Raw genomic sequence first — 113,976 nt, 5'->3', positions numbered from 1 at the left:
GACCAGAACATCGCCGCCCTGTCCGAGTCCGAACTCAACCAGTTGCGACGTTCGAAGATGAGCATGGTGTTCCAGTCGTTCGCCCTCATGCCCCACATGAACGTGATCGATAACGCCGCCTTTGGCCTTGAGCTGTCCGGCGTACCCCGCGACGAGCGCCATAAACGAGCCCGCTCCGCGCTAGCCCAGGTCGGCCTGGAGGCTAACGCCAACAGCTATCCGGATGAGCTATCCGGCGGCATGCAGCAGCGTGTCGGCCTGGCTCGGGCACTCGCCAACGATCCGGAAATCATGCTAATGGATGAGGCTTTCTCAGCCCTGGACCCGCTGATCCGCACCGAGATGCAGGACGAGTTGGTCAAGCTGCAGAAAGACTCGAAACGCACGGTCGTCTTTATCTCCCATGATCTGGATGAAGCCATGCGCATCGGCGATCGCATCGCCATCATGGAGGGCGGACGCGTCGTTCAGGTCGGCACGCCGGATGAAATTCTCAAGAATCCCGCCGACGATTATGTCCGCTCCTTCTTCCGCGGTGTCGACGTTTCCACAGTGCTTTCCGCTGGGGATATCGCCCGGCGCAAGCAGGTGACGGTCATCGAGCGTGAGGGCGCCGGGGTGCCGGCCGCGCTGGAGCGCCTGCGCCAGAACGAGCGCGACTACGGCTATGTGGTCAGCCCTGACCAGACGTTTCACGGGGTCGTCTCGATCAATTCGCTACTTGAGGCCGAGAAGAAAGGTGCGCGGGTCAGCGAGGCCTTTATTCCTGGCGTCGACCCCATCCCAGCCGGCTCATCGCTCACCGACATCATGGGTTCGGTGGCCTCAGCACCCTGCGGTTTACCGGTGACAGACGAGGATGGCCGCTATCTGGGCGTCATCTCGCGGGCGGTACTGCTGCAGGCATTGGATCGGGAGGGCGAATAAGTGGCTGAGCAACAAAACACACCGAATAGCGAATCAGTTCCCTATAACGAGTCCAGCGGGTCAAACCCGTGGGCGGATGCCTCCGAACAGCAAGGATCCGGCGGCACGAGCAGCAACCCCTGGGGCGGCGCAGGCTCAACCGAGGGCAACTCCGACAGTAGCTGGCTGAGCAGTGCCGAGAGCGTCGAGCAGGTTCAGAATACCCTGGCCGAACCGTTCAAGACTGAATGGTTCGATATCCAGGGCGGGGTGGAGAACGCCATCGACTGGATCGTGGAAAACTTCCGTATCTTCTTCCAGCTCGTCAAGGAACCGGTGGATTTCGCTCTTAGCGTATTCGACGCCACGCTGCTGAATGTACCACCGCTTGTGATGGTTGCCCTGTTCGGCCTCATCGCCTGGCAACTGGCCGGACTGCGTCTCGGGATTGCAGCCGCGATCGGTATGATCGCCATGGGCGCTATCGGCGCCTGGGAACAGTCCATGACCACCCTTTCGCTGGTGATTACCTCGGTGCTGTTCTGCATGGTTATCGGTATCCCCACAGGTATCTGGATGGCCAAGAGCAATCGGGTAGCCGGTGCCGTACGTCCTATTCTCGATACCATGCAGACCACCCCCGCTTTCGTGTACCTGGTACCCATCGTGATGCTGTTCGGTATCGGTAACGTGCCGGGAGTCATCGTCACCATTATCTTTGCTGTGGCGCCCGTCATCCGGCTCACCAACCTGGGCATCCGTCAGGTGCCGGACGACCTGGTGGAGGCCTCCCGCTCGTTTGGCGCCAGTCCGCGTCAATTGCTGTTCAAGGTCCAGTTGCCGCTTGCGATGCCCACCATCATGGCGGGCGTCAACCAGACGCTGATGCTGGCGCTGTCGATGGTGGTGATCGCCTCGATGATTGCAGTACCGGGCCTGGGCCTGATGGTTCTGCGCGGCATCGGCCGGCTGGATATCGGCCTGGCCACCGTCGGGGGCATCGGCATCGTTATTCTGGCCATCATCCTGGATCGCATGACCCAGGCTCTGGGCCGGGATTCCCGGGAACGGGGAACCCGTCACTGGTATGAGTCCGGCCCGGCCGGATTGGTACACGCACTGGTGAAAAAGAAGAAGGAAGCCTAAACGCTTCACCATTTTGCAGGAGGATTATCGCATGACGCTTAGAAAGACACTGACTGCCACGGCCCTGGCCAGTGGCGTCGCGTTCGCGGCGCAGGCTGCCGACATGCCCGGCGAGGGCGTGACCGTGCAGGCGATCCAGAGCCCGATTGCCGAAGAAACCTTCCAGACCATGCTGGTCAACGAGGCCCTGCGCGACCTCGGTTATGACGTCCAGGACATCCAGGAAGTGGATTACAGCGCCGGCTACACGTCCGTGGCCAACGGCGATGCCACCTATATGGCGGTCAACTGGTACCCGCTGCACAATACGATGTACAAGAATGCCGGCGGGGACGATACCTTCTTCCGCCAGGGCCACTACATCACCGGCGCGGCCCAGGGCTACCTGATCGACAAGAAGACCGCCGAGGAACACGGCATCGACAACCTGGAGGACTTCAAGAAGCCTGAAGTCGCCAAACTCTTCGATACCGACGGCGACGGCAAGGCCGACCTCACCGGCTGCCAGGCAGGCTGGGGCTGCGAAGGGGTGATCGAACACCAGCTCGACGCCTTTGAACTGCGCGATAGCATCACCCACAAGCAGGGCCAGTACGCCGCCATTATCTCGGACACCATCACCCGCTACGAAAACGGCGAGTCGATCTTCTACTACACCTGGACCCCCTACTGGGTCTCCGGCATTCTGGTGCCGGGCAAGGATGTCGTTTGGCTGGAAGTACCTTACTCAGCCAACCCCAACGGTACGGACACGGAGCTGCCCAACGGCAAGAACTACGGCTTTGAGATCAATAGCGAGCGGATTGTCGCCAACAAGGAATGGGCCGAGGAGAACCCTGCAGCCGCCAAGCTGTTCGAGGTCATGGAGCTATCGGTCAATGATGTCAGCGCCCAGAACATGAAGATCCGAGAGGGCGAAGACTCCCAGGAAGAAATCATGGCCCACACCAAGGCCTGGATCCAAAACCATCAGGACACCTACAACGGCTGGCTGGAAGCCGCGCGCGCAGCGGCTGAATAAGCCAGGCGCGTAGCAGGGGGATGCCGGGCGGCATCCCCTTTTTTGTGTCCGGTTGGCTGACGTCACTTTAACGACCGATAGAGGGTTGCGTCAGCCATGACAGGCGACCGTGTATCGGACTATCCTTTTGTAAACCGTTCTCGTCTTTCATTTTAAGTGCCGACAAGGAGCGTTCCGTGCCTGACACCGCAACCCGTAAGCCAGTCTATAAAATGGTGACCTTCTGGCTGGCCCTGCTGCTGGTTGTCTATGCCCTGGCCGGTTTCCTCCTGCTGCCCTGGTGGCTGGAGCGTCAGGTGCCAGAGCAGTTGCAGAGCCAGATGGGCTGGCAAGGCGACGTTGAGGATATCGACATCAACCCGTTCTTCATGACGGTGGACATCGAGCAACTGCAGGCCAACGATAGCGAAGGCACTCAAGTGCTCAGCTTTCAGGCACTGCATGCGGATCTAGCCTTTTGGCGCCTGTTCACCGGCACCATCGCATTGGAGGTTATTCAACTTCAACAACCGTTCGTGCGCGTCGACCTGCTTGAGGGCTACGGCGTCAACCTGGTGCGGGACTGGAACCAGCAACATGCTGACAAAGCGGCGGAGAACGCGCAAACCACAGAAGCCGACTCGGAAGACGGCGAGCCACCGAATCTCTATTTCGCAGAAATACGCATCGAGCAGGGCCAGGTCCAGTTGCGGGACTTCACCAAGGAGCAGCCAGAAACCTTCAACATCCAGCCGCTCAACCTGACCCTGAACGACCTGGCCACCTTCAGCGAAGACGGCACTAGCGATTACACCCTCTCTGCCGCCATCGGCGAACAACAGATCGACTGGCAGGGCGATCTCGGCCTGATTCCCTTCCATTCCAATGGCCGTATCGAACTGAGCAACATCGAATACTCCACCATCTGGCACTTCGCAGCGCCTTACGCCCCCTATGTGGTCACCAACGGCACCCTCAGCCTGACTACCGACTATGCCATGTCCAGCGAGGGTGACTTCGCCCTGATCACCCGTAACGGGCAGATCCGCATCCAAGACCTGAGCGCACGCCTGGCGGATGCCGACGAGCCCTACGCCACCCTGGCCACCGCCGCCGCCAATGACATCAACTTTGACCTCAACGCCCTCAGTCTGGATATCGGCTCGGTCGACCTGGACCAGTTGGACGCGGACATCAGTCGCAATAGCGAAGGCGTGGTAAACGTCGCCGCACCGTTCATGGGGGCCGAGCAGGAGACGGAGAACGACGAAGCGTCCCAGAACCAACAGGGTTCGGACAGCGAGTTCCGCTGGAGCATCGGCAGTGTCCGCCTGGGTGACAGCCAGGTAGACTGGCATGACGAGGCTCTGGCAACGCCCGCCGATCTCGCGCTGAGTGGGCTCAACATCGAGATAGGGCCGCTGACCCACGCGCTGGGCGAGCCGGTACCCTACCAACTCGATGCCAATACCGGCGAAAACAGCAAGCTCTCCGCCCGGGGCCAGATCACCATGCTGCCCTTCACACTGGAGTCGGTGCTGACACTCAACAGTATCGCCCTGCCGCAATTTCAGCCCTACATCCAGGAATACGCCAACATCGTGCTGAACAGCGGCCAGTTGGACGTCGAGGGTAACCTCGACATCGATACCCAGGACCCCACGCTGACGGGCACGTTTAGCGGCACAGGCACCGTCACCAACCTGGAGATCGCCCGCGAAGGCCGATCCGACAAGCTTTTGAGCTGGAGTTCCCTGGTACTGAATCCGATCGAACTGAACCTCGACCCGGGCCGCCTGGAAATCGGTACCGTGACGCTCACCGACCCGGATGCAAACATCATTCGTCTTGAAGATGGCAGCACCAACCTGAGCAATCTCATGGTCGACTCGGGGTCTGACGAATCCGAAGAGGAGGGTGCCAGCGACGAGAGAGAGGATGGCGAAAGACCTGAGTTCATCTTCCGAACCGGCTCAATACAGATCGAGAGTGGCGGGTTCGACTTCGCCGATCGCACGGTCGACCCAGTTTTCACGCTGCGGGCGCGGGAACTCGCCGGCACCATTTCAGGCCTCACCAACATTCCGCCACAACAGGCCAGTGTGCGCCTCAATGGCCAGATCGGCGAACGCGGCAGCGTCGAGGTGACCGGCTCTATCGGCACCCTGGGCGAAGCGGACAAGACCGAACTGAAGCTACAGCTGGACAACCTGGCCATGGCCGAACTGTCTCCCTATTTCGGCAAATACCTGGGCTACGGCGTGGACAGCGGCAAGTTGCGTCTGGACCTGGATTACACCCTTAACGGCGCGCAGCTTGATGCGGCCAACCATATCGTGATGGACCAGTTGGCCCTGGGACAACCTGTGCAGAGCGACCAGGCGATTGATGCGCCGATAAAGCTCGGATTAAACCTGCTACGCAACGGCAACGGCGTGATCGACATCAATCTTCCGGTTTCCGGCAACCTGGACGACCCCAAGTTCCGGGTTAGCCAAGTCGTTATGAGTGCCTTTGTAAACCTGCTGGCGAAGGCGGCCACATCGCCGTTCACGATGCTGGGATCGATCGTCGACCTGGCCGGCTTCTCTGGTGAGGAACTGGGCAAGGTGGGTTTCGTACCCGGCGAAGCCACGCTGGCGTCGGGCGAGGAGAAGAAACTTGAGGCGCTGGCGAGCGCCCTCTCCGAGCGCAAGGATCTGCTGTTGAACGTGCGTGGCGCGGTGGCGCCGGATCTGGATGGCCTGGCACTCAAGAGCCAGCGCATGAACACCAGCCTCGACCTTACCAACGATACGCCTCGCCGCGAACGTATCCGCATCCTGGAAAACCACCTGACCAGCACCCAGGGTGAGGCCGCGCTGCAAAATCTCCAGCAGACCAACAACCAGACTACCGAGGCGCGCATGAGCGATGCCCGCTGGCTGGAAACCCTGACCCGCGAGCTCACCCGGGATGTGCAGATACCGCCTGAAGAGCTGGACCGTCTCGCCAAGCAACGGGGAACACTGCTGTTCCAGCGTCTGTCGGAGGACTACGATATCGCCGAAGACCAGCTGTTCCAGCTGGCGCCGTCACAAGACGCAGAAACCCAACTAACGGCGGAAACCATCCAGGTGATCGTGCCTTTCGCCATGGATTCTCGTTAGCAGGGCGGATGTCCGATAGCGCAAGGGGCTTTAACCAACGCCAGGAGCGTTCACACAGACTAACCACGCCCATCAGGGCTAGGGGCTTTCGTTAGCAAGCAGCTCCGGCAGGCGCATGCCGTAACGCCTGACGATTCCAGGGTAGGTGCCGTCGTCGATCATCTCCCGGAACAGCGCTTCAAGCGCCCCGGCTCCGAGCGTTGCGGCTGGTCTGACGATGCCGCGCAGGTGGTAGACCTGGTCGGGCTGCTCGGAAACCAGCAACTTCGCCGCATCCTCCGGCCGTTTCTGTCGAAAACGCTTGAGGAAGGAACGCGGCATTACCGCCACTTCGGCGACGGACGGACGGTCAGCAAGAATCAGCGCCATATTGCGTTCCTGGCTGCGGGACATTTCAATATCGAAGCGCTGGGTCAGGCGATCTTCGTCCGCATCGAAATCGGCAAACCCGTAATGATAGCCCAGGATGGCCAACAGCCGGCGCTCGGTCACCTGGTCGAAGAACGACTGGTCGCGCTCGGGTTTATCCAGGGCGACGAAGACTTCCTCATCTTCCAGCAGCACCGAGGTGGCATCGACCTCCATGGTGCCCCAGCCCCAGTTCAGACTCTCGAAGAGAATGACGTCATAGCGGCCCAGCCGATAGTCCTCGAAGCGCCGCTTCGAGGACGTACGCAGGATTTCAAAGGCGAATTGCTGCTGGCGCCGATTGAGCTCGGCGACGACCTCGACCACGAGCCCCTCGGGGTCGCCATCGGCATCGAAGGTAATGAGCGGATTGAAATTGTAGGCGCCGACGGTGACGGGTGTTGCGGCCTGGACTTGGAAAGGTATCCAGAGAACAATGACTATCAGGGCGCGCGACAGGCACAGTCGCATGAGCGTTTCTCCTACAATTCATGGAAGATTAGCACGCACCTGCGCCGTTAAGAACGACATACCTCCGAAATCTCGTTAACCTTTGCAATATCGTAAAAACAAGGCCGGACGCCATGCCTGCATCGCTTAGTCACTTCTTTGCCTACATTGCCCGCCTGCGTTGGATCCGCCGCTGGGGCCTGATGCGCAATGCCATCGAGGAGAACGTCGCTACCCATTCCTGGGAGGTGGCCACCATCGCCCATGCCCTGGCGCTGATCAGCAACCGGCATTTCGAGGGCCAGGTGGACGCTGATCGCGTTGCTGCTGCGGCGCTGTACCATGACGCCACCGAAGTGATTACCGGTGACATGCCGACACCGGTGAAATATCACTCCAGCGTCATGCGTGAAGCCTTTGGCGAGATCGAGCACAAGGCCGAAGATGAGCTACTCGACCTGCTCCCTGCAAGTCTGAAGGACGATTTCGCCACCTATGTGAAGGAATCCCAGTGGCCGGAGGAGGTCAAGACGCTGGTAAAGGCTGCAGACCGGCTATCGGCCTGGCTCAAGTGCCAGGCGGAGATCAATGCCGGCAATAAGGAATTCGAACCCGCCGCCCTTCAGATCCGCCAGCGATTGGAAGTGGAGAACCTGCCGGAAGTACGTTATTTCCTCGAAGTATTTGCGCCCAGTTACAGCCAGCCGCTGGATCATCTGCTGGGGGACTAGTGGCCAGGCCCAGGCGCTCGACAACCTAATCGATCCCCACAATCTTGTGCATCTGCAGTGTGAGCCGCCATTGCGGGTGAGCCAGACAATAGTCCGTGGCCCGGCGGGTATTGCTCTTTTTCAGGGCATCAGCGCCGTCGTCCGGCACCGAGGGGGACGCCATCGGCGACAGGAAATAATGGTCCGCCCGAATATGGGCAAAGCGTTCGGGCATCGCCAGCGGCTGCGGGTAGACCAGCTTCAGTTCGTTGCAGCGCTCGATCACCACCTTGGCATCCGCCTTCGGACTCACGCACAGCCAGTCCAGACCCACCGGTGCCGGCAGGGTGCCGTTGGTTTCCACGCCGACCTCGAAGCCTCGGGCATGAAACGCCTCGATCAGGGGCTCGTCGAGCTGCAGCAGCGGCTCACCGCCGGTACAGACCACATAGGGTTTGAGCGTTCCAGAAGCCGCCGGATCGTGGGGCCAGAGCCCGGCGATATGATTCGCCAGCGCGTCGGCATCGACAAACTTACCGCCGTTCTGGCCATCGGTTCCGACAAAGTCCGTATCGCAAAAATTGCATACCGCCCAGGCCCGATCGGCTTCGCGACCGTTCCACAGGTTGCACTTGCTGAACCGACAGAACACCGCGGCGCGACCGGCCTGGGCGCCTTCGCCCTGCAAGGTGTAAAAGGCCTCCTTAACCCGGTACATCAAACCTCCACTTCGTACGGGAGCGGGTCCTTCAGGCCGTGGCTGGCAAACGCCTCCAGCCGTTCGACGCAAGAGCCACAACGACCGCAGGCTTTTTCACGTCCGTTGTAACAGGTCCAGGTCTGGCTGTAGTCCAGATCCAGCGCCAGGCCTTCGGCCAGGATCTGCCCCTTGTCCAGCTTCATGTAGGGCGCCTCGATGCGTACGGGCTCGTAGTTGGCCACGCGGCAGACGGCGTCCATCTTCTCGACGAATTCCGGCCGGCAGTCGGGATAGATCGCGTGATCACCCCCGTGGGCCCCATACCATACCGTCTGGGCATCGACGGAAACGGCATAACCGGTCGCCAGGGACAGCAGGATCATGTTTCGGTTAGGCACGACTGTGGCCTTCATGCTGTCTTCTTCATAATGCCCCTCCGGCACATCGATTGCATCGGTCAAGGCAGAACCCGTCATCAAGCTAGCCATTGGTGACATATCGACTACCTTATGAGGAATACCCAAGGCCTTGCAGACCGTTTCGGCGCACTCCAGTTCCCGCACATGGCGCTGGCCGTAGTTGAACGACAGTGCATGGACTTCGTGCCCGGCAGCCCGGGCCCGGTGCAGCAGGGTGAAGGAATCCATGCCACCGGAATAGATGACCACGACTTTCTCGGACATAGCGGGAACCTCGGGAAAGATTGAATCAGCGACAGTATCGATCGATGGACGAATTGTAACAGGGACCGGTCAGGATAGGTTCGCGTCCGTATCGACGGACCGTTAAACTCACTGGATGACCTTCGCCGGCGCTGTAGCCGAACGGAGGGCGCCACGACGATGATAATCAATAACGCAGTATGAACGTTTCTGATAGACCGGCATTTATCGACTTTGAGGCCTCGAGCCTGGACCTGATCGCCAGTTACCCGATCGAGGTGGGCGTCAGTCTCCCCGACGGCACCCTGCACAGCTGGCTGATTGCGCCACATGTTCTTTGGCAGGACTGGTCCGAAAGCGCTGAAGCCATCCACGGCATCAGCCGCGAGACCCTGTGCGCGGAAGGCCGGAAAGTCAGGGATGTGGCCTACGAATTGAATCAACTCCTGAACGACGCGGTCTATTGCGACGCCTGGACGTTCGACAGCTTCTGGCTACACCGGCTGTTCCGGGCAGCCCGGATCCGGCCAACCTTCCTGCTGGAGTCCGTATCCTCGATCCTCAGCGCACCCCAGGTGCAGCAATGGGCAGAAACCCGCCAACGGGTTATCGAATCGCTCGGCCTACCGGTTCACCGCGCCGCGAATGACGCGCTGATCCTGCAGGAGACCTGGCGCCGGGTCTGCGGTGAAGCGCCGGCGCAGAACCTACAGTATCGGGTCGCCCGACCCTGACCGGCCCATGTCCAGCGCGGGCAAGCGCCGCAATAATCAGCCTTTGCTGGACGACCGGCGCGCAGCCACGACCTCGATGACATCGCCAACCGTGTTCAATGTCCAAAAGGTGGCGAGGGCCATCAGCACCGCGCCCACGGCGGTAAATAGCATATCGGAACCCACGGCCTGGCTTTCAGCCAGGATGAAATAAACGGCCAATGCCGCGACCAGCAAAGCTTCGACGGCGATATCGGATTTCAGGGTAACGCGGGATTCCAGGGAAAGGTCGGACTTGGGCTTGAGACTACTGCCTGCGTCATCAGACATGATATTTTCGGTTTTACCTCTCATTTTTTCGCATTCGGCGAATGAATCAGACCAAGAATTATCCAGAAATGCATCCAGCATTGCTGTACGAGATGTTCAGTACGCGGAATTCAGTACGAACTACCCGAGACAGGAGGAAGGAGAAGGAAGGGCGACTCCGGCGGGAGGCATCCGCGTACAAAAAACAGGCAAAAAAAGCGCGACCAAGCGGCCGCGCCAACAATAAAGGAGAGATTCATCATGCCAACCCATCGTAGGTGAAAAGGGGCTGATGAATTGCACAACGTAAACACGTGACAGGATTAATTATGCCCATCCGGCGCCCTTCCATCTGTACGGGATTGCCGCAAAAACCGCTTGAAGGGGCGTTATAGGGACTTACCGACTGCATGGAGAATTTCGCTGTTCCAAGGCTTGCAAAGTTAAAGGCAGCGGATAGACTGAGGGGAAATGATGCAGGCGATGGGAGTTGAGTTTGCCAGCGTCATTCATTGAAGCATTCGTCATTGAAATTGTGAGAAAGCGAATCGTGATTCCAGTCGTTCACACACAACCCGCTTAAGCGAACGAATCCCCGTCATCGGGCGATTCGCGACGCGAATCTTCCGGTGGCCGAAGAAGCCCGGAAGTCTCCCGATTCCGGGCTTTTTTTATGGAACACAAACGCTGCTGCTGTATGAGGGCCATTTAGAACATGCACCCAACGCCAGACACCTTTGAGCAACCGATGAAGGGCGATACCCGCCTTGATCGGACTCGTTTGCGTTCTATTGTCATGAAGACGGTTTAACGGCTTCCTTCGATCCCGGGAGCCGTTGGGCGACCGGGCCGAGAATCTCTCGAGCAAACCCCGGTCGCTCCAAATCGGGGTTTATTTTTTGCACGCGCGACAAAGCAGAAAGGAGAGAGAGATGAGAAAACACCACAACCGCCCCGTATCCCAAAACAAGGCCCCCTCCCAGGGACCGATCCGCCGTCCGGCGAAACTGCCGCTGCTTGATGCCATCTGCAAGAAGCTGAACCAGCGCGTCAACCTGGACAATGAGCAGAGTGTGCTGGGTCTCTACGAGCGCGGATGGATCTTCAAGGGTGTCATCGCCAACACCGACGACCAGGAGGCACGGTACATTCGCGCCCTGGCCACCCGATACAATTCCTGGATTGCGCGCCAGGTCGCCTGATACCGGCACATTGAAACGATCGCCTCCGGGGAGCAGAGGGAACGCCATTCAGCCGTCAGTGGTGCCGGCTGAATCCCCGGAGGACGTCAGCCTCCTCACCGTGCACCATCACGTAGTTGTTGACCACATCCTGAATCTTTTCCTTCGAATACGGCTTGACCACGTAACCGTTAGCGCCAGCGCTGATCGCGCGCTGGATGCTATCGATGGAGTCATCAGCCGTGACCAGTACGATATGCTGCTTGTCGTTAACCTGTTTGAAGGCCTTCATCAGGTCATGGCCGTCCATGTCCGGTAAGCCTAAATCCAGCATCACGATGTGGAAGTCCTCCTGCCGGAAGCGCTCCTGGGCGCTGGCGGCATCTTCGCACTCGACGACCATGGTCGCGCCCGCCTGGTGCAACATATCCTTGAGCAGTTCGCGCATGGTGGGTTCATCCTCGACAACGAGGACTCGCAGGTTTTCCATTTTCAATTCCTCTCAATGATCAAAGATAAGCCACCGCAGGATCATCTATTCGCCATTGGAACGGCGGGGGATATGGAGCGGCGTGGGTGTGGCGATCTTGTCCGATGCCTGCTCGCCGCGCCTGTCGGGATGGTCATCCCGGTTGTCACCTCGGATAAGCATGTTGCTGACCGAGATCGCGGTGGTATACAGGGAAATGGCAACGATCAGCAGCACCGGCTGCAGGAAGGCCACAAAGCCGGGCACCTGCTCGCCACCAACGATACTGATGATCAGGATGATTGAGGGTCCCATGACCAGGAATAGGGTCAGGGCGATAAAGAAGACGATGCGCTCTTTATGACGCCCCAGGTCCTGGTTGGTCACCAGCCCCAGGACGAACTTGCCAATCGCAAGCCCCGCCAGGATCGCAGATGCGATACTCAAGTCCGGCCTAAGCAGCACCTGCGCCAGCTCGCCGTCCCACATTCGCTGCATGACGATCACCAGGAAGGGAAACAATACGAACAGCACGTCCGCATAGGTACCAAACATGGTGTTTAGCGACGGCGCATCACTGTGGTGTCTATCATCCATACTGCTATCGATCCTCACTTGGTCATTCCGATGTCGCATGGCGGGCCAGTGCCTGGCGCATCAGGGTCTTGAGTGTATCAAACAGGCCGGATACCGCGTCGGTTTCACCGCGCTTGACGGCAGCCTCCAGTTCCCCAGCCTGTTCAGTCATCAACGGATAGCCCATGGCACCTGCCGTACCCTTGATCTGGTGCGCCTGTCCCTGCAGGGCTGCCCAGTCCTGTTGTAGCAGCGCTTTTTCCATGGTTTTCATGCGTCCAGGCAGGCTCTCAAGGAACTGGTTGACCAACGTCCGGATACCTTCGTCCTCCTCATTGGCCGCCGTGCCCGAGCTGTCGGATATCTCCAGGTAGCGCGCCAGTATCGCCGCCAGGTGGCCGTTGTCGATCGGCTTGTTCAGCGCACCTTCACAACCGGCTTCCACCAGTTCCTCGATCTCCTGCTGATCGCCGGCGGTGAACGCTACGATGGGACGGCGAAAACCGGTCTGGCGTAACAGGCGCGTGGCCTCGGGTCCATCCATATCAGGCATGTGCCGGTCCATCAGGATCAGGTGGACCGTCTGGGCGAGCGCTGCCTGCACCGCCTCGCGGCCGTTGGTCACGGTGATCGTTTCCAGACCGAAGCGGCGCAATAGCCGCTCTACCAGGTGGCGATTGTCGTCGTTGTCTTCGGCTACCAGTACGGTGCCGGCATATTGCCGCGCCTCGTCGTCGCGTGGCCATTCATCCAGGGTCAGGTAACGGCCCAGCACCTCGTAGAAACGCCGCTTGTCGATAGGTTTGGCCAGATGATCGGTGCAGCCGGCACGGCGGTAGTCCTCGATATCCTCGGCCATGACATTGGCGGTAAGGGCGATGATCGGCGTGTTCACACCGGCCTCACGCAACGCCGCAGTGGCGTCGCGACCGTTCATCACCGGCATCTGGATATCCATAAAGATCAGGTCAAAGGTGCCATGGGTGGCCGCATCCAGGGCTTCGGCACCGTTATTGACGAATACGATCTCGGCACCGGTGCGCTGGACCATCAGGTTCACCAGTTTGCGATTGACCTCGTTGTCTTCGGCGCAGAGGATGCGCCCACGCAGTCGCGGTGCCGTGATCATCGGCAGCATGCGGCGGCGCTGCGTGAGCTCCGAGGCATCACGCAGCAGGTGCACGCCGTCCAGGGAGCCGGTGGCAATGGTGACCTCGAACTCACTGCCCTCGCCATAGACGCTACTGACATTGATGTTGCCTCCCAGCATTTCCGCCAGCCGCTTGGAGATACTCAATCCCAGTCCGGTACCCCCATACTGGCGGGCGATCGCCGCGCTACCCTGGGCGAAGGGATCGAACAACCGCGCCAACTGTTCCGGCTTCATGCCGATACCGCTGTCCACCACCCTCGCCACCAGGGTCTCGGTATCGCGCTGGCAACGCACAGTCAGTGAGATCGAGCCGCTTTCGGTGAATTTCAGCGCGTTTCCGCATAAGTTGATGATGATCTGGCGCAAACGGGTCGGGTCGGTCTGGATCGTTTCCGGCAAGGGAAATCCGCAGTTGATGGTGAAGTCGATGCCCTTTTCCCTGGCCCGCGGCGCGAAGAAGGCACGCACCTCATCCAGCAGCTCCGGCAGATGAACCTTGAGAATCTCCACGTTGAGCTTATTGGCGTCGATCTTGGAGTGGTCGAGGATGTCATTGACCAGATCCAGCAGGTGACGGCCGCTGCGAACAACCGTCTCGGCGCTGGTCCGTTTCTCCTGGTCATCCAACTCAGGGTCGAGCAGGGTTTCACCATAACCGATGATCGCCGCCAGCGGCGTGCGGATCTCGTGACTCATGTTGGCGAGGAACTGACTCTTCGCTTCCGCGGCGTTGCGCGCCAGTTCCTTCTCCATCCGCTCGTTCTCGCGCTCCTTCTCGATGACCTCCCGCTGCTTGCGCTCCGTAATGTCGATGCAGGTGCCTTCCAGGTGTTCCGGCTCGCCATCCACGTCATAAACGGTGTTGAGCGAGACGTTGAGCCAACGCTCCTCCCCCTGAAGCGTGTAGCAGCGGGTCTCGATACCCTTGGAGGTGCCGCGCGTCTCCAGTTGCTCGATCACCTGTTGACGCAGTCCCGGGTCGGCAAAACAGGCGGACAGCACATCCGGCACCCGGTGTACCATGCGCTCAGGGTCCTCGTAACCCAACAGTTCCGCCATCGCCGGGTTGGCGGCAACAAATCGACGCTCCAGCGACATCTGGAAGATGCCCTCGACTGCATTATTGAAGAGCGACTGGTAACGGGTCAGGTTGGACAACGCACGCTGGGACCAGTCCAGCGCTTCAGCCTGGATCAGCTTGATGCGGTCCGCCAGCGCAAAGGAGAACAGGATGATCTGGGCCGTCAGGCCGATCTGGGGAGAATGGGCCGTGAAGGAATTGAGCGGCGCCAGCCCCATGACCGTCAGCGCATACATGCCCACGCCCGCGAGGGTGCAGGTCCAGGCGAAGAAGTAGGTCCGGGCAGCGGCGTTGAAATGCTTCCAGGCCCAATAACTCACCGCGATCATGACGATGGCCAGCACGATCGAGCCGAGCACCGTCCATTCCATGGCTACGTGGTACGGCATGAACAGACTGAGGAAAAACGTCAGCACGACGCCCCAGAGACAGACCTTCAGTACATTGTCCAAATCCCCGGAGTGCTTGGGTAATTCCAGTAGTTCCCGCGCCATCAGGATGCCGAAGAACCAGGTGAGCAGGATCTGGTAGTGGAGGAACTCCTTGTTCAGGAACCAGGGACGCTCATCGAAAAGCTGCAGTCCGTGGACCTGCTCGGTGGCAATGAACAGCGTGGCAAACACCAGGTAGAGCACATAGTGGATGTTGCTACGCTCACGAACGGCCACTGCGACGAAGAGGTTATAAGCGAGTATCGCCAGGATACTGCCGAGGAAGATGCCCTGGATGGTTTCATCCACGGCGACCTTCTCTATGTAGGCGTCCGGCGCCCAGAGCACCAGGGGCAGGCGGAAGGTGTTGGCCGTTTCCACCCGCAGGTACACCCGCACTGCCTCGTCGGGATGCAGGGTCAGCTTGAATACCGGGTTGGGGACCAGCAGCTCACGCTCGTCCCAACTGGGGCTGTAGCCCATTTCCCGCTCATCGGAGAGTACGCCGTCGCGGTAGACGTGGACCGAGACATGATCCACCAGGGGTAGGCTCAGCTCCAGAAAACGCTCCATCGGTGCGTCGCCGGTGTATGCCAGATCGAAGCGTGCCCAATACGCAGATTCGGTATAGCCGAAGTTCAGCACGCCGCCATCATGCTTGCGGAACGCCCGGTCAAGGTCCTTGGCCCGCACATTTTCCAGACTGAGTTCGCCCGATGAGTCTTCCAGGTACCAGAGACAGGAAGCAAGCCCGATACGTTCGTCGCCGGGATCCACTTCGATGGGCGCATCATGACAGCCCTTACCCGCGGCAGGAACCGCAGAGGAAGCCAGCAGGCAAAGCAGGGTAACCAGCAGGCGAAACAGGGTGAACCGTGTCAACAAGGCAGCGATCGGTCGTTGCACTGCGCGCTGTTCCAGATGCCGCAAAATGTGATCTCCGAGCGGGCAGGAGCCTGCGAATTCCGTTAACGTGCCGTCTAGACCGGCTAACGCCTCAGGCGGGCTTTCTTTTCGGGGAGCCTCTACCAACACTTTAGCCGGTACGCGGAAAATTCGCACCTTTACGCCGACCGATCAAGCGCGGAACGAAAAGGACAACAACAATGACGACATTTCGAATCGTTTTGGCCCTTTTAACCCCGGTAATACTGCTCGCCGGCTGTGGAAGTGATGGCGATACCAGCGCGGAAGGCGAGAGCGCCAATGAGTGCGGCTCGGCATTCAATCCAGCTACCGCGGTGTACCAGACCCTCAGTAACTTCAACGTGACCGAACCAGCCCGGCTCGATCGCACACTTTTCCATGACGTCATCCTCGGGGTCCAGCCGGCCTCGAGCGAAGATCCTGCCTACCAGGCCGTGGCCGATGCCGTAAAAGTCCAGACCGCCCGTTTCAATGGCGGCGAACCGGAGACAGGGACAAACAGCTATGCCAGCGTGCGTAATCCGCTGGACCTGATCAGCCTGATGATCGGCGAGGATCAGGTGGAGAACTTCAACGAAGGTCGTCGTTATATCAGTGACTGTATCGATGCGGGCAATCCTGCGGAATACAGCACCAGCGCGAACGGCAAGCTGGTGACTTTCGAAGAAGTGCAGAACGAAACGGTCACGGATCGGTACAACTATCCCGTGGTTCGCTGGGTTTATGCGCCGGATGCTTCTGGCAAAGTGCAACGGGTTATCCGTTACCAGGGGCGCAGTGGCGAGGATCTGCAAGGCGCACTCGTCGGCTGGCAATATAATGCCCGCGACTTTTCAAGCATCGGCTTCAACCGGCCAGAGCTGCTCAAGGCATCATTCACTGCAGGTAACAACCAACAGCGCCTGAGTCTGGAGCAGGCTTTCATCGGCATGGATAAGGATCAGTGGTTACGCAGTAGCGACATCAGCTTTGATTTTGCTGGAGAGGCTGTCGATTGCGCCCGCATAGTCGTCGATTACCGGGCACAAACTGCTGAATTATTTACGTCCAGGAGCGACTGCACCTCAGAGGAATGTCGTGATGAATACGTCGCTGGTAACGCATACTGCGGCAATCTGGCGGAAGGTACCGGTGAAACCTATAGCACACAGCCCGTAGCTGACCGCCTGAATTGACGGTCCGCCGGACCTACCTTCGATGCCAATACTGAAGGGAATATTAGTGCAACCGTTACTCCCCGGTTCGTTCGCCCATCCCCCAGGTCGACATGAAACCCTTTTTACGGTCGATCATGCGTTCGTAGGTGGCAATGATGATCGCGGTGTGGGGGGCCTGGTTGCGACGGAGCATCTCGATACGTTCTTCCAGGTCGGCAACCTCACGCTCAAGGCGCTCCTGGAGGTGCTCGCGCACGCTCTCGTGGCGATTCAGGTTGGGCTGCTGCAGGTCTGCGCGACCCTGGTCAGACAGCGCTGTCGGTTCGATTAGCATGGTCAGTCCCTCATCCTTGAGTTGTTCTTTACGACATTGATGATATCTGGATCAGCAATATCCGCACAGGTTCCCGATAAATTATTCCGGTCGCTCGCGTCCCTGGCGTCTACTTCGGATTACGCGTATTGTGCACAACTGTCGGACAAACAGCAATAAAGAGTGAACGATGATTCACGAAAGTGAAATAGAGTCGCTCGCGCACCATGCTGGCGCACCATGATGGAAAGTACCTTCCCGGGTACCCGCCCAACTGTCCGCAAACCAAGACCCCTGCTATTCTGGAAGACACTATGCTGACGCGAACCTGCAGCGGTCGCCGTACGTGTGTGACGCGCATCAGGTTCCCTGAATGGAGTCCGAGATGACCGCACCGTCCGTCGCCGATACCCTGCGGGAATACATGTCACTGCTGGAACTGCTGGATGATGCCTACTGGGAAGCCGGTACAATCCAGCACAAGGACATGCTCTACGACATCATCAGCATCTTCAATCAGGAAGTGGCGGAACTGAACAAGCTCAGCATCCTCGATCACCATTATCCCTACGAGGTGATTACCGAAGGTATCCGGCGGGTGATCCCCAAGTTGCAGAAACTCGAGGACCAGCAGGACGACGTCATCCAGCGCACCCAGACCGTCACCGATTTCAAGGAGATCCAGTCTTCGGTGCTGGCGATTCTCGAGGCCCAGTTGGACGACGTTTAGGCCACCGCCGGCGGGCGCTCTGCTTCGGGCACCTTGGGAAATTCCCGGCACACCGTCCAGATAAACCCGACCAGCGCCGGGAGGTGATGGGCGACGATGGGCAGGCCGGTATTGATCAGGCTGACCGAGATATCCCGCGAGGCGTCCGCCCAGCAGAGTTTGTTGATCAACCCGACATGCCCGAAGGCCTCACGGCTATGCGGCCCCCAGATGCCCAGGGGCTCGCCGCCCAGCATCATGCCCGCACTGAAGCGCATGGGAATCATGAGGGTTCGGTCGATCTGCAGCGAGCCGAACTGCTGGATGGCGCGGCGCACGGTCAGGGGTTCGCAGACCTTCCGACCTTCCCAGATGCCTCCATTGAGCATCATCTGGAAAAAGCGTGACATCTCCTCGGCGGTACCACACAGGTTGGCCGCCGGCACCACCGCCTCCTGGAACCGGACATCGTTGACTACCGCTTCGATGGTCTGCATATCGCCGCCCAGCGCCCGCTGCAGGATGCGGGACACCGGAAATATCGGGTTGGGTCCGGTCGCATAGCTGGTGGCGAGATCCTGTAGCCGCTCGCTGGGAATGCCGTAGGTAAACCACTTCATACCCAGCGGCTTGCGGATATGATGATCGAGGAATGCCTCGATAGACTCGCCGGTTACGGTTTCCAGCACACGCTGCAACACGAACCCGCCCGTTATGGCATGGTAGGCCACCTTGGCACCGTCCACTTCCACCGGCCGGGCCTCGCACAGCAAGCGCCAGATGGCATCGGGGTCCCAAAGGGTGTCCAGTGGGGTGTCCCGGGGAATGGCCGGGATGCCACCACGGTGTGCGAGCACCTGGTGGATGGTGATGGTGCGCTTGCCGTTCCGGGCAAACTCGGGACAGTAGTAGCTGACCGGGTCGAGCAGGTTGATCCGCCCCTGTTCCGCCAGAATGTGAATCAGCAGTGCCGTCACCGCTTTCGACGCCGAAAAATAGCAGGTCGGCGTGTCCGTGTTCATCGGCAGACGCCGCGCGCCCTTGCCATCCTTCGGCCCGTTGCCGCTGGCATGCCCGATCGCCCGATGCAGTACGACCTGTCCCTTGTGGCGCAAACATAGCTGCATTCCGGGATGGACCCCGGTGCGATAGAGTCGCTCGACGCTGCTCCAGACCTGATCGAGCGCGCCGGCACTGACGCCAGCCTGTTCGGGCGCCACCTCCGCGGCGACATCCACAGTAGTTACGGTGCTCAGGTCCCGCGGAATGGCGGACGTGTTCAGGGCACGGCGGGTCAGGGCGTTCATGGCAGATATCCTCTTACGGCGACGGCGGCATCCGCTCTTTCTGTTTAGGGGTAGCTCTAATTAAGTCTATTGACGATTCTGCAAGACTTGAGGACCTTTCCGGCAGGGCGCGAATCACCAATGGACCTCATCAGAAGCGCCTTGGAAAGTGCCGGCAACAAGCAGGGATGATACATTGCCGCGTCACGGTTGTTCGTGCAATCGGGGCCAAACCCCGCCCAAGGATTATGTGAAGTCGCTTCCGCGAGCTAACGTTTACTCTTCGGGCTTCAGGAGAACCCGCGTTAACCATGGTGTACTTTCTCTGCGTCCTCGCGGTGGTCACGCTGGCCGCCTACCGTCTTTTCTTCTACCGCCGCCAGCGCCGTAAGCAGGTGGCATCCCGCGCCTTCCCGGATGCCTGGCGCCAGCAGCTGGAGCGGGACATGACCCTGTATCGCCAGTTGCCGCCAGAGGTTCGCGAACGGGTCGAATCGGGCACGCTGATCCTGCTGGACGAACTGGACTTCTACGGCTGCAAAGGCCTGGATGTCACCGACCAGATGCGCCTGCTGGTCGCTGCCCATGGCGCCCTGCTGATTAGCGGGCTGAGCCTGGATTACTACGACAGCCTCAAAGCCGTCCTGCTCTATCCGGACGTCTATCGCGCCCCGGCGGAGCACCACGACGGTCTCGTCCACACCGAGAGCATGGACGACCGCCTGGGCGAATCCTGGGGCGAAGGCCGGGTCATCCTGACCTGGTCGACCCTCAAACGTGAAGCGCTGGAAACCCATGCCGTTAGCAATGTGGCCATTCACGAATTCGCCCATCAACTCGACCAGCTCGACGGCGCGTCGGATGGCACGCCGCCACTCCACTCCGGCGATGATGCCCAAACCTGGCAAACTGTTTTCAGCGATGCCTGGGAGCGCCTGAAACAGCAGGCGAACACCGGTGATACCGTACTCGACCCCTACGGTGCCACCGACCCGGCGGAATTCTTCGCCGTCGCCACCGAAGCTTTCTTCTGCAGGCCGGCCGACCTGAAGGCGGACGAACCGCACCTGTATCAATGCCTGGAAGGTTTTTTCCGCCTTTCGCCTGCCGACTGGCCCGCCCTGAAAACCTGATTGCGCCCGGCCCGCTTGGCGGCATACATGGCCTGGTCTGCCTCATGGCAGAGCTCATCCGCGCTGGACGCATGGTCAGGAAAAACCGCAACGCCGATACTGGCTGAAAGACGCACCACCGAATCGCCGCCTACGGTTACAACCTCACTCTCGATCAACTGGCGCAGCCGTTCAGCGGTGTCACAAGCCTCGGCCAAACCCCTTTCGGGCAGCACGACCAGAAACTCCTCACCGCCATATCGGGCGGCGATATCCACGGAGCGTATAGAATCGGCAATGAGTCCACTTACCCGGCGTAGCACCTCGTCACCCTTGGCATGTCCATGCCGATCATTGACGGTCTTGAAATGGTCCAGGTCCAACCAGAGAAGAGCAACCGGTCGCTCGTAACGCTCAGCCCGACGGATTTCCGCCTCAAGCCTACGCTCTGCCTCGCGACGGTTATAAAGGCCGGTCAGGGCGTCACGGGTGGCCATACTCGCCAGTTCTTCCTCGAGGATCTTGCGGTCGCTGATATCCATCAGGATGCCTTCCAACATCAGATCGTCATCGACCTGAACGCCTCGCCCCCGTTCCCAGATCCAGATACGTCGACCGTCGCGGCGGGTGAGGGCGTATTCGATCGAATAGGGCTCCGCCTGTGCGATGGCCTGCTCCACAACACGAACTGTTTCTTCGTTATCGACGTCCTCGACCATATCGGCGAACGACACAACCCGATTCTCGATCAGTTCTTCTGGCGCATAACCGGTCAGTTCGCGGCATCCGTCGGATACGAACTTCATTGTCCAGCTTGCGTCGAACTGGCAGCGGTAGGCCATGCCGGGCAGGTTATCCATCAGCGTCTTTAGTTGGCGGCTACTGGCTCGGGCCTCTCGCTCAAGCTTACGCTGCTCGGTAACATCCGTTGCGATTGCAATCGCCCCAACCACGGCACCACCTGGCGAAAAGAAACGACGGGCGTTCCAGCACATCCGGCGCCTCTCGCCGTCACGGGTCGTGATACACGTTTCATAGTCCGTCAGATCCTCTCCATCGGTAACTACAGACCGCGCCGCCACAAATACGCGTTGTCGGTAGTCCTCTTCCGGATAAAGCCATTCCCATGCCACGCCCCTGCGTAAAACCTCTTCCTTGGAATAGCCACTGATTAACTCTGCCGCTTTGTTCCAGACGATGATGCGGCCATCGACATCAAACACATTGATCCAGATGTTGGCATTATCGATGATGCTTTCGCGAAACTGGCTCAGCTCACGTATTGCGGCGGCTTGCTCGCTATTGGCCTGAATAACGTCGCGATAGCGTCGGAATTGGCGGTTTATCGCCCAAACCAGGAGTAAGGCAGTTACACCGATGAAGAACCAGCCCTTGAAGGTCTGGGCGGAGGTCAACGATTCTGGTTCGCGGAAAAGGAACGAGAGCGCATAGTCGCTCCCTGCGATCCAAAGGGCACCGAGCGAAGCGTAGACCAAGCCAATGAGCAGAGACCTGCGTAGCGGGGATGTGACATCCGTCGTATTGCTCATAGGCAGGGCGCTCCAGACTCGGAGGTGCAGTACCGCGAAGGTGTCCCATTTATAAACTTAGCTTCTGGCTAACATAGCGTCGAGCATGACACCTCAGCATCGCACGACGGCAAACCTCATCCGCCAGGTCGTGCCGACCGTATCCGACAACAGTCGCAAGACAAACCGCCGCAGCCCAGGACGATCAGCGCCAGGAGTCGTGATGCCAGCAGCCCCAACATCAATAACCGGAACGCGGACTTGCCTCGTTCTGCTCGTCAGCCTGTTGATGTGCGCATGCACTCGCCATATCAATGCGCCCCAGAGGATAGTGGACACGCCGGACACCGAATGGACGCTGCAGGAGAACCGGGTCTACACTCCGGCCGACTGGCCCGAGCCGCTGCATGCGGATATCTACCTGCCGCAAGGCCCGGGACCTCACCCAGCGGTGCTGACCGTTCACGGCGGCGGCTGGGAGCGGCGCTCGCCGGAAGACATGGAATGGATCGCCGAGGAACTGGCCAGCAACGGTTTCGCGGTGATGAACGTCGAATACCGCTTCGCCCCGCAATATCGCTTTCCCGCCCAACTGCACGATCTGCAACAGGCTATGCACTGGCTGAACGACAATGCAGAGCGTCTGGACATTGATGCCGATCGGCTGGCCGGTTTCGGCTACTCGTCCGGCGCTCACCTGGTCAGCCTGCTGGCCCTGGTCGCCAGTGAAGGCGGCGAGCTCGACGAACCCTACGGCGGACCGGAAACCCGGCTGGACGCGGTGGTCTCCGGCGGCACGCCCAGCGATCTGCGCAAGTTCGACTCCGGCGAACTGGTGGTGCAATTCCTGGGCGACACCAAACAGGCGATGCCGGACCGCTACGCAGCCGCATCACCCGTGACGCACGTTACACCCCAGGCGCCGCCTTTCTTCCTGTTCCATGGCGGTTGGGACAGCCTGGTCCCGCTGGACCATGCCACTGACTTCCAGGCCACGCTAGCCGCCGATGGCGTAGCCACTGAGATGATGATCCTGCGCTGGCGGGGCCATATCCTCACGTTCCTCACCAGCCACCAGGCGGTGGATGCGGCTATCCAGTTTCTCTACCGGCAACTGGAGCTCACCGAGGATCTGAAGATTTCGGTTGTTGAAGGCGAGGGCGATGACTGAGCCGCTACCTCTGGAACAAGGCTACCAGTGGAGGAACGGCCCCACCGCCAATCCCAGCACCAGCGCAACAGCCAGCAGGATCGCGATTACCGTCAGCGGACGCCGCGCCAGCCGCTGGCCAAAGGACGGCACTTCGCCGGCTGCGAGACGGCGATCGTAGTCCGCCCGTTGATCGCGGGCACGGTTCAACTGGTACTCATCCAGTAGCGCCCGGGCCCGCTCCGCTTCGTCCGCCTCATGGACCCAGAAGCCACCCATACTGATGCCCCAGCGGCTGGGTGGCGTTTCATAGTAGTTGATATTGTTGGTTTCGAGCAGCGCCCGCACCTCATCGGCCTCGTCATCGGGCACATGGCGCAGGTTCATCAGGAAGTGGGGCATGGAGCAACTCATCGGCAGTCAGATCGGCGCCTATTGTACCGACGTAAGCTGGACTGGTGTAATCCGGCGACCGGGACAGCCCGCTCGAGCCGCGTTATCATGCCCCACGCTTCAACCTCCAGCCAGGCCACCCCATGTCTAATCCTGAGCATCCTGCTGCTACCGCCACTCGCAAATGGCTCGAACGCGCCGTGATCGGCCTCAACCTGTGTCCGTTTGCGCGTGCGCCTTACCGACAATCGCAAGTACACCTTGCCGTCAGCGAAGCGACGGATGAGGAAGGTTTGCTGAATGCGCTGGTCACCGAAATCGAAGCCCTGGTTGCCCGCTCGCCGCAGCAGCGGGATACCACGCTGCTCATACTTGGCAATGGGTTGGCCGATTTCGCAGCGTTCAACGATTTCGCCGCAGCCGCCGAAGGTTTGCTGGATGCGCTGGGCCTGGAAGGCGTGCTGCAGATCGCCACGTTCCATCCCGACTACCGCTTTGCCGACACGCCCCAGGATGCCATCGAGAACTACACCAACCGAGCGCCCTATCCCATCCTGCACCTGCTGCGCGAAGACAGTGTGAGTCGGGCGGTGGATGCCATGCAGGACCCGGACGAGATCTACCACGCCAATATCGATCGCTTGCGCGCCCTCGGGAAACCCGGCTGGGATGCTCTCTGGGAAGATTAGAGCCTTCGCTGACAAGGGGGCGTATGGCGCAGGGCGGCTGTCCCAACCGTAGAAGACCACGACTAAATAGTCTTTCACTGGCCGGGCCTGCAATTGCCGCGCTACACTTTTATCATTCGCATCATGAGTTTGCCGTACCGCTGACGCTCAGGAACGACAACAGCACACGCCAGCGACCCTGAATCCGAGGATGCCAACCGGATGAGCAAAAGCCCCGTCACGCTGTTACTGGACTTTGACGACCAGGTGCGGCGCGACCAGAACCAGTCCGCCCTCTTCCTGCACCGGCGCGATCGCCGTTATGCCCTCGACTGCCGCGCCCAGCGGCGCAAGCCCTCACTGGCCGGCTGGCTTGATCACATCGACGCCCATCGGCTCGAACAAAACCAGCCGGACACACGGCTTCAGCGCTGGCGTCGGCTTTCGCTATGGCTGCTTCCGGTCGGTGCCCTGCTCGGCGTGCTGACTATGCTGGGCCTGCTGTTCTACGACGGCAGTCAGCAAATCAATGTCACCGTGATCATTGGCTTCGTTGCCCTGCAAGGCTTGCTCGCCCTGGCGACGACGGTACAGGCGTTGGTGGGCTGGCGGCCCTGGGGGCGTCTGCTGTCGCCGGGGCGCGAAAATCATGGACCCACCACCGCGCTGGATCTGTTACAGCCACAACTGGCCGCCTGCACCGCCCAGCAGACAGCCCTGGCGTTTACGATTGCCGGCCTGCTGACCCTGCTGGCCATGGTCGTGGTCCAGGATCTCGCCTTTGGCTGGAGTACGACTTTGCGCACATCCGCCGATAGCTATGGCGCGCTCGTCCAGGGGCTGTCGCGCCCTTGGTCGCTTCTGTGGCCGGCGGCGGTGCCTTCAATGGAACTGGTCGAACAGACCCAGTTCTTCCGCCTCGGTGATCCGCGCGTCAGCGAACCGGCCCGCTATGGTGATTGGTGGCCGTTCGTCTGTATGTTCTGGCTGACCTATGCGGTGCTGCCCCGACTTCTGCTGACCGTATTCGCCCGCGTACATCTGCGCATGCAGGCTCGGCGGCTGTTGCGACTTCACCCCGGGCGGCCATCGCTGATGCACCGCTTCGCGACGCCGACAGTCGAAACAACAGGTGCATCCGGTGAGGGCCAGACTGTGCCCCTGCATCAACCGGAAGACCAGCTGCACAGTCTGCCTGCGAGTGGCGCCCTTATCCGGTGGGCCGGCGCCGCGCGGGATGCGGACGCCGTACGCACGCTTCTCGACGGGCCGAACCCTCGCATTGTTGATGCCGGTGGTACGGCCTCCCTGGCGGAGGACCGGGCCGTCCTCGACGAACTGGCCGAACTCCCGGGCCCGGTGATTCTGCTGGCCCGGGCCTGGGAGCCGCCCACCGGCGAACTGGCGGACTTCATCCAGGAGGCCCGCCGCAGTTGGTCGCGCAACCGCCTGCTGGCACTGGTCCCGATTGGTGGCGAGCAGCCGCTGGAAGCATCCTCGACGCGGCAACTGGCTCAATGGCAACGGTTCGTCGAGCGACAGAAAGATGCCAACCTGTGGATCTGCCAACTGCCGGCTCCCGACCTGGAGGCTTGCCAGAATGGCTGATGCCACGACGCTAACCCGCACAGCCCCCACCTTTGCCATCGTCGGGCATCCCAACCGCGGCAAATCCAGCGTGGTGGCCACCCTGTCCCAGAACGACAGCATCGCCATCGCCATGGAGCCGGGCACCACCCGGGAAAGCCAGGCTTTTCCACTCAAGGTGGACGGCGAAACCCTTTATAATCTGGTCGATACGCCCGGCTTCCAGCGCCCACGCAGGGTACTGGCATGGCTGGAAGCGCATAGCGCCTCGGCCTCCGACAGACCGGATACGGTGCGCGCTTTTTACCACCAGCACCGGGACGATCCGCAGTTCCATGACGAGTGCGAGCTACTCGCGCCGATCATCGAGCAACAGGCCGGCATCATCTACGTGGTCGACGGTTCGGTGCCCTACAGTCCGGCCAATGAAGCAGAGATGACCATCCTGCAGTGGACCGGCCGGCCCAGCCTGGCCCTGATCAATGCGATCGGTAGCGACGACCACAGCAACGACTGGGAAAACGCCCTGGGCCAGTACTTCCGCATTGTCCGGCGCTTCAACGCGGTGACCGCGCCGTTCGAACAGCACCTGGGACTATTGCGCGCCTTCGGCCAACTGGAGCCCCGTTGGGAAAAGCTGCTCGGCACGGCCACCACGCACCTCGAACGCCAGCGCCAGCAACGTCACGAACAGGCAGCGGAGCTTATCGTCCATGCCTTGAGCGACATGATGCAGCTCCAGGTCTCCGCCATCGAGAGCACCCACGAGCCTCGCAGCGATTCCCGCCGACATCTGCAGCAGCGCTGGCTCGATGCCCAGCGCAAGCGCGAGCGGCAACTGCGGCATGCCATCGAAGGTCTCTACCAGCATCACCGCATACAGCGCCAGGAACGGGACCTGGACTGGCAGAATGATGACCTGTTCAGCCAGCGCAGTCGTGCTGCCTGGGGCGTCAGCCGAACCTATCTCGCTACCGCAGGCTTCGGCGCAGGCGCGTTGGGTGGTGTCGGAATCGACGCCCTGACGTTCGGTGCCTCCTTCGGCACCGGCGCGCTCCTGGGTGGCGTTATTGGTGCGGCCAGCAGCTATTTTTACGCAGACCGCCTGGCCAAGTGGTCCTTCGGCCCGCTCCTCGGCGACCGACAGACACTGCGTTATGGACCGGTGGCCGACCTTCAATTTGCCTATGTCATACTTGGAAGAGCATTAAACCACTGGTATCAGATCAGTCATCGCAACCATGCCGGGCGTTCGCCCATGGCGCTGGAGAACACCGAGAGCCATTGGCTGGAACAGTTGTCCAGGGACCGCCAGCGCGAGCTGCAGGGCCTTGTACAGCGTCTGGGCAAGGGTACGACCGACGGCCGCCGACATACTCACTGGATCCAGGTCGTCAGTGAGTCGATGGATGCATTCGAACAGTGGCAGGAGCAGTTCCGGAAAGGGCCAGGGAGGGCGCATTCATGAGCTTTGCATTTGAATTGCCAGAAACGGACATGTTTATACTATTACGCTTGTCCGAGGCTCAAAAAATGAGGATAACGTCCCATGAAAATTGTTGACCTTCAGAAGATCATTGGAAGTGAAGCTGACGTATTCGGTCCGGGCGAGCGCCCCTGGAACAGCCGCCGGCTACTGCTCAAGAAAGACGGCATGGGGTTCTCCATGCACGAAACCATTATCCCCGCCAACAGTGAGTTCAAGTTCTGGTACAAGAACCATCTGGAAGCGGTCTATTGCGTTGCCGGCAACGGCACAATCGAAGACCTGGAAACAGGTGAAGTTCACGACATCCACGATGGCATCCTGTACGCACTCGATAACCACGATCGTCACATCCTGCGTGGTGGCTCCGAAGATATGCGACTGATCTGCGCCTTCAACCCGCCGGTCACAGGTCGCGAGACCCACGATGAAGACGGCGCCTACAACCTGGTCGAAGACTGATCGACGGCTGAAAGGCTGACCGTCTTTAAAAGTGTTACCGGACCTCCTGCTCGCGGAGGTCCGCTCCTCATCTTCCCTTGCCTGACGATACCTCCTGAAACTCCGGCCCAAACAGCGCCACCTAAATCGCAAACAACTCGCTATTGCGAATTATTTGCATTAATTAACGGTACTTAATACTATTTGGCGCTATGCGCCATCGGTCCATGCGGACTGCCCTGGCCGCAACCCCATATCCCGTCTGCACGATCGAGGTTATTCCCATGCCGTTGCCCTCCGTCCCTGTTCGTCGCCTGACCCGCGCCGTCCGGAATGCCCTGCCGCTCGCCCTGATAGGTATTGCACCCGTTACGCTGGCCCAGGGCGATACCACTGCACTCGATGCGCTGGTGGTTACCGACACGGCCTTGAAAGTCGAAGCGCCGCTGGTGGAAACGCCGCGTCCGGCTTCGGTGGTCGAGCGCGAAGAGCTGGAAGAACGGAATGTTCAGTCTTTGGACGAAACATTCCGCTATCGCGCAGGCGTGCTTTCAGGAATGTATGGCGCGGACAATGACACGGATTGGTTCAAAGTCCGCGGTTTCGATCAGTCTACCTATCAGGACGGGCTGCGCATCTATCGCGAAGGCTATTATCAATGGTTGCCAGAGCCCTACGGTATTGAGCGGGTCGAATTGCTCAAGGGGCCTGCATCAATCCTATATGGTGAAGCACCCCCCGGTGGTGTGATCAACGTTATCAGCAAACGCCCGACTGACGATCCAAAAGGCCAGATCCAGGTCCAGGCTGGCAACCGTGAGCATCGCCAAGTTGCTTTGGATAGCTCGGGCGAGCTAACTGAAGACGCCCGCTACCGCATGGTCGGTCTCTACAAGTACCGCGAAGGCGACATCAACAAAACTGAGAATGAACGGTATTACGTTGCACCCTCTTTCGAGTTTGATATTGGGGAAAGGACACAACTAACAGTTCTAGCCAGTTTCCAAAAAGACGACGCCGTACCCACCAACTCGTTCAAAACCAAGTACGGCACGGTTGAAAACACGCCGTACGGAAAAATCGATCCTGAAACGAACCTGGGTGAGCCGGGTTATGACCAGAATAATCGCGAACAAGCCGCGATAGGTTACGAGCTCCGGCATGACTTTAACGATACCTGGACGTTCGAACAGAAAGCCCGCTATAACCGGTTAGATCTCGATTTGCGCAGCAGCTATGCATTCTTCATGGTAGATGATCGGCGCGTGGACCGCGGCATCGTTTATCGCGACGGCCGTACACGCAGCTGGACGATAGACAACCACTTGATTGGGAACTTCTACACCGAGCGCACCGAGAATACTCTTCTCATCGGTATCGACTACCAAAACCTTGGTACTAACGGCAAAGAACTACCGGTAGCAAACGAATATCCCTTCGGGCAACCGTTAGACGTGTTTGATCCTGTATATGGGAACTATGCACCCGTGGACCCGTCGTTGCTCATCACACGAGATATAGATAAACAGCAGACAGGTGTTTATATCCAAGACCAACTCAGGATTGATGATCGTTGGATTTTGCTTGGATCGGCCCGATATGACCACTCAGAAACAGACAACCTTGACGTCACCAATGACGAATTGAGGCAGGCAGATGTCGAGGAAGTCACCTGGTCGGCTGGCCTCATGTACTTGGCCAGCAACGGGGTGTCACCTTATATCAGCTATTCGGAGTCATTCGAGCCACAAACTCAAACTGATGAAAATGGTCAACTCTATGATCCTATTACCGGCAAACAATATGAAGCCGGCTTCAAATACGCACCACGTAATCTAGACGGTTATATTACCGCTGCGGTATTCGATATTTCTCAAGAGAACTCTTTGGTGACTGCACCGGGTGGGGGTGGAGTACAGATTCAGGCTGGCGAGCGAGAATCCCGTGGATTTGAGTTGGAAGGCGTAGCTTATCTGACTCCACAGCTCCAAATGTTAGCTGCCTACACCTATACCGATTCCGAGACGAAGGATAAGGCTAATAATACCGAAAGTCATGTCCCGCTGATTCCACGCCATATGGCTTCTGCTTGGCTGGACTACACCCTTGCCAACCTGGCCCCCGGATTGAAAGTTGGAGGCGGAGCCCGTTACGTGGGGGAGAGCAAGGACGGTGACACTGTGGTTAAGTCTTATACGGTCTTTGACGTCATGGCGAGTTATGACATTGATGAGCATTGGAGTACTCAACTCAATATCAATAACGTTGCAGATAAAGAATACATTGCGGGCTGCGATTACTGGTGCTATTACGGCGAGTCCCGCAGCATAATCGGAAGCGTGAGCTATAACTGGTAAGCCGCCACTTCATCTCCCATAACCCGGGAGGTTTCCCAAACGGGGTTGTTGAGGCAGACTGGATGCCCTTTTTTATCCAGTCTGGTCACCGGCAACCCCGTTTTCATGTCTGAAAGCAACGCCCAACCTGCCATCCGCGAAGTCTTTCCTGTTCTGGCCCTGCTGTGGCTGGCCGGGCTCTACCTACGGATTCCGGTTCTCGTGGCGCCGCCCCTGGCGCCGTTTATTGCTGACGACCTCTCGCTATCCCAGGCGCTTACCGGTGCCCTCACTACCGTACCCGTGCTGATGCTCGCAGTGGGCGCCATGCCGGGCTCGCTTGCCATTTCCCGCATCGGCGCTCGTAGCACCCTGGCGCTTGCACTCATGGTGGTGGTCGCAGGTTCCAGTTTGCGCGGGCTTGCTCCCGATACCGTTACGCTGCTGGCGGCCAGCGCGGTTATGGGACTGGGCATTGCGGTCATGCAGCCCGCACTGCCCGCGCTGCTAACGGTCTGGCTCAAGCCCGTCCACCTGGCCCTGGGGACCTCGGTGTACATGAACGGGATGCTGATGGGTGAGTTTATCGGCGCCGGCGTCACCCTGCCGGTGTTGATGCCCCTGACCGGCGAGAGCTGGCGGCTGACCCTGGCGGCGTGGTCCCTACCGGGGTTGCTGGTGGCTGGCCTGCTGTTCCTGCCGCGCAGCCGGAGACGAACTCGGGCCGCGCGTCCGGCCTGGGTGCCGGACTGGCGCAACCCGCTCACGTGGAAGCTGGGTTTGTTGCTCGGCGCCTCCAGCGCCCTGTTCTTCGGGACCAACGCCTATATGTCCAGCATCCTCGAACAGCGTGACGCGCTCGAAACCCTGGACCGGGCGCTGTTCTGGTTCAACCTGGCCCAGGTCATTGCGTCGCTGGTGATGCTCAAGACCTCCCGCTACTGGGTGGGGCGGCGTTCGTTGATCGTGGTGATGCTGGCCCTTGCCGCGGCCACACTTGGCCTGTTCCTGGTCACGACCGGTGTGCCCAGCATCGCCTTCGCGTTCCTCATGAGCCTCACGTCTGCCTTCCTGCTGATCCTGCTGGTCGCGCTGCCGCCGCTGGTCAGCCATGCCGAGGATACCGGTCGGCTGGCGGCGGGGAACTTTACCATCGGCTATACCCTGGCGTTCGTCATTCCCATGCTCGGTGGCCTCATCGCAGACCGCACCGGCAACCCCAATCACGCACTGGTCACACTCATCGTCTACGCGCTGTTGGTCCTGCCCCTGGCGCTCACCCTCGACCTGCGAAAGCGGCCTACCCAGCCGGCCGACCGGGACGGTTATCGCCTCGAGACTAAATAATTTCTTTGATCTGGATGGCGTACGCTCGACGCCCCTGTGCACGCTACACGCTACAGGCAAGCGCAAAACAACACGGGCCTGGTGGCCACTACCTCCAGGCCCGCTTACCTCAGGCAGGGATTAGTGTGTACTGTCCTTGCCGTCCTCCACGATGGGGTGGTGCAGCCGCACCTTGTCCCGCGCCTTCTTGCGCATGCGCAGGTTGAGGATCTCAACACCGAAGGAGAAGGCCATGGCGAAGTAGATATAGCCCTTCGGGATATGCATGTCGAAGCCTTCGCCCAGCAGGGCTACGCCCACCAGGATCAGGAAGCTCAATGCCAGCATCTTGATGGTCGGGTGATCGTCAACGAACTCCCCGATCGGTTTGGCCGCAATCATCATCACGCCGACCGCAATGATTACAGCGATCACCATGACCGCCACATCTTCGGCCATGCCGACGGCGGTAATGACCGAATCCAGACTGAATACGATATCAATGACCGCAATCTGGGCAAGGATGGCGCCAAAGCTGGCCATGGCCTTCGCGCTGGCGTGCTCTTCGGTTCCCTCCAGACTGTTATGGATTTCATGCACACTCTTACCGAGCAGGAACAGACCGCCGAGGATCAGTATGAGGTCACGGCCGGATATTTCCTGCGCCATGACCGTAAACAGCGGACTCGTTAGCGTCATCACCCAGGCCAGGGAAAACAGCAGCAGGATACGGGTCACCATCGCCAGCCCGAGGCCAATGACCCGGGCCCTGTTGCGCTGGTGTTCCGGCAAGCGCCCCACCAGGATGGATATGAAGATGATGTTGTCGATGCCCAGCACGATCTCCAGCAGTGCCAGCGTCGCCAGGGCAATCCAGGCCTGGGGGTCACTGATCCAGGTAAACCACTCGATCATGGTGTCCGTCCTCGTTTATCGTTTTTCCGGAGTGAATGATATCCAGCGCGGTTGACTAAAAGGTGATGACGTCGGTGCGGCGCCCCTGCAGCCAAAGCGCCCAATTGTCCTGCATGACGCGCATGCCGCCAACATAATGTTCGTCCACCAGGTAGGCCGCCAGCGTGCGATCTCCACGCTTGTACTGGTGGATCAGTCGGGTGAGGAAGCTGCGGCCTGTCGGCGTCGACAGCAGGAAGTACACGAACTCGCCGGTCTGGGCCTGAAGCGAATAGCCCCGGTCGATGTAGTGGTTGCGCCAGTCGACGCTCTGCATGGCGAGGAAATCCTCCACGTTCGACAGCAGGTGCCGCTCGCGCAGGTAATTGACCACCTTGGTATTGCCCGGGTGGGCACGGATCACCAGGTGATCTCCCTCGCGCGCCAGCATTTCCATCTGCTCCGCCAGCCCCTCGTTGAGCCAGGCCGGCATGTAGTTGGCCAGGGAGGCCAGCACGGCATGACCGGTTTCATGGCTGATCGTGCGGAAGGTGGCGTCACGCTCCTCTTCGCGAATATAGACCACGATCTGGTGGGTGGCGCCAAGAAAGACACCGTAGGAGGGTGGCACCGTGCCGTTAATGTGCCGGCTCAGGTAGCGCTGGTAACTGGCATGATCCGGCAGGATCAGGATATTGACCGGCACCGTGCGGAACAGGTCGAAATAGAGGATATCGTCGAAGAAGCGATAGACATGGTTGACGTCCGCCTCGATCCGCTCACGCTCGGCATCCGTCAATATCACGCCGCCGTCGGTCACGATATCGATCTGGTAGCGCTGCCAGTCGGAGTCGCCGCCACGGACCTTGACCTCTTCCTGTTGCCGGCCCTGGACCTTGCGATCGCCAAAGTGCACCACGCCGTTCTCGTCGGTGTAGCGGTAGATCTCCGCATGGACCCACAACGGCAGACATATCAGCGCGAACAACAAACATCTCGCCATGGACTATTGTTCTATCCCTGCAACCAATACTGGACAGCAGAATGAGGGGCCAACCAGATACAGAGAGTTTAAGGGCTGGATGGGCGCACGGCCAGCAGGACGAATCCAACTGGCCGCGCTATTCGGTCCAGGCTACGCGCCTATGCTGACCGTTTTAGATGTAGTAATCCTGGAGCGGAGGGAAACCGTTGAAGCACACCGCGCTGTAGGTGGTCGTGTAGGCGCCGGTGGTCAGCCAGTACATACGATCGCCCATGGCCAGGTTCAGCGGCAGGCCATACTTGTAGTGCTCGTACATAATGTCCGCACTGTCACAGGTCGGGCCGGCGATAACCACGTCCTCACATTCACCGGTCTTCTCGGTGTAGATCGGGAACTTGATGGACTCGTCCAGGGTCTCGATCAGGCCTGAGAACTTGCCGACGTCGGTGAACACCCAGCGGTGCAGGCCGGTGCGCGATTTGCGGGAAATCAGCACCACCTCACTGACCAGGATACCGGCGTTGGCAATCAGCGAACGGCCCGGTTCGATAATGATTTCCGGGAATTCGTCGCCGAAGTCTTCGCGGATAAAGCGCTCGATCTCTTCCGCGTAGGTGCCCAGCTCATTGGTCCGGGTCATGTAATTGGCCGGGAAGCCGCCACCCATGTTGATCATCTTCAGCTCGATACCGTCTTCTTCGCGCAGACGGTCGAAGATCACCTTCACATTGCCCAGGGCCGCGTCCCACGCGCCGATTTCGCGCTGCTGCGAACCCACGTGGAAAGACACGCCGTAGGGCACCAGGCCCAGGTCGCGGGCCAGGATCAGCAGGTCCATCGCCATGTCGGTATGGCAGCCGAACTTGCGCGACAGCGGCCAGTCGGCGGTCTGGGTACCTTCGGTCAGGATACGCACGTAAATCTTCGAGCCCGGTGCCGCCTTGGCGATATTGCGCAGGTCGGCTTCGGAGTCGGTGGCGAACAGCCGCACGCCGCGCTCGTAGAAGTAGCGGATGTCCTTGGCTTTCTTGATGGTGTTACCGTAGCTGATGCGATCCGGCGACACGTCCAGCGCCATGACCTTGTCCAGCTCGTAAATCGAGGCGATGTCGAAATTGGAGCCCTTGTCCCGCAGCAGGGTCAGCACTTCCGGCGCCGGATTGGCCTTTACGGCGTAATAGACCTTGGCGTACGGGAAATTATCCACCAGTTCGCTGTAGTGATGATCGATCGTTGCCGTGTCGACGACGAGGAACGGTGTTTCCTTGGTATCGGCAAAGGCCTTGATGCGTTTGAAAGTGTCGGCATCGTAGTAATCTGTCACTTGGATCGACTGATGTTCATTCATGGGCTGTGTGGCTTTCCTCTCGTAGGAGCACGCTGACGACAAGGGCCTGATTGCATACCAGGCCAGATTGCGCGCGAATGTAGGTTCAATTGACCGCGTCGACTATGAGCAGATTTACCCATACCCCGTTGCAGCGTTATGTCACGATCCTTTCCCGTATTGCGATGACACCCCAAAACCTAGTCAACACATGGTGGCCATGTCCAGAATGAACCTGAAAGAACTTATGCGGTGCCTCCCCCAACACGGCCAGGTGGCGTGGATCGGCGTACGACCGGAACGCGGCCAGCCCATGGTCCGCTTCGACTCGGCAGCCGTTGAAGTCGGCAAGGGGTTGGCGGGGGACCGTTTCAAGGGGCGCCCGGAGAGCAAGCGCCAGGTGACCCTGATCCAGGCCGAACACCTGCAGGCAATTGCCTCGATGTTGCATCGCGACGACCTGCCACCGGACTTGCTGCGCCGAAACCTCGTGGTCAGCGGCCTCAACCTGCTGGCACTCAAAGAGCGGCAGTTTCGCGTCGGCCAGGTCGTCCTGGAGATGACCGGCCTGTGCCATCCCTGCTCGAAAATGGAAACCATCCTCGGTCCGGGCGGATACAACGCAATGCGCGGCTATGGCGGCATTACGGCAAGAGTGATCGAAGGTGGCTCGATCCAACAGGGCGACGAGGTATCAGTAATCGACTCCAAAAGTAGGTCGGATTAGCCATGCGTAATCCGACATGGAGCTCAGTGGGTAGAGAGAGTTCGAATTTATCAGGAGGTTGTTGGGTTACGCATGGCTAACCCAACCTATGTTTCGCAAGCCGGCGCGACCGAGATCCGATCGAAGCGGCTGGCGGTCTGTGCTGAAGCAGGGGACAGGGATGTCCCCGATCCGGCTTGGCTGGCCAGGGACGGCCATCCAAGACGGCGTAAGCACGGACCACCAGTCGCTTCAGCCCCCGCCAGACCGAATCAAAGCCGCCGACACAACCGCCGCTCAATTACCTGACACCCTGGCGCCGCCTCCCCCCGGATCGCCGCAAAGCCGGCTTCAAGTGTCGCCCGGGCAATCGCCTCATGCTGCTGGGGCAGGGAGTTCACAGCAATGGGCAGGAAGTCCAGCAGACGATCATCCCCGAAGGTCGCCAGCCGCAGGGTCTTGGGCAAACCATCGGGCAGCTCGAGCAACACATCCAGCACCCCCTGCAGCAAGCTATAGGACGCCGTGACCAGAGCATCCGGCAACCCGTTCTCCTGTAGGATATGCCGCATCAGCGCTGCGCCCGTGGCCCGGTCGTAACGCTCGCCGCTGTAGACCTTGGCCTCCCCCGGCCAATCGTTGACCGTGTTCTGGAAGCCGGTGCGGCGCTGTTGGGTCATTGCAGACTCGGGCAGGGCGTCCAGCCAGGCAATAGACACGACCCCGGGCACAAGCAGCGACTGCGTCAGAGCGGCTGCGCCCTCCTGGTTGTCGCTCACGATACAGGTGAGATGATCCGGATTCTGCGCACGATCCACCGCAATCACCGGCAAGCCCTCCGCCTGCATGTCCTTGTAGAACGTGCTGTCCGGCGGCAGGCAACTGGCGACGATCAACGCATCGCAGCGCCGGGCTCGGAACGACTCCGCCAACGCCATCTCCGTCGTCGCATCGTCATCGGAACCGGCAATCAGCAACTGGTAGCCGGCCTCGCGGGAGCCGATTTCCATCAGCTTGGCCAGCCGGGCGTAACTGGCGTTTTCCAGGTCCGGCAGGATGAACCCCAGGGTCCGGCTCTGACCACCGCGCAGGGCAGCTGCCTGGGCATCAATGCGAAAGCCATGCTCCCGGGCCAGGGCTGTAACCCTCTCCACCGTCTCCGGCTTGATCCGGTTCGCCGCAGCGCGACCGTTGAGCACATAACTTGCCGTGGTACGCGAGACGCCGGCCAGCCGCGCCAATTCCGCCAGTGTCATCGATTCCTCCCAGACGATTAGCAAACCTGCATTCTAAAGCATCAGGCCCCGAGGAAAATCCGGCGCCTCCACCTCTGCTTGAATTTTGATCAATTCTGACTCAAGATCATTCTAGAACTTGCTGACACGATTCAGCAATGATCAAATAAGCACCATTACCAACACTCAAGTCACAACAACAATCGCTCAAGCCAAAGGGGACTCCCCCATGCTCACGCTAACCCCCGAAGATATCCGTCTGGGCTGCCAAGCCGCCGATTGGCGCGAAGCCCTCAGCCTTGCCAGCCAGGAGCTGGAAAAGGCTGGCCGCACAACCCCCGAATACCACCAGGGCCTGCTGGACCGGGAAAACCAGTCCTCCACCGTACTCGGCAATGGCATCGCCATACCCCATGGCACGCCCGACAGCCGCGAGTACGTGCGCTCCACCGGCATCCGCGTGCTTCAATTTCCTGAGGGTATAACCTGGCATGACGGCGCCAAGGTCCATGTACTGGTGACCATTGCCGCCCAGTCCGATGAACATCTGGACATCCTGCGACACCTCACCCGTGTCCTGGACAAGCCGGGGCTGGCCGAAAGGCTGGCCAACGCCACCGACCGGAACGAACTGCTCGCGGCGCTGTCCCGGACACCCGCAACCGCCCGCTGCGACCGCGAAACCCTGTTGTTGGGCCTGCCCACCACGGATACGCGCGAACTGGCCTTGAGTGCGGCCGCCCGACTGCAAGCGCTGGGCTGCGTGGAACCGGGCTTTATTGCCGGCCTGGTGGCGCAGGCGCCAGTGGCACTTGGTCGCGGCCTCTGGCTGGCTCACTTCGGAGAGGGTGTGAACCAGCCCGCGCTGGCGCTGGCCACGCCGTCCAAGGCCCAGGAAAATCTAAGTGGTGTTCTTTGCCTGGCCACGCAGGGGGAAGACACCCAACCGCTGCTGGAACAGATCGATCACCTGCTCACCCAGCCGACACCGCTGGGGATGCTCTCCGCTGAAGCGATCCTTGCCCGTTTGGCCGGCGAACAGGCGGATGCGGTCACCCGCGAAGTGCGCCTGCTCAACGCCCACGGCCTGCATGCCCGACCCGCCAAACAGCTGGTCCAGGTGGCGCGGGAGCAAGCAGCACCGCTAAAACTGCGCCTGTTGGAAGGTGACGCCCAAGCCATCTCTGCGACCAGCCTAACGCGCGTCATCAGTCTCGGCGCCCGCCGCGGCCAAACCCTGGTGGTCTCCGCCAGCGGGGAGAACGCCCAGACCAGTGTGGATGCCTTGGCGGAGGCCATCGAACAAGGGCTCGGCGAGCCGGTGACACCGCTGCATTCCAGCGAACGGGAACGGACAGCGACAGATCAGACAGTCCAGCCTATACAGTCGCTGGTTCCCGACGAGCCCCTCAAGGCCGTAGCCGCTTCGCCGGGTCTGGCTGTGGCGCCGGCCTTCGTACTTCGTATGCCCGCCATGGACTATGCGGACAAAGCCGAAGACCCGAGCGCAGAAAACCAGCGTCTGAACCAGGCCATCGACGAGGCCTTCAGCCAGCTCGAAGCCCTGATCAAACAGGCTGAGGGCGGTGAGGCGGGACCTATCCTGGCGGTCCATGCCGAGATGTTGCGTGACGAGGACCTGCACGAAGCCGCCACTGAGGCGATCGACGAAGGTGCATCCGCCGAAGCCGGCTGGTGGCAGGCCATCGATACCGCTGCATCGGCCCAGGAAGCCCTGGCCGACCGTCTGCTGGCCGAGCGCGCCGCGGACCTGCGGGACGTGGGACGGCGGGTGCTGGCGAACCTTTGCGGCGTCAGCATGCCAACGCCACCGGACGAACCTTACGTCCTGGTGGCAGACGACCTGGGCCCATCCGACGTGGCCCGGCTGGACACCCAGCGGGTACGCGGACTGGTCACCGCGAAAGGCGGCGCTACATCCCATAGCGCGATCCTGGCCCGGGCCCTCGGCTTGCCGGCGGTTGTGGGTGCGGGCGAGCGTCTGCTGACCCTGGACGACGGTGTCGAGCTGGTGGTCGACGGCGAGCGCGGCTGCATCGTCCCCGCCCCGGGCAGTGAGCGCCGGGAACGCCTGCAGCGACGCCTGGAACAGTTGGAAGAGCTCCAGCGGGACGCCCACGAAGCTCGCCTCGAGCCGGCCCGGACCCGCGACAACCACACGGTCGAGGTCTGCGCCAACCTGGGCAATACCGCCCACACGCCGGAAGCTGTAGAGCGCGGTGCCGACGGCATCGGCCTGCTGCGTACCGAATTCATCTTCATGGCCCATTCCGAGGCCCCGGACCAGGCCACCCAGGAAGCGGAATACCGCAAGGCTTTCGATGCCCTCGATGGCTTGCCGCTGGTGGCGCGCACCCTGGATGTCGGCGGCGATAAGCCGCTGGACTATTGGCCGCTGCCGGCAGAGGACAACCCATTCCTCGGCCTGCGCGGCATCCGGCTCTCACTGACCCGCCCGGAGATACTGGAAACCCAACTGCGTGCGCTCCTGTCCGCCGCCGGGGAGCGTCCGCTGCGCATCATGTTCCCTATGGTGAAGGACCTGGCGGAATTCCGCGCCGCCAAGGCCCTGGTCGACAAGCTGCGCGAGGAGATCCACGCCCCGGACGTGCAGGTGGGCGTGATGATCGAGATTCCTTCCAGTGCCTTGCTGGCCCACAGCCTGGCCGCCGAGGTGGACTTCTTCTCTATCGGCACCAACGACCTCACCCAGTACACCCTGGCCATCGACCGCGGCCATGCTGAGCTTTCCGCCGAATCCGACGGCCTGCATCCGGCGGTGCTTCGACTGATTGCCATGACCGTCGAGGCCGCCCATGCCCAGAACCGCTGGGTGGGCATCTGCGGCGAGCTGGGTTCCGATCCACAGGCCATTCCGGTGCTGCTGGGACTGGGCGTGGACGAATTCTCCGTGACCAGCCGCCGGGTGCCACTGGTCAAGGCCTGCATCCGCAACCTGACCCTCGACGAGGCCAGGGACCAGGCGCAGAAAGCGCTGGGCCTGGCCACTGCCAGCGAGGTCCGTGAATTGCTGGAGGCGTTGTAATGGCCCGCGTACTGACTATCACCCTCAACCCCGCGCTCGACCTGTCGGTCAAGACATCGGCGATCGAACTGGGCGCAGTCAACCGTTCCGATGAAAGCCACCTGGAGCCGGCCGGCAAGGGCATCAACCTGGGCCGGGTCTTGCGACGACTGGGCCACGACGTGGTGGTGTCCGGACTGATCGGCGCCGACAATATCTCCTCTTTCGAGCGCCTGTTCGAACACGAAGGCCTTGACGACCAATTTGTCCGCGTGCCCGGCCAAAGCCGTACCAATATAAAACTCGCAGAGAGTAGCGGTCGGGTAACGGAGCTCAACGGTATCAGTTTTCCCACGCCTGAGGACGCACTCGAGCGCTTGCAGCTCCGCCTGACCGACCTGACCGCCGAATGCGATGCTGTTGTCATCGCAGGCAGCCTGCCTCGGGGCTTCGAGCCGGACACCCTGGCCGAACTGGTACGCCGGTGCCTTGAGACGGGTCGTCCGGTCTGGCTGGATACCAGCGCTGAGGCGCTGACCGCCGGTGTCCAGGCCCGGCCGACCGGAGTCAAACCCAACGAGCAGGAACTGGCGGAATGGGCTCACCGTCCACTGGTGACCCTTGAAGACCAGGTGGACGCAGGACGCCAGCTCCAACAATCCGGTATCGCCCACGTGGTGATCTCACGCGGCGCCGGCGGTGTGCTCTGGCTGAACCCGCACCGGGATCTGCTGGCACAACCGCCGCAGGTGCCCGTCGTCAGCACCGTGTGCGCCGGCGACACCCTGCTCGCCGGCATCCTGCACGGCGAACTGAGCGGCCTCGACGAGCGGGATACCCTACGCCTGGCGACGGCCCTGTCCGCCGAATGCGTCCGCCATGTGGGGGTGGGCGATCCCGCCGCCAACGATTTCCAACAACTCCAACAACAGACCAGGGTTATCCCCTGGCCGGAAGCCGACGCTTCCGGGGAGGTCAACGCATGAAACTGATCCTTGTTACCGCCTGCCCACAGGGGCTGGCCACATCGTTCCTGGCAGCCCGCGCGATCAGCCGGGCCGCCGAAGCCCGCAACTGGTCCCTTCACCAGGAAGTTCACACCCAGGCCCGCCCGGTGACGCCGATCCCGGCGTCCGCCATTGCCGAAGCGGACCTCGTGATCGTTGCGGCCAACGCGCCCGTGGATCTGGCCCGCTTTTTCGGCAAACCGCTTTACCAGGCATCACCGACCGCACCCCTGGCGGATCCGGAGGCCTTCCTGGATCGCGCGCAGCAGGAGGCCAAACCCTTCGACCCCGAGACGGCGACGCCGGAACCGGTGAGCATTAGTGAAAAGGCGGGCAAGAACATCGTCTCGGTCACCGCATGCCCGACCGGCGTTGCCCATACGTTTATGGCGGCCGAAGCCATGGCTGAAGCCGCACGCGCGGCCGGACACCATTTCCGGGTAGAGACACAAGGTTCCGTCGGCGCCCAGGACGCGCTCACCGATAACGAGATTGCCGACGCGGATCTGGTGATCCTCGCCTGCGACATCGAAGTCGACCCCACGCGCTTTGCGGGCAAGCGGGTTTGGCGCGTCTCCACCGGGGCTGCCCTGAAACAGCCCGCAAAGACCCTGGCGGATGCACTGGAGCATGCCGAAGTCGAGACCGGTGCAAGCAAGAAAGCTACCGGCGCCAGAGCCGGCGGCGGTGACCGTAAAGGCCCCTACAAGCACCTGCTCACCGGCGTCTCCTTTATGCTGCCGATGGTCGTCGCCGGTGGCTTGATGATCGCCCTGTCCTTCGTATTCGGCATCAATGCAGCGGAAGAGGAAGGGTCACTGGCCGCGGCACTGATGCAGATCGGTGGAGCCACCGCATTCAAGCTGATGATTCCGCTGCTTGCCGGTTACATCGCTTATTCCATCGCCGACAGGCCCGGGATCGCGCCGGGCATGATCGGCGGTTTCCTGGCCGGCGAACTCGGCGCCGGTTTCCTCGGCGGTATCTTCGCCGGGTTCATCGCCGGTTATGTGGCCAAACTGGTGAGCCGGAAACTGCCGCTACCCGAGAGCGTGGAATCGCTCAAGCCGGTCCTGATCATTCCGCTGATCGCCAGCCTGGTGACAGGCCTGACCATGATCTACCTGATCGGCGAGCCTATCGCCGGCATCATGGACAGCCTGACAGCATTCCTTACCAACATGGGCACCGGGAACGCCGTGCTGCTCGGCAGCCTGCTGGGCGCCATGATGTGCTTCGACCTGGGGGGGCCGGTCAATAAAGCGGCCTATACCTTCGGTGTGGGTCTGCTATCGGAAGGGGCAGGAGCGTCGGCTCCCATGGCTGCGATCATGGCCTCAGGGATGGTACCGGCCATCGGCATGGGTATCGCCAGTCTGCTGGCCCGCAACAAGTTCGCGGAAGGCGAGCGGCAGGCCGGTAAAGCCTCGTTCGTGCTGGGGCTGTGTTTCATCTCGGAAGGGGCCATCCCGTTTATGGCGAAAGATCCGCTGCGGGTGATCCCGATCTGCATGGTCGGCGGCGCCATTACCGGCGCGCTGTCCATGTACTTCGGCATTTCCCTGATGGCGCCCCACGGTGGCCTGTTCGTGCTGCTGATTCCCAACGCGGTCAGCGCCGTGCTGCCTTACCTGTTCGCCATTACGGTGGGCTCGCTGGTGATCGGCCTGGCCTATGCGACGGTCAAGACCGGCAAGACCGAAGTGGCGGCCACTGCCTGAAAGCAAAACGCCCGGTGCGATCTGTTGCGCATCCGGGCGTCTTTCCGTTCTTCAATGCCGCAATGTTTCCATGCATTCCGATGGACCGGTTTTGTCCGGTCTCTGTCTGTCTGGATCAGGGGGCTGGTTCCATCAGGCCTCAGTTCCTGACAAACACCATGAAAGCACCCCCGATAGCTGCGGCAGCGCCGCCGATCAGATACCACATGGTTTCATCAGAAAAGCGCCCGGTCAGGCTCTCCGACAGCTGTTCGCCAACGCTCTGGGTCGACTGCCAGCCGAAGTACAACAGAAGCACACCGATCACGAGGGCGACCAGTCCGATCAATCTTGTGGTGGTCAAGCAAGGTCTCCTTTGACAATTTTTAACATTCGCCCCAAAAACTACACGGCGCACCGCAAAAAGGGAAGGGACTGCATACCGAAACGAACTGTCGACAGATCCTACGGTGGTATTCATACAACGACACTCAAGCCGGATCGGTTCCACTTTCCGTCTCAATTCGCGTACGCAGACCACTGGCCATGGCCTGCTCGATCAGCCAACGGCGCATCCGCCGGATGCCCGGTTCGTTGCGGCGGCTGGTCTTGTGGGCGAAGTAGAAGCAGTCGCCGGTGATCAGGGTATGGCAGGGCAGGCGCACGAACGCCTCCGCATCCGCCTCCTCGCTGAGCATGTAATCGTTGGTGAGGGCGATGCCCTGGTGAAAACGCGCCGCCTCGAGCGCCATCAGCATATGGCTGAAATGCTGGATGCGGGCCTTAGCCGGCAGCGCCTGCTCCGCCACGCCGAACCAGGCGGCCCAATCGCCGGACTCGCGGCCATAGATGCTGTAGGTCGATAGCAGCGGGAAGCGTGCCACCTGTTCCGGCGTCAACGCCAGGTGGTCGTCCTCCGCGGCGTCTTCGGGTAGCGCCAGCGTCTCGCAGATCGTTCGCCAGTACTGCCGACTGCAGATGGGGAACAGCCGCTCCCGGTAGAGCAGATCGTAGGTAAACGCCTGACTTCCACGGTGGATGGTGATGAAACAGTCTGCCACCCGGTCGGACAATTGCGGCGTCTCGCTGGTCATCTCCAGCACCAGATCCAACTGGGAATGCGCCCGCTGCAGGCTGGGCAGACGCGGAATCAGCCAGCGCACGGCGAAGGAACTGAGCACCGCCAGCCGCAGGCGCGAGGTCGCTTCCCCCAGCACGGATTCGGTGGCGCGCTCGATCTGCAGCAGCGCGGAGCTGATGTTGTCGTGATAGGTGCGACCCTCCTCGGTCAGCACCAGGTAGCGGCCGCTGCGCTGGAACAGGGCCTCGCCGAGATAATCTTCAAGCGCCTTGATCTGATGGCTAACCGCGCTCTGGCTGACGTTCAGCTCGTCGGCGGCGCGGGAGAAGCTGTTCAGGCGCGCAACGGCTTCAAAAACCGGCAGCGCACGTAGAGGAGGTAGTTTCATAGGCACGAGTCCGCCAACGTCATTATCCAAATAACTAATATATCGTCAGCAAACATCATTAAACAGGATAGAACCCAAGCACTAGACTGGCTTTTTTCAATCACCGGCCACCGGTCGTTGGTCGCAACACAGAGCAGGACGCAGGAGGAAGCCATGTCCGGACGCACCGTCAACAGCGCCATCCTGTTGCTGGTTATCGGCAACGCCATGGCGCTGATTTCCGACGTGTTCATCAAGCTGCTGGGCTCGGACACGCCGGTGTTCCAGTTCGTCTTCCTGCGCTGCGTCATCACCCTGTTACTGCTGTTGCCGCTGTACCGCCAAATCGACGGTGGCCGCCTTTTCGAAGGGCTGGGCATCCATACATTGCGCGCTCACATTCACCTGGTGGGCATCAGCGCCATGGTGCTGGCGCTGGGCGCGCTGCCTCTGGCGACCGCAAACGCTATTTTCTACGCCGCGCCGGTATTGGTCATGGTGTTCTCGGTGCTGTTCGTCGGCGCCCGCCTGGACGGCCGCAGTGTCTTCGCGGTGGTCAGTGGGTTTGTAGGTATCGTCGTGATCCTGCGTCCGGTGGAAATAAACTGGATGGCGCTGAGCGCTCTGGTGGTCGCCGCCTCCCTGGCGATCAACGCGCTGCTGGTGCCCCAGTTGCCCGACGGGCAGTCGATGGTGCACAAGCTTTTCCTCAACTACCTGCTGGTACTACCGGCGATTACCGCGTTGATGCTGTGGGAAAATGCGCCGTGGGATCCGGCCATTCTGTTAAACGCTATCGGTTCGTCGGTGTTCATCCTCGGCTACAACATCACCGTGCTGCTGGCTTACCGGCAAGTCCAAGCCAGTCAGGTGACCTCGGCCGAATACACCGGGCTGATCTGGGCCGTGCTACTGGGCTGGTTCTGGTTCGGGGAAACCCCTGACTTGTGGTTCCTGCTGGGCAGCAGCATGATCGTCGTGCCGCTGATCCTGATCGGTCTACGCCAGCATCGGGTGACGCGGAAGCGGGCCGCCCTGGTGGGTGAGAACGGCTAACGCCCGTCTGTCGAAATGGTAAGGCGGGCGCAACCGAATGGTAGTGAAAAGGACTGCCCGTTGCAGCCCGTCATGCCTAGACTATTGATCCTATAACACCCTGATTTCAAACACTGGCTTGGACGGACCCTCAATGGCCCAGAACACCCAGCGTCTCCAGGCACTGGATGCCCTGCGCGGAATAGCGGCGGTGGGCGTCATGCTGTTTCACTTCATTCCCTACTACGCCGAACTCTACGGCCATGATTTCACGCCATGGGGGCCGCTGGATTTTGGCCGCTACGGCGTACACCTCTTCTACATCCTCAGCGGCTTCGTGATCTTCATGACGCTGGAGCGCACGCCAACAGCAGGCTGGTTTGGCCTGGCGCGGGCCTTCCGCCTGCTGCCCGCGTTGTGGGTCGGCATTCTGCTGACCAGCCTGTCGGTGTACTACCTCGGGCCGGCGGACCGCGCCGTTGGGCTCACCGGAACGCTGCTGAACTTCACGCTGCTGCACGAGTACCTGGGTTTTGGACCGGTGGACGGGGCCTACTGGAGCCTGGTGGTGGAAGCCACCTTCTACGTATGGATGGCCATCCTGTTCTACGGCGTCGGCAGCGGACGCCGGCTACACGGGATTTTCTGGCTCTGGGTGATCGGCAGCTACTTCGGCGTGATCTTCTGGAAGCAGATCCCCGGGGCCTTCGAATTCCTGATCAAGGACCTGCTGTTCGTGAAGTACGCCCCGCTGTTTATCAGTGGCATGTTGCTCTACCAGTGGCACAAGTATGGCCGGCCGCCAATGGCCGACCGCTGCCTGCTGGCCCTGTCCATGCTGCACTGCCTGGTGGCCTACAAGGCGCCGTTCAACCTGTTCGTGGCGGGCTGCTATGGGGTCTTTATCCTGGCGGTCTGCGGCTACCTCAACATCCTTGCCAACCGCGCTCTGCTATGGCTCGGCGGACTGTCGTACTCGCTCTACCTGGTGCACCAGAATATAGGCTACGGCGTTATCGGCCTGGCCTACGAGTTCGGTCTGCCCGGCCAGGCCGGCGTCGCACTGGCCATCCTGACCGCCTTCACCCTGGCGTATGCGATCCATCGTTGGGTGGAAAAACCGGCACTACGCTGGTTCCGGGATCGTCGGCAAGACGTACTGGAACGGCGCCCCAACGAGGCCGAACCGGAACAGGTGGTTACGCGCGCGACAGCCGACGGGTCCGCGCTGGCCGAAACCTCAAAGTAGACCGTTATAGAAAAGTAGCCCCTGGTCAGAGCAGGCTGTTGAGAATAAAGGCAAGCGTGCCGCCGGTCACGATGACGGCGAAGAGCGCCAGCAGGCCATCGCGGGAGATCATGGCCAGCCCGAACATCACCAGCGCCAGGCCGCCGCCGTTGGCACTGAATGGCACGATCTCCATCGCCGGCATGGCCAGCGCCACCACTACAGAGCCGATCGCCAGCACGCTCAGGCCCGGGCCGTTGATCAGCTGCGTCAGGCGCGGCTTGATGACCTTGTCGATTTTCTGCGCCGGCTTGCGACACCACGCCAGCCCCTTGCGCAATTTATCGCTGGGCAAAGTGCGCCCGACGATCCATCGGGGCATCCAGATGTGTTGACGCCGGAACAGCATCTGTCCTGCGGTAAGCAGCACCAGCAAGGCCATCAGGGTGGGTACACCGGGGATATCGCCGATCAGCGGCGCCAGGGTGATCAAACCCGCCAGCAGCACGATGGGGCCGAAGGAGCGATAGCCGATCTCGTTCAGGATATCGTCCAGTTTGACCTTGCTACGCTCGGCCGCCGCCAGATCAATACGGTCGATCAACTGTTCAAGGTTGCGCAGGTCCCCGGCTAAATCCATCGTCATTGCACCCCCTGCAAACGGGTATCCAGTGTATGAGTGGGGCCTTCAGGCCAGCTTCGACCTTAACCAGGCATTCAGCTGAGAAGCGGACATGGCGCCACTCTGCCGCGCAACTTCCTGCCCGGCCCGGAACAGGATCAGGGTGGGAATGCTGCGAATCCCGAAACGGGTCGAAGCCTGCGGCGCCTGTTCGGTGTTCAGTTTCGCAAACATCACCTGACTCTGCCATGCAGCCGCGGCACGCTCGAATTCCGGCGCCATGGCCTTACAGGGTCCGCACCAACTGGCCCAGAAATCCACCAGCACCGGCAGATCCGAACGGCCTGTGAATCTATCCATTGCCGCCTCAGTCAGATCGGCCACCTTACCGGTCAGAAGGGGCTGGTGGCAGGCCCCGCAATTGGGCTTCTCGCCCAGTCGTTCCCGGGGCAAACGATTCAACTTGAGACAGTGTGGACAGGGAATGTGAAGGATGTCGGTCATGGGAATGCCTCGTCATTAACATAGGCATGATTTGGGTATCGGCCGCGGTAAAATCAATCAGTTCTCGCCGAAAAGCCCATCCCTGGCTTTGAGAAACCGCTCACTGAAGCGACAGATGGAATTGAATAGGCTTGGTTCATCGTAGCGGATTGGATTCGGTTGTCGCTCGCTGTTCCGCCCCAGTTGTAGCCTCCCCGAAATTCGTTTGCTCTCCCGCAGGGCCAGCTGCGCAAAAACATAAAAAACAACAAATGCCTGAAACAAGGAATGCCGTCATGAAAGGGACGTTCCCACGCGCCTGGTCCTGTGCTGCCATCCTCTACCTGCTGACTTCAGCTGCCGCCAACGCAGCTCCCGATATACCCTCCCTGCTACCCGAGGGCTTTGAAAGCACCCTGCCAGCCTACCTGGTGAACGACCCGGCCAGCCAGGCCGCCTGGTACGTCGACAGCACGCAGTCACAGGCTGGCGCGCAAAGCCTGCGCTCAGGCGACATCGGTAACGACCAGATGAGTGCTATTACATTGAGCGGCGCACTATCGGCGGGCACCCTTTCGTTCGATTACCTGGCCCTGACCCAAAGCTGCTGCGATCGGCTGGAAATCCAGGTGAACGGTAAACGCTTCAACTTCAGGAGCACCGGTGAAACCGGCGAATGGCAACAGGCCGACGTCATCCTGCCGGACGCTAGCAGCACCGTAACCTTCGTCTACCGCAAGGACGAAGCCGCTTCCGCCGGCGCGGACGCCATCTGGATCGACAACCTGGACTTCATTCCCACCATCGATACCGGCAGCGGCCCGCTGGACACCGACGGCGACGGCCTGACGGACGACCAGGAAAACGGCTATGACGCACTGGATCCATACAATGCCGATGATGCCGCCGAAGACTATGACGGTGACCGGGTGACCAACTATTCCGAGGTGCTGTCGGGATACGATCCGGATGTGCAGAACGTCTTCCCGTTACACAACGGATTCGATTTCTATCCCTTGGGGGAGATCGCCTGGACTTACACCATACCTGACCGTCCGACCTTAGCCCTCGAAAGCGAGGCGATTACGGAAAAGGTTGGCCGTTTTCGGCTATCAAACAGCGATACCTACGACGTGATCGAACGAAGTACCAATGGGATTCATCTCGTGGAGCACGGGTTTACCGACGACAGCGGTAGCGACGTGCGCCTCGTCTACACCACACCGAAGCTGATTCTGCCCGATGGCCTGCGGATGGGTGTCCAGTACGAGTGGTCGGGGGACGTTGAACGCTGGATTAAAGGGAAGCCTGAGGACGAGGCAACCGAACACAAGAAGACGGCAACCTACCGGGAGCATCTGGAGCTGGAAGCGGTGCGGGAAATGCTGGTCGATTTCCAGGGTAAATCCCATCAGGGTGTCGTTGTTTCGACCCTTGTTACCCGGACCAACGAGGCCAGCGAGATCACCCGAGAACAACGGATACGCCTGTATGTCGAGGGACTCGGCCTGTTCCACGATGAGGGCACGGGGCGGTCGCTCGAGAGCATCAATATCCAAAGCCTCGACACCGAATCCAGGGCAGACGTGGAGCTGGAGGACACTCTGCCCGAATCCTCCGGCGATAGCGGCAGCGGCTCGATGCCAAGCCTACTCATCGGCGCACTGCTTCTACTGGTGCTGGGCCGTCGATTGCGCGCCTGAGCGCCCGGGCACGCCTCTCACCAAGGCCAGGATGGCGCCGGTAACCGCACCAGCGATATGAGCGGTCTCGACCACCGGTGCCCCGATCAGGACTGAGGTCCCCGTGCCGCCGAGGCCAAGGGCATCGTTCGCCAGCTTCCCCGTTACCAGCGCCAGCACAGCCACTGCGGTCCAAGGCTGGACTCTCAAGTGGCGAATGCCTTCATAGATAAACAGCCCGTACAGGCATCCGGAAAAACCCCGGTACCAGGCCAGCATCGGCAGTGTCACGAGTAAGGTGATCGATACCGCCAGTGCCAACACGACCAGACAGGGTAGCCAAGACTGCCAGCGATCCTGCGCTGGAAAGAGATTGGCCAGCACCAGCACTCCCAGTGTGTTCAATCCCAGGTGCACCAGCCCCACATGACTCCAATGCGCTGTCACCAGACGCCACAGCTCACCGGAACCCAGCACGGCTCCGCGTTGCAATTCCAGCCACGGTGCCGGCAACAGGTACAGCAATACCAGGCTGGCCGCCAGCCAGAGATAGCGTTTCGACAGACTCAAGTGTCCTGACTCCCCATCGATTCTTCCCACCAGCCTATCCCGGAACCGTGTCGAGACCGGTGAAACCGGGCCAGAAACCTGGCCCTGGCCCAATAATACTTGAACTGCATGACGACCTCGGGTTGAAATAAAGTAAAGCGGTTGCTTTATATCGCCACAATAACAGACAACAGCCTCTGGCCTTCCGTCGCCGGGCTGAAGCGAGACAGACCCTATGGCAAACCAGCATTTCGATGTCCTGATCGTGGGCGCCGGGCTCTCCGGTATCGGCGCGGCCTACCATATCCAGACCTATTGCACCGACAAGACCTACGCCATCCTCGAGGGCCGGGCGTCTATCGGCGGTACCTGGGATATCTTCCGCTACCCGGGCATCCGCTCCGACTCGGACATGTACACCCTGGGTTACAGCTTCCGCCCGTGGCGGGAAGACAAATCCCTCGCCGATGGCCCGTCGATTCTCAGCTATGTGAAAAGCACCGCAGCCGATTACGGTATTGACGAGAAGATCCGCTTCAACCACTGGGTCACCCGTTACGACTGGTCTAGCGCCGACGCCACCTGGACCGTCACCGCAAAGAACCAGAAGACCGGCCGGAACGCGTGTTTCACCTGTAATTTCATCATCAACTGCTCGGGCTACTACCGCTACGACCAGGGCTACATGCCGAACTTCCCCGGCGTAGAAAACTTCAAGGGCCGACTGATCCACCCGCAGCACTGGCCCGAGGACCTGGATTACAGCGGCAAGCGCGTGGTCGTCATCGGCAGCGGCGCCACGGCGGTGACCCTGGTGCCAGCCATGGCGCAGGACGCGGCCCAGGTCACCATGCTGCAGCGTTCACCCACCTGGATCGTCTCCCTGCCGGACGTGGACCTCATCGCTCGTACCCTTAACCGCGTGTTGCCGACCAAGGCCGCCTACCAGCTCACCCGCTGGAAAAACGTGGGCCTGCAGACGCTGTTCTTCCAGGCCTGCCGGCGCTACCCCAAGCTGATGCGCAAACTGCTGCGACAGCATCTGCGCAGCCAACTGGGTCGGGATTTCGATATCGATACCCACTTCAACCCGAGCTACGACCCTTGGGACCAACGTCTCTGCCTGGTGCCCAACGGTGATCTGTTCCGGGCCCTGCGCAAAGGCTCCGCCAACGTCGTGACCGACCACATCGATACGTTCACCGAAAAGGGTATCCGCCTGAAGTCCGGCGAGGAGCTGGAAGCTGACATCGTGGTCTCCGCCACCGGCCTCAACCTGGTGGCCCTGGGCGACGCCGAGGTCACCGTGGACAAACAGAAGATCGCCCTGGGCGACACCATGAGCTACAAAGGCATGATGCTCAGCAATGTGCCCAACCTGGCTCTGGTGGTGGGTTACACCAACGCCTCCTGGACATTGAAGGCCGACCTGACCAGCGAATACGTTTGTCGCATCCTCAACTATATGGATCGCCAAGGCTATGAGGCCTGTACACCGGTAGTAGACGACGACGTGAAGGTGGAGCCGTTTATCGATCTCGATTCCGGCTATGTACTGCGTGCGCTGGACCGGCTACCCAAGCAGGGCGATCGCAAACCGTGGAAACTCTACCAGAACTACCTTTTGGACCTGGTGAACCTGCGCTACGGCCGTGTAGACGATTCCGGGCTGGTATTCTCACGGCTATCACCCGTTGGGGACAACGCCACGCTAGCTGAACAACGTAGCTAAAGCACCTGCACCTGCAACCCATCCGCTTGCCAGAAAAACCGGGACGCCATCCGCCCCGGTTTTTTTACAATTCCTGACCAACGGTATTGATTCAAGACAACACATGGCGATCAGAGGGTGCTATCTTTAGAGACTTTCCATCTTTACAGATTTCCATCGACACTAGACGCTCTATCGTCAAGATATGTCCTGTTGTACCGGAATACCCGGCAGAGGCCCTATGGTTGCATTACTCAAGAACGCCAAACTCAAGTACAAATTCTGGCTTCTCAATATCGTCGTCTTCGCCGTCCTGGTATTGCTGGTTCTGTTTGCCATGGATCGCATTGCTGCAGCCACCGACCAGACATTCGGCGCTGTCTTCGGTGATCACGCCCCTGCGTTTGCAGGCGTGGTTGCCATCCTGATGCTGCTGGAGATGGCCTGCTCGCAGCTGCTGATCACCTTTATCGAGCGCCATGTCTACCGCTTGAAGAACACCATGGTAGAGGTTCAGACCACCGGCAACCTGAGCCTGCGCGCCCGCGTGGATTCTACCGACGAGATCGGTGAGATGGGTGAGGCCTTCAACGCCATGCAAAGCCGCACCGGAGACGTCGTGCGCAGCATGAAGGAAGCCATCAAGCGCCTGGAATCGGAAGTAGCCTCGCTCGCCGCCGCTTCCGAACGCAGTCGTGACGAACTCAAGCGCCAGCAGACGGGTACCGACCGCTCTGCCGATGCCGTACAAGCCATGTTGGACGGATTCCGCGGGATCGCCGGGCAGGCCGACGCTGCCAAGGAACTGTCCCATGAAGCGCGCGAAGCCGCTGTTAACGGCAGCGAGCGGGTGGCCAAGTCCTCACGCTCGATCCAGCGCCTGGCGGAAATCATCCAACAATCCGCTGGTAGCGTGGAGGCCCTGGCCGAGAACAGCCGTGAAATTGGCAGTGCCGTCACGGAGATCCAGGGGATCGCCGAGCAAACCAACCTGCTGGCCCTCAACGCCGCTATCGAGGCTGCGCGAGCTGGCGATCAGGGCCGCGGCTTTGCCGTGGTTGCCGACGAGGTTCGCAAACTGGCCCAGCGGGTTCAGGATTCCACCGAACAGATCCAGGGCACCATCGACCGGCTGCTGGGCACCATGGGAGCTGCAGTTCAGCAGATGAACTCCAGCTCGGTCGATGCCAGCCGCTGCGTGGAAGAAGCCGACGCCGGCGCTACCGCTCTGCAGGAAATCAGCGCGATGGTGGCGCGTATCGACGAAACCAACCAGGACATCGCCGACGTTTCCGCCGAGCAGACGGCCTCGACGGATGACGTGCAACAGAACCTGCAGAGCATTCGCGAAACGACCCAGGCCATGGTCGGCCAGTTGGTGGATAGCGCCGATATGGGCCAGCGCCTGCGTCGTTTGATTATCGAACTGGAGGCGGCGGCCTCCAAGGTTTCCGTGGAAGGCACCTGAGCCATCAACGCTTTTGATCTCGCCAGAAGCGCTGCATTTCCAGGAACAGGAATGAGGCGCTCCAGGTGATCAACAGCAGCCCCGTAAGCGCCTCGATACCCGCCAGGAACCGGATATACCCAAACGGTTCGACGTCACCGAAACCCACGGTGGTGAAGGTGGTGAGGGAAAAGTAGACACAGTCGAGCAGCGATCCGGAGAAGTTCCCGCCCAAGTGGCCCCACTCGGTGGACGCATTCATCCAGTAGAAGGCCGCGCCGAAAACCCAGACCTCTGCCAGGTGCGCCAGAAGGGCACCGAACACACCCACGACGATACGAAAGCGGTGGGGTAGCCCGAGTGCGGGAACCAGGTGACTCAACCATGACAGGCACTGGTAGTGAATCAGGACTGCCAGCGCGGTTACCACCGCATTAAATGTGAAGGCGAGCGCTATTGCGGTCTCATCGAATTCCTCAATCATCGGAATGGCCGACCTACCCCGGGGAAACACGGTACCAAGCATAACCGCAGGATCGGCCGACCGCGAATCCAACTCAAACCTCTAACAACCCTCCACACACCTGCCTGTACCATCAAAGGCAAGCGTCCGGCCGCTCAACGGGATATGTACCGGGACTTTGCTGGCCTCTGTAAACGTGGCCGTGCGAGTACCCTCGCGGACTTTGCCATTTTCCGTGGCCGGCTCGTTCGCGTGTGACGGTATGACGCTGGCCGGCTGGATCATCTCATTGATCACATGCGCCGCTTCCTTGGGGCCAGTGGTATAGGTATCGCCAATGTTCATCACAACCATTCGGGCGCCATAGTAGTCACGCACGACGGATTCCTGCTCAGCCGTAACACCGGTATCACCGGAAAGGTACACCACAAGACCATTGCTGAACTTGAGAACGTAACCTGTGGGGGGCCCAACGTAGCCCGCGATACCCGCCGTCTTCATGCGCTCTGCCAACTCGCCGCCAATAAACGAGGGCGCAAGGCCATTGCTGTGTACGGCAGGCACCGTCGTGATGCCGACACCGCCAACATCCACCATGGCACCGAAGCGCACCAGAACTGAATTCTCGGGATTACCCCCGGCGGACCGCAGCTTGCCGGCAAAGAACTGGGGCATCTCGCTACCGGTGACGATCTTGGCGTTCTTGGCCATGGCGATTTTCACGCTGTTGGACAGTGGCGTCGCATCCACGGAGGCGTCGGGCTTGCCACAACTGCCGGCATTCAGTTTGGGAATATGGCGATCGCCGATGTGGTCGCCGTGGACGTGACTGACAAGCACGACATCGATGCTGCCCAACCGGGGATCGTCCCCGCCCGCCACTGTGCGGCCCGCATCGTAGAGGATGCGCGTGCCGTTGGGATCTTCAAAGACCATGGCGCGATCAAGGGCGCAGAACTCGCCATCCTGACCGCCCAAGGGCGTCACCTTCACGTGATTGGCGGCGACGGCCACAGCGCTGGCCAGTAAAAGCAACGCTGCCCAAACCATACGTTGACTTAATGAAACCATGGGACTTTCTCCCTGCTGCCTGAATGTCCTTGATCTGTTCTCCAAGTGCTATCCGCTTCCGTTACGAGACCAGTCACGAAGCCGATCACGCGCGAATGAACATCAATCGCGACAAAACCGGATCTGTGTCAGTATGGACCGTCCTGAACTATTCACAAACTGAGTCGCCGGGGGAGTCCGTCTAGCGGACTGAGAAGGCATCGAGCGCCGTCGTTTAACGACGCGTCTGAGGAAACCCTGGAACCTGATCCGGTTGATACCGGCGGAGGAAGCGCGACATGATCTTTACCGTAGCGGCCGTTGCGGTCGCACTGATTACGTTTACCTGGCTGGGCCTGCGCGCCCGGGTCGCCGATGGCGGCCTCGATGACTATGTTACCGCCCGCAACTCCCAAGGGGCCCGAGCATTGGGGCTATCGTTCCTGGCCTCGGGCATGGGTGGCTGGATTCTCTTTGCCCCGCCTGAAGTGGGGGCACTGGTCGGCCCCATCGGTCTGGCCGGTTATGCCCTTGGCGCCGCACTGCCCTTTATCGTATTTGCCTTCTGCGGCCCTGCCATTCGACGCCACCTGCCACACGGCCGCAGCATCGGCGAGTTCGCCCAGACCTGCTACGGCACCGGTATGCGCCGCTGGGTGGCGCTGATCTCCGTACTCTACATGCTCTGCTTCCTGACCGCAGAACTGACCGCCGTGGGCGCCATCACCGGACTGCTGACGGATCTCAACGGCAACGTCGCCATCCTGGGCGTTGCCGGGGCCACCTTGATCTATACCGCCTGGGGTGGACTCCGGGCCAGCCTGGTGACCGACCGCTGGCAGGCGCTATTGCTGGTCGGGCTGATCCTGGTCGTGGGCTTTGTCGCGCTGCCGGGGTTGCCCAGCCCGGTGGATCGTACACCGATGCCTTCAGCGCCCATCGGTAGCGCGTTAGGTGTGGCGCTGACGCTGGTGTTGGCAGTGACGGCCGCCAACCTGTTCCACCAGGGTTATTGGCAACGGGTCTGGGCCGCGCGGGATGGCGCGGCATTAGGCCAGGGGGCCATCCTTGGCGGTGTCATCACCATTGCCGTCGTGGCCCTGGTTGGAGGCCTGGGCGTTACCGCCGCCATGAGCGGCGTCGACCTCGGCTCACCGCCCATTCCCTTCTTCGCGCTGCTCAGCCAGGCCCCGGATTGGCTCGCCCTGGTCGCCCTCATCCTGGCATTAACACTGGTCGCGTCCTCCGTCGACACCCTGCAGAACGGTCTTGCGTCCCTCGCGGTGACGGAAAAGAGCGGGCTCTCGCTGAGCGCCGCGCGCTGGATCACGGTGGGTTTGATGGTCCCTGTCGTGCTTATTGCCTTGCAGGGTTATTCGGTTCTGCGCCTGTTCCTCATCGCCGACCTGCTCTGTGCCACAGCTGTCATACCCGTACTAATGGGCCTCTGGTCACGCATGACCACCGAAGCCGCCGTCTGGGGCGCTGTCGCGGGTTTGTTTGGCGCCGTTTTGCCCGGCTGGATCGAAACCGGCAGTTTCGTGATGGGGATGCAGGTGGCGAGTTTCCCGGGAGGCGTGCCGACGCTGGCGCCGTTTGTCGGTGCCTTGGTTGCTTCAGCCGCTGTGAGTGTCGGCGTCAGCCTCCTACGCCCGCGCCAAACCTAATGGCGAATTCCTCGAGACTCGAAGGAGGTGGATGGGCGCCCTCGCTGAAGGAGGGACAGGGACGTCCCGGTTGTCATGGTTGGCCACGGACGGCCATCCAGGACAACGTAAGCGAGGGCGCGCATCCACCTCCCACCACCCTACCCCCAATCTTCAAATAATCCGCCCAAAACCAAAACTGTCCGGAAACCCGAACACTGTCTGAACAACCGGACACAACGCCAACCCGCCAAACCCCACGCCTACCAAGCCATCCCGGCCCATATCAACCACTTAACGTTGTCCGGATTTCCGGATACTTTTTAACCAGAAAATCGAGAGCCATCTTAACCTTCTGTATTAAATCGATTTTTATTCTTGGCACAGCATACGCATAAGCCTTCTCGCCGGGGCTCAAGCCCAGGCCCATTCCTAACAAAAACAAGACAGGAAGGAGAAATGCCATGACGATCCGAGGTTTGCTCGCGGTCGCCGCGACGGTCGCCATTGCGATGGTCACCGCGGTGACGTCGGTCCAGGCCGGCACCGTGACCTCCAACACCCTCCCGGCCGGCAGCTATGCCGCCTCCCGGGACCGCCAATACCAAGTCTATATTCCCGATAACCTCACCACCCCCGCACCGATGGTGATGGCCCTGCACGGGTGCAGCCAGACCCAGGCCAATGCCTTGAACGAATGGGGCCTGCAGGCCGCCGCCGACCAGTACGGCTTTATCCTGGTGACGCCATTTATCACCAGCTACGACGGCCTGCGCAACCAGAACTGCTGGGGCTTCTGGTTCGACCAGCACCAGCACGAAAGCTCCGGTGAACCCCAGGATTTGGTACGCATCGGCCAGACCGTGGAAGCGCAGTACAGCGTCGATCCCAACCGACGATACATCACCGGCCTGTCCTCCGGCGGCGCCATGGCCGTCGTCGCCGCCGTCGCACACAACGAATACTGGGCTGCTACCGCCTCCGCCTCGGGCCTGCCTTACGGCGAGGATGCCGCTTCGGTCTCCCTGTCCGGCCAGTGCCCAGGTTATGCCACCTTCCACAGCGTCAGCCAGGTGGCGAGCGACATGGAGGCGGAGCTGGACGATACCTACCCCATCCCGATGATGGTTTTGCAGAGCAACAACGACTGCACGGTGATCCAGCCCGCCGGACGCAATATCCGCGATGCACACCTGCAGGTGTTCGGCGACGCCAGCCACGACACCCCAGCCGAGGCCCAGCAGAGCCAGGCCGCCTGCAGCCCCTATTACCAGAACAACTACAACTGCATGCACACCCGCTACGGCACCGGCAACGGCCGCTCCATCGTCGAAACGGTCTTCTTCGACGGGCCGCAAAACACCGCCAATAGCACCGATACCAACCACGGCCATTACTGGGTCGGCGGCGAGGACGGCAACGAAGGCGCCTGGGCGGTCCGTGCCGGCCCCAGCTACCCGGACATCATCTGGGATTTCTTCAACCGCCACAGCCGCAATGGCTCCGGCGGTAGTAACGGCTCACCTACGTTGACCCTCCAGGGGGACAACCCGATGGAAATCGAGCTGGGCGAAAGCTTTAGCGATCCCGGCGCCAGCGCCACCGATCAGGAAGACGGCAGCCTCAGTGTCGATGCCGATTGTTCCAGCGTGGATACCAGCACCGAGGGGGACTATACCTGTACGTATGAGGCCACGGATTCCGACGGCAACACCGTCAGTCGGACCCGCACGGTCACCGTGATCGATCCGAGCGCACCGGATGTCACCTGCGATACCGCATCCGCCTCTCCCAGCGCCCACATCACGGCAGGCCGCGCGGTCGCCGGCGGGACCTCCAGCCTGCGCGCCTTCTCGTTGACCGACCAGCAGGATATCGGCGCCTCATTCGACACCTGGTCCTCCGTCACGCTGTACCAGGGCGAACCCGGCACCTGGTATGCCGCCGAACCCCAAGCCTGCCGTGCCGGCGAGGGCGGTGGCGACGGCCAGACCTGCGAAGACTGGTACGGCACCAACCTGCAGCACCAGTCCGCCGGCCGGGCCTACTACCAGATGGGCTACTACACCGTGGGCGGTGACGGTGCCCTGGGCCAGATTTCCGGCAGTTATACCTGGGTTCGGGAATCCAGCTCCGGTGTCTTCGAAGCGGGGCAGTGTCCGTAAACCGGCAACCGCGAAAGGAAAGGACGCCCCTGCAGCCAGCTTCGAGGCCGGCTGCAGGGCGGCCGAACAATAACAACACCGAGGAAAACCACCATGACCCCCAGCTACCAGAAACTGCTGATCTGCGCCCTGGTCGGCTCGCTTTGCCTGGGCCTGACCGCCTGTGGCGACGATGACGACGACGGCCCGGACGGCGTCATCAACGTCCGACCGGATGTCGTCAGCGGCAATATCCAGCACACCCGCTATGACGGCGCCAGCAACGACCTGCTGACCGCCGGTCTCGGGGCCAGCGGCCTGGCCAGCGCTACCGCGCCCACGCCCGCCGATCCGATCAACCCCACCGCCGAGGAGCTTCGCACCCTGGCGATCTACAACAACTACCGGGCCCTGGTGGATACCAGTGCCGGCGGTGGTTACGGCAACTTGTTCGGCCCGCAGGTGGATGCGGATGACGCCGAGGGCATGATCCCCGGCGATGAGTACCTGGCCTATATCCGCCTCGACGAGGCCGAGGTGCCGGTGACCGTCATGGTGCAGATTCCGGACAGCTATGACCCTGCCGCTTCCTGCATGGTGACCGCGCCGTCCTCCGGTTCCCGCGGCATCTACGGCGCCATTGGCACCGCCGGCGAATGGGGCCTGAAGAAGGGCTGTGCGGTAGTCTACACCGATAAGGGCTCCGGCACCGGATCGTTCAATATGGAAACCGGCGCGGCGCAGGACATGCGCGGGCAGCTCACCACCAACGAAAATGTCGATGTCCAGTTCGAGAGCGATCTCGAAGCCAGCGAACGGGCCACCTTCAACAGCAATTGGCCGGACCGGTTCGCCTTCAAGCATGCCCATTCCAAAACCAATCCCGAGGCAGACTGGGGGCAATATGTGCTCGCGTCCATCGAGTTCGGCTTCTACATCCTCAACGAGCGCTTCGGCGAGGAGACCGATGACGGCGATCGCCTGGTCACCGTAACGCCTGAAAACACGCTGGTCATTGCCTCATCCGTATCCAACGGCGGCGGGGCGTCCGTGCGGGCCGCAGAACAGGATGAGGACGGCCTGATCGATGGCGTCGCCGTCTCCGAACCCAACGTCAATCCAACCGTCAACACGAGCTTCACCATCCGCCAGGGCGACGGCCCGGTCATCACCGAGCACAGCCGCAGTCTGCTGGACTACACCACTGCTATTGCGGTCTACCAGGGCTGCGCCAACCTGGCGCCGGGCACCAGGGATTCTGCTCCCTTCAACGATGCCCTCAATGATTTCGACGTAGACGAGAATATCTGTACGTCCCTGTTCAACAAGGGCCTGGTCATCGGCGCCGATGTGGACGCCCAGGCCGCGGACGCCCAGCGCATACTGGAAGAGGAATTCGGCATCCAGCCGGAACAGAACCTGGTGGCGCCGAGCCATTTCGGTGCGGCCGTGGCCCAGAGCATCTCCATGACCTACGCCAACGCTTACGGTCAGTTCGGCGTCGAGGACCGGGTGTGCGGACTGAGCCTGGCCGCCACGGATGCCACAACTGGTGCGGTCGTCCCCCTGGCACAGGTGTCCGAGGAACTGCTGTTCGCCACCAGTAACGGCATACCGCCCACCGGCGGCGTGAACCAGGTGTACGACGGCGCTACCGGCGTACCGACCGACCTGAAACTCAGCACCTCACCCAGCAGCGGTATTCAAGACTACGGTCTGGACGCACTGCTGTGCCTGCAGGGCCTGGCCGAAGGCCGCGACCCGATCAGCGGGGGTCTGCTGTCCAGCCTGTTGGCCGAACAATCGGGGGCCATTGCTGCAGGCATTGTAGACATCCGCGCCAGCGGTAACCTGCGGGGTAAGCCAACGATTTTCGTCACCGGCCGTTCCGATGCGGTCCTGCCGATCAACCATACCTCGCGGCCCTATTTCGGCCTGAACCAGACTGTGGAAGGCGGCGACAGCGGACTGCGCTATTACGAAGTGCTCAACGCCCACCACCTGGATGCGTTCAATGCCTTTCCGGGTTTCGACGCGCTCTATGTGCCGCTGCACCGCTACTACTTCCAGGCGCTGGACCTGGTGTACGCCCACCTGAAGGACGGTGTCGCACTGCCGCCCAGCCAGGTGGTCCGCACGACACCCCGTGGTACGGGCGCGCCGACGCTGACCGCCACCAACGTGCCGCCGATCCAGGCCACACCCGCCGAAGGTGATCGCATCCTGTTCGAGGACGACCAGGTGCGCATTCCTGACTAGGCTCTAACCGCTGCTCGCCCGACTCATCGATCCCTGGGTGAGCAGCGACAATCCCGCACCGATATCGCGCGCAAGACAAAGACCGTATTAGAACGTAAACGCCTGGCATCCCATTAGAGGTGGACCACGCACGTAGAGGTGGACCACGCATGGCATCGGCAAATTATTCGAGATCGATGCGGCGGATTGCCGAGCGGAGAAAATCCGCCTTTTGCTGGAATTCTGCCTTCAGTTGCGAATCCCGGCTGGCCTCAAGCTGACTTTCCACACCCCGTAGTTCCTGCACCAGCCATCCGCGAATCATGACGTAGTAGCGGGTATCGGTTCCGTAGCGGGCCACCGTTGCCAAGGATTCGGGATCCCCCGGCGCGGCGATGGCGGCTTCGATGGATTGAACCATTTCGCCGATGCGCCGTTCCTCGCTGGACCCCAGGGTTTGGCACCCGGACAGGGCCAGGAGTAGCACGACCACCCCAAACCGTAGTCGGGACATATCAGTGATGTTCCGGTGAGCGAACGGTCTCTGGCAACTGATCCATGACTGACTGGCAGGCCTGGTCCTGGGTCAGCGCGTCGCAGTCGATCACCATATCGGCGTACCGGTTGTAGAGTGCGTAACGCTCCTCGAACAGTTCCTCCAGCGTCTGGTCCGGCCGCTTGGAGATGCCCCGCAGGCTGTAGTCGCCAATTCGCTTCTTCACCGTTGCCAATGAGACATTGAGAAAGACAACGATGCCTTGCTGTTTGAGATGGGCCATGGCCTTTTCGCTGTAGACGGCACTGCCGCCGGTGGAGATCACACTGCCGTGCTCATCGACCTGGCACAGCACCCGCTCCTCGATATGGCGGAGGGCATCGTAGCCATCATGGTCGACGATGTCCTGCAGGGTGCGCCCCTCCGCCGACTGGATCAGTAGGTCCGTATCCACGAAATTCATCGCCGCCTGCTTGGCCAGCAGTACACCGACGGTGCTCTTGCCGGAGCCCGGCATGCCGATAAGGATTAGGTTGGTTCGCATAGGGGGAGCCTGTTGCACATTCGGTAGTTGTTCGCTCATTCAATCGCTAAGGTGGGAATGGCAAGTTTAGCCTCGGACCTCGGCCAGGATTTCCGCGCCGGCATCCCACGTCCAGTAGTGGGCTGGCTGGAGCCGCACGCCGCCGATCCAGCGATCCCTCGCCAACTGGTCGCCTGCTGAAGCGCGGCCAGCGATAACGTCGCGGCCATGACGGGTGACCGTGTAGCGTTGCTCAGAGTCAATCAGGTGAGCCGGCGTTTCCCGTTCGATGGCCAGTAGCGCCTGTTCGCCTTCGGACAGGGTGTGCAGCAATCCATAGAAACCCAGGTCGCCCATGAAACGGCGCTCCTCAGTGTTCTGGTATTCGTTGAACAGGACGTTGAAGCGCTCTTCACCCTGGGCCACCAAAGACAAGGCCTGGTAGGCCGTGCGCGACAGGCCGGTGCGGGGGTGGGGGTATTCCTCCAGCAGGCGACGGACAGCGCCGTCGAGGAATGGCAACGGGGTGAGGTCGTCCTGTAACAACAAGGCCCAGGCCTCGGGCGTCGCTTCGCGAAAGGCTGCCCAGGCGCGGCGGGCCAGCTCAAGATGGTCAGCGGTCACGGGCGTTTCCGCGTTCAACCGCTGCTGCAGGGCCTCGGGCGACGCCGGGCCCAGGTATTCGTCGGTACATAGCATGGTCAGCCGGGTGTCGCCCGGATCCCGGTCGGCAAACCAGTCGAGCACTTGCAGCAGCTGCAGTTGATCGTACAGGTCATGCTCGAACCAAAGCCGCACCCTGTCGTAACTGCGGAAATCCTCCAACCCGGAATCCCTGGCCTGGAAATCGGTGAGCAAGGTGTCCAGCGGCGCCCAATTGCGGTCCGCGATATAGCGGGCGCGCACGTCGGACAGGGCCGCCAGGTCAAGCCCGGACGGCACCGGCCCTTCGTGCAGGATATCCCGCCACGGCAGGAAGTCACCCGGCAACCCAGCGGCTGTCATGGCGGTTACCGCACAATCGCCGTTGGTGATATTGAGGATGTGTTCACTCATGGCCGCGACCACTCAATACGACATCCGCATCATGAATATTCGCCGGAGAGGAATTCCAGTACCACTTCGTCATCGCCGTTGTAGAACTTCAGTACCGGACCTTCGATGGTATAGCGCACGGTTTCCCGCAGCGCTTCGTGGAACTGCTGCTCCCGCTCCAACCCCTCGAAACAGGCCATCTGTGTGGACACCAACTGGCCGATCTGAAGCTTACTCCCGTCCCGCGTGAAACTTCCGGAAAACTGGTTGCAACCGGAGAAACCAGCAACCCGATTGTCTTCCTTGACCAGCACGATATTCAGCTTGCGCTTGTCGGATTCCTCGCTGATGGGATCACCGAAAAGCCCTTTGAGCTCCCAGAAGGTGTTGATCAGCGAGTCGGAGGCATCATCTGGGCGATCGACCGCAGCCACGCTGCCACCAGCGCGGTTGACGACGATATCCACTGCGCCGTCCACTTCACCGGGAACCACCGGGTTCGCCTCGGTACTGATGAACATGAGGCGATCATTGCTGGTGACCTTGGCCCGCAGGTTATAGCGGCGGCCGTCCATGATCAGCCGGGGATCATAGTTGAGCATGTAGGACCAGGGAGGTCCGTTCCTGGAACGAAAGCTGGTCTGGGCCACCACTTCCGCCGGCGCATCCGCCAGCGACACGTCCTCGAGTATCACCGTTACTGTCGAGTCCGTCGGCACCATCATGCGCTCATGGTAGGTCACCGTGCCCTCGATCTGACGCATGTTCGGCACGCCTCCCCAGATTTTGGCGTCGCTGGCGCAGCCCGTAACGACTAACGCCGCCAGCAGCACAGCCACCAGGGCCGCCGGTCCTGAACCGACCTGTGAGCGTCGAATTCCTGTTGGGTTCATCCTGAGTCCTCTTGCTCTGTACCGTTTATCGGTTGATCGTGACACCGGAATGACCTTCTGACTACAACATCAGTCCAGTTTCACATTGCCCCTGAGTTGCTTGGTCTTGCCCCGCTGGGACTTGCGATCCATCCGCTTGCGCTGGGACGACCGGGTGGGGCGGGTCGCCTTACGCGTCTTGCGCGTCTGGGCCACACTGCGGACCAACGCCTGCAGTCGTTCCAGGGCATCCTCGCGGTTCTTTTCCTGGGTGCGGAACTGCTGGGCCTTGATCACCAACACACCCTCGTTGCTGATGCGCTGGTCGTTCAGTTGTGTCAACCGTTCCTTATAGACGTCCGGCAGCGATGAGGCACGGATATCGAAACGCAGGTGGATCGCCGTGGAGGTCTTGTTGACGTTCTGGCCGCCGGCACCCTGGGCGCGGATGGCGGTCATCTCAATCTCGTCGTCGGGAATGCTCACATTGCGTGAAATCTGCAGCACACGCTACTCCGTTGTCCGTCCAATGATGCCCGTCCCATACCGTCACGATATCAGCGCGCTTGGGTCAGTTCCCGGACCATCGACGGCCCGCCCAACTGGTACATCTGCCCGGTGATCCAGTCGACCCGCTGCCAGATGTAGTCCGATGGTCGGGCAGCACTGTACGCCTTGGGGTTGGGTAGTACCGCCGCCAGGCGTGCTGCCTGGGAAGCGCTGAGTTGGCTGGCCGGTATGCCGAAGAAACGCCGGCTGGCCGCCTCGACACCATAGACCCCATCGCCGAATTCCGCGACGTTCAGGTACACCTCCATGATCCGGCGCTTGGACCAGAGCGCTTCCAGTCCAAGGGTCAGACCCGCTTCCAGGCCCTTGCGAATCATCTGACGGCCATTCCACAGGAACAGATTCTTGGTGGTCTGCTGGGAAATCGTGCTGGCACCGCGCAGACCTTCGCCTTCACGGTATTCCTGTACCGCCGAGGCGATCGCGTCCAGGTCCAGGCCCCAGTGCTGGAGAAAACGCTGGTCTTCGCTGGCAATCACGGCCAGCGGCATCCATGGGGAAATATCCTCCAGGTCGACCCAGTTCTGCACCTGCCGGCGCTCCGGATATTGCAGACGGTCGGCCATCATGAACGCTGTGGTGGGGGGATCGACAAACCGCAGCAGGGCGATCAACCCGATTATGAAGGCCAACACGCCGAGAAGGATAAAGAGCAGCCAGCGAGCTATCCGTTTCCAGCCTGATTTGCCTGCCACGCATGAACCTCACGGAAAATGAATCGGAAACCGTCAAAGCTGTCCAATGTTGCCCTGTCTCCGTTTCAGGTCAAGCGGCAGGTTGGTCAGACCGGGTCGGTTTGGAGCCGGGTACTGGCAAAACAGTTCAGGATCCGGTGCATCACGTAGACCGCCGTCAGCGATGCCAACACCGCTACCGCCAGCGAACTGAAGCGGTACAGGTCGCTGTAGACCAGGTCCTGCTGGGGCGTCAGGTACTGGCCGAACAGGATCGCCATCGTCGTCAGCGCGCCAAAACCCGCCGCGGACATACCGCCCTCGAGCATATGGTAGCGGGCGAAGATCATAAGGCTGATCCACAGGCCGAAAGCAATAAACAGCAATACCGTGAAATGGTTCATCAGGATCAACTGGACCAGCAGGCCTACGTTGCAGCCCACCAGCGTACCCAATGCGCGGTTCCAGCCTGCCGGTACCGCACCCTTCCAGCTCATGGGGAACAGCACCAGGATAGTCGCCACCTGCGCCGACAGGGAACCACTCAAGTCCATCACCTGGAAGGCGACGAATGACAGGGTCGCCACCGTGGTGGCCAGGATCACCTCATGCCGCTGGTTGGTGATAGGTTTAGCGGGTACCTGACGAGCTTCGCGCGGCGCCACATCCGGGAAAACCCAATGCATCAGGGTGGCAATCAGGAAAGTACTGATCGAAGCGCCGATATTCGACCCTACCATGTTGAACACGTCTGCCGTTGGATAGCTGGCGAAGTGCATCTGCATGGACAGGTTGACGATGCACATGGCGCCGAAGAGAAAGTTGGGCCCGCGGGTCATTTCCCGGAACAACAGGGCGAACATCCCCATGACGATGAGCGTCATGGGTACGGGTTTGTCGCCGAAAAGACCCTGAATCACCAGCACGACGCCACTGACCAGGAGGACGTTGGCTGCGAACTGTCGCAATATGTGCGCGTTCATCCGCGGTACCATTCCCAACAGCAGCATGGGGAAAACGGTGAAGAAGGCCCCATAGCTGTCGTGGGTCAGCTTGCCCACCAGGAAGCCCAACGTACCGCCGAAGGCAATACGCAGACATTGGCGCAGGTCGTTGGTGTCAAGCTCACGCTTGCTGACGACCAGTAGAGGTTTAAAGTGCAGCATGCTCAGTACACGTAATGGATCAGGCTGACCGCATGGATCTGCAACGAACCCAGCCAGGCGGCGACGCCCTCGACCGGGAACAACTGCACCGTCGCGCGGGCGCCGGAGGGCAACCGCTCCAACAAATCCGGAGCATCCGTGAGCTGCAGGTGTACCCGCTGGCGCTGGGCATCACGCACCCAGCGGTCGGTGGCGTCCGGCGAGGCCAGGCTGCCGTCGGCCGCCAGTTGCCCTTGCCGGGTCCCCGCATCAACGGCGTTGACCCGGGCATCGAACACTCTGCCGGGCAAGGCATCGAAGACGACCGCCGCCCGGGCACCCGGCTGCATGTGCGCCAGGGACTTTTCCCGGAAATCAGCGATCACATCGGCCTCGTCGGCGACCAGCGCCGCGAGTGATGTGCCCGCCTTGGCATAAGTGCCCGGTTCAACCTGGAGGTTGGAGATGACACCACTCTCTTCGGCACGGATTTGGGTGTAGTTCAGGTCGAGCTGGGCCTGGGCGAGGGCATTGCGAGCCTGGCGCAGGCGCAGGTTCTGCCCGTCGGTGAGACCGCGCTGGACTTCCACCTGGTGCACTTGAGCCCGGGCAGCCTGTACTTCCGCCTTGGCCGCATCGAACTGGCTCCGGGTCTGGTCTGCCTGCTGTCGCGATACGCCGCCGCGGTCCAGCAGGCGCTCCATACGCGCGGCTTCACGCGACAGCTCGTCCGCCTGGACCTGCGCCGAGGCCAGTTGCGCTTCCGCTGCCGCGATGGCGGCATCGTACTGGTCGTTCTGAACACTGGCGGACTCCAATGCCAGTTCGGCCTTCTCCAAAGCGAGCGCATAGGGCCGCTGATCCAGCGTGAACAGGATATCCCCCGTCTCCACGTGCTGGTTGTTGTGCACGTAGACCTGCGCGATGGGACCGCCGACGCGGGGCGCCACCTGCACGACAGAATGCATCACACGGGCCTGCGGGGTAACCGGCATCCACAGGTCGGCAATCAGGAAGTAGACGAACAAGACAACAAAGGCCACCAGGGATACATGCACCCAGCGGGCAAAACTCTGATCGGGGGTCATTCCTGGCCTTCTCTCCGGGATTGCTTGAGATGATTGAGTACGTTGGCTTCCATGCGGCTGACGGTGGCAGCAAAGGCGTCCAATTGAGCCTCGTCGAGGCCTTCACAAATATCATTGCGGACGGACTGGATCCGCTGTTCAAGGCGCGCCGTCATGCGTCGACCCGCGTCGGTAAACCAGAGGCTATGGGCGCGGCGGTCGCCGGGGTCCGCGCGGCGTTCGATCAGCGCCTGGTGCTCGAGCTGGTTCAGGGTGCGGGTCAGCGAAGGCATTTCGATCGCCAATTCCCGGGCCAGGCTTTGCTGGCTGCAGCCCTCGCCGATCTTGGCCAGGTGGACCATGACCGACCAGCGGCTTTCAGTCATGCCCAGCGGTGAAACCGCATCGCAGATGGCCCGGCGCCAGAGTCGGTGCAGGCGACCCAGCGCGCCGCCCAGGGATGGTTTGAGCAGGGTATGGATGGAACAGGTCAGGGCATCCGGCGAGGCATCGCCGGCATGGATATCGGACATGGCGGAAACTCCCTTCGGCTGGCGCGGCTAAGGTACTCGAGCCAGAAAATATAGCAAGCTAAGTTATTTTAATTCTAGCGTGCGCGGAGTTTATTTAGCCAGCTACATAATCTAGGGGATTCCGCCTATCGACGGTTCATGTTCAGACGGCTATGGCCTCGACCCACCGTGAATTCCAGGCCACCGGCACCGACTTGCGCAAGTAGCTGATAAAGGCCCGGGTACGGCGGGGCAGATGGCCGTGGGGGTAAACCAGCCAGATCGGGAGTGCCGGTCCATGCCATTCCGGCAGGCACAATTCCAGCGTGCCGGGGTGGGCCTGGGCGCGCAGATCGGCCAGCCAGTGAGGCATCAGCCCCAAACCGCGACCGCGCGCAATGGCATCCCCCTGCAGGGTCAACTGATCGACCTTGAGGTAGGACGCCGGTGGCGAAAGGGGATAGACGCCCTCACGCGGATGCTGCAGCACCACACCGTCACCGCTGGTCCCCAGCAGATCCACCCAGGCATGAGCTCCCAGTGCCTGCGGGTGCTCCGGCCGGCCGCGACGCGCCAGGTACTCCGGTTGACCGTAGATGCCCTGCGTTAAGGAGCCAAGCAGTTCCTGGCGCATACCGCAATCCTCCATCTCTCCCAACCAGAGGCAGATACCTTCGCTCTGCGCCTGGGTCGGCGCCGTGACCTGGGTCTGGAGGACAACCCGGATGCCGGGGTGCTCGCTCATGAACGACTCCACCTGCCGGGTAAACCAGCCGCGACTGAAGGCCCCATGGGCCCGAAGTGTCAGCTCGCCGCTGATCTGCTCACGCAGTTCGTCGAGAGCTTCCTGCCCCCTGGAGGCCAGCGCCAGTATTTCGTGGCAATAGCGATAGAACACATGCCCCGCTTCAGTGGGAATCAGGCGGTTGGATTCCCTGCGCAACAGCGATTGGCCGAGGCTGGTTTCCAACTGGCGGATACGGCGGCTGAGAGTGGACTTGGGCAGGTTCAGGTCACGGGCACTGGCGGTCAGGCTGCCCGAGCGAATCACCGAGGCAAAAGCTTCCAGTTCTTTGAGGTCGTACATCGTCGGTTCCCGTCCAAAGAGACGTTCAGGAATTTGCAACACAGCGTTCGATATTATCACCTGCCAGCCATCAATGCGAACTATTATCATTTGCAAAATTTTTCGTAAAACGAAGCACGCTGAAAGCTGGAGAAAAAATGGCTGTACAAAACACCAAGCGCGCGGCTGTCCTGGGCACAGGGCTGGCCTTGATGAACAGCCTCGCCTGGGCTGATGACTCCATTGCACTGAATGAGCTGGTGGTGACGGCCGCCGGCTACGAACAGGAAATCGTCGATGCGCCGGCATCAATCAGTGTTATCGACAGTGAGAAGCTCAACAAGGGCGCCTACGAAGACGTAACCGATGCCTTGCGCGAGATTCCGGGTGTCATCGTCACCGGCGGTGGGGCCGGTGACAACGGGGCCGATATCAGCATGCGGGGTATGCCGGCTGCGTACACCCTGATCCTGGTTGACGGCAAGCGTCAGGCCAGTCGCGAAAGCCGTCCGAACGGAAGTGCAGGGTTCGAGCAGGACTGGTTGCCACCCCTGGGTGCCATTGAACGTATCGAAGTCGTCCGTGGCCCCATGTCGACACTCTATGGCTCTGACGCGATAGGCGGGGTCATCAATATCATTACCCGCAAGGTGCCACAGGATTGGAGCGGTGATGTCGAAATCAGCACCATCATCCAGGAGGACCAGGACTCGGGTAACGTCCAGCAGGCGAACTTCAATGTCGGCGGACCGCTGATAGAAAACCTGCTTGGGCTACAGATCTACGGCCAGCAATACAGCCGTGAGGAAGACAAGATCATCAACGGCTACGAAGAGAAAGAACTCCAGAGCGTTACCGGCCGCCTCGCACTGACGCCCACCCCGGATCATGATTTCGTGCTTGAAGCCGGCGTTACCGATCAGCGGCGTCGCTCGTTCGTCGGTGTATCCGCACCGGCGGAAGGCTGTACCGACTCCGACAACACGCATATTCACAAACACTATTCACTATCGCATACCGGCCGCTGGGATATAGGGACCTCGGACACTTATGTCCAACAGGAGGCGACTGAAAACCGTAGCCGGGAAATGGAAATTACCAACACGGTCGCCAAGAGCAGTCTCGTGATGCCGCTGGCGAACCATATGGTGAGCGTTGGCGCCACCTATGAGCTGCAGGAACTGGATGACCAGACATCAAACCGTATCTCCGACCGTACCCATGTGGACGCCTACAAGTGGGCCGTCTTTGCCGAAGACGAGTGGATGCTGACCGACAACTTCTCGCTGACCGGCGGCGCCCGCCTGGACGAGGACGAAAACTATGGCAGCCACGTCAGCCCTCGTCTGTATGGCGTATGGCAGTTCGCTTCCGCCTGGACCCTGAAAGGAGGCGTTTCCACGGGCTACCGCTCGCCCAACCTGCGAGAGATCACCCCCGACTGGGGCCAGGTCAGCCGTGGCGGAAACATCTATGGCAACCCGGACCTCGAACCTGAAACCTCCGTCAGCCAGGAGATTGGCCTTCACTACAACGGCGAAAGCGGGTTGAGCTCCAGTCTGACGGTGTTCTACAACGACTTCGAAGACAAGATCACCCGTGTCGGCTGCCCGATCACAACCTGTACGGACGGCCCCAATGATTTCGGCGCCGATCCGACCTACCGCATCAATGTCGATGAAGCTGTCACTCAGGGCGTCGAGTTCACCCTCTCAGCGCCCCTTACCGACACGATCGATGTCTCCACCAGCTACACCTACACCGATTCCGAGCAGAAGAGCGGCGAGTACGAGGGCGAGCCCCTGACCCAGTTGCCCAAGCACCTGGTGTCCGCCAGCCTCGACTGGCAGGCCAGCAGCCGTCTGGCCACCTGGGTACGGGCCACCTACCGCGGCGAGGAAAGCCAGCCCACCACCGGCCCATCCCAGAGCGATACCGTGGCGCCGTCCTATACCTTCGTGGATACCGGGCTCGGTTACGAGCTGACGTCGAATACCACGGTCAAGGCCGGTATCTACAACATCCTCGACGAAGACGTGAACTACGACGAATACGGCTTTACCGAAGACGGCCGCCGCTACTGGCTGGCGCTGAACGTCGGATTCTGATAACTGACGAGGCCCCGAGGGTCTCCCCGATCACCCCGTATACTCCGGCTTTGGCTGGAGTATACGAGTACTGGAGAACCGGATAACCATGCTTAAAGCCATTGCCAACGTCGAGACGGCGTCGCCCTCGATCAACATGAAGAAGCTGTTGCGACACTTCAGCCACAAGATCGAAGTGCAGTTCGACGACCATATCGGCTCCGCTTCGTTTCCCTTCGGCGACGCTTATCTGGAAGCCGGCGAATCCGTGCTGGCGATCCACGTCAAAGCGGACGACGAGGAATCCATGACCCGATTACAGGCCGTGATCGCCGATCATCTCGTCCGTTTCGCCAGTAAGGAAACACTGACCATCCAATGGGAGTCCGTAACACCATGATGAATCCCCGCCTGGCCCACCGGGGCCTAGCCTTTATCCTGTCCGCCGCCCTGTCCGTCGTTGCCGCGGACGCGCTGGCCGAAGTACGCACCCTGGAAACCGCCCACGGTCCGGTAACCCTCGACGGCGATGTGGAACGCGTCGTTACCCTGTACGAAGGTGCGCTGGACAGTGCCTATGCAGTCGGCGTCAAGCCGCTGGGTGCCATCGTCACCCGCGGCGGTACCGATGTAGCGAACTACATGCAGAGCCGCGTCGAGCACATCGAGATCGTCGGTACGCCGGGCGAAACCAACCTGGAAGCCGTCGTTGCCCTGCAGCCGGATGTGATCCTCGCGTCGCCTTACCTCAGCGAGGAGCAATTCAACCTGCTATCCCAGGTCGCACCGACCCTGGCACCGGAAGTCCCCCGCTTCGAGCCGGACAACTGGCGCAAGGAAGCCCGTTTCTTCGCTGCGGCACTGGGTAAGCAGGATGAAATGGAGCACGTCCTGGCTGACATCGAAGCGCGTACGACCGAGGTTGCCAAGCGGGTGAGTGAAAAGGTTCCATCCAATCAGCGCCAGGCCATCCTTGCCCGCTGGATGCCCCAGGGACCAATGATCATGGCCACCGGCCTGTTCTCCACCGGCATACTGACGGCCGCCGGCTTCGAGGTTCAGGACGCGGATGTTGTGAAACAGGGACGCCCGCATAGCTCACCGCTGAGCCAGGAAAACCTGAACCTGATGGATAGCGACTGGCTGTTTATGGCCACGCTCAACCCGGAAGGCCGCGATGCCTTGTCCGCAGCCGAAAGCTCACCGGCTTATCAGCGGCTCGACGTGGTTGAACGGGGGCATGTGATTCCGGTCGATGGCCAGTTGTGGACCAGCGCCTCCGGCCCAATAGCTGCCCAGGCGGTGCTCGACGATATCGAGAAGACGATTGAGACTGCCACCGATTAGAACCATGATTTCAACGGTCCTTGAACGCTGGCGCCGAGCCTCAGCGCGGCGCTCCCTGATCCCGTCACTGCTGGTGACGGGATTTCTGCTATCCGGGGTTTGTATCCTGAGCCTGCTTTTCGGGGCGGGAACGGTGCCGGTGGCCGACGCCTTCGCAGTACTCGGCGGGCAGGGCAGCGACGAGGCCCGTTTTATCGTCACCGAACTCAGGCTGCCGCGCACGCTGATCGGCCTCGCCGTGGGCGTGGCGCTGGGCGTTGCTGGAGCTTTGCTGCAGGCGGTGGCTCGCAATCCGTTGGCCGAGCCCGGCTTGCTCGGCGTCAGTGCCGGCAGTGCCTTTGCGGTTGCGGTCGCGATCCTGCTGGGGGCCAGTGCGGCCACCCTGACCGTCGCCGTTGCACAGCTTGGCGCCCTGGCCGGCTGCATGTTCGTATTGGCTGCCGCACGACTCCAGGGTGTGGGCAACGACCCAATCCGTCTGGTCCTGGCCGGCGCCGCCCTGTCCAGCCTGCTGATGGCGCTGACGTCGCTACTCCTGCTGTTCGATGAACGGGCCGCTGACGAAATTCGCTTCTGGGTCACTGGCTCTGTGTCGGGGCGAGACCTGTCGAACCTGATCTCGGTCCTGCCGTCCCTGGCTGTTGCCGGTATGATCACCGCGTTAATCGCGCGACCACTGGCTTCGCTGGCGCTGGGCGAGCGTGTGGCGGTCGGTTTGGGCCATCATCCCGGACGACTGCGGCTTTTGGTGGTCATTGCCGTCGCCCTGTTGGTGGGAAGCGCCACCGCCATTGCCGGGCCGCTGGTCTTCGTGGGCCTGGTGGTCCCCTTCGTAGCACGGGCCCTGGTGGGAGCGGATATCCGTCGGACCCTCTGGCTGTGTCTACCCATCGGCCCGATCGTGGTGATCGGCTCGGACATCCTGTCGCGCCTGGTTGCCGCTCCAACGGAGCTACCGCTTGGCGTATTGACGGCGTTGATCGGTGCCCCGGTGCTGCTGGCGATCGTCCGCGCCCGCCGTATGCCGACGCTTTAGACGAAGTGGCGACTGAATAATGGATCTATCTCAACCCAAGCACTTTAACCAGGCCGCCATCGTAGCGCCCGCCGGTTACCTGAGGATTCCGCTTTCCTCGTCGGCCCGGGGCTGGAACCTGCTACTGGAAAAGCGCAGCCTTGTCGTCAACAGCCTGCTGCTGCTGTTACTGATGGCCGTCGCGGTGGTCTCCCTGTCGCTGGGCACCGTCAAGCTGGGCCCCGCCGAAGTCGTCGCCGCCCTTTTGGGGGAAGGCTCGCAGATCCACCAGTTCGTGATCCGGGAACTGCGACTGCAACGGGTACTGGCAGGTATCGCGACGGGCGGCGCCTTTGCCCTCTCCGGCTGCCTGATGCAGACCCTGGCCCGTAACCGTCTGGCGACGCCGGGTATCATCGGCATCGACAATGCAGCGACCGCTTTCGCCGTAGCTTCGGTCGTCGGCACGGGTCTTGCGCTCGCCCCCTCGGCCATGGCCCTCGCCGGCGCCGCTACGGCAACGGCACTGGCCTTTGGTCTGGCGGGCGGCAGCGGCACCCAGGGTTACCGCTTCATTATCGCCGGGCTGGGTATCGGCGCCATCGCCGGCGCGGTGACCCAGGTGATGCTCAGTCGAGTCGCCATCGATGCCGCCAACGCCGCCTACCCCTGGACCGTGGGCAGTTTGAATGCTCGCAACCCGGTCGCAACCGCGATACTCGGCGCGGGTCTGGCGATCGGAATGGTTCTGGCCCTAATTCTAGGCCGGCGTTTGCGTATCCTGCTGTTCGCTGATCCGGTCGTGGTTGGTCTGGGCATCAACCTGCAGCGCGTGCGTTTCCTGGGCCTGTGCCTATCGGTGCTGCTCACCGGTCTGGCCGTGGCCGTGGCCGGTCCGGTGGGGCTGGTGGCGCTGCTGGGACCGGAAATCGCCCGCGCTTTGTCTCGCTATCAAGGGGTGCCACTGCTGGCGTCTGCCCTGGCAGGCGCCATCATCATGGTGCTTGCCGATCTCACGGGGCGACTGATGCTGGCCCCCCTGGAAATCCCGGTAGGCATCGTCACCGCCGTGATTGGCAGCCCCTACCTGCTGTGGATCCTGCTCCGTCGTTCCCCGAAGAGTCACCTATGAAACAGACGTCTCCTGTGAAACCCGATGAATCGACCGCTCATGAACAGAGCAAACTTGAGACCCGGGACCTGGTCCTGGCCCATGACACCTTCAAGGTGATTGACGGCCTCTGCCTGAACCTGGCCCCCGGGCAGGTCACAGCCATCGTCGGACCCAACGGCTGCGGCAAGTCGACATTGCTCAATGGTTTGGCTCGAGTGCATGCGCCGTCGGGCGGGGCCGTTCTGCTCGACGGCAAGGACATCCACCGGTTGCCTTCGCGGGACGTTGCCCGGCAGATTGCGCTGCTGCCCCAGGACAATGCGGCTCCGGACGGACTCACCGTCTCCGACCTGATCCGTTTTGGCCGCCACCCCCACCAGGGCCTGCTGCGCCAGTGGTCCGCCGAAGACCAGCGCGCCCTGGAAAGGGCCCTGGCGGCAGCCGACCTGCACGACCTGCGAGACCGTGCGCTGGATACCCTGTCCGGCGGGCAGCGCCAACGGGCCTGGATCGCCATGGCCATCGCCCAGGCCACACCGCTCTTGCTGCTCGACGAACCCACCTCCGCGCTGGACCTGGGTCATCAGATCGAAGTCTTTGAACTGATCCGCGAGCTCGTCAACACGGGCAAGACGGTCGTGATGGTGGTCCACGACCTCGTGAGTGCCTGCCGCTACGCCGATCAGCTGGTTGCCATGCAGGGCGGCCGGGTCATTGCCTGCGGCACGCCGGAGAAGGTAATGACAGAAGACCTCGTCCGCACACTCTACGGAGTCGACTGCCAGATAATACAGGATCCCGTTAGCGGCAGTCCTTTGCTGGTAAATGTGCGCCGTACCGCAAAAGCTGACGCATGAACTGACGGGAATTTGTCGCCCATCTGGACCTTAGGCTGTCAGCTTTCTATACTCGATCAAATTATAACCATCGAGTCGAGGGCGATGCAGATGCCCTCCCTAGGGAGTAGTACGGTGAAGGGAACCACCACCGAGACCTATCGAGTCGTCTCCGCCGGCAAGCCCTTGGCGGGACAGTCGCCTGAAACCGTCAGGATCGCACTGGCGGAGCGTTTCAAACTCAGCGAGGCCAAACTCCAGCGCGTCCTCAGCAAGCCGACACTGCTCAAGCAGGGGCTGGATCAGACGCTGGCCCAGAAATACCTCAAGGCGCTGCGGGCCGCCGGACTCGACGCCCGGCTGCTGAAAGACAAGCCGGCAGGTAGCCCTGCGCCCGACACGTCCCCCACCTCCATCAAACCGGATCAGGCCCTTTCCCTGAGGGAGCTGGAAGCGCTGTTCGACCAGCCGATTCCCCGACTCCCGGTCAGTCTGGCTTACAAGGCAGGACTCGCCGGGGTGGCGCTCCTGAGCCTGTTGGCGCCATTGATCTATTTTGGTCTGGTGGCGTTGATCGCCACTGGCCTGATCAGCTACCTGGTGGCCATGCCGGGGCTGCTTGAACGGACCAATGGGTTGATAGCCACCGTCGTCATCATAACCTTCGTGCCGTTTGTTTGCGGCACCTTCCTGCTGTTCCTGGCGCGGCCCTTGTTCATCCGCTTTCCCCAATCCCGGGCGCTGGCCCTGGACCCGCGCAAGTACCGTCGCTTCTATGACCTGGTGGAAGTACTCTGCGACCGGATGGGCCTGCCCGCCATCAAGGAAATCCGCATCGACAATGCCGTCAACGCGTCGATGGGCCCAAGCAAGGGTTTCGCCAGCCTGCTACGCCGTGAACTGACCCTGACCGTCGGTATGCCGCTGGTCGCCGGCTTCAGCAGTAGGCAACTGGTTGGCGTTATCAGTCACGAACTGGGCCACTTTGCCCAGCCGACGGCCATGATCACCAACTATGTCGTCAACAATGTGAATTTCTGGATGGCCAACCGGGCCTTCGAGGACGACCCCTGGGATGCACGCCTCGCCGCGTGGCACCAGAAATCCCCGTTTATCTTTATCAATGTCATGCTGTGGCTGACCCAGGCGATGATCTGGCTCACCCGCAGGCTGTTCAAGGGGCTGTTCCATTTCAATATGCGTGTCACCCGCCATATGTCCCGACAAATGGAGTACGACGCCGACCGCTATGAATGCTGGGTGGCCGGCAGCGACCTGTTCGCCGAGACCGCCCGACGCCTACATACCCTGGGCTATGCCGCCAGTCAGGTACATAAGCGCAATGTTCGCGCCTGGGAGGACGGCAAGCTGATGGAAAACCTGCCGGACGGCATCACCCGCTGGGCCGACGACCTTGGCGACGATGAGCTGAGGGCAGTGCTACAGCAAATGGACGAACGGCAAACAGCACTGTGGGACACCCACCCGGCGGACAACGACCGTATCGATCACGCGGAAGCGGCGGGCTTCGCCGGTGTCTACCGACTCGACCTGCCGGCCCGCGCACTCCTGCCCCGCTTCGACGACCTGTGCCGAATCGCGACGATTCGCGACTACATCGACCACGGCATTTCCGAACCGGAGCAGTACCTCACCGCCAATGCCGAAGTGCTGGCCATCAGTCAGTCCCGCGAAACCGAGGACCAGTCGCTGGAAAGCTACTACAACGGCACGCTGACGTTGCGTTTCCTCAAGCTAGGCGCAGTGGAAGCTGGTGATCACCAGTTACAGGACGTGGTGGACCAGATCCGTCGCCAGATTCCGCGCTACCATGAACTCAACGACCAGTATTTCAACCTGTTGGGTCGTCACAATGCCCAGGTTTATGGCTGCAACTTCCTGGAAACCGGCATCACCATCGCTCACAAACAGTTCCATCTTCCCGGCCAGGACGTGCGCGCCGCGAAGGACGCCATTGCCGCGACCAGCCGCCAGATCGAGCACACGCGCAAGCAACTGGGCGAGATCGAGACCCTGTTTGGCCTACGCATGAAGCTGTCGATCATGGCCATGCCGGCGGACGAGCAGCAACGCGCCAAGGCCCTGTTCACCAGTCTTCGCCAGTTCTACCGTTTGCTCGATCCGCTACGCACCGCCAGCAGTTTCGGTAGCGCGTTGGAAGGCATCCTCAGCGAGGAAGACGAGGAGGCCCTTCAGGTCCAGGCCAATGCACTCGCAAGGGCAGCCGGACGTTGCAAGGAAGGCCTTATGCAGGTGGTTCAGGTGACGGGCAATGTACCGCTGGTCATCAACGAAAAGGCTGGCACGCTTCTGGAGCTCGCCGCCCATAACGGCGTAACCGGCTGCGGCAGCGGCGAACATCTGGCCGAGATGGAACTGGCGCCGGTTACTATACTGCAGACCCTTGACCAGCTGCGGCGGGTGATCGACTTTGCCTACTATCGAACGGTCGCGGAATTGACCTTGCTGTGTGAGGTTCAGGAGAAGCGCCTGAATATCCGGCCGTTGCGGTTGGCCAAGGTGGACGCGGGTGAGGCTACGGCGGCATGAGGTTTGGGGTTAGCAATCCCGCCCTGAGGCAAACAGGGGCGCCTAGTGGCGCCTCAGAAGCTGAAGCATCTGCTACATACTCGAGTTAACGTGAAAATGTAGCCGACGCTTCAGAGGGTGTTGTAACAGCTTGCGGCTTTAAGCCTCTCTCCCCTGGCGGGGTGTAGGCGGAAGTAGCGGAGCAGCGCTTCGCCCGCCGGAACGCCCAGAGCCTCTGGCGAGGGGCCGGGGCGCGGAGCGGAGGTTTGGAGAGAGGGGGACGAGGCGAAAGCCTCGCTCGAAGTCGGCTCTGGCAACGATGAGCGCCTGAAGGCGCTACCCCCTCTCCCCGGCCCTCTCCCGCGAGGGGAGAGGGAGTTTATTCCGGTACTTTTGAGATACGGCTACTTTTGCAACACCCTCTTCAGCTTCGGAGCAGCCTGCAAGGCTGCCTTCTTTGTCAGCGACCCACGACACTCAACCGGGACACAAAAAAGCCCCGAGACAACTGGGGTCACCCCGGGGCCACTCAAGAAGGAAAGTAAAAATCAGAGGGCCTGCGTCACCTCGTCCACCTGCAGGCGAACGCTCTGCAGACCACCGCCGGACAGGTACCAGAGGCCCGGCGACAGCACGGTGACCTTGTCGCCGTCCATTCCGTGTTCGGCGAGGCTGGACTTCAGGGCGGCCAGGTCGATTTCACCGGCGCCAATGGCCGCACTTCGATCGACAACCAGCAGTTCATCGGGATCCATTTGGGCGATCACTTCCGGCGTCAGCGGCGTGAAGACTCGGGTGCCACGGGTGAAGGATTCGACGCCTTCAGGCAGCACCGGCTTCGGCAGCGCCAGCAGTTCATAGACCACCGGCTCCAGACGAAGACCAAACTTGCCATCGTTATGGGTCACCACCAGCACGTCCGGTTCGCCATCGATACCCGAGCGCTGCTCGGCGATGTAGTCCTTCAAATCATCCAGCGCCTCATGAGCCTGCTCACCCGCATGGAACGGGGCCGCCAGGCCCAGCACCTTGGCCTCCAGCGCGGTGAAGTAGGCGCCTTCCACCATGCCGACGTTGACCGTCGGGGCGATTTTCTCCAGTTCGGCGATCTGGTCGCCTTGTCGGCCAGTTACCAGGATCAGCGTCGGCTTGGCCTCCCGTACGCCTTTAAGATCCGGCGTCTTCAGGTTGCCGGCGTCGGCGAAGGCATCGCTGGCGTAATCGGACAGGTACTCCGGCAGGCCACGCTTGGGTACGGCAACCACGTGGTCGCCCAGCCCCATTGCGTCCAGCGTATCCAGGCCTCCATGGTCAAAGCTGACCACACGCGGTTCGGCGTTATCAGCCACGGCATCGGCGGCGATGCCCAGACTACTGCCCACGGCCAGGACCGCTGCGGCGACCATTCCCTCCAACTTCATACTGCACTCCCGTTTTGTGTTTTTCGAGTAGATGAAAATAATTCTCGATAAGATACAGAAAAGCCCCGGACATCGGGGCTTTCAGGAACGGGACACGGCGTTGCAGAAATTGGAACGTCGATGCTCACCACATCAGGTCGTCGGGGATCTGGTAATCCTTGTAGGGGTCGTCCTCGTCGGGCTGGTCGGCTTTCGGATCGTGCTGGATGATGGGAATCTCGCTGTCGCGCTCGCGGATCTTCCCCGCAGCCTCCGCCGGGATGATGTGGAAATCCTCGCCCAGGGCGACAATCGCCAGCCGGCCACGGGCCAGCTGGTCGGCCTGCTCGGCACCCACATAGATCTTGTGGACCTTCTTGCCGACGACAAACTGGTAGGCCGTTTCACCCTTGCTGCGACTCACCGCATGATGCTCGACCAACTGGCGGACCTGGGCCTGCTTGGCCTGCCTTGCCTGCTGTTCCTGACGCTGGCGGTTGATTTCGCGGTCACGCGCTACCTTCTCGGCCTTAGCCTGTTCCGCCTGCTTGCGGCGCGCCTCGGCGTCGGCATCTACCGGTTTGTTCTGCTTCCGGGCCTTACGCTTCTCCTGGCGGACCTGACGCACTTTCTTATCATCCGCCAGACCCGCCTGAAGCAACTGGTCCTGCAGGGATTTAGCCATGATCGGACTGCCTCGATACGTTGATGATCGGGGCATTATCGGCAAAGGCCAACAGCCATGGCAACCGCTACTGCCAATTCTCTAGGCCGCCTTGAGATCTCCCTGAGGACTGGCCAAAACCACCACGTAGCCATCAGGATCGCGCAGCCAGACTTCGCGATGCCCGGCTTCCTCGTTCACCAGCGGGCCATCCAGGACAGGCACGGTCATGCCCTCGAGCCGTTTCGTCGCCTCGTCGAAATCGTCGATCTCGAACCACAGCAGTACGCCGTTACCGTAGGGCTTGCGGTCCTGGTCACCGAGATAATCGTGGTCGTGGGCATCCCAGTGGTTAATCTGCAGTACCAGGTTGCCGTCGGCATCGGTGAGCTGGTCATGTTCCTCGCTGCTATGCCCGCTCTTGCAGCCTAATAGTTGCTGGTACCAGGCGCTTGCAGCCTGGACATCGGATACGGCGATCAGGGGTTGGGATTTCATGGCGTTCACTCCTTTCGCGCATTGATTGAGTGAAGCGAGGCATCGCATCGGCATGCCTACAGCCGCCCGCTACAGTGCAGCCGCCGGAGGACCAGGGTGCGATACAGCCGCGACAGGAGCGGCCGCAGTCCCGGCAACCGGATCAGCCAGGCCAGGGGACGCAGTAGCGGTACCCGGGACATCAGCAAACTGTAGGCATCCAGCTCCCGGTGAATATAACCCTGCGCGTCCCTGACGTGGAGCTCTCGCAGGGCCTGCTCCGGATCAACACCCGCGCGACGGAGTTCCTGCTCGCGCCCAGTGATGTCAAGCCACTGCACCCCGTGACCGGAAGTACCCGCCAGTCGCTCGTAACGACGCCGATCCGCACGGCAGCGGGGGCAGGCCCCGTCGTAGAAGACCGTCAGTGGCGAATTGGAGCGGCTCATCCGGCACCTTTCGGCGGCAACAGGTTCAATGACAGTATGAGAGGGATACCGGTTGTGGATCAAATGACGGTTCCTTCAAACACGGGTACACATTCGACCCTTGGGCTCCCGGACGCCAATAACTTATGCTGACGCCAGGTTCGCAACGGGAGAGCTTCCATGGAACGGGAACCCGACTTCATTACTCGCCTGCGGGAGGACCAGACGTCCGGTGCCTCGCAGCTGGCTCTGCAGGCGCTGGACGACGGCGCCCGCTATCTGGAATCTACGGAATACCAGACCTTCGACACGCTCACGGATCTGGCGGAGACCCTGAAGGCAGCCCGGCCCAGCATGGTGCCGTTGCGGAATGCAGTGGAGCGCTGGCAGCAGGCGCTGGACCGCAATGAGTCGGCGGAAGCGCTGCAGCGGCAAGCCATCGAACACTTGCGCGCCCTGCACCGGGCCCTCAACGAGGCCGGGGCCAATACCGCCCAGAACGCCGTATCGCTGATCGAGCCCGGCGCCACCATCATGACCCACAGCCGCAGTTCCACCGTTATGCGACTATTCCAGGAACTGGTCGATCGGGAAATCACCTTCCAGGTCATCGTCACCCTCAGCGGCCCGGGTAACGAAGGCCTGCAGGTCGCTCGGGACCTGGCGGCACTGCGAGTACCCACCACGCTGATCACCGATGCGCAAATAGGACTGTTCATGGCGGAGACGGACATCAATATCAGCGGTTGCGACTGCTGGCTGTCCGATGGTTACTTCATCAATAAGAGCGGAACCTACCTGCAGGCCCTGGCGGCCCGGGACTGGAACAAGCCGTTCTGGGTGCTGGCCGATTCCTTCCGTGATAGCCCCGCGCTCTGGGCGGACATCAGGCTTGAAGAGAAGGATCCCGCGGAACTGGGCTGTACGAACGAGCAGCGGGTCAGGGCGCGGAACATCTACTTCGAGACGGTTGCGGAGCGTCTTATCACCGGTCGGGTCGATGAGCATTCCCGCAGACCTCAGGAACCGTAGTCGCTTAGCGCGCCAGCCCGACTTCTTCCCACTGCGGCGGATTGGGAGTTCGCAAGCTGGCCGGCAGGTTGGAGGCCCCGGTCAGGTAGGCCCCGGGGTGGCCCGTCAAGCGAGCCACCGCCACGCTCTTTCACGAAGTTTCCAGGAAAATCAGCTAACGTCCCAAAACTGACAACAAATTGCGAATTTTTGGGGCCGGTTAATATTTGTACAACCTGAAAATGAGCTCTACTCCAGCCAGTCGAAGGAGTCGTTGAGGAAGTTGTTGTCCTTTTCCTCGACGATCTCGCCGTGAGCCATAACGATCCATTTGGGCGCCCAGGCCTTGATGTGGGTCAGGCTGTCCTGGGCGAGCCGTCGGTTAAAGCTCAGGCGCCAGTCCAGCGGTGTTTTGCCGTGAGGGGCCAGGATGCCGGCCAGCCGGGCGATGGGGCGCTGCCACCAGTTGAAATGACCCTGGGGGAAATTTTCGATCAGGTCGGCGACGATTAGGGTTTCCGAGGGCCGGTGGAAGAAGACTGCCTCCTCCATCAGGCGTGAGCCGGAAAACACGACCTGATCCATCTCCTTCGACCAGGGCCAGTGACGCTGGCCGTCCAGCACCGCATCGAAAGTCAGGTCCTTACGCTTGGCAATGACCTGGGTGGTGCCGTAGAGCTGAGCTTCGGGAAACGCCTGCTGCCAGTCGCCGATAAACAGGTGATGCAGGTGATTGGGCGCCACCAGGTAGCGTACCGGGCCCAGCAGGCTGATCTGCGAATGCACATGTGGCGTCAGGCGGACAGGACTGTAGATCCAGAGCGAACCATCGGCGAGCCGCACACAGGTCATGCGGGTGGTGTACGGAAAGCCATGAAAAGGAACCGTTTCCCCTTCAAGGACCCATATATTCGCTGCCAGCGTCCGCATGGCGTGCGCCTGCGACTCGTGCTCAGGCACATGTTCCCCAGTTGTTCCCACAGTCACCGCCTCAGCCCGCTTCGGCCGTCTCGTGGCCGAGAATCCACTGCCTGGCCCGTTCCTTCTGGTCGAACGGGAAGGTGCGCACCTCGGCCTCGACCAGGTGACTGCCAATGGTCTCGGCCGCATTGACGATTGGGGAATCCGTCACCAACGCCACCCGGCGAACCTTGCGGTGATGTTCGCGGACGAATTTCAGGTGGTGGATAAGCGAGGCGAACGACGCCCAGCCGGGGAACGAACCGACATGGATCATGATGCCCTCAAGCGGACCGATCTCCTGGATATGGGGATCGATCACGCCCACGGCATAGGCGAAGTCTTCTTCGGTAAGCGCGCCTTCGGGCTCAAGGACAGCAATGCCCTCGTCGCGATCAAGCTTTACGTTCAGCATGACTGATCCTCCTTCCGTTGGTCTGCCGAAAGACCTTGCTGTGGACGATGGATATGGATCATTTGAGAGCGCCTACCCGCAGTCTAGTCCCCAAACGCCGCCAAGGGGTAGGGAGAATGAGGCGACACACTTCGAACTTTCCCGGTCAACGGGTCGGTCGTGCGCCTTCGTAGACCGGCAGTTCGTCGCTAATCTTCCACCAGTCCGCCCCGGAGCCGACATAGGCGTGGGCATCCGGTTTGATACCGAGCGAGCCGTCGAGCAGGCCGGCACGGAGGCGGACAACCTCGGGCTTGTCCCGGCGCCGACTGAGGATCGGCGAGCCGCACTGGCTGCAGAAGACCCGCTCCTTGCCCGGCGAGGACTCGAACGTCCGCAACAACGCTTCGCCGGAGAGCATACTAAAGGCGGAAATCGCTACCGGGATGTTGGCGGCAAAGGGCGTGCCCTGAGCCTTGCGGCATTGGCTGCAATGGCAGATCTGGATGGGCTCGAGCGGGCCTTCGACCTGAAAGCTGACGCCACCGCAGAGGCAACTACCGTGATAGGGCATGGCGCTTCTCCTGAATCCGTTTATTGCTCGACCAGGCGGACGACGATGTACGAGTAGCGTTTTTCACCGGACAGCGTACTGAATTCGGTACTGCTGAGGGTAGTCCACTCGTTGGGATCGATCGTGACGCGGGTCTGGATCGAGGTAAAGTTGTCGGGGTCCGCATTCAGGAAAGCAAAACGGAGCACCGGCGGCGCATCCTTTTCCGGGGTCAGGGCATAGCCCACGCCAATCTCTGCCTTGTCGAAAGTACCGGATTCGTCCATATCCAGCCCAATGCGGATCATATCGGCACGATCGAGAAACGTCTGGCTGGGTGCGACGCCCGCAAAGGCGCCCTGTGTGGCCGCCGACGAACTGGACGAGGAGAACGGCGTCTGGGTATCGCCGTAGCGAATATCGAGGATGTAGGCCTTGGCCGCCTTCAGTTCCTCCAGCATGGCATTGTCCGGTAGCGGTGGAGAGGCGTTCACGACAGCCAGGGGATTCATCCAACCGTGAAGGACGATAAGCGCAATGAGTGCGTTCCTGAGCATGGTAGGTTCCTTCCATGAACCGGTTGATATTGTCCCGGGCTCCCTGACCACGGCAAGGCGGCCCGGTCTGTCCTATAGCTTACACCCGATCAGGTGAGACGCTACACCAACGCCGCCGCAACCAGGTGCCAGGCGGCCAGGAACGTCAGCAAGAGCAGGCAGACCAGCCCGACTACGAACAGCTGCGTGCGCAGTGGCACGACGTTCTTGCCGGTATGGACGGCGGCATGCAGATAGCGACTGACCACGAAGACCCAGGCCAGGACCAGCGCCAGCCAACCGACTTTCTGGACGCTGAAAAGCAGCAGGCACAGCACGTAGAACAGCACCGGCAGTTCGAACTGGTTGGCGATATTGTTGGAGACCTTCACCACGTTCGCCGGCCAGGCTCTGTTGTCCAGGGCGGTTTCCCGACGGTTCACCTGCCCGAGCTTCAGCGCCTCGTTCTTGCGCACGCCAAGCAGGACGTACATGGCAATCGTCAGGAGGATCTGGGCCAGCACCGGCCAGAGGATCAGGCTTGGATTCATGCAGCTCTCCCTCAGCGTACCTTTAAACTTTTTACGGGCACTCTAACGCCGGTTCTCCAGGGATTTTCCCTTGCTGGAAACAATCGGCAAATATCCAACATATAACGAACGATCAGGGCTCACCAGACTTCCGTCGTTTACCGAAATATGTTTTTTCTGTAATCCCCCCGGGGTGGATAGAACCAAGCGGATGTCACTACGCTAGGGCCATGGACAGGTCATTGGTGGTCGTATTTGGCGGAACCGGGTACTTGGGTACCCATATCGTGCGTCAGTTGCAGGAGGCCGGCTATCGTGTGCGCATCGCCGCGCGGTCGCCGGAGACCCGCCTGCCCGGGGATCCGGAGTTCCAGCTCGAAGGCTGCGAAGCAAATATTCTCGATGACGCCTCCGTGGCCAGGGCCATCGAGGGGGCTGATGCGGTGATCAATGCCGTGAGCCTCTACGTAGAGCACCCGCCGGAGCTGACCTTCGAGGCAGTACACGTGGATGGCGCGGTACGCCTTGCCCGATGCTGTAAGGAAGCGGGCATCTCCAAACTGGTCCATATATCCGGACTCAACGCCGACCCGCAATCGCGTTCGGCCTACATTAGCGCCCGTGGCCGAGGGGAGAACCAGGTTCGCGAGATCTTTCCCGAGGCCATTGTCCTTCGCCCCAGCGCGCTGTTCGGGGGCGGCCAGGGGCTGGTCGTCACCCTAAAGGCCCTGTCCCGGCTACCGGTCATACCCCTGTTCGGCAAAGGCCAGACCCGGCTGCAGCCGGTCCACGTCAACGATGTGGCCAGGGCAGCCGCCCAGGTCCTGGAAGAACCCGACGCTCCAGGCAATATCTATGAACTGGGCGGCCCGCATGTGCTCAGCTACCGCGAACTGGTCGAAGTGGTGATGGGCCAGATGCACCGTCATCGCCCTTTACTGTCGGTGCCTTTTCCCTTATGGCATGCCGGCGCCCGGGTACTATCCATACTGCCCAATCCGCCGTTGACTCGGGATCAACTGGTCCTGATGGAGTCCGATAATCGTGTGGGACCCGGCGCGCGGACATTCAAGACGCTCCATATCACGCCGGTCAGCGTGACGGAGCCGATGATCGAAGCGGATTAAGCGCCGGCAGAGCGATGGACGTAGGCGAGAATAAAAAAGGAGCAGCGGGCGCTGCTCCAAGGCAGGGGTAAGCAGATCGGCTACCCAAGGAAGGAAGACTGTTACCGGGTCAGGAACCCGTTCTAGAGCGCGCCATTCACGAATTCTTTCAACTGGGACAAGCCCGCGGCACCCGCTTGCTGGGCCACCGCCTTGCCATCCTTGAACACGATCAGAGTGGGAATGCTGCGGATACCCATGGCGCCGGTGATTTCACGGTTCTCATCGACATTGACCTTCACTACGGAAACGGTCTCGGCCATCTCGTCCGCCAGCTCTTCCAGAATCGGCGCAATCGACTGGCAGGGCCCACACCACTCGGCCCAGAAGTCCACCAGCACAGGCTTGTCGGACTTGATGACAACGTCGCTGAACTCACTATCGGTGATATGTCGTATGGTCTCGCTCATGGTCGTATCGGCTCCGTAAATCGGTTGGGTGGCTGGACTCGGTTGCGTGGTTAGACGTTGGAGCCAGATTGCCTGGACCTGCATCACGGGACTAATTGAACATCGGTATAGTTGTCATCACGAACTGTGATGTATCGCTTGAGACTTGTTCATGACTAGCGATGGGCATAGAGTGAACGACCCCCGCCTGCCCGTGAGGTTGCCCCCAATGAAAAACCATGAACTCACGCTGCTTTACGTCTTCGATGCCATCATGACCGAAGGCTCCATCACCCGGGCCGCCGACCGACTGGCGATGACCCAACCGGCGGTGTCCAATACGGTGGCCCGGATGCGCCATGTCTGGAAAGACCCGCTGTTCATCAAGAAAGGTCGCAAGATCGAACCGACGTCCTTCGCCATGAGCCTGTGGGACCAGGTGCGCAGCCCCATGTTCGAATTGTCCAATGCTGTCCAGGCCAGCAATTTCGATCCCTCCACCTCGCATCGCCGTTTCCGCATCGCTATTACTGACGCCATGCTGGCACTGATCTGGCAGCCCCTGGTCTGCGAACTGGAACGCGTGGCCCCGGGCGTCGACCTGCATGCGGTGCCCTATACCACCGAGACCGCCTTCGGGCAGTTGCGAGAGGCTCATGTGGACCTCGCTATCGGCATGCTCACCGAGCACGACAACAGTTTGCGCAGCATCTGGCTATTCGATAGTGCCTACCTGTTGGCCATGCGCAGCGACCATCCCCTTGCCGGGAGACCGGTGACGTTGGAGGATTTCATCGCCGCCAAACACCTGATGGTGTCGCTGTCCGGTGACGCCACCGGCTTCGTCGATATTGCCCTGAGCCAAAAGGGACTGAAGCGACGCGTCTCGGTGACAGTCAATCACTTCCCGGCGGTGCCGGAGCTACTGCGCAAATCCAACCTGATCGCTTCGGTGCCGGAAATCGCCACCAACGATCCAGGCTTCGGCGAAGGTCTCTGGTTGACGGACATTCCCGTGGAGGTGGACCCGACAAGCCTCTACCTGATCTGGCATACCCGCCACGATCGCGACCCCGGACTGGTATGGATGCGGCAGTTGGTAGAGCGGGTGGCCAAGGCGCACTGGGCCTGCTGCGTCCAGTCGCCGGACGTACTGACGGGGCATTCCCATGCCGCAGAACTGGAGCAGGTGGGTTAATACGCCCTTGGCGTCGATACATCACAAAACGTGATGTGTGAGATATCATCATAGAATTATTCTATGTGATTGGACTCCTCGATAATCACTGCATCTGGAGGGCAAAAACATTGCCTCACCAGCAACATCACAGTGACTGACGAACGAGGAGAAAAGACATGCGCGAACTTACCCTGAATACCCTGATCGCCATCGTACTGGCTACCGTGAGCGTTACCGCCAATGCGAGCCTGGCTGACCGCAAATCGGATGCCGCCATCCAGGGCCCGACCGTGTATGAGCCCTACTCAGGCGACTACACCGTCGTTCGTGGTGAAATCGTTGATGGCAAACATCACAACGACGCTGTCAGCGCGCCATACTCGGGTGACCATACCGTGGTCCGCGGAGAAGTGGTCGACGCTCGTTTCAACCATTAATGTTTGGCTTTTCAAATGGGGAGTCCAAGGCGCAAAGGGCTCCCCAGCCCAGCCGGCACTATCGAATGGCCCAGCCCCCCGATACCGGAAACACCTGCCCCACAAAACAATTTGCAGCATCGCTACAGAGATAGGCCACGAACTCCGCATCCTCCTCCGGTGAGACCAATCGTCCCAACGGTACTTCTCGTTTCAAACGATCCTGGAAACGGGGATTTTCCTGCACCTCTTTCGGGAAGTACGTGGGGTTGTCCACGAAGTTCTGGGCGATGGCGTTGACCTGGATGTTGTACTTGGCGAGCTCCACACCCACCGACTGCACATAGGCCAATTGCGCGCCACGGGCGGCGCTGTATGTGGAGGCCCGTTTCATACCGCGTAGGGCCGAAGCGCTGCCCATCACCAGGATCTTGCCCTTGCCGCGTTCGATCATGCCGGGCAGCACGGCCTTAACCAAGCGAGGTAAGGGATCGACCAGGGCCGAAAATACGCTGCGCCACTCGTCCTCGGTGACCTCCCCAGCCTGGGTGCTGGGCGCCTCGATTGCCAGGTTGGCGACCAGGACGTCTACATCGCCAGCATTCCTGATGACCTCTATCGCTGCGCCTGTCGGCATGAGCGGCAGGGTGTCTTCCACCACCTCGGCGCCGTGGCTGGCTAACGTTCGGCACAGGGCCGGCCCCATGAAATCCTCAGCCTGGGTGACGAGGATACGTTTGTCTTGCAGTAAGGCACGAGAGGATTGGGAAGGATGGGTTGCGGTCATGGTTCAGCCTCCTGTAACGACGGTAGTCAAACCCGGCAAGGGCCTGGAACAGCGTTAACTTATCGCACCATACCTGGCCACCACACAGAATGCAGCTTTCACCGAACATGAGGAAACGGCAATGTTTTTCCATGCCCATTTACCTGTAGCTTGAGAGGAGAGACAACCTTTAACCGGATTATCATGGCCTTCGACGACGTTATGGATGAAGCCGTAGCCAGAAAACCGTTCAAGATCCTGGCGCGCATGGGCTATTGCGCCCGCGGCCTTATTTACCTCGTTATTGGCGCCCTGGCAGTGGCCTCCGTAATGGGCGAGGGCGGTGGAACTACCGACACCCGAGGGGCCTTGACCGAAATCATGCGTCAACCGCTGGGTAACACGCTGATGCTGGCCCTGATCGTAGGCCTGGTCGGTTATGTGGCGTGGCGCCTGACCCAGGCCCTGTTCGATGCCGACCGTCATGGTTTCACGGCCAAGGGATTGGCGATCCGTGCAGGTCTGTTGATCAGTGCTATTACCCACGCAGTGCTGGCCTACTGGGCTGGCAAACTTTTCCTGCACCTGCGAACCAGCAGCGGTGGTGGAGCAGCGCAGGGGCAAGGGCAGGCCTTCCTGGCCACCGATACGGGCCAACTCGTCCTCGCCCTGGTGGGCGTCTTCGTCGTCGTGGTCGGACTGGCTCACTTGTTCAAGGGATTTACCGCAAGGTTCGATCGCTATATGGAGATCCCTGAAGATCACCGTATCTGGATCAAGCCATTGTGCCGGTTCGGACTGGTCGCCCGTGGCGTGGTCTGGTGCATGGTCGGCTGGTTCCTGATCGATTCGGCCCGCAGGGCCAACAGTTCGGATATCAAGGGGATGGGCGAAGCCATGGATACGCTGCGCAATTCCCCCTACGGTGAGTGGTTACTGGGGATCGTCGCCGCAGGCCTGATCGCTTTCGGGTTGTATAACTTCCTTGAGGCGGCCTTCCGGCGTATCCGGGTCTAGCCAGGTCTCTCGCCACTCAGGGCAGGAATTTGGGCAGCAGCAACAGACCGGCACCCACGGCCAACATCGGCAGGGTCGCGTTGATAACGTAGGGAAAAAGCATCAGTGCGATGCCGGTGTAGAAAAAGACCTTCTTTTCCTGGCGACGGCCATAGACCAGATAACCCAGACCGGCGGACCCAAAAAACAGCGCAATGAAAAGCGCAGTGGTATCAGTCATTCGAAAACATCCTTTACGGAACGAACTTACCTTCGACAGGTCTGGGAAAACTTAACCACAACCGCAAGCAGTATTCATCCTGTTCTGTCTCATTGGCGTATTTTACAACCGGTGTTATTGAAAACAGGTTGTGGCCAGGCCACCCTCGGATAAAACAATGCCAATCACCAAAAAATAACGGCTAACGCCATGCTGGATGCGACAAAGAGAGCGACTTTCATGTTTACGACCATCACACGGGGTACTCATCGCGCAGTATAGGGATGACGTGCCTGAACCCAGGAGGTTCCCGTCATGTCAGGCAAGGACAGCAATCCTTCCGGCGAGGACCGAGGAAATGGCGTCAAGACATATGACGCTTTCCTCTCGTCCCGCAGAACGTTTCTCAAATCCATGGGCGCTACAGGCGTTGCAGCGACTACGCCCACATGGGCATCCATGGCTCAGGCTGGCGCTGACGAAGTGGAAGCCCAGCAGGACGGCGCTCCCGCAGAGGGTGAACGCCAGATCAAACTGACCGTTAACGGTAAGGCCCACACGCTCAACGTCGCCCCCAATGCCATCCTGCTGGACGTGCTACGGGAACGGCTCGGGCTGACCGGCACCAAGAAAGGCTGCGACCTGGGCCAGTGCGGTGCCTGCACCCTTCATATCAACGGCACGTCGGTCAATTCCTGCCTGTCGCTGGCCGTGGCCCACGACGGTGACGAAATCACCACTGTCGAGGGCGTGGCCGATAACGAACGGCTCCACGCGCTGCAGGAAGCATTCTGGGAGGAGGACGCCTACCAGTGCGGCTACTGCACCTCCGGCCAGATCATGAGCGCGCTTAACGTGCTCGAAGACGAGCGCATCCCCAAGAACGACGCTGGCGCCGTACGCGAGGCCATGAGCGGCAACATCTGCCGCTGTGGCGCCTATAACAACATCCTCGCGGCAATACAGTCCGCCCACCGCAAACTCGGAGGGATCAGCTGATGCGACACTTCGACTATGCCCGTCCCTCACAGACTGATCAGGCGGTCGCCACCCACGCCGACCGCCCATCCGCCTACCTGGGCGGGGGCACAAACCTATTGGACATGATGAAGATCGACATCATGCGGCCGGAACAGGTGGTGGATATCAACGGCCTGGGCCTCGACCAGATCGAGCGCCTATCCGACGGCCGCCTTCGCATCGGCGCGCGCGTGAGCAATACGGCGCTCGCCTACGACGACCGGGTGCAGCAGGACTATAAGGTGCTCAGCGAGGCGCTGCTCTCTGGTGCCAGCCGCCAGCTGCGTAACAAGGCAACCACCGCCGGCAATGTTATGCAGCGGGTTCGCTGCCCCTATTTCCGGGATGGCTATTCGCCCTGCAACAAGCGCGAACCCGGTTCCGGCTGTGCCGCTATCGGCGGACACAATCGCAGCGTCCACGCGGTACTGGGCACCAGCGAGCACTGCATCGCCACCCATCCGTCGGACATGTGCGTGGCCATGGCCGCCATCGGCGCGACAGTGACGGTGGAAGGCCCAGGCGGCCCCCGTGAAATCGATTTCCTCGAATTCCACCTTCTGCCCGGCGATACCCCACACGAGGAGCACGCACTGAAAGAGGACGAGCTGATCACGCATGTCACGCTCGACGCCCCGATCTCCGGCAACCGATCGGGCTATCTCAAGCTGCGGGACCGCTCGTCCTACCAGTTTGCGCTGGCTTCGAGCGCGGTGATCGTCGCCACCGATGGCGGCACCGTGCGCGATGCGCGCATTGCCCTGGGCGGGGTGGGCACCAAGCCCTGGCGGGCGAAGGAAGCGGAACGGGCACTGATCGGCCAGAACGTCTCGGAATCGGCCTTCGCCAAAGCCGCGGAAATTATCTTTCGCGATGCGCAGCCTTACGAGCACAACGCCTTCAAGATTCCGCTGGGCCAGCAGGCCGTCATCCGCAACCTGTCCACACTGACCGCCTGATGGCTGGCGAGCAAAGGAGATTGCCATGAGTGAAAATGCAGCCTCAAAACCCAATGCCGCCATCATCGGTGCCGGGCCCAAGCGAATCGACGGGCGCCTGAAGGTCACAGGCAGTGCCCCTTACGCGTCGGATCACCAGCCGGAGAACATGGTCTACGGCCACGGCGTGTTCAGCACGATTGCCAGCGGGAAGATCAGGAATATCGACCTGGGCGAGGCGAAAGCCTCTCCCGGGGTGATCGATATTTTCCACCACGGTCACTTCCCCGAGCTTTACCACACGCCCTCGTCCATGGCCCAGCAGAACAAGGTGGAGGAGACTCGCCTGCCGTTCGAGGACGACACCGTCTACTACGCCGGGCAGTTCGTCGCACTCGTGGTGGCCGATACCTTCGAGAACGCCCGGGCGGCGGCTTACAAGGTGAAGGTGGACTACGAAGAGCACGACGCGATCGCCAACCTCGACCAGGCGGTCAAGGCCCATGGCACCCAGCCCACCGGCAGCCAGAACAACCACCAGCGCGGCGACGCCGATGCCGCGTTTGGTAACGCCGCTCATACCATCGACGTGACCTACCACACCTCGGTAGAGACCCATAACCCGATGGAGATGCACGCCACCGTCGCCGAGTGGCGCGACGACCAGCTCAAGGTCTACGAGGCCTCCCAGGCGGTGCTGCAGGAGCGTGGCGCGCTGGCCAAGATCTTCGGCATCGCACCGAACCAGGTGGAGGTGATTTCACCGTTCATCGGATCTGGCTTTGGCAGCAAGCTGTGGATGTGGCCCCATGCCGTCACGGCCGCCGCGGCGGCAAAAATGCTGGATCGCCCGGTGCAGGTGGTGGTTCCGCGTAACCAGATGTTCACCACGACCGGCCATCGCCCTGAAACCCGCCAGCGCCTGCGGCTGGGTACGGATGACAACGGCAAGCTGGTGTCGATCAGCCATGACTCGATCAACACCACCTCGTTCACCGATCAGTACGTGGAAACCTGTGGCGCCATGACCAAGGCCCTCTATGGTTGCGAGGATGTCACCGTGACTCACGAAACCACGCAGGTGAACCGTGGCACACCCACGTCCATGCGCGCCCCTGGCGCGACGCCCGGGCTGTTTGCCCTGGAGTCGGCCATCGACGAAATGGCCGTTGCGGCGGGTATCGATCCACTCGAGTTCCGCATGAACAACTACTCCGAGCGGGATCAGTCCAAGGACCTGCCCTGGTCCAGCAACAAGATCCGCGAAGCGACTCAGCAGGCGGCGGAGAGCTTTGGCTGGTCGAAGCGGAGCCCCGAGATCGGTTCGATGCGGGATGGCAACGAGATCATCGGCTGGGGTATGGCCGCCTGCAACTGGGAGGCCCTGCGTCGAGCCTGCGATGCCCGCGTATCCTTGCGGGCCGACGGTACCGCCTATGTGACCTGCGCCACGCAGGATATCGGCACCGGTACCTATACCGTGGTGGCCCAGGCGGTCAGCAGCGTGACCGGGTTGCCGGTGGAGAAGATCACGGTCAAGTTGGGCGATACCGCCTATCCGGAAGGCCCGATCTCGGGTGGCTCCTGGGCCACGGCCACCACCTTGCCGGCGGTCGCCAAAGCCACGAGACTGGCTATCGACCAGCTCATGGATCATGCCACTGGCAAGAAAAGTCCACTCGAAGGCGCCAAGGCCGAAGACCTGTCGTTCGCCAACGGTAAGCTGCACCACAGTGACGGCCGGTCGGTGGACTTTACCGAGGTCCTGGCAAGCCAACGCCTCGCCAGTGCCGATGGTGAAGGCCATACCGGTGGCGCGGATACGGACAGCTACTCGTTCCGCTCCTTTGGCGCGCACTTCGTGGAGATTCGCTGGGATCCGGGCATCTCCAACCTACGGGTCAGCCGTGTGGTCAGTGCCATCGACGTGGGGCAGGTCATCAACTCGAAAACCTCACGCAACCAGGTCGAAGGCTCGCTGGTGATGGGCATTGGTAGCGCACTGTTCGAGGGTACGGAGTACGATGCGCGCAACGGTATCCCGGTCAACAACAATTACGCCGAATACCTGGTGCCCACCCACGCTGACCAACCGCCGGAAATGGAGGTGATTCTGCTGGATTACCCGGATTACGCGTTCAACGAGTTCGGCGCGCGGGGTATTGGCGAGATTGGCATTACTGGAGTGAGCGCCGCCATTGCCAACGCGATCTATCACGCCACCGGCAAACGCATCCGGGAACTGCCGATCCGCAAGGAGAAGCTGATGGAGAATGTGCCGTCGGCGACGGCCTAGAAGCTATCTGTAAACCAGAATAGACTCTAACTGGAAACTAAAAAGGGGGTGCGGTCAAAGCCACACCCCTTTTCTGATCCAAGCTGGGTTACAGCTTCAGGACAGCCAGCCAAATACATCCTCGTCAGTACCGGTCTGGATGCCAACCAGTGCTTCACGCAGGCGCTGGGTATTGGGACCGATCTTGCCATCGTTGACCACGTACTCCCGCCCATCGTGAACGAATTTGCCCACGCCAGCGAGCACGGCAGCAGTGCCCGACAACATAGCCTCGCCGGTCTTGATCCAGTCCTTGATGTCATCGACGGTGAAGTCCCGCTCGATCACCTCATAGCCCAGGTGGCTGGCCAGGGTCACCACTGAATCCCGCGTTACGCCGTGAAGGAACGAGCTGTCCAGCGGTTTGGTCAGCAATTGCCGATCGTTGACCAGGAAGAAGTTGGACGCGCCGGTTTCCTGCACATCGCCGTTGGGGCAGAACAGCACCTGGTCCACACCCTGTTCATTGCGGCCCCGGATCACGTGGCGCAGGGCCGAAGCGTAATTGCCGCCGGTCTTGGCCTGGCCGAAACCGGGCGCGCTGCGCATCTGCTGATCTTCGATCAGGATCGACAGCGGGCGACCGCCACCGGAGAAGTAGTCGCCTACAGGGGACGCCAGTACGTAGAACATCGCCTCGGTAGAGGCGGCACCAGCGGCTCCGATATTGGTTTCGGTGCCGATCAGCGTGGGCCGCAGGTACAAGGCACCGGGTGGGGTCGGCAGGATGTTGCGGCTTTCGGCGACAGTCTGGCGCACCATTTGCTCGACGACATCGGTGGGCGGCGCCGGCAGACAGACCAGACCGGCACTCTGCTGGAGACGCGCCAGGTGGCGATCCAGGCGGAAGATCCGTACGTCGCCGTCCGGCATCCGGAACGCCTTGAGCCCCTCGAAGCAGGTGCTGGCATAATGCAGCACGTGCGCGCCGGGATGAATGGAAAGAGGCGCTACCGGAATAGACTCCACCTCCGACCATACGCCATCCACATAGCGGGTGACGGTCATGGTATCGGCGAACACGGTGCCGAAAGGCGCCGGTTTGGCGGTGGTCTGGGGGTTATCTAGCGTTGCCTCTTCCATCGGTTTGTCCTTCGAACGTTGCGGGTTGATCCAGGAATACTGGATCGATCAGTCTATCCGATCAATCAGGGATTGTAGCGGTACGTTTGCCGGAAAAATGATCACGGTCAGGTACCGACGACCACGCGGTTGCGGCCCTGGGTCTTGGCCTCATAAAGCGCCTGGTCGGCTCGTGAGAATACCTGCGCGGCGCGCCGGCTTTCCTCGCGGCCGAGGGCACTCAGGCCGATACTCAGAGTCACATGGTCAGCAACCGTCGAGGCCGCGTGGGGAATCTGTAGCTGGTCCACCGCTTCGCGGACCCTTTCCGCGATAACGGACGCGTCCGCTTCGGCGGTATGGGGCAGCACCACGACAAATTCCTCGCCGCCATAGCGCACCACTAGGTCGGTGGGCCGGCGCACCACGTCGGTCAGGGTTTGGGCGATACGGCGCAGACAATCATCTCCGGCCTGGTGGCCGTAATAGTCATTGTAGGGCTTGAAACAGTCCACATCGCACATCAAGACAGATAGCGGCTGAGCTGAAGCAATGCCGCCCGGTAGATCGGCACTGGCCAGGAACTGGTCGAGGCTGCGCCGATTGGCGAGCCCGGTCAACTGGTCGGTCGTGCTGAGTTTCTCCAGATCGCGATTGTTACGAATCAGTCGCTCCTCAGCCCGGTCGATCTCTGTACGGAATAGATGAGAAAAGCTGCCACTGAGCGCCATGGTGCCAATGACACTGATCGTGAAGATGAACGGCACCATTGCCGGAGGCAAAGGCGTCACACCCTCTGTAAAGACAAATTCGCAAATCATGAAGAGCGCGATCACCCCCGCCAGCACCGCCACCAATAACCACGAATGGTGGCGTCGGAATATCAGTGCCTGGATGCTCCCGATGGCGAAATAGAACAGGTGGATGCCCGCCCCGCCGCCAATGAAAAAAGTGACGACAAAGATCTGTGTGCAGCCGTTTATCAGCACCAGGTTGCGCGCCCGGCTGTGGTCGCCGCGCCGATTGATTAACGGCACCGCCAGATACACGGCCATGAACACGAGATTGCAGACGAAAACCGGCCAATACAGTTCGATATCGTAGAGAAGGTAAAAGACCTGATACGGCAGGGTGGCCAGCGCCCCAAGAATGCCGATCTGGTTACTGAGCGCAATCTGTCGAACCAGACGCGCAGGCTTGCCCTGGGTGCCAAGCAACCAGAACCTTTCGAGTGCTGAAATCATGGAATCTTTATTATTGGTGTCAGAGACACAACTATAGGCAAGCGCTCGACAAAACCCTATTCGAACCGCCGGGCCTGGGTGTAACGGTCACGCCAGTAATACCCATCCAGTGCCGATTCCGTGACACCGACTGAGGTGGACGCATGAATGAAACGGTTGTTGCCCATGTATATTCCGGCGTGTTGGTCCTTGCCGCTTATACGGAAGAAAACCACATCTCCGGGCCGCACCTGATGGCGGGGGATGACATCGCCTGTGGCCAACATCTGGCCGGTGGTGCGGGGTAGCTGGCGTCCCAGGGCCTCACGGTAGGCGGTAAGAATGAACCCGGAGCAGTCAAAACCCCGCGCCGAGGTACCACCATAGCTATAGGGCACCCCTTCGTAACGATCGAAGACCTGCCAGAGCTGGGCAGCCGTTGCAGCGCTTTTGGCGTCCATCGGCTCGACGGTGGGTGCGGGTGTGTATGGCGCCATGCTCTGGTTGCTGGCGCAGCCGCCGAGGCCAAGGCTGGCCAATAGCAGCAAACCCAGCCACCGGTTTTGGGTCGGGGACCGGAAAAGAGCTGCGATGGACATGAAAGCGGACGGCATCAACGGAGGCATTTGAAAAAAACCGTGAAGAATCGGCGATATCTGATTACTTTATAAGCGATTCCACGGTTTGTCAGGTTACGGTTTGCAGTGTTTTGTGGATGAGCATGAGGTGGATGCAGCAAATTCGTTTCTGCTCATGGAAGTCGTTTGCCTGATCGACGCTATGGTAAACCAAACCGGGCACCTGCGGCGCCTCAGAAGCTGAAGCTTCTGCTACATACTCGAGTTAACCGCTCAATGTAGCCGACGCTTCAGCTTCGGAGCAGCCCCTTGGGCTGCCATTGGCATTCACGCCAGCCAACAGGGTACCACCCCCTTGGCCAACCACCTCAAGGACAACTCTCCCGCACCAATAGCCGCGTCGGAATTAGCACGTTCTGATCCTCCTGCTCCCCCAGGAAGATTCGCGCCGCCACCCGACCCTTTTCCGCGCTTTGCTGATAGACCGTGGTCAATGACGGATGCAGGGTATTGCCCTCGGGAATACCGTCGAAGCCGACGATGCGCAGGTCTTCCGGGATACGCAGCTTCATCTGCAGTGCCACCTGGATCGCCGCCAGCCCCAGCCGGTCGCTCATGCACAGCAGCAGGTCCGGCCGCGGCGTTTGCGACAGGGCTTCGTAGGCTGCCTGGTAGGCATCGCCGTGGTTGTTGGTGGGCGTCGACCAGATGCGGTCCGGCGAGATGTCGTAGCCTGCCAGGCCGAGCGCATCGAGATAGCCGTTGAGGCGCCGGACCGAAATCGCCCGGGTCTCGCCGAACAGGTCATGGCCCCGGATGCTGCACACATCCTCCTGCTCCACCAGGCGCAGGCCCAGGATGCTGACGTTTCTCGGCGGCACCTTGAGGGCATGCTCGGCGCTGGCGCGGGCGCCCTGGTAGTTATCGATGTTGACCCAGGTACAGCCTTCCAGGTCGAAATCCACCGCCACCATGGGTTTGCCCTGCTGCAGCAAACGTTCGTAGGTATCACGCTTGGTGAGCCAACCATAGACGATAAAGCCGTCCACCATGGATTCCTGCAGGTGGCTGCGGTAGCTGTTGCCGGCGTCCTGGCTGGAGAGCAGCAGCATGTTCATGCGTTTCTTGTCGAGCACTTCGGCCAGGCCATGGAGAAATTCGCTGGCTACCGGGTCGGTCAATGAGTAGGCCAGGTTGTCCGCCAGCATCACGCCGACATTGCCCGTGCGGCCGGTGCGCAGGCTGCGCGCGGCGGCATTGGGGCCCATATAACCGAGCCGCTTGCACTCGTCTAGGATCCAGCGGCGCCGGGCCTCGGAAAGCTGGTCCGGCCGGTTGAAGGCGTTGGAGATGGTTGCCGTGGAGACGTTCAGCTTCTCCGCCATCAGCTTGACCGTCAGCCGCCGGCCTTCGTTTGCCGGCGGGGTCTGGTCAGGCGTCTGGTCGCGGCCCATCATTGGCCTGCACTGGCTGATATGTCGGACATCGCCGTCTCGTCCGGCGATGGCGCCCGGGTACGGCGCAGGTAGCGGCCTTCAGCATCGAACAGGTGAGCACACTCGGGCTTCACGTCCGGCAACAGGTACTGGCCTTCGGTGACCGGACAGGGCACCGGCTGGCGCACCACCAGCGGTTCCGCCGCATTGGGGATCGCCAGGTAGACATAAGCCTCGTTCCCCAGGTACTCCACGTTGATCACCTCCAGACCCTGTTCGTCGGCGCCGGGCTTGCGCAACTGCATGTGTTCCGGACGCACGCCCAGGGTAACCGGCGCATCGGCCTGCAGCCGCGAACTGTCGCACGCGCAGCGTACCTGGCCGATGCCTTCCAGGGCCACCTCGCTGAGCTCCTTGCCCGGCTGCGCCAGGCGGCCCTTGAGCAGGTTCATCTTGGGCGAGCCGATAAAGCCGGCCACAAACAGGCTTTCCGGGTTTTCGTAGAGATCGAACGGCGTGCCCACCTGTTCGATATTGCCCTTGTTCAGCACCACGATCTTGTCCGCCAGGGTCATGGCTTCCACCTGGTCGTGGGTCACGTAGATCATGGTGGAGCGCAGGCGGGCGTGCAGCTTGGCAATCTCGGTGCGCATCTGCACCCGCAGGCTGGCGTCGAGGTTGGACAGGGGCTCGTCGAACAGCATGATGCGCGGCTCCCGTGCCATGGCACGGCCAATCGCCACCCGCTGGCGCTGACCGCCGGACAGCTCCCGCGGCTTGCGGTGCAGCAGGTCCTGCAGTTGCAGGATCTCGGCGGTCTTCTCCACCCACTCGCGAATCTTGCCCTTGCCGGCCTTGCCCAGCTTGAGGCCGAAGGCAATGTTCTCGAACACGTTCATATGCGGGTAGAGCGCGTAGGACTGGAACACCATGCCCACGCCCCGCTCCTTCGGCGACAGCTCGTTGACCGTCTCGCCGTCGATTTCCAGGGTGCCGGCGGTAATTTCCTCAAGTCCGGCGACCAGCCGCAGCAGGGTCGACTTGCCGCAGCCGGAGGGCCCTACGAACACGACGAATTCCCCATCCTCCACGCGCAGGTCGATGTCATGGATGATCTCTTCCTGGCCGAACGTCTTGTTGATCTTCTTGAGTTCTACACAAGCCATGGTCGGTGCTCCTCGAGCCGCCAACCGGCGGCCCTCTTTGTTCTGTCTATACCGCGTTGTTCTGTCTTTACAGCTCGGCGTAAAACGCCTGGTAGGGCGGCAGTTCGATCTGGCCATCCGCCAGGCGCCCACTGAAACCATGCCCGCTCAGCTCGTACTTCACCGGCTGGGTCCAGGGCATGGTCTGGGTTTCGCCGGTGATGTTGATGGCGACCACCAGGGTCTGGTCCGAATGCCGGCGGATCCAGCACAGGATCTCGCCGCTGCCTTCGACCAGTTCCAGCTCGCCCATACACAGTGCGGGTTGCTCCTGACGCCAGCGAATCAGGTTGCGGATGCGGTTGAGGATCGAATGTACATTCGGCTCCTGCACGCTGACCGCGTATTCCAGGTGCGGCTCGTCGATCGGCAGCCAGGGTAGCCCTGTGGTGAAGCCACCGAGGGCTTCCGGCTCCCAGATCATCGGTGTGCGGCAGCCGTCGCGGCCGCGAAATTCCGGCCAGAAGCTGATGCCGTAGGGGTCCTGCAGGCTCTCGAAGGGCACGTCCGCTTCCGGCAGGCCCAGTTCCTCGCCCTGGTAGATCGATACACTGCCGCGCAGGGACAGCAGCAGCGCCATCAGGATCGGCGGATAGGCCTGCGCATCTTCGTGGCCCAGGCTCCAGCGGCTGACTACACGCACCACGTCATGGTTACTCAGGGCCCAGCAGGGCCAGCCATCGCCCAAACCTTCCTCGTAGCGGCGTACCACATCGCGGATGTAGCTGGGTCCGAACTGGTCGTTGAGCAGGTCGAAGGAATAGGCCATGTGCAGCCGGTCGTCGCCGGCGGTGTACTCAGCCATGCGCTCCAGCGGCTTGTCGTCACCGATCTCGCCCACCAGGGTGGTTTCCGGGTACTCGTCCATTAACGCGCGCATGTCGCTGAGGAAGCCGATGTTCTCCGGCTGGCTCAGGTCGTTGACGTGGCGCTGGTAGGTATAGGGATTGACGCCCTTGGCAACGAAGGTCTTGCTCTCGCCCGTCGGCACCGCCGGATTATCCGCCAGGCTCTGGTTGTGGTAGTAGAAATTCACCGTATCCAGGCGGAAACCGTCCACCCCCAGGTCGAGCCAGAAGCGCATGTTGTCCAGTTGTGCCTGGCGCATCTCCGCATTGTGGAAATTCAGGTCGGGCTGGCTGGTGAGGAAATTGTGCAGGTAGTACTGCCCGCGCCGGGTGTCCCAGGCCCAGGCGCTACCGCCGAAGATCGACAGCCAGTTGTTCGGCGGCGTGCCGTCCGCCTTGGGATCGGCCCAGACAAACCAGTCCGCCTTGGGATTGGTGCGATTCTCCCGGCTCTCGGTGAACCAGGGATGCTGGTCGGAGGTATGGCTGAGGACCTGATCGATAACCACCTTGAGGCCCAGGCGATGGGCCTCGGTCACCAGGGCCTTGAAGTCGTCCATGGTGCCGAACAGCGGGTCCACCGCCCGGTAGTCGGACACGTCGTAGCCGAAATCCTTCATCGGCGACAGGAAGAAAGGCGAGAGCCAGATGGCGTCCACGCCCAGGGACGCCACGTAGGGCAGTCGCGACGTGGCGCCCCTGAGATCACCTACACCATCGCCGCTGCTATCCATAAAGCTGCGCGGGTAGATCTGGTAGATGATGCCGCCTTTCCACCAGGGTTGGGACTGGGTCATGCCGAAAACTCCTTGTTAACCTTTGACCGCGCCCGCCGTCAGGCCGGACACGATACGACGTTGGAAGATCAGGACCAGCACGATCAACGGCACGGTGACGATCACCGAGGCGGCCATCAGGTGGCCCCAAGGCAACTCGTGTTGAGAACCGCCGGTAATCAAGGCAATGGCCACCGGCACTGTGCGCTGGTCGTTGGTCAAAGTGAAGGTGAGAGCGAACAGGAACTCGTTCCACGCGGCGATGAAGGCCAGCAGGCCCGTGGTGGCCATGGCCGGTCCCATCAGCGGCACGAACACCTTGAACAGGGTCACCACCGGGCTGGCGCCATCGACAATGGCCGCCTCTTCCAGCTCCTTGGGCAGCTGGCGCATGAAGGTGGTCAGCACCCACACCGTGAACGGGAGGGTGAATATCGTGTAGGAAAACACCAGCGACCACGGGTTGTTGTACAGGTTCATCGCCCGGATCACCTCGAACAGCCCGGACAGCACCGCCACCTGCGGGAACATGGAGACCCCCAGCACGATCATCAGGATCGGTGCGCGCCCGCGGAACTGGACCCGCCCCAGCGCATAGGCCGCTGTGAGCCCGAGCAGCATGGCGATCAGGACCGTCATCGAGGACACCAGAATCGAGTTCCAGATGCTGTCCACGAAGGATTCCTGATCAAGCACCGAGGCGTAGTTGGTGACATTGAACTGGCTGATCCAGTAATCCACCTCGAACAATTCCGAGCCGCTCTTGAACGACGTCAGGATGGCGTAATAGAACGGGAACACGGTGAACAGCAGGATCGCCACGATCAGCAGGAAGAACGCCGCCTTGCCGATGTAACGCTTGGCCCGGCGCCGGGTCCAGAAGGTTTGCGTGCTCATGCTTCACCTCCGAACTGCTTGCGGCCCAGGTAGAGGTAGCTGATGGTCAGCAGGGCAATGATCAGGAACAGGACCGTGGAGGCGGCCGAGCCATAACCCACGTCCTGGAACTCCACCAACTGCTGGCGCGCGTAGACCGACATGGACATGGTGTCGCGGCTGTTGGAGGTCAGTACGTAGATCACGTCGAACACCCGCAGGGCATCCAGTACCCGGAAGATGATCGCCACCATCAGCGCCGGGTAGATCAGCGGCAGGGTGACGCGGAAGAACACCTTCACCGGATTGACGCCATCCACCTTCGCCGCCTCGTAGCAGTCCGACGGCAGCATCTGCAGCGCGGCCAGGGCGAGCAGGGCCATGAAGGGTGTGGTTTTCCACACATCGACCATGATCACCGCCCACATGGACAGCTCGGGATTGGCGGTCCAGTTCAACGGCGCATCGATAAGGCCCAGAGTGAGCAACAGGTGGTTGATCATCCCGAACTGGTCGTGGAGCATCCAGCCCCACATCTTGGCGGACACGATGGTCGGAATCGCCCAGGGCACCAGGGTGGCGGCCCGGACCCAGCCGCGCCCGCGGAACTGCATGTTCAGGGTGAGGGCGATCGCCAGCCCGATTATCGTCTCCAGCCCGACCGACACCACGGTGAAGAACAGCGTGTTCCACACCGCCTGCCACCACACCGGATCCGCCAGCACGCCGTACCAGGCGCCGTTGTCGTAGACCAGGTAGTTCTCCAGACCGATAAAGCTGTAGGTGGTCAGGTCGGAGAAGCTGGCATCGGTCATGGAGAACCAGATGGTGCGCAGCAGCGGCCAACCGGCCACCGCCGCCAGCACCACCAGCATGGGTATCAGGAACAGCCAGGCGGCACGAACCCGCTGGACACTCACCCGGCCCCGGCGGCGCGGCTGCTCGATGGCCGCCGCCGCGGCAACCGCCGGCGTTGACTTGGGAATAGCCATGGGGACCTCGACTTGGCAGAGGTGGTCGCGGCCTTACCAGCCGCGACGCCCCAACCGGTTCAGTTGTTGCTCAAGGCCCTGCAGGGCTTGTTCCGGCTCGGAATCGCCGGACAGTACGCCATGCACGGTGTTGTAGAAGGCATTGGTGACCCGGCCGTACTTCTCGCCAGTCACCGACGATGGCCGCGGCACGCCATTCTTGAAGGTCTCGTACAGCTGGCCGAAGAAGGGCACGGCTTCCAGCACCTCGCCGTCTTCATAGAGCGCGGGGCGGGTCGGGTTGTAGCTGCCCTCGATGGCCCGCCGTTTCTGCTCCTCGTAGCTGGTGAGGTACATCACCAGGTCCGCCGCCAGCTCCTGATTCTCGGAATACTTCGAGACCGCCAGCTGCCAGCCGCCCAACGTACCCGCGTGGCGACCATCGTTACCGCCCTTGGGCAGCGCCGCCACACCGACCTTGCCCTTCACCGGGCTGTCCTCGCTCTGGGCCAGGGCCCAGGCATAGGGCCAGTTGCGCATGAACACCGCGTTACCGGACTGGAACACGCCGCGGGCCTCTTCCTCGGTATAATTGAGGACGCTCAGGGGCGAGATGGTATCGATCCAGCTGCGGGCCATATTCAGGGCCTCGACCGACTGCGGATTGTTGACAGTGACCTTGCCGTCGCGGTCGACGATGGTGCCGGCGTTGTAGCTGGCCAGCCACTCCAGGGCATCGCAGGTCAGGCCTTCATAGGCGCGGCCCTGCCAGACATAGCCCCACATCTTGTCGTTGCCGTCGGCGCGCTCGCGCTTCTGGACGACCTCCGCCACCTCCTTGAGCTGCTCCCAGGTCTCCGGCACCGGCTGACCGTACTTGTCCAGCAAGTCCTTACGGTAGTAGAGCACGCCGGCGTCGGTGAACCAGGGCATGGCCACCAGCCGGTCGTCGACGGTGTTATTGCGGATCAGGGCTGTGAAATGATCGTTCTCGGCACCGTCGCTGTACTGGCTCAGGTCGATGAAATTGTCTGCCAGCATGCCGGGCCAGATCACGTCGATCTGGAACACATCCACATCGGCGGATTGCGCCGCGAGCAGTTGCTGGTAGAGGGAAAGGCGTTCGGTGGAAGAGTTGGGGGTGGAGACGACCTTCACTTCATTACCGGTCTCTTCCGCCCATTGCGACGCGCCCTGTTCGCAAATCTGGCGCTCGGCGCCGACCGCGCCGCAGGAAATCGTGACTGTCGCTGCCTGGGCCGAGGCCATCCAGAAGCCGGACACCAAAGTCCCCAGCAGCATCCATTTGCTGATATGCGTAGACATCACAGAACCTCATCTTGTTGTTGTCGGGTTCAACGGGTCTCTATTGGTCAACTTAATGCTTTAAGTTCGCAGACGAAGGGACATTGGAACGCCTGTCTGCACCATACGGGCTGCTCGGCCCGGAACTCTTAAACGATTAAGTCAGGAGTTAAGATAAATCGCTGGACGGCCGGTCGACAACCGGCGGTTTCACTTAATTTCAACTTAATTGCAATCGGCAAGGATTAAGGAAGTTGAGCGTAGGAAGTCCATAGGCAGATGCCGGATGGCCGCAGCGCGGCACATCCGTTGAATAAGACAGTCGAAGTGCGTAAATGCCGGGAGCTATGCGCCCGCGGTGCGATGCACCCTAATTCGAGATCGACTTGCCCTGGGCCATATGCCGCTCGTGCAGTTCGTTGGCGCTCTCGTTAAGCCGCTCCCGGGCATTCTCGAGTTCCTTCCAGGCCTCCTGAAGCTCGGAGAGATCCTCGTTGGCCGGTGCCTGGTCCTGTGCGCCGCTGTCGAGGTCTTCGTACGCGGCATATACCCGGTCTGCAACTTCCTGGTATTTGGTCCAGGCGGCTTCATACCTTTCCCGGTCCGTTTTCCAGTCGCTTTTATCTGCCATAGTCGTCTCCCTTTCTCAGATTCCCTGTTTTTGGGCAGGCATGTGGTTAACAACACCTACCCTATCAATAGCGGACGACGGAAGGCTCTTGCAAGCATACGCAGATTACGAAAAGACAGCCGAGACATTAATAAAAAATAACTCCGTAAAAAGCATTTAAAATCAAATAACTAAACCAACTTAGCTGCACGAACAACCTGAGTTAAAGACGATTCACAAATCCTCAGACAGATTTATCCGTACTTCATGGAGACAGACCCATCAATACGCTCTAAAGAGACACATACCCATAGAAGAACGGAGTCACTATGAACATCTTTGAAGCTTTGAGAGAGGACCACGATAAACAGCGCACCCTGATCGACCTGCTGTGCAAAACAGAAGGAAACAGTGAAGGGCGCGAGGAGTTGTTCAGCAAGGTCAAAGCCGAGCTGACCAGCCATGCCACTGCCGAGGAGCGCCATTTCTATGTGCCGCTGATGAAGGACGACCGGACGCAGGAAAAGGCCCGGCACAGCGTGGCCGAACATCATGAGATGGACGAAATGATCGAAGAGCTGGAGTCGACCGACATGAGCTCTCCACACTGGCTCGCCGTGGCCAAAAAACTGCAGGACCAGCTGCATCATCACCTGGACGAGGAAGAACAGGAAGTGTTCCAGCAGGCGGGCAAGTCGCTCTCAGATGAGCAGAAAACCTCGCTGGCAAACGATTATCGCCAGACCATGAAAGAGCAATTGGCGAACTAGGTTCGCCACGCGGCGGCAAACGTTCGATGGTCGCCGATGGGCCCCTGCATTCAGGCCATCGGCGCCTGACTCTTCTGTGACGAAAGCATCAATAGTTGGGCACTAAGCGCGTCCAGCTCGGCGGCCTTGTCGAAAAAACCGTCGACGTCCAGGCTGCTGGCTCGCGCCCGATATTGGGCATCGCTGTGAGCGGTCACCATGAAGATCTTTGGCGCTGAGGCCAGTTGCTGTAAGGGGGCAATCGCATCGAAACCGAGGCCATCGGGCAGGCGGATGTCCAGCAACACGACATCCGGTTTCGCAGTATCTACCGCCTGGATCAGATCCCGGAGATGACGGGCTTGCCCGACAACAACTACACCGGAGATACGATCCAGCAGTTGCCGCAACCGACGCCCCATGACCGTCGAATCTTCAACGAAAAACACCGTCAGCATATCGATGCCACTACCCGTCAACACAGCCGTTAGCATGTCTTGGCGACCCGCTCGAATTCGGGCCTCTAATCCGCCTATCCTACCTTTATTCACCGGAATTACTGTCAAAATTTGTCATGACTGAATTCCACGGCAGAGGTCGCAGTGTTCACGATAGAAGCCCATGGTTCATGGCGTAGCGCACGAGATCTGAAATCCCCTTGGCGTCCATCTTTTCCATAAGGCGGGCCTTATGGGTACTGACGGTCTTGGCGCTGACATACAGCTTCTCAGCGATATCGCTGACGGTCATGCCCTGGACGAGATCGATGAAGACCGCATATTCGCGCTGGGTCAGGCGATTGTGGGGCAGATCTTCCGAATGCCCGATCAACGCATCCCGGGCCAGCTTGTGGGCCAGTTCAAGAGGAATATAGATCTGACCCCGGGCCACCTGTCGCAGGGCGTCGAGCAGCTCACCCGGTGGGCGGGTCTTGGTAATGAAACCATGGGCCCCGGCGCGAATGGTCCGGGTGGCATAGAGTTCTTCCTGATGCATGCTCAGCACCAGCACACGAAGGTTGGGCATTCGACGCAGGATGGTTTCGATCAGTTGCAGGCCGGAACAGCCAGGCATCGTCATATCCATAAGGAAGACAGTGGGTTCGCAGCCGGGGATCTCCCGCAGGGCCTGATCGCCATCCGACGCCTCTCCCACCACTTCCATGTCTGGCGCGGAGGTAATCAGCGAACGCATGCCTTCACGTACGATACTGTGGTCATCTGCGATATAGACGCTAATCATTTCCATACCCCGTAAGCGGCAGCGTAACCAGTACACGGGTGCCGGTTCCAGGGCTGGACTCTACCGACAGACCGCCGCCCAGCATGGCAACTCGCTCGCGCATGCCCACCAGCCCAAACCCCTCGTGGTTCCTCGTGCCCGGGTCGAAGCCTACGCCATCATCCTCGACAACCAGCTTTGCCCGGTGCGGCGTTTCTTCGTAGTCAATGGTGACCGCCGCCGCATTGGCGTGGCGGCTGATATTGGTCATGCACTCCTGCAGAATTCGATACAGCACCGTTGCCGTCTCGCCCGTCGTGCGACTGCCATCAACCAAGCGCTTGTGCCAACGAATATCAATGCCCTCCCGTCCTGCACAACGATCAAGAAACCATTCCGCAGCAGATTCGAATCCAAGGTCGTCCAGCATGGCCGGTCTCAGGTTCGATGCGATTTCCCGAACCTGGCCAATGGTCGAGTCCACCAGACGGACCAGTTCCTGCAAACGCCGTATGTGCCCGGTTGGCAACTCGACGTTGTCTGCAATCGCGACACCCAGATCGAGCTTAAGTGCCGTCAGGGTCTGGCCCAGCTCATCATGAAGATCGCGCGCTATACGTAGACGCTCCTTCTCCAGCATGCTGTCCTGGGCCTTATAGAGACGCCTCAACTCCTCCCTCGACCGCCGCAACTCAAGTTCCCGCTGTTTTGCCTCTGTGATATCCCGCTGGACGGAGGCAAAGTACTCCTTTTCCCCGGGCGTTCGCGCGGGGATATGGACAATCTCGATTTCATTCCAGAACGGCGTGCCGTCCTTACGATAATTCACCAGCTCTTCCCGGACGGGCTGTCTCTCCTCGAGCGCAGCCCATATGCGATCAAGGCGCGCCAAATCAGTGTCGGGGCCATGGAGTATGCGGGCTGACCGCCCTACGAGTTCGTCGGGACGGTAGCCGGTAATGGATTCGACACTTTCATTGACGAAAACGATAGCGGGCCCGGGATCTTCTCTCGGCCCCGTCTCCGTAATCAGGATGACATCCTGGACCCGCGCCATCGCGGCGCTGAGTAAGCGGCGGCTTTCCTCCAGCCGGTAGTGCTCTGTCCGGTCACGGGCAATACCAAACACACCAACTACATGGCCGTCGACGAGAATGGGTACATGGGTGACATAAGCGTGAACGGTTCGACCATCCCGATGTATCACGCGACACCTGATACTGGACGAGTCACCGCACAACACCGCCTCGAGACTGCTTCGTATGCGATCCTGGTCATCGGGATCGGCAAAATCGACCCAATGGCTGTGCTTCAGTTCGTCCGTCGCTATGCCCACCATATGCAGGGTACAGCGATTGGCATCGATAAAGCGGCCTTCGACATCGAGACTGAACACCGCGTCCGGATTTTCGTAGAACAATGACCGAAAGCGCTGCTCACTCAGGGCCACGCGTTCGGAAAGCTCACGAAACTCGGTGATGTCGGTTAACTTGATGACCAGTCGGTCTGCTGGATCGGCGCGACCGGCAACCGCCAAACGATAACGTCGGCGACCGATAAGGGCCTCCAGTTCGCGGGTGTTGCCTGCGTGTTCACCATTGCCAAGAAGGTGTTTCAGGTATCGGGCCGCGCCGGCATCAAGCGTTTCCGGCAACGAGTCCCCCAATTGCAGTTGATCAACGAGGTGGCGGGCCATCTCATTCAGGTCGTGGATGTAGCCCTCCCTATCTACCTGAACCATCGCTCCAGGCATGGCATCCAATGCACTCATCATTACCCTCAGTCGTGGTGACGGTATTGAAAATGCCTGTGAATTCCCTTTCTTGAAGCTTCGTACATGGGACGCCTTCATGCAACCTGTCGCGACGTGTTAGCGGCCACGCTGAATAATGGCCTCCGCCATCGCGGGCAAAGGCAGTATTTCTGCGGCTGCTCCGCGCTCGATGGCCTCCCGGGGCATGCCGAAGACGACGGAGGTTTCCTTGTCCTGCGCGATGGTATGGGCGCCGGCATGGCGCATGGCCAGCAAGCCGTTGGCGCCATCATCCCCCATGCCTGTCATGATGATGCCCAGGGCATTGCGTCCCGCGATGCTGGCGACCGAACGAAATAGCACATCGACCGACGGCTTGTGCCGATTGACCCTTGGGCCATCCGTCACGCCAACCCGATACTGCGCCCCGCTCCGTCGCAGTTGCATATGCAGCCCGCCCGGCGCGATCAGGACCAGTCCCGGCAACACCCGATCGCCATCGACCGCTTCACGCACCTCACAACGACAGATGTGGTTCAGCCGCTCGGCAAAGGCAGCCGTAAATTTCTCCGGCATATGCTGGACGACGACGATGCCGGGGCAGTCGGCCGGCAGCTGGGTCAGGACCGCTTCAAGGGCATGGGTGCCGCCCGTAGAGGTGCCCAGCGCCACCACCTGGTCAGTCGTTCGGCTCAAGGGTATAGCGGGCGCCTTGGTGGGCGACACGTCCTGAGCCGGTCGACTTGCCGGCACTTTTGCTGTCACCGGTGCAAGACGCGCCCGCGCTGCGGCCTTAATCACCTGGACCATGTGCTGGGAGCCGGATTCCAGAAAATCCTTCAGCCCCACCTTGGGCTTGGTAATGACATCCACCGCGCCGGCGGACATGGCCTGCAGCGTGGTGTCGGCCCCCTTCTCAGTGAGCGTGGAACAGATCACCACCGGCGTAGGCCGCTCCTGCATCAGTTTGCGCAGGAACGTAATACCGTCCATGCGCGGCATTTCCACATCCAGCACGATGACGTCCGGCCAGTCCTTCTGCATTTTTTGCAACGCAAACAGGGGGTCAGGCGCCGAGCCCGATATCTCGATCGCCGGATCCGCCGCCAGGATCTGCGCCAGTACCTGCCGCACCACTGCGGAATCGTCCACGATGAAGGCCTTGATGGTCCGGTTCATGCCACATCCTCGCAGTCGGCACCGTTACCATGGCGAACCCACACACTGCCATCCGCCAATTTGAATATCAGCTGTCGATAACGGTTGCCGCCCAGGCTATGCGACTTCACCCGCAAGCCGTGGCGTGCGATCAACGCGTGCGCCGCCTTTATATTTCTCGAAGCTACGGTTTCGTCCCTGGTATCGGCCCCGAACATGTCCGCGCCGCCAAACAGCTTGGCCTCATAGTCTCCGGGTTGGTCACCGTGGCGAATGATTTCCTGCACCAGCAATTGCAGGGCGTCTTCACCATAACGACCATTGAGGGTTCTCCCCTCGACATTCGTCCCAGGCAGCATGTAGTGGCACATGCCGCCTCGCCGGTAGCGCGGGTGCCATAGAGAGACCGCCACACAGGAACCCAAAATAGTGCGGATCCGCGTGTGCTCGTCACCGAAATACCAATCGCCGGGTTGCAGGAAGATATCGATGCCGTTCCCCAGTTCCACAATCATGCGCTCGCCCTGTAGACCGAGGGCATGACCGCCTGCAAACCTTCCTGTAAACCATTAAGTGTCTCCGAGTGGCCAACGATGAAGTAGCCACCCGGCTTGAGCTGTGCCTGGAGCCTGGCAACGATCTGCTTCTTCGTTTCGGCATTAAAGTAGATCATCACGTTGCGCAGGAAAATCACGTCAAACATCCCCACCTCAGGCAGCCTGGTATTCAGGTTGATCTGCTGGAAATTCACCCGGGATCTCAACGCCGAATCGACCATGAACGTGCCGTCGGCCTCGCCGATGCCTTTCAGGCAATGGCGCCGCAGGCAATCCCGGGGGATCTTTTGCGCCCGTGCCATGGGGTAACGCCCGGACCGGGCCCGGTCCAACACCTGGGTACTGATGTCCGAGGCGAGGATGTCCCAGCCTGTCGCACCCAACCCATCCGCGAGCACCATGGCTGCGGTATAGGGCTCTTCGCCGCTGGAACAGGCTGCACTCCACAGCCGGAATGGCTTATGCCGGGTATGGCCCGGCAGGATATGGTCTCGCAGGAAATCGAAGTGCCGGGGTTCGCGGAAGAAGTAGGTTTCGTTGGTGGTCAGCAGATCCACCGCGATCTGTTTTTCCGCCGGGTCGCGCCGCAGATACTGCGAATACTCGCCATAGCTACCCAACCCCAGCACCTTGAGCCGCTTGGCCAGCCGGCCAGCCACCATCACCCGCTTGCTGGCCGGCATGTGGATGCCGGCCTCTGCAAAGATCATGCGCTGGAATTCCCTGAACTCGGCTTCGCTCATGGTGGACAGGGGCGAAGCCAGGCCCGGTGCACGAATTTCAGCTATCGTCATCGACCAATCCATCCACCACGCTGGCCAATTCAGCCATTTCTCCAATGTCGAGCACATGCTGGACGTCCAGCAGGATAACGAAACGCCCCTGGACCTTACCCATACCGGCAATGAAGTCCGGACGGATGCGGGCACCGAAGCTGGGCGCCGGTTCGATTTCCGCCGGAGGAATTTCCAGGACTTCGGAGACCGAATCAACGATCACACCGATCTCCTGCAGGCTCTCTTCATCATTAGCCGCATGGGCACTATCGATCTCCAGGATCACGATACAGCTGCGCCGGTTGATGACACTCTCACCGCGCCCAAAGCGGGAGGAGAGGTCGATGACCGGCACCACGCTACCCCGCAGGTTGATCACCCCGCGCACGAAGCCGGGCATCATCGGCACTGTGGTGAGGCTGCCATACTCGATGATCTCCCGGATATGCAGGATGCCCACTGCGAACATTTCCTTGCCAATCTGGAAATTCAGGTACTGATGCTGATCTCCGGACACCTCCCCGACGAGGGAACTGTCCATGGTGTTCGCCTGTTTCATGCCTGCCTCCTAGAACCGCACGTAGGCGGACTCGTCGACCCACTCGCTGCCGTTGTGGCCAGCTTTCAGGCTTTCCTTGGGCTTGATGGCGGCTTTCGGCTGCTTCGGTTTGATGACCGACTGGCTGCCGTGATCGTCGTTAACCCGGAAGAATGCCATGGCCTGCTGGAGCTGTTCCGCCTGGGAGGACATTTCCTCGGAGGTGGCCGCCAGTTCTTCTGAGGCCGAGGCGTTCTGCTGGGTAATCTGGTTCAGTTGTTCCATGGCGCTGTTGATCTGGTCCACACCGGTGGACTGCTCGCTCGAAGCCGCAGCAATTTCCTGCACCAGGTCTGAGGTCTTCTGGATCGACGGCACCATTTCCGTCAGCAGTCGGCCGGCACGTTCAGCCAGCTCGACGGATGAGCCCGCCACTTCGCCGATCTCCTGGGCAGCCACCTGGCTGCGTTCCGCCAGTTTGCGCACCTCAGCCGCGACCACGGCGAAGCCTTTGCCATGCTCGCCTGCCCGAGCCGCTTCGATAGCTGCGTTGAGCGCCAGAAGGTTGGTCTGGTAGGCAATGTCGTCGATGATGGAGATCTTCTCGGCAATGCTCTTCATCGCCGTCACGGTCTGGGTGACGGCCTCACCGCCTTCCACTGCTTCTTTCGAGGCTTTGCTGGACATGCCATCGGTGACACGGGCGTTCTCGGTGTTCTGCGCAATGGACGCCGTCATCTGCTCCATGGACGCGCTGGTTTCTTCGACACTGGCCGCCTGTTCGCTGGATGCCTGGGACAGGGACTGACTCGTCGCGCTGACTTCTTCAGACGCGGAGGCCAGGTTGTCGGCGCCGGCACGGACTTCAGAGATCACTTGCGACAGTTTTTCCACCATGCGTTGCATGGCGACCATCATCTGGCCTACCTCATCGCGACTGCGCGGCGTGATGCTGACAGTCAGATCCCCTTCCGCCAGCTTGACGGTGGCCGCCATGGCTTCCCTGACTGCGCCGGTGATGTTGCGCGCGATCAGCACCGCCAATACCACACCGATGAGGATGCTGACGACCAGCAGGGCGACCACCGCAATTTGGGCCGCAGAATAGGCCGCGCCGGCATCCGCGCTTGCCGATTTGCCTTCGTCGATATTGTGCTGAACGATGCCTTTGATAATGTCGCTGATCTGGTTGAACGTCGACCGCGAAGCACCACGATAGAAAGCCAGGGCATCGTCGACGCGTCCCTGACGCGAGATGTCCACGAGCCTATTGTGCTCACTAAGATAGTCATTCCACGCGTCGCTGAATCGCTGGTAATTCGCCTTCGCTTCGGACGAGACCAGGAGCCCCTCGAAGACTTCGCGAACTGAGGCGAGCTTCGCGCGGTAGCCATCGGCCTTTTCCTCGACCTCGGCGCGTTCCTGACCGGAGTCAGAAATGATGTACTCGAGCTCGGCACGGCGGAAATCGCTGACCAGAGCGTCCATGGTTTGCGCCAATTCAACGCCAGCCATGCGCCTGCCTGCCAATTCCTTGGTTGAATCGTTCATGGTGGACATTTGCATCAGGGCGTAGACACCCGTTGCAAGGAACAACAACAGGACAACGCCGAACGCGCCCATCAGCTTGTTGAAGATTTTCATGTTGGTAAACACACTCATCGGGTTAGCCCCTCTAACTTCGATTTGATCGGTTGTGGTTGCATTGCTTGCGGTTTGGGTCACAAGGGGCTAAACCCTCTGGCCCTGTTTAAACATTCGCCGCGGCTGCAGCATCTGCTGCTCCCGCTGGCTGATCTGCGGGATCAGCGCCGGTACGTCCAGGATCAGCGCCACCTGGCCACTGCCGAGAATGGTCGATCCGGACAGTCCCTTGAGGTGCGCAAAGATGCCGCTCAGGGGTTTGATGACCGTTTGCTGTTCACCCAGTAATTCGTCCACCACCAAGCCGACTTTCTGACCGCCATGACGCACGACGATGATGTTCTGCCGCCGCGACGGCACTCCAGAGAGCCGGAAATGCTCGCGCAGACGAATCAGCGGCAGCACTTCCTGCCGCAGGTTGACGTAGTGGCGGTCCTCGTCCTGTTGCAACTCCACGGCATTCAACTCGGTGCACTCCACCACCAGTTCCAGCGGCACGACGTAGGTGGCTTCGCCGACACGGGCGAGGAAGCCGTCGATAATCGCCAGGGTCAGCGGCAGACGGATACGGAATGTGGTACCACCGGCCACGCCCGGGGAGACGACTTCCACCATGCCGCGCAGGGCTTCGATGTTGCGTCGCACCACATCCATGCCTACACCACGGCCGGACAGGTTGGTGACCTGGTCGACGGTGGAGAAACCGGGCTCGAAAATAAGCTCGAACACTTCGCGGTCGGACAGGTCCGCGTCGGCCTTCACCAGCTCGCGCTCGATAGCCTTCTTCAGGATGCGGTCCCGGTTCAGGCCGCCGCCGTCATCGCTGACTTCGATGACCACGGCGCCCGACTCGTGATAGGCGTTCAGGTGTACCGTGCCCTGGGTCGGCTTACCCTTGCCCTCGCGCACGGCGGGCGACTCGATACCGTGGTCACAGGCATTGCGTACCAGGTGGGTGAGCGGGTCGCCGATCTTCTCGACAACGGTTTTGTCCAATTCGGTATCGGCACCGGTGATATCCAGTTCGATATCCTTGCCCAGCTCCGCAGCCACATCACGCACGGTGCGCTGGAAACGCTGGAAGGTGTCGCCGATTGGAACCATGCGCAGGTCCAGGGCGCTGTCACGAATATCCTCGACCAGCAAGTTGAGGTTGGCCGCTGTTTCCCGCGAGGCGGCATCGCCGCTACGCAGGGCATCCAGGTTGACCGCAGCGGACGATATGACCAGCTCGCCAACCAGGTTGATCAGGCGATCGAGCTTGTCGGCCTGGATACGGAAATGCTGTACAG

At 60.8% G+C, this 113,976-nt stretch carries 108 protein-coding genes and 1 riboswitch (2 of these 109 only partly in view); of the genes, 45 read left to right on the top strand and 63 right to left on the bottom strand.

Annotated features, from left to right (window positions below; translation table 11 throughout):
- From proV to RE428_RS01035, 4 genes are all read left to right on the top strand, one after another.
- On the top strand, window positions 1–927 hold the 3' portion of the coding sequence (proV, locus tag RE428_RS01050; protein WP_004579403.1) for a glycine betaine/L-proline ABC transporter ATP-binding protein ProV. It extends 264 nt beyond the left edge of the window; 927 of the gene's 1,191 nt are visible here — the last part of the coding sequence; the start codon falls outside the window, past its left edge; its stop codon occupies window positions 925–927.
- Window positions 928–2,052: a glycine betaine/L-proline ABC transporter permease ProW gene (gene proW / locus RE428_RS01045; RefSeq protein WP_004579404.1), complete on the top strand. Its 1,125-nt coding sequence runs from the start codon at window positions 928–930 to the stop codon at window positions 2,050–2,052.
- A 31-nt stretch (window positions 2,053–2,083) separates the two neighbouring features.
- Window positions 2,084–3,073 carry a glycine betaine/L-proline ABC transporter substrate-binding protein ProX gene (gene proX / locus RE428_RS01040; RefSeq protein WP_004579405.1) on the top strand — a complete coding sequence of 330 codons (990 nt, stop codon included), beginning with the start codon at window positions 2,084–2,086 and terminating at the stop codon, window positions 3,071–3,073.
- Between the two features lie 176 nt (window positions 3,074–3,249).
- Window positions 3,250–6,201, top strand: a complete 2,952-nt coding sequence (locus RE428_RS01035; protein ID WP_004579406.1) for a DUF748 domain-containing protein — start codon at window positions 3,250–3,252, stop codon at window positions 6,199–6,201.
- A gap of 78 nt (window positions 6,202–6,279) precedes the next feature.
- Here the strand turns inward: RE428_RS01035 and RE428_RS01030 are convergent, their stop codons facing one another.
- Entirely contained in the window at window positions 6,280–7,080 is an 801-nt protein-coding gene (locus RE428_RS01030; RefSeq protein WP_004579407.1) for a type 2 periplasmic-binding domain-containing protein, read from the bottom strand.
- A gap of 113 nt (window positions 7,081–7,193) precedes the next feature.
- Between RE428_RS01030 and yfbR the strand changes: the two genes are divergently transcribed.
- On the top strand, window positions 7,194–7,790 hold the full coding sequence (gene yfbR, locus RE428_RS01025) for a 5'-deoxynucleotidase (protein WP_004579408.1): 597 nt from the start codon (window positions 7,194–7,196) through the stop codon (window positions 7,788–7,790).
- Between the two features lie 25 nt (window positions 7,791–7,815).
- Here the strand turns inward: yfbR and queE are convergent, their stop codons facing one another.
- Together queE and queC are read right to left on the bottom strand one after the other, a co-directional pair.
- Window positions 7,816–8,487, bottom strand: a complete 672-nt coding sequence (gene queE / locus RE428_RS01020; RefSeq protein WP_004579409.1) for a 7-carboxy-7-deazaguanine synthase — start codon at window positions 8,485–8,487, stop codon at window positions 7,816–7,818.
- Window positions 8,487–9,152, bottom strand: coding sequence for a 7-cyano-7-deazaguanine synthase QueC (queC, locus tag RE428_RS01015; protein ID WP_004579410.1), 666 nt, complete (start codon window positions 9,150–9,152; stop codon window positions 8,487–8,489). The genes queE and queC overlap by 1 nt, the downstream gene beginning before the upstream one ends.
- Window positions 9,153–9,331: 179 nt before the next feature.
- On the opposite strand from queC, the gene RE428_RS01010 reads away from it, so the two are divergent.
- Window positions 9,332–9,865 carry a 3'-5' exonuclease gene (locus RE428_RS01010; protein WP_004579411.1) on the top strand — a complete coding sequence of 178 codons (534 nt, stop codon included), beginning with the start codon at window positions 9,332–9,334 and terminating at the stop codon, window positions 9,863–9,865.
- A gap of 36 nt (window positions 9,866–9,901) precedes the next feature.
- Here RE428_RS01010 and RE428_RS01005 read toward each other — a convergent pair whose 3' ends face one another.
- Window positions 9,902–10,174: a hypothetical protein gene (locus RE428_RS01005; protein ID WP_040882910.1), complete on the bottom strand. Its 273-nt coding sequence runs from the start codon at window positions 10,172–10,174 to the stop codon at window positions 9,902–9,904.
- 911 nt (window positions 10,175–11,085) lie between these two features.
- On the opposite strand from RE428_RS01005, the gene RE428_RS01000 reads away from it, so the two are divergent.
- On the top strand, window positions 11,086–11,355 hold the full coding sequence (locus RE428_RS01000; RefSeq protein ID WP_004579413.1) for a hypothetical protein: 270 nt from the start codon (window positions 11,086–11,088) through the stop codon (window positions 11,353–11,355).
- Between the two features lie 55 nt (window positions 11,356–11,410).
- Here RE428_RS01000 and RE428_RS00995 read toward each other — a convergent pair whose 3' ends face one another.
- From RE428_RS00995 to RE428_RS00985, 3 genes are read right to left on the bottom strand one after another with little or no spacing between them, the layout of a single operon-like run.
- The gene (locus tag RE428_RS00995) at window positions 11,411–11,824 is read right to left on the bottom strand and encodes a response regulator (RefSeq protein ID WP_004579414.1); all 414 of its coding nucleotides are present in this window, start codon (window positions 11,822–11,824) and stop codon (window positions 11,411–11,413) included.
- Window positions 11,825–11,869: 45 nt separating this feature from the next.
- On the bottom strand, window positions 11,870–12,400 hold the full coding sequence (locus tag RE428_RS00990; protein ID WP_004579415.1) for a hypothetical protein: 531 nt from the start codon (window positions 12,398–12,400) through the stop codon (window positions 11,870–11,872).
- Window positions 12,401–12,422: 22 nt separating this feature from the next.
- Entirely contained in the window at window positions 12,423–15,950 is a 3,528-nt protein-coding gene (locus RE428_RS00985) for a response regulator (protein WP_227500183.1), read from the bottom strand.
- Between the two features lie 200 nt (window positions 15,951–16,150).
- On the opposite strand from RE428_RS00985, the gene RE428_RS00980 reads away from it, so the two are divergent.
- Window positions 16,151–17,146, top strand: coding sequence for a hypothetical protein (locus tag RE428_RS00980; RefSeq protein WP_004579417.1), 996 nt, complete (start codon window positions 16,151–16,153; stop codon window positions 17,144–17,146).
- Between the two features lie 55 nt (window positions 17,147–17,201).
- Here RE428_RS00980 and RE428_RS00975 read toward each other — a convergent pair whose 3' ends face one another.
- Entirely contained in the window at window positions 17,202–17,462 is a 261-nt protein-coding gene (locus tag RE428_RS00975) for a hypothetical protein (protein ID WP_004579418.1), read from the bottom strand.
- A gap of 364 nt (window positions 17,463–17,826) precedes the next feature.
- Between RE428_RS00975 and RE428_RS00970 the strand changes: the two genes are divergently transcribed.
- Complete coding sequence (locus tag RE428_RS00970) at window positions 17,827–18,171, top strand: hypothetical protein (protein WP_004579419.1); 345 nt, start codon at window positions 17,827–17,829, stop codon at window positions 18,169–18,171.
- On the opposite strand, the gene RE428_RS00965 is transcribed toward RE428_RS00970, so the two are convergent.
- Window positions 18,168–19,457, bottom strand: coding sequence for a serine hydrolase domain-containing protein (locus RE428_RS00965; protein WP_004579420.1), 1,290 nt, complete (start codon window positions 19,455–19,457; stop codon window positions 18,168–18,170). The genes RE428_RS00970 and RE428_RS00965 overlap by 4 nt on opposite strands.
- A 290-nt stretch (window positions 19,458–19,747) precedes the next feature.
- On the opposite strand from RE428_RS00965, the gene RE428_RS00960 reads away from it, so the two are divergent.
- Window positions 19,748–20,569: a M90 family metallopeptidase gene (locus tag RE428_RS00960; protein ID WP_004579421.1), complete on the top strand. Its 822-nt coding sequence runs from the start codon at window positions 19,748–19,750 to the stop codon at window positions 20,567–20,569.
- Here RE428_RS00960 and RE428_RS00955 read toward each other — a convergent pair.
- Window positions 20,509–22,098 carry a sensor domain-containing diguanylate cyclase gene (locus tag RE428_RS00955; protein WP_004579422.1) on the bottom strand — a complete coding sequence of 530 codons (1,590 nt, stop codon included), beginning with the start codon at window positions 22,096–22,098 and terminating at the stop codon, window positions 20,509–20,511. The genes RE428_RS00960 and RE428_RS00955 overlap by 61 nt on opposite strands.
- 202 nt (window positions 22,099–22,300) lie before the next feature.
- On the opposite strand from RE428_RS00955, the gene RE428_RS00950 reads away from it, so the two are divergent.
- Window positions 22,301–23,248: an alpha/beta hydrolase gene (locus RE428_RS00950; protein ID WP_051079752.1), complete on the top strand. Its 948-nt coding sequence runs from the start codon at window positions 22,301–22,303 to the stop codon at window positions 23,246–23,248.
- 21 nt (window positions 23,249–23,269) lie between these two features.
- Here the strand turns inward: RE428_RS00950 and RE428_RS00945 are convergent, their stop codons facing one another.
- Complete coding sequence (locus RE428_RS00945) at window positions 23,270–23,629, bottom strand: DUF6164 family protein (protein ID WP_004579424.1); 360 nt, start codon at window positions 23,627–23,629, stop codon at window positions 23,270–23,272.
- A 134-nt stretch (window positions 23,630–23,763) separates the two neighbouring features.
- On the opposite strand from RE428_RS00945, the gene RE428_RS00940 reads away from it, so the two are divergent.
- The 6 genes from RE428_RS00940 (at window position 23,764) to RE428_RS00915 (ending at window position 31,485) form a co-directional block, all read left to right on the top strand.
- Entirely contained in the window at window positions 23,764–24,309 is a 546-nt protein-coding gene (locus tag RE428_RS00940; protein WP_004579425.1) for a DUF1415 domain-containing protein, read from the top strand.
- A gap of 201 nt (window positions 24,310–24,510) precedes the next feature.
- Window positions 24,511–25,896 (top strand): DUF2868 domain-containing protein, encoded by a 1,386-nt coding sequence (locus RE428_RS00935; RefSeq protein WP_004579426.1) that lies wholly within the window; start codon window positions 24,511–24,513, stop codon window positions 25,894–25,896.
- Entirely contained in the window at window positions 25,889–27,343 is a 1,455-nt protein-coding gene (locus tag RE428_RS00930) for a GTPase/DUF3482 domain-containing protein (protein WP_004579427.1), read from the top strand. The genes RE428_RS00935 and RE428_RS00930 overlap by 8 nt, the downstream gene beginning before the upstream one ends.
- Before the next feature lie 81 nt (window positions 27,344–27,424).
- Window positions 27,425–27,823, top strand: coding sequence for an ectoine synthase (locus RE428_RS00925; RefSeq protein WP_004579428.1), 399 nt, complete (start codon window positions 27,425–27,427; stop codon window positions 27,821–27,823).
- 263 nt (window positions 27,824–28,086) lie between these two features.
- Window positions 28,087–30,159, top strand: coding sequence for a TonB-dependent siderophore receptor (locus RE428_RS00920; protein WP_004579429.1), 2,073 nt, complete (start codon window positions 28,087–28,089; stop codon window positions 30,157–30,159).
- Between the two features lie 105 nt (window positions 30,160–30,264).
- The gene (locus tag RE428_RS00915; RefSeq protein WP_004579430.1) at window positions 30,265–31,485 is read left to right on the top strand and encodes an MFS transporter; all 1,221 of its coding nucleotides are present in this window, start codon (window positions 30,265–30,267) and stop codon (window positions 31,483–31,485) included.
- Between the two features lie 120 nt (window positions 31,486–31,605).
- Here RE428_RS00915 and RE428_RS00910 read toward each other — a convergent pair whose 3' ends face one another.
- From RE428_RS00910 to RE428_RS00900, 3 genes are all read right to left on the bottom strand, one after another.
- A complete protein-coding gene (locus tag RE428_RS00910; protein ID WP_004579431.1) occupies window positions 31,606–32,379 on the bottom strand; it encodes a TerC family protein in 774 nt (257 codons plus the stop codon).
- A 55-nt stretch (window positions 32,380–32,434) separates the two neighbouring features.
- Window positions 32,435–33,346, bottom strand: a complete 912-nt coding sequence (locus RE428_RS00905; RefSeq protein WP_169334049.1) for a DUF4124 domain-containing protein — start codon at window positions 33,344–33,346, stop codon at window positions 32,435–32,437.
- 169 nt (window positions 33,347–33,515) lie between these two features.
- On the bottom strand, window positions 33,516–34,691 hold the full coding sequence (locus RE428_RS00900; protein WP_004579433.1) for a type III PLP-dependent enzyme: 1,176 nt from the start codon (window positions 34,689–34,691) through the stop codon (window positions 33,516–33,518).
- Between the two features lie 208 nt (window positions 34,692–34,899).
- On the opposite strand from RE428_RS00900, the gene RE428_RS00895 reads away from it, so the two are divergent.
- Entirely contained in the window at window positions 34,900–35,397 is a 498-nt protein-coding gene (locus RE428_RS00895) for an MOSC domain-containing protein (RefSeq protein ID WP_004579434.1), read from the top strand.
- A gap of 251 nt (window positions 35,398–35,648) precedes the next feature.
- Here the strand turns inward: RE428_RS00895 and cra are convergent, their stop codons facing one another.
- On the bottom strand, window positions 35,649–36,632 hold the full coding sequence (gene cra, locus RE428_RS00890; RefSeq protein WP_004579435.1) for a catabolite repressor/activator: 984 nt from the start codon (window positions 36,630–36,632) through the stop codon (window positions 35,649–35,651).
- 208 nt (window positions 36,633–36,840) lie between these two features.
- On the opposite strand from cra, the gene ptsP reads away from it, so the two are divergent.
- From ptsP to RE428_RS00875, 3 genes are read left to right on the top strand one after another with little or no spacing between them, the layout of a single operon-like run.
- On the top strand, window positions 36,841–39,678 hold the full coding sequence (gene ptsP, locus RE428_RS00885; protein WP_004579436.1) for a phosphoenolpyruvate--protein phosphotransferase: 2,838 nt from the start codon (window positions 36,841–36,843) through the stop codon (window positions 39,676–39,678).
- Window positions 39,678–40,643, top strand: a complete 966-nt coding sequence (pfkB, locus tag RE428_RS00880) for a 1-phosphofructokinase (protein ID WP_004579437.1) — start codon at window positions 39,678–39,680, stop codon at window positions 40,641–40,643. Before ptsP ends, pfkB begins: the two co-directional genes overlap by 1 nt.
- A complete protein-coding gene (locus tag RE428_RS00875; RefSeq protein ID WP_004579438.1) occupies window positions 40,640–42,385 on the top strand; it encodes a fructose-specific PTS transporter subunit EIIC in 1,746 nt (581 codons plus the stop codon). The genes pfkB and RE428_RS00875 overlap by 4 nt, the downstream gene beginning before the upstream one ends.
- 139 nt (window positions 42,386–42,524) lie before the next feature.
- On the opposite strand, the gene RE428_RS00870 is transcribed toward RE428_RS00875, so the two are convergent.
- The gene (locus tag RE428_RS00870) at window positions 42,525–42,728 is read right to left on the bottom strand and encodes a DUF3185 family protein (protein ID WP_004579439.1); all 204 of its coding nucleotides are present in this window, start codon (window positions 42,726–42,728) and stop codon (window positions 42,525–42,527) included.
- A 127-nt stretch (window positions 42,729–42,855) separates the two neighbouring features.
- Entirely contained in the window at window positions 42,856–43,833 is a 978-nt protein-coding gene (locus RE428_RS00865) for a LysR family transcriptional regulator (protein ID WP_004579440.1), read from the bottom strand.
- A 153-nt stretch (window positions 43,834–43,986) separates the two neighbouring features.
- Between RE428_RS00865 and RE428_RS00860 the strand changes: the two genes are divergently transcribed.
- Both RE428_RS00860 and RE428_RS00855 read left to right on the top strand, forming a co-directional pair.
- Entirely contained in the window at window positions 43,987–44,868 is an 882-nt protein-coding gene (locus RE428_RS00860; protein ID WP_004579441.1) for a DMT family transporter, read from the top strand.
- A 133-nt stretch (window positions 44,869–45,001) separates the two neighbouring features.
- Window positions 45,002–46,096 (top strand): acyltransferase family protein, encoded by a 1,095-nt coding sequence (locus tag RE428_RS00855; RefSeq protein ID WP_004579442.1) that lies wholly within the window; start codon window positions 45,002–45,004, stop codon window positions 46,094–46,096.
- Between the two features lie 25 nt (window positions 46,097–46,121).
- Here RE428_RS00855 and RE428_RS00850 read toward each other — a convergent pair whose 3' ends face one another.
- Both RE428_RS00850 and trxC read right to left on the bottom strand, forming a co-directional pair.
- The gene (locus tag RE428_RS00850; protein WP_227500184.1) at window positions 46,122–46,721 is read right to left on the bottom strand and encodes an exopolysaccharide biosynthesis protein; all 600 of its coding nucleotides are present in this window, start codon (window positions 46,719–46,721) and stop codon (window positions 46,122–46,124) included.
- A gap of 42 nt (window positions 46,722–46,763) precedes the next feature.
- Window positions 46,764–47,201 (bottom strand): thioredoxin TrxC, encoded by a 438-nt coding sequence (gene trxC / locus RE428_RS00845; RefSeq protein ID WP_004579444.1) that lies wholly within the window; start codon window positions 47,199–47,201, stop codon window positions 46,764–46,766.
- Window positions 47,202–47,476: 275 nt separating this feature from the next.
- Here trxC and RE428_RS00840 point away from each other — a divergent pair, with 275 nt between their 5' ends.
- On the top strand, window positions 47,477–48,883 hold the full coding sequence (locus RE428_RS00840; RefSeq protein WP_004579445.1) for a hypothetical protein: 1,407 nt from the start codon (window positions 47,477–47,479) through the stop codon (window positions 48,881–48,883).
- On the opposite strand, the gene rrtA is transcribed toward RE428_RS00840, so the two are convergent.
- Complete coding sequence (gene rrtA, locus RE428_RS00835) at window positions 48,851–49,432, bottom strand: rhombosortase (RefSeq protein ID WP_004579446.1); 582 nt, start codon at window positions 49,430–49,432, stop codon at window positions 48,851–48,853. The genes RE428_RS00840 and rrtA overlap by 33 nt on opposite strands.
- Window positions 49,433–49,646: 214 nt before the next feature.
- Here rrtA and RE428_RS00830 point away from each other — a divergent pair, with 214 nt between their 5' ends.
- Complete coding sequence (locus RE428_RS00830) at window positions 49,647–51,143, top strand: flavin-containing monooxygenase (RefSeq protein WP_004579447.1); 1,497 nt, start codon at window positions 49,647–49,649, stop codon at window positions 51,141–51,143.
- 220 nt (window positions 51,144–51,363) lie between these two features.
- Window positions 51,364–52,590 (top strand): methyl-accepting chemotaxis protein, encoded by a 1,227-nt coding sequence (locus tag RE428_RS00825; protein WP_004579448.1) that lies wholly within the window; start codon window positions 51,364–51,366, stop codon window positions 52,588–52,590.
- 4 nt (window positions 52,591–52,594) lie between these two features.
- Here RE428_RS00825 and RE428_RS00820 read toward each other — a convergent pair whose 3' ends face one another.
- Both RE428_RS00820 and RE428_RS00815 read right to left on the bottom strand, forming a co-directional pair.
- Window positions 52,595–53,053: a potassium channel family protein gene (locus RE428_RS00820; protein WP_051079818.1), complete on the bottom strand. Its 459-nt coding sequence runs from the start codon at window positions 53,051–53,053 to the stop codon at window positions 52,595–52,597.
- Between the two features lie 81 nt (window positions 53,054–53,134).
- Window positions 53,135–54,103 (bottom strand): MBL fold metallo-hydrolase, encoded by a 969-nt coding sequence (locus tag RE428_RS00815; protein ID WP_004579450.1) that lies wholly within the window; start codon window positions 54,101–54,103, stop codon window positions 53,135–53,137.
- A gap of 159 nt (window positions 54,104–54,262) precedes the next feature.
- A riboswitch (TPP riboswitch) is annotated at window positions 54,263–54,392 on the top strand.
- On the opposite strand from RE428_RS00815, the gene RE428_RS00810 reads away from it, so the two are divergent.
- The 3 genes from RE428_RS00810 (at window position 54,382) to RE428_RS00800 (ending at window position 60,131) form a co-directional block, all read left to right on the top strand.
- A complete protein-coding gene (locus RE428_RS00810) occupies window positions 54,382–55,749 on the top strand; it encodes a sodium:solute symporter family transporter (RefSeq protein WP_004579451.1) in 1,368 nt (455 codons plus the stop codon). It overlaps the preceding riboswitch by 11 nt.
- A 443-nt stretch (window positions 55,750–56,192) precedes the next feature.
- Window positions 56,193–57,893, top strand: coding sequence for an extracellular catalytic domain type 1 short-chain-length polyhydroxyalkanoate depolymerase (locus RE428_RS00805; protein WP_004579452.1), 1,701 nt, complete (start codon window positions 56,193–56,195; stop codon window positions 57,891–57,893).
- Window positions 57,894–57,986: 93 nt separating this feature from the next.
- A complete protein-coding gene (locus RE428_RS00800; RefSeq protein WP_004579453.1) occupies window positions 57,987–60,131 on the top strand; it encodes a 3-hydroxybutyrate oligomer hydrolase family protein in 2,145 nt (714 codons plus the stop codon).
- Window positions 60,132–60,294: 163 nt separating this feature from the next.
- Here RE428_RS00800 and RE428_RS00795 read toward each other — a convergent pair whose 3' ends face one another.
- The 10 genes from RE428_RS00795 to RE428_RS00750 form a co-directional block, all read right to left on the bottom strand.
- A complete protein-coding gene (locus tag RE428_RS00795) occupies window positions 60,295–60,624 on the bottom strand; it encodes a hypothetical protein (protein WP_004579454.1) in 330 nt (109 codons plus the stop codon).
- Window position 60,625: 1 nt separating this feature from the next.
- The gene (locus RE428_RS00790; RefSeq protein WP_004579455.1) at window positions 60,626–61,150 is read right to left on the bottom strand and encodes a shikimate kinase; all 525 of its coding nucleotides are present in this window, start codon (window positions 61,148–61,150) and stop codon (window positions 60,626–60,628) included.
- Window positions 61,151–61,216: 66 nt separating this feature from the next.
- Entirely contained in the window at window positions 61,217–62,185 is a 969-nt protein-coding gene (locus RE428_RS00785; protein WP_004579456.1) for a hypothetical protein, read from the bottom strand.
- A 29-nt stretch (window positions 62,186–62,214) separates the two neighbouring features.
- Window positions 62,215–63,057, bottom strand: a complete 843-nt coding sequence (locus RE428_RS00780) for a YbaY family lipoprotein (RefSeq protein ID WP_004579457.1) — start codon at window positions 63,055–63,057, stop codon at window positions 62,215–62,217.
- A gap of 69 nt (window positions 63,058–63,126) precedes the next feature.
- Window positions 63,127–63,543, bottom strand: a complete 417-nt coding sequence (gene arfB / locus RE428_RS00775; RefSeq protein WP_004579458.1) for an alternative ribosome rescue aminoacyl-tRNA hydrolase ArfB — start codon at window positions 63,541–63,543, stop codon at window positions 63,127–63,129.
- Between the two features lie 50 nt (window positions 63,544–63,593).
- Window positions 63,594–64,301: a monofunctional biosynthetic peptidoglycan transglycosylase gene (gene mtgA / locus RE428_RS00770; RefSeq protein ID WP_004579459.1), complete on the bottom strand. Its 708-nt coding sequence runs from the start codon at window positions 64,299–64,301 to the stop codon at window positions 63,594–63,596.
- Window positions 64,302–64,387: 86 nt separating this feature from the next.
- The gene (locus RE428_RS00765) at window positions 64,388–65,446 is read right to left on the bottom strand and encodes a DUF2955 domain-containing protein (protein WP_004579460.1); all 1,059 of its coding nucleotides are present in this window, start codon (window positions 65,444–65,446) and stop codon (window positions 64,388–64,390) included.
- Between the two features lie 2 nt (window positions 65,447–65,448).
- A complete protein-coding gene (locus tag RE428_RS00760) occupies window positions 65,449–66,513 on the bottom strand; it encodes an HlyD family secretion protein (RefSeq protein WP_004579461.1) in 1,065 nt (354 codons plus the stop codon).
- The gene (locus tag RE428_RS00755; protein WP_004579462.1) at window positions 66,510–67,025 is read right to left on the bottom strand and encodes a MarR family transcriptional regulator; all 516 of its coding nucleotides are present in this window, start codon (window positions 67,023–67,025) and stop codon (window positions 66,510–66,512) included. The genes RE428_RS00760 and RE428_RS00755 overlap by 4 nt, the downstream gene beginning before the upstream one ends.
- A 142-nt stretch (window positions 67,026–67,167) precedes the next feature.
- Complete coding sequence (locus tag RE428_RS00750) at window positions 67,168–68,091, bottom strand: LysR family transcriptional regulator (protein WP_004579463.1); 924 nt, start codon at window positions 68,089–68,091, stop codon at window positions 67,168–67,170.
- 137 nt (window positions 68,092–68,228) lie between these two features.
- On the opposite strand from RE428_RS00750, the gene RE428_RS00745 reads away from it, so the two are divergent.
- From RE428_RS00745 to RE428_RS00715, 7 genes are all read left to right on the top strand, one after another.
- Entirely contained in the window at window positions 68,229–70,178 is a 1,950-nt protein-coding gene (locus tag RE428_RS00745) for a ligand-gated channel protein (RefSeq protein ID WP_004579464.1), read from the top strand.
- 88 nt (window positions 70,179–70,266) lie between these two features.
- Window positions 70,267–70,557, top strand: a complete 291-nt coding sequence (locus RE428_RS00740; RefSeq protein ID WP_004579465.1) for a DUF2218 domain-containing protein — start codon at window positions 70,267–70,269, stop codon at window positions 70,555–70,557.
- Window positions 70,554–71,504 (top strand): ABC transporter substrate-binding protein, encoded by a 951-nt coding sequence (locus tag RE428_RS00735; RefSeq protein WP_004579466.1) that lies wholly within the window; start codon window positions 70,554–70,556, stop codon window positions 71,502–71,504. The genes RE428_RS00740 and RE428_RS00735 overlap by 4 nt, the downstream gene beginning before the upstream one ends.
- Before the next feature lie 4 nt (window positions 71,505–71,508).
- Window positions 71,509–72,540 (top strand): FecCD family ABC transporter permease, encoded by a 1,032-nt coding sequence (locus RE428_RS00730; RefSeq protein WP_004579467.1) that lies wholly within the window; start codon window positions 71,509–71,511, stop codon window positions 72,538–72,540.
- A gap of 19 nt (window positions 72,541–72,559) precedes the next feature.
- The gene (locus RE428_RS00725) at window positions 72,560–73,651 is read left to right on the top strand and encodes a FecCD family ABC transporter permease (protein WP_004579468.1); all 1,092 of its coding nucleotides are present in this window, start codon (window positions 72,560–72,562) and stop codon (window positions 73,649–73,651) included.
- Window positions 73,648–74,490, top strand: a complete 843-nt coding sequence (locus RE428_RS00720) for an ABC transporter ATP-binding protein (protein WP_004579469.1) — start codon at window positions 73,648–73,650, stop codon at window positions 74,488–74,490. The genes RE428_RS00725 and RE428_RS00720 overlap by 4 nt, the downstream gene beginning before the upstream one ends.
- Window positions 74,491–74,604: 114 nt before the next feature.
- Window positions 74,605–77,040 (top strand): M48 family metallopeptidase, encoded by a 2,436-nt coding sequence (locus tag RE428_RS00715; RefSeq protein WP_004579470.1) that lies wholly within the window; start codon window positions 74,605–74,607, stop codon window positions 77,038–77,040.
- A 527-nt stretch (window positions 77,041–77,567) separates the two neighbouring features.
- Here RE428_RS00715 and RE428_RS00710 read toward each other — a convergent pair.
- The 4 genes from RE428_RS00710 to RE428_RS00695 form a co-directional block, all read right to left on the bottom strand.
- On the bottom strand, window positions 77,568–78,440 hold the full coding sequence (locus RE428_RS00710; protein ID WP_004579471.1) for an ABC transporter substrate-binding protein: 873 nt from the start codon (window positions 78,438–78,440) through the stop codon (window positions 77,568–77,570).
- A gap of 124 nt (window positions 78,441–78,564) precedes the next feature.
- Complete coding sequence (locus tag RE428_RS00705; RefSeq protein WP_004579472.1) at window positions 78,565–79,104, bottom strand: DUF2058 domain-containing protein; 540 nt, start codon at window positions 79,102–79,104, stop codon at window positions 78,565–78,567.
- Window positions 79,105–79,185: 81 nt separating this feature from the next.
- Window positions 79,186–79,581 (bottom strand): VOC family protein, encoded by a 396-nt coding sequence (locus tag RE428_RS00700; protein WP_004579473.1) that lies wholly within the window; start codon window positions 79,579–79,581, stop codon window positions 79,186–79,188.
- Between the two features lie 56 nt (window positions 79,582–79,637).
- Window positions 79,638–80,009: a thiol-disulfide oxidoreductase DCC family protein gene (locus tag RE428_RS00695; protein ID WP_004579474.1), complete on the bottom strand. Its 372-nt coding sequence runs from the start codon at window positions 80,007–80,009 to the stop codon at window positions 79,638–79,640.
- 159 nt (window positions 80,010–80,168) lie between these two features.
- Between RE428_RS00695 and RE428_RS00690 the strand changes: the two genes are divergently transcribed.
- Window positions 80,169–81,020, top strand: coding sequence for an eIF2B alpha/beta/delta subunit family protein (locus RE428_RS00690; protein ID WP_004579475.1), 852 nt, complete (start codon window positions 80,169–80,171; stop codon window positions 81,018–81,020).
- A gap of 228 nt (window positions 81,021–81,248) precedes the next feature.
- On the opposite strand, the gene RE428_RS00685 is transcribed toward RE428_RS00690, so the two are convergent.
- The 5 genes from RE428_RS00685 to RE428_RS00665 form a co-directional block, all read right to left on the bottom strand.
- Entirely contained in the window at window positions 81,249–81,929 is a 681-nt protein-coding gene (locus tag RE428_RS00685) for a DUF4336 domain-containing protein (RefSeq protein ID WP_004579476.1), read from the bottom strand.
- Between the two features lie 61 nt (window positions 81,930–81,990).
- Window positions 81,991–82,374, bottom strand: a complete 384-nt coding sequence (locus tag RE428_RS00680; protein WP_004579477.1) for a SpoIIAA family protein — start codon at window positions 82,372–82,374, stop codon at window positions 81,991–81,993.
- A gap of 145 nt (window positions 82,375–82,519) precedes the next feature.
- Entirely contained in the window at window positions 82,520–82,927 is a 408-nt protein-coding gene (locus tag RE428_RS00675; protein ID WP_004579478.1) for a GFA family protein, read from the bottom strand.
- Between the two features lie 20 nt (window positions 82,928–82,947).
- Entirely contained in the window at window positions 82,948–83,463 is a 516-nt protein-coding gene (locus RE428_RS00670) for a hypothetical protein (RefSeq protein WP_004579479.1), read from the bottom strand.
- A 101-nt stretch (window positions 83,464–83,564) separates the two neighbouring features.
- Entirely contained in the window at window positions 83,565–83,993 is a 429-nt protein-coding gene (locus RE428_RS00665; protein WP_004579480.1) for an MAPEG family protein, read from the bottom strand.
- 209 nt (window positions 83,994–84,202) lie between these two features.
- Between RE428_RS00665 and RE428_RS00660 the strand changes: the two genes are divergently transcribed.
- Entirely contained in the window at window positions 84,203–85,099 is an 897-nt protein-coding gene (locus tag RE428_RS00660) for a complex I NDUFA9 subunit family protein (protein ID WP_004579481.1), read from the top strand.
- A 122-nt stretch (window positions 85,100–85,221) separates the two neighbouring features.
- Here RE428_RS00660 and trxA read toward each other — a convergent pair whose 3' ends face one another.
- Complete coding sequence (gene trxA, locus RE428_RS00655) at window positions 85,222–85,548, bottom strand: thioredoxin (protein ID WP_004579482.1); 327 nt, start codon at window positions 85,546–85,548, stop codon at window positions 85,222–85,224.
- A 208-nt stretch (window positions 85,549–85,756) separates the two neighbouring features.
- Here trxA and RE428_RS00650 point away from each other — a divergent pair, with 208 nt between their 5' ends.
- Together RE428_RS00650 and RE428_RS00645 are read left to right on the top strand one after the other, a co-directional pair.
- Complete coding sequence (locus RE428_RS00650; protein ID WP_004579483.1) at window positions 85,757–86,725, top strand: LysR family transcriptional regulator; 969 nt, start codon at window positions 85,757–85,759, stop codon at window positions 86,723–86,725.
- 158 nt (window positions 86,726–86,883) lie between these two features.
- Complete coding sequence (locus RE428_RS00645; RefSeq protein ID WP_004579484.1) at window positions 86,884–87,144, top strand: hypothetical protein; 261 nt, start codon at window positions 86,884–86,886, stop codon at window positions 87,142–87,144.
- Between the two features lie 58 nt (window positions 87,145–87,202).
- Here RE428_RS00645 and RE428_RS00640 read toward each other — a convergent pair whose 3' ends face one another.
- The gene (locus RE428_RS00640) at window positions 87,203–87,910 is read right to left on the bottom strand and encodes an SDR family oxidoreductase (RefSeq protein WP_004579485.1); all 708 of its coding nucleotides are present in this window, start codon (window positions 87,908–87,910) and stop codon (window positions 87,203–87,205) included.
- A gap of 183 nt (window positions 87,911–88,093) precedes the next feature.
- Here RE428_RS00640 and RE428_RS00635 point away from each other — a divergent pair, with 183 nt between their 5' ends.
- The gene (locus RE428_RS00635) at window positions 88,094–88,906 is read left to right on the top strand and encodes a DUF1206 domain-containing protein (RefSeq protein WP_004579486.1); all 813 of its coding nucleotides are present in this window, start codon (window positions 88,094–88,096) and stop codon (window positions 88,904–88,906) included.
- Between the two features lie 16 nt (window positions 88,907–88,922).
- Here the strand turns inward: RE428_RS00635 and RE428_RS00630 are convergent, their stop codons facing one another.
- Window positions 88,923–89,126 (bottom strand): hypothetical protein, encoded by a 204-nt coding sequence (locus tag RE428_RS00630; protein ID WP_004579487.1) that lies wholly within the window; start codon window positions 89,124–89,126, stop codon window positions 88,923–88,925.
- Window positions 89,127–89,420: 294 nt separating this feature from the next.
- Here RE428_RS00630 and RE428_RS00625 point away from each other — a divergent pair, with 294 nt between their 5' ends.
- Genes RE428_RS00625 through RE428_RS00615 form a run of 3 tightly spaced genes read left to right on the top strand, consistent with a single transcriptional unit; the run spans window position 89,421 to window position 93,359 of the window.
- The gene (locus tag RE428_RS00625) at window positions 89,421–90,104 is read left to right on the top strand and encodes a (2Fe-2S)-binding protein (RefSeq protein ID WP_004579488.1); all 684 of its coding nucleotides are present in this window, start codon (window positions 89,421–89,423) and stop codon (window positions 90,102–90,104) included.
- Entirely contained in the window at window positions 90,104–91,084 is a 981-nt protein-coding gene (locus RE428_RS00620) for an FAD binding domain-containing protein (protein WP_004579489.1), read from the top strand. Before RE428_RS00625 ends, RE428_RS00620 begins: the two co-directional genes overlap by 1 nt.
- 25 nt (window positions 91,085–91,109) lie before the next feature.
- A complete protein-coding gene (locus RE428_RS00615; RefSeq protein WP_004579490.1) occupies window positions 91,110–93,359 on the top strand; it encodes a xanthine dehydrogenase family protein molybdopterin-binding subunit in 2,250 nt (749 codons plus the stop codon).
- Window positions 93,360–93,455: 96 nt separating this feature from the next.
- On the opposite strand, the gene RE428_RS00610 is transcribed toward RE428_RS00615, so the two are convergent.
- The 10 genes from RE428_RS00610 to RE428_RS00565 all read right to left on the bottom strand — a co-directional run bounded on the left by RE428_RS00610 (window position 93,456) and on the right by RE428_RS00565 (window position 104,309).
- Entirely contained in the window at window positions 93,456–94,481 is a 1,026-nt protein-coding gene (locus RE428_RS00610; RefSeq protein WP_004579491.1) for a branched-chain amino acid aminotransferase, read from the bottom strand.
- Between the two features lie 107 nt (window positions 94,482–94,588).
- The gene (locus tag RE428_RS00605; RefSeq protein ID WP_004579492.1) at window positions 94,589–95,704 is read right to left on the bottom strand and encodes a GGDEF domain-containing protein; all 1,116 of its coding nucleotides are present in this window, start codon (window positions 95,702–95,704) and stop codon (window positions 94,589–94,591) included.
- 56 nt (window positions 95,705–95,760) lie between these two features.
- On the bottom strand, window positions 95,761–96,282 hold the full coding sequence (locus RE428_RS00600; RefSeq protein WP_051079821.1) for a C40 family peptidase: 522 nt from the start codon (window positions 96,280–96,282) through the stop codon (window positions 95,761–95,763).
- Between the two features lie 347 nt (window positions 96,283–96,629).
- Window positions 96,630–97,718 carry a LacI family DNA-binding transcriptional regulator gene (locus RE428_RS00595; RefSeq protein WP_227500185.1) on the bottom strand — a complete coding sequence of 363 codons (1,089 nt, stop codon included), beginning with the start codon at window positions 97,716–97,718 and terminating at the stop codon, window positions 96,630–96,632.
- Window positions 97,715–98,863: an ABC transporter ATP-binding protein gene (locus tag RE428_RS00590; protein WP_004579495.1), complete on the bottom strand. Its 1,149-nt coding sequence runs from the start codon at window positions 98,861–98,863 to the stop codon at window positions 97,715–97,717. The genes RE428_RS00595 and RE428_RS00590 overlap by 4 nt, the downstream gene beginning before the upstream one ends.
- 67 nt (window positions 98,864–98,930) lie before the next feature.
- Complete coding sequence (locus RE428_RS00585; protein ID WP_004579496.1) at window positions 98,931–100,547, bottom strand: alpha-amylase family glycosyl hydrolase; 1,617 nt, start codon at window positions 100,545–100,547, stop codon at window positions 98,931–98,933.
- Window positions 100,548–100,562: 15 nt separating this feature from the next.
- The gene (locus RE428_RS00580; RefSeq protein ID WP_004579497.1) at window positions 100,563–101,423 is read right to left on the bottom strand and encodes a carbohydrate ABC transporter permease; all 861 of its coding nucleotides are present in this window, start codon (window positions 101,421–101,423) and stop codon (window positions 100,563–100,565) included.
- A complete protein-coding gene (locus tag RE428_RS00575) occupies window positions 101,420–102,394 on the bottom strand; it encodes a carbohydrate ABC transporter permease (protein WP_004579498.1) in 975 nt (324 codons plus the stop codon). The genes RE428_RS00580 and RE428_RS00575 overlap by 4 nt, the downstream gene beginning before the upstream one ends.
- A 33-nt stretch (window positions 102,395–102,427) precedes the next feature.
- A complete protein-coding gene (locus tag RE428_RS00570; RefSeq protein ID WP_004579499.1) occupies window positions 102,428–103,699 on the bottom strand; it encodes an ABC transporter substrate-binding protein in 1,272 nt (423 codons plus the stop codon).
- Between the two features lie 349 nt (window positions 103,700–104,048).
- A complete protein-coding gene (locus RE428_RS00565; RefSeq protein WP_004579500.1) occupies window positions 104,049–104,309 on the bottom strand; it encodes a hypothetical protein in 261 nt (86 codons plus the stop codon).
- Between the two features lie 308 nt (window positions 104,310–104,617).
- On the opposite strand from RE428_RS00565, the gene RE428_RS00560 reads away from it, so the two are divergent.
- On the top strand, window positions 104,618–105,058 hold the full coding sequence (locus tag RE428_RS00560; protein ID WP_004579501.1) for a hemerythrin domain-containing protein: 441 nt from the start codon (window positions 104,618–104,620) through the stop codon (window positions 105,056–105,058).
- A gap of 50 nt (window positions 105,059–105,108) precedes the next feature.
- On the opposite strand, the gene RE428_RS00555 is transcribed toward RE428_RS00560, so the two are convergent.
- From RE428_RS00555 to RE428_RS00515, 9 genes are all read right to left on the bottom strand, one after another.
- Entirely contained in the window at window positions 105,109–105,531 is a 423-nt protein-coding gene (locus RE428_RS00555; RefSeq protein WP_004579502.1) for a response regulator, read from the bottom strand.
- 112 nt (window positions 105,532–105,643) lie between these two features.
- Window positions 105,644–106,279: a response regulator gene (locus RE428_RS00550; protein WP_004579503.1), complete on the bottom strand. Its 636-nt coding sequence runs from the start codon at window positions 106,277–106,279 to the stop codon at window positions 105,644–105,646.
- A complete protein-coding gene (locus tag RE428_RS00545; RefSeq protein WP_169334051.1) occupies window positions 106,272–108,032 on the bottom strand; it encodes a PAS domain-containing sensor histidine kinase in 1,761 nt (586 codons plus the stop codon). Before RE428_RS00545 ends, RE428_RS00550 begins: the two co-directional genes overlap by 8 nt.
- A 96-nt stretch (window positions 108,033–108,128) precedes the next feature.
- Window positions 108,129–109,190: a protein-glutamate methylesterase/protein-glutamine glutaminase gene (locus tag RE428_RS00540; RefSeq protein WP_004579505.1), complete on the bottom strand. Its 1,062-nt coding sequence runs from the start codon at window positions 109,188–109,190 to the stop codon at window positions 108,129–108,131.
- Complete coding sequence (locus tag RE428_RS00535) at window positions 109,187–109,684, bottom strand: chemotaxis protein CheD (protein WP_004579506.1); 498 nt, start codon at window positions 109,682–109,684, stop codon at window positions 109,187–109,189. The genes RE428_RS00540 and RE428_RS00535 overlap by 4 nt, the downstream gene beginning before the upstream one ends.
- A complete protein-coding gene (locus tag RE428_RS00530; protein WP_004579507.1) occupies window positions 109,681–110,520 on the bottom strand; it encodes a CheR family methyltransferase in 840 nt (279 codons plus the stop codon). Before RE428_RS00530 ends, RE428_RS00535 begins: the two co-directional genes overlap by 4 nt.
- On the bottom strand, window positions 110,507–111,061 hold the full coding sequence (locus RE428_RS00525) for a chemotaxis protein CheW (RefSeq protein ID WP_004579508.1): 555 nt from the start codon (window positions 111,059–111,061) through the stop codon (window positions 110,507–110,509). Before RE428_RS00525 ends, RE428_RS00530 begins: the two co-directional genes overlap by 14 nt.
- 9 nt (window positions 111,062–111,070) lie before the next feature.
- Window positions 111,071–112,702, bottom strand: a complete 1,632-nt coding sequence (locus tag RE428_RS00520; RefSeq protein WP_004579509.1) for a methyl-accepting chemotaxis protein — start codon at window positions 112,700–112,702, stop codon at window positions 111,071–111,073.
- Window positions 112,703–112,771: 69 nt separating this feature from the next.
- Window positions 112,772–113,976, bottom strand: the 3' portion of a protein-coding gene (locus RE428_RS00515; RefSeq protein WP_004579510.1) for a chemotaxis protein CheA. Its footprint extends 979 nt past the window's final position; the window shows 1,205 of its 2,184 coding nt (coding positions 980–2,184); the start codon falls outside the window, past its right edge; its stop codon occupies window positions 112,772–112,774.

It is taken from the genome of Marinobacter nanhaiticus D15-8W, assembly GCF_036511935.1.
Lineage (GTDB): Bacteria > Pseudomonadota > Gammaproteobacteria > Pseudomonadales > Oleiphilaceae > Marinobacter_A > Marinobacter_A nanhaiticus.
This window is presented reverse-complemented; position numbering and strand designations above follow the sequence as displayed.

Excerpts from the sequence above, each read along its gene's own strand:
- RE428_RS00825 (WP_004579448.1), top strand. The coding sequence starts at position 51,364 with ATGGTTGCATTACTCAAGAACGCCAAACTCAAGTACAAATTCTGGCTT.
- RE428_RS00665 (WP_004579480.1), bottom strand. The coding sequence starts at position 83,993 with ATGAATCCAAGCCTGATCCTCTGGCCGGTGCTGGCCCAGATCCTCCTG.
- RE428_RS00795 (WP_004579454.1), bottom strand. The coding sequence starts at position 60,624 with ATGTCCCGACTACGGTTTGGGGTGGTCGTGCTACTCCTGGCCCTGTCC.
- queE (WP_004579409.1), bottom strand. The coding sequence starts at position 8,487 with ATGTACCGGGTTAAGGAGGCCTTTTACACCTTGCAGGGCGAAGGCGCC.
- RE428_RS00730 (WP_004579467.1), top strand. The coding sequence starts at position 71,509 with ATGATTTCAACGGTCCTTGAACGCTGGCGCCGAGCCTCAGCGCGGCGC.
- RE428_RS01010 (WP_004579411.1), top strand. The coding sequence starts at position 9,332 with ATGAACGTTTCTGATAGACCGGCATTTATCGACTTTGAGGCCTCGAGC.
- RE428_RS00830 (WP_004579447.1), top strand. The coding sequence starts at position 49,647 with ATGGCAAACCAGCATTTCGATGTCCTGATCGTGGGCGCCGGGCTCTCC.
- RE428_RS00590 (WP_004579495.1), bottom strand. The coding sequence starts at position 98,863 with ATGGCTTGTGTAGAACTCAAGAAGATCAACAAGACGTTCGGCCAGGAA.
- RE428_RS00620 (WP_004579489.1), top strand. The coding sequence starts at position 90,104 with ATGCGACACTTCGACTATGCCCGTCCCTCACAGACTGATCAGGCGGTC.
- RE428_RS00580 (WP_004579497.1), bottom strand. The coding sequence starts at position 101,423 with ATGAGCACGCAAACCTTCTGGACCCGGCGCCGGGCCAAGCGTTACATC.
- RE428_RS00850 (WP_227500184.1), bottom strand. The coding sequence starts at position 46,721 with ATGACGATGGATTTAGCCGGGGACCTGCGCAACCTTGAACAGTTGATC.
- RE428_RS00745 (WP_004579464.1), top strand. The coding sequence starts at position 68,229 with ATGGCTGTACAAAACACCAAGCGCGCGGCTGTCCTGGGCACAGGGCTG.
- RE428_RS00805 (WP_004579452.1), top strand. The coding sequence starts at position 56,193 with ATGACGATCCGAGGTTTGCTCGCGGTCGCCGCGACGGTCGCCATTGCG.
- RE428_RS00820 (WP_051079818.1), bottom strand. The coding sequence starts at position 53,053 with ATGATTGAGGAATTCGATGAGACCGCAATAGCGCTCGCCTTCACATTT.
- RE428_RS00630 (WP_004579487.1), bottom strand. The coding sequence starts at position 89,126 with ATGACTGATACCACTGCGCTTTTCATTGCGCTGTTTTTTGGGTCCGCC.
- RE428_RS00840 (WP_004579445.1), top strand. The coding sequence starts at position 47,477 with ATGAAAGGGACGTTCCCACGCGCCTGGTCCTGTGCTGCCATCCTCTAC.
- queC (WP_004579410.1), bottom strand. The coding sequence starts at position 9,152 with ATGTCCGAGAAAGTCGTGGTCATCTATTCCGGTGGCATGGATTCCTTC.
- RE428_RS00815 (WP_004579450.1), bottom strand. The coding sequence starts at position 54,103 with ATGGTTTCATTAAGTCAACGTATGGTTTGGGCAGCGTTGCTTTTACTG.
- RE428_RS00735 (WP_004579466.1), top strand. The coding sequence starts at position 70,554 with ATGATGAATCCCCGCCTGGCCCACCGGGGCCTAGCCTTTATCCTGTCC.
- RE428_RS00965 (WP_004579420.1), bottom strand. The coding sequence starts at position 19,457 with ATGAACGCCCTGACCCGCCGTGCCCTGAACACGTCCGCCATTCCGCGG.
- RE428_RS00710 (WP_004579471.1), bottom strand. The coding sequence starts at position 78,440 with ATGAAGTTGGAGGGAATGGTCGCCGCAGCGGTCCTGGCCGTGGGCAGT.
- RE428_RS00615 (WP_004579490.1), top strand. The coding sequence starts at position 91,110 with ATGAGTGAAAATGCAGCCTCAAAACCCAATGCCGCCATCATCGGTGCC.
- RE428_RS00535 (WP_004579506.1), bottom strand. The coding sequence starts at position 109,684 with ATGATTGTGGAACTGGGGAACGGCATCGATATCTTCCTGCAACCCGGC.
- RE428_RS00750 (WP_004579463.1), bottom strand. The coding sequence starts at position 68,091 with ATGTACGACCTCAAAGAACTGGAAGCTTTTGCCTCGGTGATTCGCTCG.
- RE428_RS00900 (WP_004579433.1), bottom strand. The coding sequence starts at position 34,691 with ATGAATGAACATCAGTCGATCCAAGTGACAGATTACTACGATGCCGAC.
- RE428_RS00595 (WP_227500185.1), bottom strand. The coding sequence starts at position 97,718 with ATGATGGGCCGCGACCAGACGCCTGACCAGACCCCGCCGGCAAACGAA.
- RE428_RS00645 (WP_004579484.1), top strand. The coding sequence starts at position 86,884 with ATGCGCGAACTTACCCTGAATACCCTGATCGCCATCGTACTGGCTACC.
- RE428_RS00945 (WP_004579424.1), bottom strand. The coding sequence starts at position 23,629 with ATGCCCCACTTCCTGATGAACCTGCGCCATGTGCCCGATGACGAGGCC.
- RE428_RS00950 (WP_051079752.1), top strand. The coding sequence starts at position 22,301 with ATGCCAGCAGCCCCAACATCAATAACCGGAACGCGGACTTGCCTCGTT.
- RE428_RS00860 (WP_004579441.1), top strand. The coding sequence starts at position 43,987 with ATGTCCGGACGCACCGTCAACAGCGCCATCCTGTTGCTGGTTATCGGC.
- RE428_RS00760 (WP_004579461.1), bottom strand. The coding sequence starts at position 66,513 with ATGACCCCCGATCAGAGTTTTGCCCGCTGGGTGCATGTATCCCTGGTG.
- RE428_RS00585 (WP_004579496.1), bottom strand. The coding sequence starts at position 100,547 with ATGACCCAGTCCCAACCCTGGTGGAAAGGCGGCATCATCTACCAGATC.
- RE428_RS00865 (WP_004579440.1), bottom strand. The coding sequence starts at position 43,833 with ATGAAACTACCTCCTCTACGTGCGCTGCCGGTTTTTGAAGCCGTTGCG.
- RE428_RS00560 (WP_004579501.1), top strand. The coding sequence starts at position 104,618 with ATGAACATCTTTGAAGCTTTGAGAGAGGACCACGATAAACAGCGCACC.
- trxA (WP_004579482.1), bottom strand. The coding sequence starts at position 85,548 with ATGAGCGAGACCATACGACATATCACCGATAGTGAGTTCAGCGACGTT.
- RE428_RS00780 (WP_004579457.1), bottom strand. The coding sequence starts at position 63,057 with ATGAACCCAACAGGAATTCGACGCTCACAGGTCGGTTCAGGACCGGCG.
- RE428_RS00640 (WP_004579485.1), bottom strand. The coding sequence starts at position 87,910 with ATGACCGCAACCCATCCTTCCCAATCCTCTCGTGCCTTACTGCAAGAC.
- RE428_RS00970 (WP_004579419.1), top strand. The coding sequence starts at position 17,827 with ATGACCGCACCGTCCGTCGCCGATACCCTGCGGGAATACATGTCACTG.
- RE428_RS00810 (WP_004579451.1), top strand. The coding sequence starts at position 54,382 with ATGATCTTTACCGTAGCGGCCGTTGCGGTCGCACTGATTACGTTTACC.
- RE428_RS00915 (WP_004579430.1), top strand. The coding sequence starts at position 30,265 with ATGTCTGAAAGCAACGCCCAACCTGCCATCCGCGAAGTCTTTCCTGTT.
- RE428_RS00600 (WP_051079821.1), bottom strand. The coding sequence starts at position 96,282 with ATGTCCATCGCAGCTCTTTTCCGGTCCCCGACCCAAAACCGGTGGCTG.
- RE428_RS00995 (WP_004579414.1), bottom strand. The coding sequence starts at position 11,824 with ATGGAAAACCTGCGAGTCCTCGTTGTCGAGGATGAACCCACCATGCGC.
- RE428_RS00520 (WP_004579509.1), bottom strand. The coding sequence starts at position 112,702 with ATGAGTGTGTTTACCAACATGAAAATCTTCAACAAGCTGATGGGCGCG.
- RE428_RS00530 (WP_004579507.1), bottom strand. The coding sequence starts at position 110,520 with ATGACGATAGCTGAAATTCGTGCACCGGGCCTGGCTTCGCCCCTGTCC.
- RE428_RS00790 (WP_004579455.1), bottom strand. The coding sequence starts at position 61,150 with ATGCGAACCAACCTAATCCTTATCGGCATGCCGGGCTCCGGCAAGAGC.
- trxC (WP_004579444.1), bottom strand. The coding sequence starts at position 47,201 with ATGACCGACATCCTTCACATTCCCTGTCCACACTGTCTCAAGTTGAAT.
- RE428_RS00940 (WP_004579425.1), top strand. The coding sequence starts at position 23,764 with ATGTCTAATCCTGAGCATCCTGCTGCTACCGCCACTCGCAAATGGCTC.
- RE428_RS00570 (WP_004579499.1), bottom strand. The coding sequence starts at position 103,699 with ATGTCTACGCATATCAGCAAATGGATGCTGCTGGGGACTTTGGTGTCC.
- RE428_RS00575 (WP_004579498.1), bottom strand. The coding sequence starts at position 102,394 with ATGGCTATTCCCAAGTCAACGCCGGCGGTTGCCGCGGCGGCGGCCATC.
- RE428_RS00740 (WP_004579465.1), top strand. The coding sequence starts at position 70,267 with ATGCTTAAAGCCATTGCCAACGTCGAGACGGCGTCGCCCTCGATCAAC.
- RE428_RS00875 (WP_004579438.1), top strand. The coding sequence starts at position 40,640 with ATGAAACTGATCCTTGTTACCGCCTGCCCACAGGGGCTGGCCACATCG.
- RE428_RS00545 (WP_169334051.1), bottom strand. The coding sequence starts at position 108,032 with ATGATGAGTGCATTGGATGCCATGCCTGGAGCGATGGTTCAGGTAGAT.
- RE428_RS00800 (WP_004579453.1), top strand. The coding sequence starts at position 57,987 with ATGACCCCCAGCTACCAGAAACTGCTGATCTGCGCCCTGGTCGGCTCG.
- RE428_RS00605 (WP_004579492.1), bottom strand. The coding sequence starts at position 95,704 with ATGATTTCAGCACTCGAAAGGTTCTGGTTGCTTGGCACCCAGGGCAAG.
- RE428_RS01005 (WP_040882910.1), bottom strand. The coding sequence starts at position 10,174 with ATGTCTGATGACGCAGGCAGTAGTCTCAAGCCCAAGTCCGACCTTTCC.
- RE428_RS00755 (WP_004579462.1), bottom strand. The coding sequence starts at position 67,025 with ATGTCCGATATCCATGCCGGCGATGCCTCGCCGGATGCCCTGACCTGT.
- RE428_RS00960 (WP_004579421.1), top strand. The coding sequence starts at position 19,748 with ATGGTGTACTTTCTCTGCGTCCTCGCGGTGGTCACGCTGGCCGCCTAC.
- RE428_RS00610 (WP_004579491.1), bottom strand. The coding sequence starts at position 94,481 with ATGGAAGAGGCAACGCTAGATAACCCCCAGACCACCGCCAAACCGGCG.
- RE428_RS00660 (WP_004579481.1), top strand. The coding sequence starts at position 84,203 with ATGGACAGGTCATTGGTGGTCGTATTTGGCGGAACCGGGTACTTGGGT.
- RE428_RS00625 (WP_004579488.1), top strand. The coding sequence starts at position 89,421 with ATGTCAGGCAAGGACAGCAATCCTTCCGGCGAGGACCGAGGAAATGGC.
- RE428_RS00565 (WP_004579500.1), bottom strand. The coding sequence starts at position 104,309 with ATGGCAGATAAAAGCGACTGGAAAACGGACCGGGAAAGGTATGAAGCC.
- RE428_RS00975 (WP_004579418.1), bottom strand. The coding sequence starts at position 17,462 with ATGCTAATCGAACCGACAGCGCTGTCTGACCAGGGTCGCGCAGACCTG.
- RE428_RS00765 (WP_004579460.1), bottom strand. The coding sequence starts at position 65,446 with ATGCTGCACTTTAAACCTCTACTGGTCGTCAGCAAGCGTGAGCTTGAC.
- RE428_RS00525 (WP_004579508.1), bottom strand. The coding sequence starts at position 111,061 with ATGAAACAGGCGAACACCATGGACAGTTCCCTCGTCGGGGAGGTGTCC.
- pfkB (WP_004579437.1), top strand. The coding sequence starts at position 39,678 with ATGGCCCGCGTACTGACTATCACCCTCAACCCCGCGCTCGACCTGTCG.
- RE428_RS00650 (WP_004579483.1), top strand. The coding sequence starts at position 85,757 with ATGAAAAACCATGAACTCACGCTGCTTTACGTCTTCGATGCCATCATG.
- RE428_RS01030 (WP_004579407.1), bottom strand. The coding sequence starts at position 7,080 with ATGCGACTGTGCCTGTCGCGCGCCCTGATAGTCATTGTTCTCTGGATA.
- RE428_RS00855 (WP_004579442.1), top strand. The coding sequence starts at position 45,002 with ATGGCCCAGAACACCCAGCGTCTCCAGGCACTGGATGCCCTGCGCGGA.
- RE428_RS00935 (WP_004579426.1), top strand. The coding sequence starts at position 24,511 with ATGAGCAAAAGCCCCGTCACGCTGTTACTGGACTTTGACGACCAGGTG.
- RE428_RS00680 (WP_004579477.1), bottom strand. The coding sequence starts at position 82,374 with ATGCTGAACGTAAAGCTTGATCGCGACGAGGGCATTGCTGTCCTTGAG.
- RE428_RS00670 (WP_004579479.1), bottom strand. The coding sequence starts at position 83,463 with ATGCTCAGGAACGCACTCATTGCGCTTATCGTCCTTCACGGTTGGATG.
- RE428_RS01000 (WP_004579413.1), top strand. The coding sequence starts at position 11,086 with ATGAGAAAACACCACAACCGCCCCGTATCCCAAAACAAGGCCCCCTCC.
- RE428_RS00540 (WP_004579505.1), bottom strand. The coding sequence starts at position 109,190 with ATGAACCGGACCATCAAGGCCTTCATCGTGGACGATTCCGCAGTGGTG.
- RE428_RS00895 (WP_004579434.1), top strand. The coding sequence starts at position 34,900 with ATGAACCTGAAAGAACTTATGCGGTGCCTCCCCCAACACGGCCAGGTG.
- RE428_RS00910 (WP_004579431.1), bottom strand. The coding sequence starts at position 32,379 with ATGATCGAGTGGTTTACCTGGATCAGTGACCCCCAGGCCTGGATTGCC.
- RE428_RS00695 (WP_004579474.1), bottom strand. The coding sequence starts at position 80,009 with ATGAGCCGCTCCAATTCGCCACTGACGGTCTTCTACGACGGGGCCTGC.
- RE428_RS00690 (WP_004579475.1), top strand. The coding sequence starts at position 80,169 with ATGGAACGGGAACCCGACTTCATTACTCGCCTGCGGGAGGACCAGACG.
- RE428_RS00635 (WP_004579486.1), top strand. The coding sequence starts at position 88,094 with ATGGCCTTCGACGACGTTATGGATGAAGCCGTAGCCAGAAAACCGTTC.
- yfbR (WP_004579408.1), top strand. The coding sequence starts at position 7,194 with ATGCCTGCATCGCTTAGTCACTTCTTTGCCTACATTGCCCGCCTGCGT.
- RE428_RS00685 (WP_004579476.1), bottom strand. The coding sequence starts at position 81,929 with ATGCGGACGCTGGCAGCGAATATATGGGTCCTTGAAGGGGAAACGGTT.
- RE428_RS00725 (WP_004579468.1), top strand. The coding sequence starts at position 72,560 with ATGGATCTATCTCAACCCAAGCACTTTAACCAGGCCGCCATCGTAGCG.
- RE428_RS00550 (WP_004579503.1), bottom strand. The coding sequence starts at position 106,279 with ATGATTAGCGTCTATATCGCAGATGACCACAGTATCGTACGTGAAGGC.
- RE428_RS00675 (WP_004579478.1), bottom strand. The coding sequence starts at position 82,927 with ATGCCCTATCACGGTAGTTGCCTCTGCGGTGGCGTCAGCTTTCAGGTC.
- RE428_RS00700 (WP_004579473.1), bottom strand. The coding sequence starts at position 79,581 with ATGAAATCCCAACCCCTGATCGCCGTATCCGATGTCCAGGCTGCAAGC.
- RE428_RS00555 (WP_004579502.1), bottom strand. The coding sequence starts at position 105,531 with ATGCTAACGGCTGTGTTGACGGGTAGTGGCATCGATATGCTGACGGTG.
- RE428_RS00925 (WP_004579428.1), top strand. The coding sequence starts at position 27,425 with ATGAAAATTGTTGACCTTCAGAAGATCATTGGAAGTGAAGCTGACGTA.
- RE428_RS00930 (WP_004579427.1), top strand. The coding sequence starts at position 25,889 with ATGGCTGATGCCACGACGCTAACCCGCACAGCCCCCACCTTTGCCATC.
- cra (WP_004579435.1), bottom strand. The coding sequence starts at position 36,632 with ATGACACTGGCGGAATTGGCGCGGCTGGCCGGCGTCTCGCGTACCACG.
- RE428_RS00955 (WP_004579422.1), bottom strand. The coding sequence starts at position 22,098 with ATGAGCAATACGACGGATGTCACATCCCCGCTACGCAGGTCTCTGCTC.
- ptsP (WP_004579436.1), top strand. The coding sequence starts at position 36,841 with ATGCTCACGCTAACCCCCGAAGATATCCGTCTGGGCTGCCAAGCCGCC.
- RE428_RS00990 (WP_004579415.1), bottom strand. The coding sequence starts at position 12,400 with ATGGATGATAGACACCACAGTGATGCGCCGTCGCTAAACACCATGTTT.
- RE428_RS00785 (WP_004579456.1), bottom strand. The coding sequence starts at position 62,185 with ATGAGTGAACACATCCTCAATATCACCAACGGCGATTGTGCGGTAACC.
- proX (WP_004579405.1), top strand. The coding sequence starts at position 2,084 with ATGACGCTTAGAAAGACACTGACTGCCACGGCCCTGGCCAGTGGCGTC.
- RE428_RS00920 (WP_004579429.1), top strand. The coding sequence starts at position 28,087 with ATGCCGTTGCCCTCCGTCCCTGTTCGTCGCCTGACCCGCGCCGTCCGG.
- RE428_RS00705 (WP_004579472.1), bottom strand. The coding sequence starts at position 79,104 with ATGGCTAAATCCCTGCAGGACCAGTTGCTTCAGGCGGGTCTGGCGGAT.
- RE428_RS00720 (WP_004579469.1), top strand. The coding sequence starts at position 73,648 with ATGAAACAGACGTCTCCTGTGAAACCCGATGAATCGACCGCTCATGAA.
- RE428_RS00980 (WP_004579417.1), top strand. The coding sequence starts at position 16,151 with ATGACGACATTTCGAATCGTTTTGGCCCTTTTAACCCCGGTAATACTG.